This window comes from Pseudomonas sp. 10B238 (assembly GCF_000970615.1).
Lineage (GTDB): Bacteria > Pseudomonadota > Gammaproteobacteria > Pseudomonadales > Pseudomonadaceae > Stutzerimonas.
The window spans coordinates 1-114,658 of the sequence record NZ_KQ033935.1; the positions used below are offsets into that span (position 1 = coordinate 1).

The following is a 114,658-nucleotide window of genomic DNA, read 5'->3' on the forward strand; positions in this document are numbered from 1 at the left end:
GACGCCACCGTTGTCCAGGTGAGCTTAGCGGCGTCCAACCTTGCGGAGCAGCCCGATGCGCCTTGCCAATTTCATTCTCGATAACCTCGAGCCCATTCTCCAGTCGTGGGAAGACTTCGCCAGAACCATTCTGGGATCCCGCTCCATGGACACCGAAGCCCTACGGGACCATGCCGAGCAGATGCTGCGAACGATTGCCGAGGACCTGAGCACCAGCCAGTCCAAAGCCCAGCAGTTCACCAAATCCATTGGCAAATCCCACAAGAGCATCGGTGAAACGGCGGCGCACACTCACGCCGTGTTGCGTCATGACGCCGGCTTCAGCATCGATGAAATGGTGTCCGAGTACCGCGCCCTGCGCTCCAGCGTACTGAGCAAGTGGTTGCAGGCAATCAAGTCAGGCACCGACTTCGAAGTCGAGGACATGACCCGCTTCAACGAGGCCATCGACCAAGCGCTCGCCGAGTCCGTGGCCAGCTACTCACAAACGGTCAACGGCACGCGCAATATCTTTCTGGGCATCCTTGGACACGATTTGCGCACGCCTCTGGGCGCGATTCAGCTGGGTGCGGAAGTGCTGTTGCTCGACGGCAGCCTCGGGGCCAAGCCGACCATGTTGGCGTCGCGCATTTATACCAGCGTCAAACGTGCCAACAAGATCGTCAATGACCTGCTCGATTTCACCCGTTCGCAGAGCGGTGCAGGTCTTCCGGTGCACCGGGCGGAAACCAATCTGGCAGCAGTGTGCGAAGGCATGGCCGAAGAAGTGCTGGCCTATCACCCGGACCGCAACATCCTCTGCGAGACCAGCGGAAATCTGACCGGGCTGTTCGACGCCTCGCGGATGGAGCAGGTTTTTTCCAATCTGATCGGCAACGCTGTGCAGCACGGCAGCGCTACGTCACAGATCAGGGTGTCCTTGCACCCCGAACAGGCGCATGCGGTGTTTTCCGTGCACAACCAGGGCGAGCCGATTGCGGAGGAGGCAATTGCTGACATCTTCAACCCCATGAGCCGCCACTCCCAGTACGCCGCGGGTGAGCATGGTCCTCACTCAGGGCTAGGCCTGGGGCTCTATATTGCCAGCGAGATCGTGGCCGCCCACCAGGGCACCATTCATGTCGAATCCAATGCCGAGCAAGGCACGATCTTTATCGTCCGGTTGCCGCTGACCAAACACGACCTGCCGCAGTTCCGAGAGTCCTGACTCGCCACTGTCGCCTCGATAGACCGCTGTAGCAGCCAGCTTGCTGGCGATCACTAGTCCCGTTTAGCCAGGGACCGCCAGCCCTGCCAATCTAAAGATCGCGCACGCCTGCGCATCGTTGATGCCCACTATCAACCCGCTTGATTTCGACCCTGCCGTCCAAACGCGTAGGATGCTGTGCACATCCCCGGTTCAACCCACTCGAGGAGATTGCCCATGCCTGACACCCCTTACGTACCGCCAAAAGTCTGGACCCACGACGCGCCCTCGGGCGGCAAGTTTGCCAGCATCAACGCCCCTACCGCCGGAGCGCGGGAAGAGAAGGCGCTGCCGGTGGGCAAGCATCCCCTGCAGCTGTATTCGCTGGCCACACCCAACGGGGTGAAGGTCTCGATCATGCTCGAAGAGCTGCTCGCCCTCGGTCATAGCGGCGCGGAATACGACGCCTGGCTGATCAAGATCGGTGATGGCGACCAGTTCGGCAGCGGCTTTGTCGAGATCAATCCGAACTCCAAGATTCCTGCACTCGCCGACCACAGCGTCGAAGGCGAACCGCTGCGGGTGTTCGAGTCCGGCTCGATCCTGGTGTACCTCGCCGAGAAATTCGGCGCCTTCCTGCCGACCGAAACCCGCGCACGGACCGAAACCCTGAACTGGTTGTTCTGGCAGATGGGCTCGGCGCCCTTCCTCGGCGGCGGCTTCGGGCATTTCTATGCCTATGCGCCGGAAAAGTACGAGTACCCGATCAACCGCTACGCCATGGAGGTCAAGCGCCAACTCGACGTACTGGACCGCCAGCTGGCCGACAACCGCTACATCGCTGGCGACGAATACACCATCGCCGACATGGCCATCTGGCCCTGGTACGGCGTGCTGGCCCGCGGTGAGCTGTACGAGGCCGGTGAATTCCTCTCGGTGCAGGACTACAAGCACGTACAGCGCTGGGCCGCTGAAGTGGCCGAGCGGCCGGGGGTGATTCGCGGACGCAAGGTCAATCGCACCTGGGGCGATGAGTCCGAACAGGCGCCGGAACGCCACGACGCGTCGGACCTGGACTAAGCCACGCGGCCGGTCAAGCAAACTGACCGGCCTTCGAACACACCAGCGAAGCCCCACCCCGCACCCGCCTTCCTGCCGACGCAACACTGCAGCTGCCGTCCCCTGCGTTCGCCGTCATGGGCAGCGCTGACGGCCGTCATCAAGCGCCGTCATCCTCAACCAAACGCCCATCTCGCCTTGAGCCGCCATCGCCTACGCAAGCCAGGTCGGCCGAGTTTCCGACCGCTGATCTGAACTATAGCGGTACGTCCCGACCCAATATCAATGAGCGTTGCTCTTGTTGCAGCCGATCAAGCAGCAGGCTGCCGTGGTTACCCGCACCCATACGTGTCATGCGGTACTGACAGCGCAGCGCTCGACTACCCACCAGTTGTTCAACACAACGCGAGGTGAACCATGAAACACACATTAGTAGCAGCGTTCGCGACGCTGACCGATGCCAACCGCACCCAGGGTGACCTGATGTCGCGGGGCATCGCCAGAGAACAGATTCATTCCGTAGGCGCCGACCGCGCGGAAATCCATGCCTACGACGCGCCCTATTCCACCACTAGCGAAACCGTCGACCGCGAACATCACGAGTCTAAAGTCGCGCACTTCTTCAAGTCGTTGTTCGGCCATGAGCCGCATGAAGAACACCGTCGCCACGCCACGGCATATCCAGAAGCCGTGCGCCGCGGCTCGCTGGTGATCGCCGTCGACGTGTACGACGAGGATCAGCTGATCCGCGCACGTGACGCGCTGGAGTACAACGGCGCGCTCAATATCGACGACAACGGCGCCGGTGCAAGTTCGACCCCTGGCTATGCCGGTCCAACCAGTCCCTATGCCGGCGCCACCGGCGGTGACAGCCACCTGGACAAGCATTTTGCAGGGTCCACCAGCCATGCAGCCGGGACAGAGAGCCATTCAACCGGAACCCGCGATACGGCTGCTCCGGTTACCGGCACAACGGGTACAGCGAGTACCGGCCACGGGACCGACACCCACACCGGCTCCGGCGATACCGGGCGCTACGACGTGGGCACTGCGGCCAAACGGGCCGGTACGGACTACCCGGAAAACACCGGCACCGCCTCCCCGACTGGCGGCGGCCTGGCTGGCGAAACCGTCGGTACCCGCGACGCAACGGAAAGCCTGGACGCCACCCACGCCGGCACCTGCACAGACCGGGTGTGCGTGATCAAGCGGTAGTACGCCGACCGCTGAGCGATCACGGGCCGCGGCATGCGGCCCGTGTGTTTTCAACCGGCTTTAGCGAGCCGCCCCACCTACCCTTAGCGCTTGCCCAGCGCGCACCGCAGCCCGGCGCTACCGATTGCCAGCGCCACGCAATCTTCCGTCAGCCCCAGCGCGGCATTGACATAAGGATTGGCCTGATAGGGTTTGCGCAAGGCGAGCCCGACCTTCGACGCAACCAGCGCGGCCGTTGCGCCAACCAATGCCGGAAGCCATATCGGCTGTCGCCGTGCGCTGGCCAGCGCCGCAGCAGTCACCCCGCCCGACAGGGCGCGAAACATCATCGACGGCAGGATGGTCCTGTCCGGTGCAAAGGGCATCTTGTCGCCCAGCAGTTCGCCCGTCGCCATGGGCAGCAGAAATTGCTGTGCGCGGTGCGAGGCCAGGGTGCGCGCCGGCTCGTCTGCGGCGTCGATATCGTCCTGCGCAGCCAGTGCCCGACTGGTCATGGTGGGCGCCAGCGTGCTGCGCATCCCGGTTACCAGGCCGAGCGCCAGAGCGCCCCATAGAACATTGCTCAGAGTGGTCATGCGTGTGCCTCCCGATTGCTCTTATGTGCGACCGGGATAGGGCATCAGCCGTTCATGTTCAGCTCCGAGCGGTCAGCTAGCCGCAGCGGCCGCGCGGCTAGCCCTTTGCCGCGGCAAACTTTTCCACCCGCTTGGTTTCGCCCGCCACGATGAGAATGTCACCTGGGTGTATCAGGGTTTCTGGCTTGGCGTAGATGAAGTCTTCATGGGTCCGTTTCACCCCGACGATGGTCACGCCGTAATGCGTATGCACCCCGGAGTCAGCGAGTGTCTTGTCGTGGATACGCTTCGGGGCGTGGGTCGAAGCGATGGCGAAGCCGTCGTCGAACTCGATGAACTCGAACATCTTGCCGGTGACCAGATGGGCCACACGCTCGCCCATTGACGTTTCCGGGTAGACGACGTGATGGGCGCCGGTGCGCTCGAGGATCAACCCGTGGCGCTTGCTCAGGGCCTTGGCCCAGATGTCCGGCACGCCCAGCTCCTGCAGCGCGAGCACGGTCAATACGCTGGCCTCGAGATCGGTACCGATGCTCACCACCACATGGCGGAACTGATCGACGCCCAGCTGACGCAACGCGCGGACGTCGGTCGAGTCGGCCTGGGCCACGTGGGTCAGGCGATCCACCCATTGCTGGACGTTCGCGCTGTTGCTGTCGATGCCCAGCACTTCGTGCCCCATGGACGTAAGCGAGTCGGCGACGGCCGAACCGAATCGCCCCAGGCCGATGACGGCGACGCTGTCGTTCTCGAATGTCTTGCCGAACAGGTTATCCAACAATGGGGCGCTCCTCCGGGTAGCGGTAGTGTTTGGTCACGCTGCGCAGCGCAAGGGCCGTGGCCAGGGTAATGGTGCCGACCCGGCCGATGAACATCAGCGCGATGATCACCAGCTGACCGGACGGTGGCAGGTCCGCCGTGATGCCGGTCGACAGACCGACCGTGGCGAACGCGGAAATGACTTCGAACAGCACGACGCCCAGCTCCAGCCGCGTCACGCTGAGCAGGATCATGGTGCCGATGGCCACGGTGAGCGAACCGAGGAACAGCACGGTCAGCGCCTGGCGCTGCGTCGCATAAGAGATGCGGCGGCGGAAAGCCACGGTGTCGGCGTTGCCCCGAATCTCGGCCCAGATGAAGAAGAACAGCAGGAAGAAGGTCGTCACCTTGATTCCGCCCGCGGTGCCCGCGCTGCCGCCGCCGACGAACATCAGGAAGTAATGCACGGCCAGCGTCTGCGCCTCGAACTGGCCGACGTCCAGGCTGTTGAAGCCCGCCGTGCGCGCCACTGCCGAGCTGAACAGCGCCGATAGCAGCTTGTCGCCCAGGCTCATGCCGGCAAGCGTGGCCGGGTTGCTCCACTCGTAGAACAGGATCGCCACCATGCCGCCGAACAGCAGCACCGCCGAACCCCACAGCGTGATGCGCGTATGGATGGTCCAGGGCCTGCCGCGCTGGTCGCGGCGGAACTCGTAGAGCACGGGAAAGCCCAGACCGCCGATGATCACCGCCAGCATGACCGGCACCAGTACCACCGGGTCCGTGGCGAAGCTCATCAGGCTGTCGGAATAGGTCGAAAAGCCGGCGTTGTTGAACGCCGATACCGCATGGAAAAGCCCGTCCCAGAGTGCCTTGGACCAGGTCAGGTCATAGCTCAGGCGAAAATGCAGGGTGAGGATCGCCGTCACGACCAGTTCGACGCTCAAGGTAACCAGCAGGATCAGCCGCAACACGCCCGTGACGTCCCCGAGCCCGAGCGAGCGTGTCTCCTGCTGCGCGACCAGACGGCTGCTCAACTGCAGCCGTCGCTTGACCATCAGGCCGAGCAGCGTCGCGCCACTCATGATGCCGAAGCCGCCGATCTGGAACAGCAGCAGAATCACGCATTGCCCGAAAAACGACCAATACACAGCCGTGTCCTGCACGATGAGCCCCGTCACACAGACCGCCGATACGGCGGTNCAGCGGTGCCTGACCAGGCCCGGCCGTGGCCGCCGGAAGCGACAGCAGCGCCGTGCCCAGCAAGGTCGCGATGAGAAAGGCGAGCGGAATGAGACGAGCCGGTCGGCGGGCAGCATTGTGTAGCAAAGGCGACACCTAAACGGTTGCGAGGCCGAACGTCCGGCCATCGAGCTGTGTGGATGGGTTTGCCGAGCAACAGCCAGCCTCGGCGAACTGGCCGCCACGATAGCAAAAGCGCATCGATACGGCGCGGTCACGGATACGTGCGTCACCTCGCGACATTCAGAGCAGGCATCCCGCCGGGCGCGGTCTCCCTGAGCCTGCCGGCACTGAACAGACCGCACGTCGCCTCTCGCGAAAACGCCAAAAAGCAGTCATCAACCTGCCACGCGCGCTTTCTAGTTTCGGTCGGACTCCACCGCACCGAGGACACAACAATGCATACGCGCGCACTGGATTGGCTGTTAGCGGCAAGCCTGATTGGCCTTGCCGGCCCGGCGCTGGCTCAGGCTCAGGCACTGCCCGAGCACGGCTCCATCGAACAGGATTATCGCGAGCAGCAGTTGGAAGGCCTGAGCGCCAGACAGCGCGCCAGTGAGCGTCGCAGCTGGCGCGCGCCCGACTGGCGGGTCGAGCCGGTGGTGTCGGTCAACCTCCTCAGCATCAACGACTTCCACGGCCAACTGTCCCCGCGCAACGTCGCCGGCCGGCCTGCCGGTGGCGCGGCGGTGCTCGCTTCCTACCTGAAATCGGCCAGCGGCGAATACACGCTGATCGTGCATGACGGTGACCAGGTCGGCGCCTCGCCACCCAACTCCGCCCTGTTGCGCGACGAACCCTCGATCAGCTTCTTCAACCTGCTGGCCAACCCGCACTGTCGGCCGTTCAGCCGCCAGCTGGACATGCCGCGCAATGCGCAGCCCTTCGCCCAGCAACGCTGCAACCTGATCGGCACCCTCGGCAACCACGAGTTCGATAACGGCAGGACGGAGCTGCTTCGCCAGCTCACCGGCGGCAACCACGCCAAGGGGCCTTTCCTCGAAGACCAATGGAAGGGTGCGCGCTACCCCACGGTGTCGAGCAACGTCATCGATCGGGCCACCGGCGAACCTCTGCTGCCGCCCTACTCCATCTACTACACCGGCGGCGTGCGCATCGGCGTGATCGGCGCCGTGCTCAAGGAGACGCCAACCATCGTCTCGCCTTCCGGCGTCGCCGGGCTGCGTTTCGTCGACGAGGCAGACGCTATCAACCAGTCCGTGGCCGAGCTGCGCCGACACGGTGTACGCGCGATTGTCGTCGCGCTGCACCAGGGTGGCCGGCAGACCAGCTATGACGGCCCGACCAACCCAGAAGCCGACACTGTCACCGGCCCGGTAGTCGACATCATCGAGCGACTGGATGACGAAGTAGACGTGGTGATTTCCGGCCACGCGCATGGCTTTACCAACGCGCTGGTGCCCAATGCCAACGGCAAACCGATCCTGGTGACTCAGGCCTTCTCGGCCGGCACCGCCTATGCCGACATCCAGCTCCAGGTCAGCCGCCGCAGCCGCGACATCGTCGAAAAGTCCGCCGCTGTGATGACCACCTGGGCCGACCAGGGCGCCGGTCTTTCGCCAGACCCGCAAGTCGCCGCGCTGGTGGCGCAGGCCGACGCTCGGGTCGAACCCCTGGTCGCGCGCGTGGTGGGGCTTGCACAAAATGGCCTCACCCGCACTGAAACACCGGCTGGTGAATCGGCCTTGGGTAACCTGATCGCCGATGCCCAACGCGTGGCCACCGATGCGCAAATCAGCTTTATGAACCCGGGCGGTATTCGCGCGGATCTGGACAGCGGTGAAGTGACCTGGGGCGAGCTGTTCGCCATCCAGCCGTTCGCCAACGATCTGGTTTCCATGGACCTGACCGGCGCGCAGATCAAGACCCTGCTCGAACAACAGTGGCTCGGCCAGAGCTACGCACGCCTGCTCAAGCCTTCCGGCATTCAATACAGCTGGTCCGCCAGCCGCCCCGTGGGCAACCGCGTGATCGAGATGCGCGATGCCACCGGTGCGCTGATCAACCCGGCGGCGACCTACCGCGTAACGGTCAACTCCTTCCTCGCCGGCGGCGGCGACAACTTCACCGTGCTCACCGAAGGCAAGAATCGCGTCGTCGGCCCGGTGGATCTGGATGCGCTGGTGGACTACATCGAAGCATTGCCGCAGCCATTTACCGCAGCGGTCGAGGGGCGTATTCAGCGGGTGGACTGATTGAACTAGCGGTGACCAAAGGGGACAGATATTCCACTGTCCCCTTTTTCCGTCCCCATTTTGCTGGTAGCGGCACCGTCACCCGCAGCGAAGCGGTCCAAGAGCACCACGCCCAGGCTGGCGAGTGCACACGGGAACCCTTCACTTGCGTCACTTATTCGCTTTGGTCACTGCGTGACAAGCTGGGATGCGAGAAGCCTCTCGGTTATCGATTTACGTTGTGCGGCGTCCACCTTTGTTGCGGAGCAGCCCCATGCGTCTTGCCGACTTCATCCTCGATAACCTCGAGCCCATTCTCCAGTCGTGGGAAGACTTCGCCAAAACCATCCCTAGCACCTCTCCACAAATGGACGTTGACGCCCTGCGCGACCATGCCGAGCAGATGCTAAGGACCATCGCCGAGGACCTTCGCACCCGTCAGTCGGCGACCGAGCAGGTTGATAAATCCATCGGTAAGGCAAACAAGGGCGACGGCAAAACGGCGGCGGAAACCCACGCCATCCTGCGCCATGACGCGGGCTTCAGCATCAACGAAATGGTCTCCGAATACCGAGCTCTGCGCTCCAGCGTGCTGCGAAAGTGGTTGCAGGAAATAAAGAGTGGCACGGACTTCGAGGTCGAGGATATGACGCGCTTCAACGAGGCCATCGACCAGTCGCTTGCCGAATCCGTTGCCAGCTACTCACGGACGGTGACCAGCACGCGCAATGTCTTTCTAGGCATTCTCGGACACGATCTACGCACCCCCTTGGGCGCCATACAGCTCGGTGCCGAAGTGTTGCTTCTGGCCGACAATCTGAGCGCTAAGCCCACGATGCTCGCCTCGCGGATTTACACCAGTGCCAAACGAGCCAACAAGATCGTCACTGACTTGCTCGATTTCACTCGCTCACAGAGCGGATCGGGCATCCCGGTGCACCAGATCGAGGTCAACCTGGCGGAGGTGTGCGAAGGCATGGTGGAGGAAGTGCGGGCCTACAACCTAGAACGCCAGATTTTCTATGACACCAGTGGAAACCTGATTGGCTTGTTCGACGCAGCGCGCATGGAACAGGTGTTCTCCAACATGATCAGCAACGCGGTCCACCATGGCAGCAAGACTGGAGCCATCAGGGTAGGTATGCATGTCGAGCAGGCGCATGCGGTGTTCACAGTGCATAACCAGGGCGAACCCATTGCCAAGGATGCAATCGCAGACATCTTCAATCCTATGAGCCGTCATTCTCAGTACGCTGCAGGTGAACACGGCCCGCACTCAGGGCTGGGCCTGGGGCTTTTTATCGCCAGCGAGATCGTAGCGGCACACAAGGGAACTATCGTCGTCGAATCAAGCGCCGAGCTAGGCACTACTTTTACCGTGAGGCTGCCGCTGACTGCGCACGCATCAAGACGCGCGACTGATTGAGCGACTAGCACGGCGAGAACTCAGATCGTAGTGCGCAATCAGCGCATGAAAAAGGCGACCCAAGGGTCGCCTTTTTCATGTGTGACCGGTGCTTACTGGCCGAGCAGGCCGGCGCCCAGTACCGAGCCGAAGGCAAAGCCGATGAATTCCTGAACGGTCATATCTTGGCCGTTCAAGGTCACCTTGTTGTCGGCGTAATGCAGCGAGCTGACCAGGCGATCACCTTGCAGCTGGAACCAGCCCGCACCGAGTGCCATACCGCTGAACAACTCGGTCGTCAGATCTGCCTGCTGCTGCAACGCAGCCGGGTCGGCGCTGTACTGCGGTTCGCGCTGAGCGATCAGGCTGGCAACGTCGCGAACCAGGGCTTTATCGATACCGGCTTCGGCTTTGAGCGACGCCAGCATGCTGATGATCATCGCATCGGGGGTAAAGGCTTCCGCGCTCGGGCCCTGCAGGTCGGCCACCACGGACAGCCGGGCCGCACCGTTAGCGGTCTCGAAGCCGAACTCGTCGAGCGCCACGGTGGGCTTGTGCTCCAGCAACTGCAGGGCGAGCGCCTGTAGCTCCTGCTGCTGTGCGTCGGTGATGTTGTCGAGTGCCTCCTGCGGGGTGGCCGCGCTGTCGAGGATCTGCTTGTAACTTTCCACCAGCGCCTTGAGGCTGCCTTCATCCAGGTTGCGCAGGCTGAGGGCGAGCGTCAGGTTGCGGATAGACCGACCGTTGGCCCCCACCTCGCCGACGCGGTAGGCGATCGACTGGTCGAAGCCGTCGCTGCTTCGACTCGACGCTTCTTCAATGGAGGCGTTCTTGATGACCACGGCGGGATTGTCGTCGGTCTGGATTTCCATGCGTTCAAGCGTGATGGCCGAGGGGCCTTGGCCGAACCCGTTGACGTAGTCGTGCTTGTCGACGGTCATGCCGATACCGCTTAGCTTCACCTGCACCGGCTTGCCATCGTCACGGCGTTGCAGGTTCATGTCGATTTCCGGCAGCTGACCTTCCAGGCGCACGGTCGTGGTTTCGTCGGCCACTTCGAAGTTCACGGTGCCGGCCGCAACGCGAACCGTGCCGTCTTCGCTCTCAAGATTGAGGGGGGCCGAGCGCAGCGCGCCTTGTTGACTGCCGTCATAGCCGAAGGCGACATCGCCGACCAGCGGGTTTTCACCGGCGGCGGCCTCGAACAGCGCTTCAGTCTGCGCTGACCGCTCGAGGCGGAAATGGCTCTGGGCGGCAACCGGCATCAACTGTCCGCGGGTCAGGCGCGACACCGGAAAGGGGCCGTGCTCGATGCGGTCTTGCAGCAGCACAGTGAACTGCCGTGGCTCGCCGTCAGTGTCCTGGGCCTCGATGTCGACCTGATAGCGGGCGTTGCTGGACAGCAGGCCGCTTTCGAAACTGAGCATTTTGATGGCTACCTCGGCTCCGGCCCCAACGCTTATCTCGCGCAGCTGGATATTGGCCTGCTCGACGGCATCGCGGGTAGTCGATTCAACCTGGGTGCTGGTGTAAAGGGTAGCGGCGCCGACGAGTGCCAGCGGCACGGCAACGGCAAGTACGAGTTTTTTCATGGAAACATCCTGTGCGGCGGCTGGGCAGACGTCCTGTCAGCCGATGGTTGGCAAGCGGCGGCACTCTAGCAGCGCGCCTGTACAGGCTCCAGCACGCCATGCTGCGGGATCGACAGGGTGAGAACGCGGGCAACAAAACTTCTTGAGTGCCGTAGGGTGGGCTTCAGCCCACCGTTCCCGGTGACCCATGCTGTGCCGTAGGGTTGGCCCTCAGGGCGCGCCCAGCTACCAATCGGTGGGCTAAAGCCCACCCTACAATTTCATCCACTCCGTTACGCAAGCCGATGCCGGAACCCCACGCCCGTAGGGTGGGCTTCAGCCCACCGTTCCCGGTGACCCATGCTGCGCTGTAGGGTTGGTCGTCAGGGCGCGGTTCAGTTACCAATCGGTGGGCTAAAGCCCACCGTTGCCCGATAACCATGCTGCGCCGTAGGGTAGGCCCTCAGGGCGCGACCGGCTACCAATCGGTGGGCTAAAGCCCACCCTACAATTTGATCTACTCCGTTACGTAAAGCTGATGCCGGAACCCCACGCCCGTAGGGTGGGCTTCAGCCCACCGTCGCCCGGCAAGCATCCAGTCAATCGACAAAAGCGCAACGGCGTCGACATACATCTCGTGAAGGCAAGGAGGCCTCCATGTCCAACTACCGCCGCAGTCTGGTACCTGGCGGCACATGGTTTTTCACCGTGACCCTGGCCGACCGCCAATCTCGCTTGCTGGTAGAACAAATCGCACTGCTCCGACAGGCCTATCGCCTGACCCACCACACCCGTGCTTTCCAAACCCTCGCCATCTGCATCCTGCCGGATCACCTACACGCTATCTGGACACTCCCGAACCACGACGCCGACTTTGCTGCCCGCTGGGGCCTGCTCAAGAGCACCTTCTCTCGACAACTTCCGGCCGTACCTCGCAACGCGAGCCAGATGCGCAAGCGTGAGAAAGGCATCTGGCAGCGACGCTACCGGGAGCATCAGATTCGGAACGAAACGGATTTGCAGCGACACGTTGATTACATCCACTACAACCCGGCCAAGCACGGGCTGATAGAACAGGTCGCCGACTGGCCCTATTCAAGTTTCAACCGGTACGTCGAGAAAGGCCTTCAAGCACAGGACTGGGCGGGTAACGCAGGGCTCAGCGGCTCGTTCGGTGAGTAGGTATCAGCCAAACCTTGGCATGCTTGGAACGCCACACGTCCACTTACGGCAGCTACATGGCCATCAGATCGCTGCGGCGTCGACTAGCTAGTGCACCATGGCCCACACGACAAATAAATCGCCCCGCACCGCTGCCCGTTCGAACCGGGCATACGAACCCGGCCAACAGGGATCATCGCGCAGCCCTTTACTCAGAGGGGCTTCGCGCTCGTCTGGATATCGACCTCATTGCCCGCGATGGCGATCGCCTGATTATTGCTGAACGGGCGAAGGTCCAGGGTATCGCGGTACTCGATCAATACCTGCTCGACTGCTTCCCTGAACGGCGGGTTTCCGTAATGCGGCAGCGGGTAGAAATCGATCAATGCGAGCGACGCAAACGATTCGAGATCGGGCGCGGCGCTGGGGTCATCCAGCCTCTGCAGGTACTCGATGCTCGGAGCGAGCACGGCGGAACCGGCGGACTCGCCGATGTAGCACTTGCCTGCCCTGACCTGCTCGGCGATCAGCTTGTCCGCGCCGGTGCGCTTCAGCTCCTGCAGCAGAAAGAAGGTGTTGCCGCCTGCCACATAGATGTAGTCGTTACGTTCGAGCTTTTCGACGATGTCTTGCTGGCTGGCGGCCGACACTTCGAGTTCATCGATTACCAGGCCCGCTTCAACCAGCGCACCCTTGGCCGCGATCAGGTAGGCATTCACTTCCTCAGCAAGGCTTGCGGTAGGAATCAACGTAACCCGCTTGCCCCGGCACTCGCCTTGGGTGAAGGCGACGAACAAATCAGCGACGTCCGCGAATGAAGAGGTCAGGAAAATATTCATAGCAATCTCCGGTAAGCGGGTTAACCAAACGGACCTGTCCTATCCGGGCTTGGAATCATCTGCTCAAACAGTTGAAAGATGACAGCCGCTTCACTCGCGCGTGCGGTTTATGCATCACCGTTCCAGTAGCGCCTGGACCTGAGCAATCGCCTGCTCCTCGCGGCTGGCCCAGTCCCCAGCGATCTCCACGAATGGCTGACGGTGGCGCTCGAGCCAGCTGCGGCAGGCCTCATGGAAACCCCAACGTTGTGCAACCTCAGGTTGGCAGCGCTGGCCGTCGGCGTGCCACTCGGCGCCTTCGGGCGACAGCAACAGATGGTGGTCGTAACGACGCGCGAGCAGCTCGTCTTCCAGCCATGGCGGGCAACTGCCGAACAGCGTCTGGCTCCAAAGCATGTTGCTCAGCAGGTGCGTGTCGAGGATCAGCAGGCCAGGCGTCTTGCCCCGCGCGGCGTCTTCCCACATGAGCTGGCCGCGGGCGATGGCTGGGATGTCGTCCAGGCTGGTCTCACGCTGCTCGCTGTCGATGAAATGGCGGACGTACTCACCCACCACCACACCACTGAAGCGCTGCTGCAAGCGTGCAGCCAGCCAGCTCTTGCCGGTGGATTCGGCTCCCGTCAGTACCAGCACTTTCATTGCATGCCCATCCTTGTGCTCACTTCAATCGACCCCAACGAAGCCACCGGTCTGGTGCTGCCACAGACGCGCATAAAGGCCGCCGCGCTCGATCAGCTCGGCGTGGGTTCCGGTCTCGATCACCCGGCCCTCGTCGATCACTACCAGGCGATCCATGCGCGCGATGGTCGACAGCCGGTGCGCGATGGCGATCACCGTCTTGCCCTCCATCAACGTGTCGAGGCTCTCTTGAATCGCCGCTTCGACTTCCGAATCCAGCGCTGAGGTGGCTTCGTCCAGCACCAGAATCGGCGCGTCCTTGAGCAGCACGCGGGCGATGGCGATGCGCTGGCGCTGGCCCCCGGAGAGTTTGACGCCCCGTTCACCGACCTTGGCCTCGAAGCCTACGCCGCCCTGGCTGTCGTCCAGCGTGGTGATAAAGCCATCCGCGCGGGCCTTTCGCGCCGCCGCCCAGAGCTGTTCATCGGTGGCATCGGGCCTGCCGTAGCGCAGGTTGTCGCGGATCGACCGGTGCAGCAGCGAGGTGTCCTGCGTGACCATGCCGATGTTGGCGCGCAGGCTTTCCTGGCTGACCTCGGCGACATTTTGCCCGTCGATCAGGATGCGCCCGCTTTCCAGGTCATAGAGGCGCAGCAGCAGGTTGACCAGCGTCGACTTGCCCGCGCCGGACGGCCCGACCAAGCCGATTTTCTCGCCTGGGCGAATGTCGACCGTCAGGCCGCTGATTACGCCGCCCTTCTTGCCGTAGTGAAAATGTACGTCCTCGAAGCGCACGCCGCCCTGCTCCACCTTCAGCGGCTTGGCGTCTTCGCGGTCGACCACGTGACGCGGCTGGACGATGGTCTGCATACCATCCTGCACGGTGCCGACGTTCTCGAAGATGCCGTTGACCACCCACATGATCCACTCGGCCATGTTGTTGATGCGGATCACCAGGCCCAGCGCCAGGGCGATGGCGCCGGTGCTGATCAGCGCCTCGCTCCACAGCCACAGCGCCAGCGCGCCGGTGCCGACGATCAGCAGGCCGTTCATGCAGGTGATCAGGAAATCCAGGCTGGTGATGATGCGCGACTGCAGCTGGAACTTGCCGAGCAGCTCCTGCATGGCCTCGCGGGCGTAGCTTTCCTCTTCCTTGGAGTGCGCGAACAGCTTGAGCGTGGCGACGTTGCTGTAGCCGTCCACCACGCGGCCCATGACTTTCGAACGCGCCGCGGAAGCGGCCGCCGAGCGCGCCTTGATCCGCGGCACGAAGTACCAGAGCGCCGCCGTGTAGCCGATGATCCATAGCACCAGCGGCACGATCAGGCGTAGATCGGCGGCGGCGAACAGGTACAGCGCACTGCCGGCATAGACCACCACATGCCAGAGCGCATCGATCACCTGCATGGCCGAATCGCGCAGCGAGGGGCCGGTCTGCATCACGCGCTGGGCGATGCGCCCGGCAAAGTCGTTCTGGAAAAAATTCAGGCTCTGCTTGAGCACATAGCGGTGGTTCTGCCAGCGGACCAGATTGGTCAGCCCGGGGTTGATCGCCTGATGGGTCAGCAGATTGTGCAGGCCGAATACCAGAGGCCGGATAATCAGCGCCACCACCGCCATCCACAGCAGCGCGTTGCGGTGCTCGGTGAAGAAGGTCCGTGCGTCATCGGTTGTCTGGGCCATGTCGATCAACTGGCCAAGGAAGCTGAACAGCGCTACCTCGATCAACGCCGCGAAGAAGCCGATCACCAGCACCGCCGCCATCAACGGCCAGACCTGCTTCAGGTAGTGGGCATAGAACCGCAGCATGCCGGCGGGCGGCTCCACGTCCGGGCTGGGCTTGAAGACATCGATCAGGTTTTCGAAACGGCTGAACAACATGGGGCACGGTCTGCTGTTGGCGAATGGGCGGGGTTGTTGCTGACAGGGGCGATGCCGATCTTTGAGAGCGGCCACCGGGGTCTACCTGGACGTGGGTCGAGGCGCTCTGAAACGCGGGTTTTGCTGATGCAGCGTAGCAGCATCCGAAGTGCCTGGCGGCACCCTGGTCGGAAATGAGCCTCGTGCCGAAAGTGGACAGACCTGCCAATTTACGCACGCAAGAAGAGCTTAAAGTGCGCCAACCAGGCTGGGACTAGTTGAGCCTGTTCACCAGGTCTACGACACCGGGGCCGCTGGCCCTTATCCGTAGGGTGGGCTTCAGCCCACCACCCTCGGCCCAACACCGTTCCGGTGGGCTAAAAGCCCACCCTACATCGTTAACTGTCTGCGGGCGCCGCGTGTTCATGAACCGCCGTTCTCGCCTGCCGCCATTCGCGCAGGCCCATCACCGCCAGCAACGTGAACAACCCATACAGCCCTGCGGTGAGCCAGTATTCCTGAAAGACAAAGAAGGCCACGTAAAGCGTGTCCACCACGATCCACAGCACCCAGCACTGCCAGCGCTTGAGCGCCATCCACAGCTGCGCCAGCAGGCTAAAGGCGGTGAGCGTTGCATCTGGCCAGGGATAGGCCGCTTCGGTAGCGGTCGCCATCAGCACACCCAGCCCGACACTCCCCAGCACCGCGACAACAAGCCCAACGCCGACCTCCAGGGCCGTCGCGCCCACCACCGGCCGACCGCCTTCACTGCCGCTGCCCCGCGTCCACTGCCACCACCCATAAACCTGCATGGCCGCAAACACCCCGTTGAGCAGCACCTGCGAATACAACCGCACCTCGAAAAAGAACCAGGCGTAGAGCGACACCATCACCAACCCGATGGGCCAGCACAGCGGGTTCTGGCGGACGGTAAGCCAGACGGCGAGCACACCGAGGGCGGAGGCGATGAGTTCGAGGGAGGTCATAGGGTGGAGGTCAGAAGCGGCTACGGGGCGGGCATGATACGGCAAGCATACGGAACGGTTCGAAGCGCACCGGGTGAGTGGGAATGGCTGGGCTATTCAGTTCAGGTTCACAAATATTGGTCAGCCACGCACGTACTCGTAGGGTGGGCTTCAGCCCACCGTCAAACCCCTCCCCTCCGGTGGGCTAAAGCCCACCCTACGTTTACTGCCTTCGCCGGCGGGTGACTGCCCCCCTTTTTCAGTAATCTGTTCTTCGTTGTCATGTGCGAGCCCTAGCTCTACCGAAAACCCCGAACTGGAATCATTGATGACCGAGGACACTGCAACCAACCCAGGTACCACTGGGCTCATTCTCTCGGGCGGTGGCGCACGAGCGGCGTATCAGGTTGGCGTGCTTTCCGCGATTGCCGATCTGCTGCCCGATTCTTCACGCAACCCGTTCCCCGTGATCGTCGGCACCTCGGCGGGTGCGATCAATGCCGTCAGCCTGGCGTGTGGCGCCCTGCACTTTTGCGAGGCGGTGCGGCGGCTGAGCAACGTGTGGCGCAGTATTCATACCGATCAGGTGTACCGCAGCGACTGGCCGGGTGTGTTGCACCAAGCCAGCCGTTTCATTGGCCACAGCGTGCTCGGTATTGGCAAGCAAGTGCCCGTTGCGCTGCTCGACAGTTCGCCACTGGCCAGGCTGCTCGAACGCGAACTGGATTTCTCGGGAATCGCCGCGGCAATGCGCCATCGGCAACTGCGCGCGATAGCGGTGACGGCATTCGGCTACGAGTCGGCCGAGGCGGTGACCTTCTATCACGGCCATGGCGCCATTGACCCATGGCTCCGCCATCGTCGGGTGGGTGTGCCGACCCGCCTGGCTATTCCCCATTTGCTGGCCAGCTCTGCCATTCCGCTGATCTTTGAGCCGGTCAAGATCAACCGCGAGTATTTTGGTGATGGCGCGGTACGCCAGACCGCACCGATCAGCCCCGCCCTCCATCTGGGCGCTACACGTGTACTGGTGGTCGGGGTCAGTGGCAACCCGATAGATGACCAGACCAAGACTGCGCCAACACCAAGGCCGACAGGCACCATCCCGAGCCTGGCGCAAATCGCCGGGCACATGCTCAACAGTACCTTCATCGACAACGTCGAGAGTGATATCGAGCTGCTGGAGCGCCTAAATCTACTGGGGAAACTGGTGCCTATCGAACAGCGCAAGCGCGCCTACGGCCTGACGCCCATCGAGGTGCTGGTGATTTCGCCCAGCCAACCGCTGGACAAGATCGCCGCCCGCCATCGGCAAGAGCTGCCTGCAGCCCTGAGACTGTTCTTGCGCGGCCCCGGCGGCACGCGCGAAGGTGGCGGTGGGCTGTTGAGTTATCTGTTGTTCGAACCCGGCTACTGCAGCGAGCTGATCGAACTGGGTTACCAGGACGCCATGGCCAAGAAAAGCGAGCTCATGGCGTTTTTAAGGCTTGAGCGTCCAGAGTTCGCATAGCGCTTTACAGCGCCCTCGGCAGAAAGCGGTGGGTCTCGGGTGGACAAGCAAAGCGTTGTCCACGCTACTTCACCCGCCTGCTCTGCCGAAGCCCGGACGCTGCGTAGGGTGGAAAACGGCGGAGCCTTTTCCACGCGCCACGTCCCAGCAACTTTGCTAGCCCTTCGGAATCGTTTCCGGACGCACATAGGGCAGCAAGTGCGCCACATAATCCGCCTTGCCGAGATTGATTCCTTCTTTGCGCAATATCGAATACGCGGTCATGACGTGGAAGTAGAACTGGCCCAGCGTCCAGTCACGGGCGTATTGGTCTGCGGTCAGATCCAAGACCATCCCGTTCGGGAGTTCATGGGCGATGGGCTTATACCCATCTACATCGAGCGCATCGGCTGCGAGGCCGTCGAGCAACGCGACCGTCTCATCGATTCGGGCATGAGCATCAGCGAGCGATCCGGGGCTTTTGACAGAGTGACGTCCCTCGTTCAGTAGCTCGTTGATAGCAGGCGGGAACGCCTCTCCTCTCAGACGGCACACGGCTTCTCGCGCCTGCACACAGGCAAAGCGAACCTGAGTCGACAGCGGGTACATGTCGGGCGCCAAACGTGCGGATAACAGTGCTTGCGCCTCTGCTTCCGGTAGATGGGCCTGCGCCTTCTTTAGCCAGCCTGCGAGGGTTTTGAGCATTTGGGAATAAGTTGGGATGAGCAGTGTCGTTAGCTGCATGGGTTCACGCCTTGAGGGATTGAGCGGCTACGTCGAAGAAAGTGACAGGGTGTTATGAAGCTAACTAACTGAAAGGTAAATAACCGTTCGCTTTCCCTACTGCGAGTTATCAGCCCAAGAGGCGGTGACCCGCTTCCTTCAGGACCTCCACGGCATTTTCAAGATTCATTGACTTGACCAATATGTAGTCGGTATCGAACGTGCTCACCGCGAAAATGCCGATAGCGGCAGCCGCGAGCGGGACAAGGAAGGCGGCCAGGACACCCGTCTGATCAAAGGCGAACGGACCCTGCACCTTGATCACGCGCCAACCGCTGTCCACTCGGGCTAAACCGGTTGCGGCACCCTCAGCGCAGACAATCGAAAGCTCATCATCCGTCCGGGTGATCGACATAAAGCCTGGTGACGCCAAAACCGCGTTCGGCAGTTCAGCATCCCGCTCCAACTGTGCAATCACGAAGCTTTGGGGGAGGACAGAAAAGGCGTGGTTCATGTCATGTCACCTTGTGATTATGCGAGCGGGCCGCGAAGGTAGGACATAGGCGACCCGGCAAATATCAGCGGAGGATAAATCTGTCCCTTTTTCCTAGGCGTTGCCATCAGGCAGTAGCGCGTGGACAAGCGAAGCGTTGTCCACCCTACGCCACGACCCTCGCCTGCTCCGCCGGGCCTTGGCATCACGTAGGGTGGAAAACGGCGGAGCCTTTTCCACGCGCCAGGTCCGGGCTACCTCTGGACGGGGCAGCGATGAGCCATTGGGTTTTCACGGTGATTCGTGCAGCGGTTAAAACAGATAACGGAGTTAGCGGACGGGAAAAGGGCCGAATAAATAAATCTGTCCCCTTTTGTTGTTATACGGCGCTGTTCAACTCTATAGTCATGGGCTGAACCAACAGTGGTGAGTCAGCTCTCAACTCTTCAAGCTGTCCTGCAGCGACAAAGCCAAATGACTTATAGAAGTTGACTGCCGCTTCGTTGCTTGTTGTGACGCTAAGTGCCATAAGACTGCACCCTCTGCCTAAAGCCCATGATTTAATTTCAAGCAGAAGGGATTTTGCTATGCCTTTACCCCTCAGCTCTGGCGAGACCCACATTTGATAGATGTGCGCGACTTGCAAGTTCGGCTTATGTATAAAGCCCCAAGCAATACCTACGGGCTGACCCTTATGTTCTGCGATTAATGGCAAAGCATCAATATCACGAGATTTAAGATCTAAACGTGATTTCCATTCCGCATCTGACAATACGGCTTCCTGATTATAAATTGAGCCAAAAGAATCAGGTGATTCCTTTAAAGAATTCAGCCTGGCTGATTTGTATAACTCCCAGGTTTCTGGAGTTAGTATTTTGATCTCAAATTCACTCATGTTTAGGCCGTGTTGTATAACGCCCAAGCTCAGCAGCGGCGGGGCACCGATATGAGCTATGGTCTGGAAAAAACGAATCATGCCCCGCCGTCTGCTGCAGCGCCTGGTTCGGCGTACCCTGCCTGGGCCGCCTGAATCGTGCCGCGATCGTGGGCTGATGGGACGCTGCGCTCGGCTGTTTCGGCGATCAGGGCGGCCTGTTGGCGGAGCGCGTCACGCCGCTGTTCATCGGAGGTCCGCCCGGCGATGGTCGCAAGAACCTGATGGAGGCGCGCCAGGACGGCGACGTTGCCTTCGGCGTTCTGGCGGATTTGGTCGAAGGCCTCGGCCAACAGGCCCGAGAATGTCGGCCCGCGGCTGATGACACGCAACTGTCCCCCCTCGGAGCGAAAAGGCGATTCGCTCGGGCGGGCGGCGAGCCGGGCGAGGATCGATGCAAGGTAATCAATGCAATTGATCGCGGTCGTGGTGTCGTTGGTGCTCGGCGACAGCGCCTTGAGCGCGACATCCACGATCTGCCGGATGCCGTAGCCCGCGTCCTGAATCACCGTCCGGTATTGGCCCATGGAGTAGGCCGCGTTCAGATTTAGGATCATCTCGTCGTCCGGTGGCTTGCCGGACACCGACGCGAGCGGGCAGGCTTCGATGACGAACTCGCCGATTCCTTTTTCCATTCGCACGACCACGCCCAGTTCCCTCGCAAAGTTGAACAAGGCATCGGCGTCAATCTCCTGAATGTACCCGGTCTTCCGGGCCGGGATGGTCGCCCATGTCTGGGACGCGAGCGCTCCCTCCTGCTCCTCGCCCGCACGCCCGACGGCGGCTTCACCAACCTGGGCGGGGAACAAGCGATCGACGGCCTCGAGCGTCTCCGTGGCCACCGACTCGATGATGCTCGTCGCCTGGAGCGAGCGGGCGATGTGATGAATGAAGAACATAAGGAACCCGATGCCCACGAAGGCCAGCAGCACGGCGACAAACACCGCCAGCCCCGGGACGAACGCGCCTTCGTCACCGCTGCGGATCGTCCGCAGCACCACGAGGCAATAGGCGAAGACGCCCAGGAAGACGCCCAGGACCGTCTGGTTGGCCCGGTCCCGCATGAAGTTCCGCAAAATTCGCGATGTGTACTGACTCGACGCCAGGGTAAAGGAGACGATCGTGATCGAAAAGGTGACGCCGGCCACTGTGATCATCGAGCCGGCGATGGTCGAGAGCAGCCCGCGCGAGCCTTCCGCCCCGGCCCCGAAGAGGCGCGGCCAGCGGTTGCCGAGCGATTCATCTCGATCATTGCCACAGCAAGGACGACGGCCCCGACTACGATCAGCGTCGGGATAAACCACATGCTTGATCGCAAGTCTTCCCAATATTTGCGCAGTAGATTCATACGACATCCGCGGCCGAACGTTTAGTTAAGGGGCGGGCTTTAGCCCGTCCCAGTGAGTGAAGCGAACGGTAGCGCCATAAATAATAAGCCCAACCCAATACCAGTATTTCAAGCGCAAACGACCAGTGCAGAATAAAATTTAGCCACCAGGGCTTATAAACAGCTTCTACAGTGAAAAGTGCGTAGGGTTTATCTATGAATGGAGCAAGCCACCATATATCGCCTACTATTGAATCTAGCAACATGTGAATAAATCCGCTAATTGAGAAAATTAGCGCGAGTGCTGCGGCTGATTTATTGTTGGCGAGTCTGAGCCAGATGCTCGACGCTGCCAGGATGGTCAGCCAAAGTACAGGGTAGTGCGGCCAGTATGTATGATGATGATTCTGCCTATTGTCGATTAAGTAAAAATAGAACATATCAAAGTCCGGTGCGATTCCGCCAAGCACTCCAGCCAAGACAAAGTATTTTGCGGAAACTCCAGTATCTGCGAACTGCTTAAACAGCAATTTCGCGGAAATATACCCGGCTGGCAGATGGCCAATGAACATAAAGACCCTAACTATAATTAGACGGGTGTATAAGACACCGAACGGGCGTGGTGTATAACATTCCTTCTACGCCTACCCGAACAGCTCTAGCATAGGCGCTACAACGTTATCGGCACCCGTCCGGAATGTTATACACCATGAGTTTTCAGCTGGATGCGCACCATTCCGCTCCGTCGGCATCTGGTTCAAACACAGCAAGGGCCGGAGCATTACCGGCCCGTCCTCGTGTTTACTGCCCAACCTCCAACATAATCTTCCCGATGTGCTTGCTGCTTTCCATCAGCCGGTGCGCTTCGGCGGCTTCTCCGAGGGGAAAGGTGGCATGGATGACGGGGTGGCAGAGGCCCTGGTCCAGCAGAGGCCAGACCTTGTCCTGCAGCGCCTTGGCGATGTCGGCTTTTTCCTCGCGGCTGCGGGGGCGCAGGGTGGAGCCGGTGAAGGTGAGGCGCTTGCGCATGATCGGCGCGGTGTCGAGTTCGACGCGGCTGCCTTTGAGGAAGGCGATCTGCACCAGGCGGCCTTCGACGGCGAGGGATTTGATGTTGCGGGGGATGTAGTCGCCGCCGACCATGTCGAGGATGACGTTAACGCCGTTGCCGTCGGTGGCCTGCCTGAGCACTTCGACGAAGTCTTCTTCGTGGTAGTTGATCACCCGGTCCGCACCAGCACGCCGGCAGGCATCGGCTTTTTCGCTGCTGCCAACCGTCGTGTAGACAGTGGCACCGAATTGTTTGGCGAGCTGGATGGCGGTCAGGCCGATGCCGCTGGAGCCGCCGTGCACGAGGAAGGCTTCGCCGGGTTGCAGGGCACCGCGCTCGAACACGTTGCTCCAGACGGTGAAGTAGGTTTCCGGCAGCGCCGCCGCTTCCAGCATTGACAGCCCGGCGGGCACTGGCAGGCAGTGTTCGGCCGGGGCCACGCAATATTCGGCGTAGCCGCCGCCGGGGGTCAGCGCGCAGACCTGATCGCCGACTTTCCAGCCGCTGACGTCAGCCCCGAGCGCGACGATCTCGCCGGAGATTTCCAGGCCGAGTAGCGGCGAGGCGTCCGCTGGCGGCGGGTAGCTGCCAGAGCGCTGAAACACATCGGGCCGGTTGATGCCGGCGTAGGCCACCCGGACCAGCACGTCGTGTGGGCCGGGCTCGGGCACCGGGCCTTCGGCCATTCGCAGGCACTCGGGGCCGCCGCCGGGGCGGTGATCGACATGACGCATGGTTTCAGCACTCATAGGTTTTCCTTTCAAAGGCGGCTGATGGCCGCGTTGATTGAATTGGCTCGCTGGTACACGGTAGTTCCCGCGAGTCGCAGAGCCAACCCTGATGGGTCAGGTTGATCTGCGGGCTTGGTGCAACCGCAACGCGGTGGCGTTTGGCAATGGCAGGGGCAGGGCGCTGAGCGGCCCGGGGTTAGCGTTGGGCAGCGCCTCGGCAGAGTGGCCGCGAACGGGCCTACGAACCCAACATCTCTCCGACCTTTTGCGCGAACGCATCGATGGCGAACGGCTTGGCCATCACGGCCATGTCCGGCCCGAGGATGTCATTGGTGGCGAAGCTTTCGGCGTAGCCGGTGGCGAAGAGCACTTTCAGGCCGGGGCGTTGCCGGCGGACGATTTCGGCCAGCTGCCGGCCGTTCATGCCGGGCAGGCCGACGTCCGAGACCATCAGATCGATTCGCTGCTGGCTCTCGGTGATCAACAGCGCTTCGGAGGCTTCGCCGGCTTCCAGCGTCTCGTAGCCCAGGTCGTTGAGCACTTCGACCACCAGCGAGCGGACCACGGGTTCGTCTTCGACCACCAGAATCGTCTCGCCAGTGCCCTGTAGCGTGCGCTCTTGCGCCACTTCCACAGCGCTGGCTTCGCCATGATGAACAGGCAGGTAGAGATGCACGCGGGTGCCGCCTTCAGGCTTGGACTCGATGTGGATGTAGCCGTTGGCCTGTTTGATGTAGCCATAGATCATCGAAAGTCCAAGCCCGGTGCCCTTGCCGATGGGCTTGGTGGTGAAGAAGGGCTCGAACGCGCGCTCGATGACGTCCGGGCTCATGCCGACGCCGGTGTCGCTGACGGTCAGCAGCACATATTCGCCCTCGGTCAGCCCGCGCCGAGCGGGATCCGGCTCGTTGCCCAGCTGAAAGCTGGCCGTGGAAATGGTAATTCGGCCACCGTGCGGCATGGCATCACGCGCGTTGATGACGAGGTTGATCACGGCGTTTTCAAGCTGATTCACATCCATGCAGGCGGGGGGCAGCCCCGCACTGAGTTGGGTGATGACCGCGACGTTCTCGCCGGTGGTGCGGTGGAGCAAATCTTCCAGCGAGGCGACCAGTTGGTTGACGTCGACCGGCTTGAGGTCGAGCGCCTGCTGGCGAGAGAAGGCCAGCAGCCGTTGCGTCAGTGCCGCCGCACGCTGCGCAGAGGTCACCGCCGCATTGATGTAGCGCTCCACGTCCGCGACCTCTCCACGGCGGAAACGTCGCTGCATGAGGTCCAGGCTGCCGATGATGCCGGTCAGCAGGTTGTTGAAGTCGTGAGCGATACCGCCGGTGAGCTGCCCGACAGCCTCCATCTTCTGGGCCTGGCGCAGCGCCTGTTCGGTTCGGCTGCGCTCGCTGACCTCCGCGGCCACACGCGCTTCAAGGGTTTCGTTGAGCTGGCGCAGCCGTTTCTCGCTGACCTGCTGGGCTTCTTCGGCGCGCTTGCGTGCACTGATATCGGTGCAGGCCCCAGCTACGTAGGCGAGCTGGCCGGTGGCGTCGCGAAAAGCTTTGGCCCTGCAAATCATCCAGGATTCCGGGCAGGTATGGGCCAGGCGGAACTCCACTGCTCCATCGAGCCCCTGAGCGTAGCGGTCGTATGCCTGCCGTACCCGCGCGCGGTCTTCGGCGTGCACCTGCTCGATGAACCGCTCGAAGCTGTCGAGCCGATGCCCCAGCGCCAGCCCGAACATCTGTTCCAGTGAGCTATCGAACTGCATGCTGCCGTCATTCAGGTACCAGTTGAAGGTTCCAGTGCCTGATGCCATCAGCGCGGCACGGAAGCGCTCGTTGGTGTGGCTCAACGCCGCGCGATCCTCACCTTTCACATCCTCGGTCACGTCTTCGACCTGATGGATGATGCAATACAGCTCACCATTGTCGTCCAGCACCGGCACGTTGAGCGGGCTCCAATAGCGCAGTTCGAATCCGCCACCTTCTGACTCCGGCCGAGGAATGTCGTACCGAGTGATGGCCATGCGATCCGGCATGCGTGTCTGCAGCACGCGTTCGAGCGAGGCGCGCAGCACGCCGGTGCCGAACTCCTGGGGATCTTCAGGATTCTTGCGGAATACATCGAAAATCGGCCGCCCAACATTTTCGTCCCGACACGTGTTGGTTGCACGCAACCGCGCATCGCTCGCCTCCAGGATGGTGAAGGTCGGATCAGGCGAAAGGATCAGGTGCAGGCTGGGGACAGCCTGAAAGATGGCCTTGTAGTCGAGTGTTTGCATCGGGACGAATAACCAGGTGAAGGAGAGCGCTGTCTGCTTTAGCCGCGGCGAAAACGAAAGTGCTTGGCGTCGGAGGCGGCTAACACGCCGCGCTCCGACGGCTCAGCCGATCAGCGTTCGCCTTCCGGCTTGGGCATGGGTATCGCGACACTGCTTTCGATGCTGCCAGCGGTGGCATCGCCTTCCTTGTAGAAAGGTTCCATCTCGTCGCGGGCTTCTGCCCAGTGCTCGTCTTGCTGGCCTTCGGGACGGCCCTTGGCTTCCCAGATTTCGTGGGCGCGTTCGCGGATACGTTGTTCGTCAGCCATGTGTTTGCCCTCTTTGTGCTGATAGAGACGCCATAGCACGGCGTCTCGGCTCGGTTCGGTGCTTTCTCATCTGTATTCAGCAGAGGGGATTAGCAGGCGGATGGTTCCGGCAATAAACCGGGAAGCCGACGAAAGCCCCAGTAAAAGGGTAGGAGTTCAGCCGTGAAGCGCAGGCGGCTGTCCGATCAGCTCGCGCATCCGCTCGGCCAGGCTGTTAACCGAAAACGGTTTGCTGAGCACCGACATTCCGGGCTCCAGCAGGCCGTTGTGGAACAGTGCGTTCTCGGCATAACCGGTGATGAACAGCACGCGCAGATCGGGACGAGCAAGCCGACCGGCATTGGCGAGCTGCAGACCGTTCATGCCCCCGGGCAGGCCGACATCGGTCAGCAGCAGATCGAGGTGCTCGCCGGACTGCAGCACTTCGAGTGCCGCAACCCCGTCGGCGACGACGATGGCGCGATAGCCGAGATCCGCCAGTAGATCGGTGATCAGCAGCCGCACCGTCGGTTCGTCATCGACGACCAGCACCGTTTCGCCTCGTTGGGCGGGCAGCACGGGAGCCAGACCGAGCGGGCCGTTATCGCGTTCCGCCGTGCCGGTGTACCGCGGCAAGTAGAGGCTGACAGTGGTGCCGATACCAAGCTGGGAACGGATACGCACCTGACCACCGGACTGCTGCGTGAATCCATGGATCATCGACAGACCGAGGCCTGTTCCTTCCCCCATCGGCTTGGTGGTGAAGAAGGGGTCGAAGGCCTTGGTCAGCACCTCGGGCGACATGCCGGTGCCGCTGTCGGTGACGCGGATGGCCAGGTATTCGCCCTCGGGAATGTCCTGCTGCCGGGCACTCTCGGCATCGAACACGCGGTTGCCGGTTTCGACCGTGATGCGACCGCCCTCAGGCATTGCGTCGCGGGCATTGAGGCACAGGTTGAGCAGGGCATTTTCCAGCTGTGACGGGTCGACCCGAGCCGTCCACAAATCAGCTGTGCAGTAACTCTCCACGACGATGTTCGGCCCCACGGTGCGCTGGACCATGTCGAGCATGCCGCTGACCAGCCGCCCGGCATTGATGGCTTTGGGGGCCAGCGTCTGACGACGGGAAAAGGCCAGCAGGCGATGGGTCAGCGCCGCGGCCCGCTTGGTCGCACTCTGCGCTACCAGCAGGTATTTCGAGACCTCGCCGGTGCGGTCCTGCCGAATGCGGGCCTCGATCATTTCCAGACTGACCGAGATGCCGGCGAGCAAGTTGTTGAAGTCGTGCGCCAGGCCGCCGGTGAGCTGACCAACCGCTTCCATCTTCTGGGCCTGGCGCAGCTGCTCGTGGGTCGACTCGAGTTGTGCCTGACGCTCTATTTCTTCGGTGATGTCACGGCCGGTGGCGTACGTTTTGTCACCGGCGGGTGCGGCGACCCACGAAATCCAGTGGTGCGCCCCGTTCTTGTGTCGGTAGCGATTGACGATCCGCACCTGCTTGCCACCGGCTGTAGTCAGGTAGGCGTCAACGGTACGCAGATGGTCTTCTTCGGTAATGAATTCATTGATGTGATGGCCGATCAGTTCTTCGGGCTGGTAGCCGAGCAGGGTCGTCCATGCTGGGTTCACACGCTGGAATATCCCTTCGAAGTTGATCACCACCATCAAGTCGGGCGAGGTGTCCCACATCAGGTTGCGTTCTTCCGTGCGGATGGCAACCTCTTGAGCCAACTGCTCGTTCATGTCACGCAACTGCTGCTTGGCGACCAGGCGCTGCTGTTCGGCAACCACCTGACCGGTGATCTCGATGCCCTGGTTCAGCAGGCCGACGACTCTGCCGTCTTCACCGAAAATCGGTGTCGCGCTGATGTTCCAATAGGTGATTTCTGGTTGGCCGTTGCGCACCATTGGCAATTCGACCCGGTCCTGCGCGAAGCCTTCCCCCGTGCGCATCGCATGTTCAAACGGGGGCGCCACCAGGTCCCAGACCTCACCCCATACCTCGGCTACCGGCCGCCCTATCGCGGCCGGATGACGATCGGCCATTGAGGCGACGTAAGCATCGTTATAGAGCATTCGCAGCTCTGGCCCCCAGAGCACCGTTCCCAACAGCGGGGAATTCAGACAGGCGCCGACCATGGAGCGCAAGGATTGCGGCCAACACTCGACCGGGCCGAATGGCGTGGCCGCCCAATCATGGTTTCGCATCAATGCGCCCATTTCCCCTCCACCGACGAGAAAATCAGGCACCTCATTCATCGCATCGGGCATGTCCGGCCATCGTCCTTTGGAGCCGCCACCTGGCGGCGGCTTTGTACTGCTGGCTTTTCGGCGGTTATGAACCGCACGGAGGTGAATCACCTCTGGGGGTGAAGGTTGGAAAGCGATGCGTCGAAGGCGTTCCAGAGCGACAGATAAGCGAGAAGCCTACAAGCATGCTGGCGCGTATTCACTATGAGGATGCTCATGTCGCACCCATCTGTACCTCCCGTCGGCACCTCATCAAGGAACAAACGAACCGGTCGATATGCGGGCAAGAGGTCCCGTTGTGCCGACCGTTCGGGCATGACGTCCAGATATCCGTTGCAACCCATACCGGACGCCGCGCCGACGGCTCGGACCCATTCGAATTTCCAGGCAGTCGATCATATGGCTGGTGCTCCCACCCCTATAAATGAAGCGCAGCGACAGCTGCAAGTGACGCAGCTGTGCCGGCTGGACACGGCGCCCGACGAGGTGTTCGAGCACATCGTGGCGATGGTGGCGGAGTATTTCCAGGCGCCGATTGCGTTGATCTCGATCGTCGACGAACAGCGCCAGTGGTTCACAGCCCGGATCGGGCTGCTGACGCAGGAGACGCCGCGGCACGATTCCTTCTGCGCCTATGCAATCCTCGCCAACGAGCCGCTCCAGGTGCTCGATGCCACCCAGGATGTGCGCTTCCAGAACAACCCGCTGGTCACGGGCGAGCCAGGCATTCGTTTTTATGCGGGCATGCCACTAATTACGCCGGAAGGGCTGGGCCTGGGCAGCCTGTGCATCATCGACACCAAGCCGCGACGGGCTATGACCCCGCAGGAACTGTCGATGCTTGGCCATTTCGCCAAACTGACGATGGCGCGCATCCTGACGCTGCGCAACACCAACTTCATCGATGCATCCACGGGTTTGTACAACCGCTCGCGGCTAGAAGATGACGTGGCGCGGGCAGCTGCCACGTCTGATCAGAGCAATGTATTGGTCGTGGCCGATGTGATCGGGCCGATGCTGTTGAACGACATCATCAAGGTGCTCGGTCACAGCTTTGCCCAAGCGCTGATGCTGCGCATGCAACAGACCCTGCAAGCGCAGCTTCCAGATCGGTGCGGGCTGTATTGCATCAGCCCGAGTCGTTTTGCTTTTCTGATCCCTGACGGGCCGCAGGATGAACTGATCCAGCTCTATGAGCGGATCATCGCGGCGTTCGACGCCCCGGTGCAGTGCAATTCGATTCCGATCAAGACCCAGATCGGTCTCGGCGTGCTGCCGCTGCACAGTGGCGTGCTGGAGCAGGACTGGCTGCGCCTGGCGATCACGTCGGCGGACGACGCGCGTGATCGTGGCATCGGCTGGTCGCCTTACGAATCCCGACTCGATGCGGTGCAGCAGCGTGCCTTCACCTTGCTCAGCGGTCTCGCCGAGGCGTTGCACAGCGACGGACAGCTGCGGCTGGTCTATCAGCCGCGTATCAGCCTGGTGGATGGGCACTGCACTTCGGTCGAGGCGCTGCTGCGCTGGGATCATCCGACGCTCGGCGCCATCGGCCCGGCTGAATTCATTCCGCTGGCCGAAAAGACCGCGCTGATCCGCGAGCTGAGCCTGTGGGTCGCCGAGAAGGCCGTCATGCAGGCGGCGACCTGGCAGCGCCAGGGGGCGAGGTTCAAGGTCGCTATCAACGTGTCGGCGTCGGATCTGGACAGTCCGGCCTTTGTCGACCGCATCATTGAGTTGCTGAGCGATCAGCGTGTTGACCCGAGAAGTCTGGAGGTGGAATTTACCGAAAGCGCCCTGATGCGTAACCCGGGCGAAGTCAGTCGCCAGTTGCTGCGCCTGCGCTCACTGGGCGTGGAGGTGGCCATCGATGACTTCGGCACCGGCTACAGCAACTGGACCTATCTGCGCGACCTGCCCGCGTCGACGGTCAAGCTCGATCAATCCTTCATCCGCAACCTGGGCGACGACGAGAAAGACTGTCGGCTGGTGCGAACCATCATCGATTTGGCCAAGCGCCTCGAACTGCGCGTCGTGGCCGAAGGGATCGAAACCCAGGCGGTCTACGATCTGGTGGCCCAGTGGGGCTGTGAGGAGGGACAGGGGTATTACATTGCCCGCCCCATGGCGCCTGAGCTGCTGCTGGGTTGGGCGGGCGAAAACACCCAGGCGACTCAAGGCACCGCCGGTTGAGTCGTCGCGGCGAGATGGCATCGGTCAGCCGAAAACAAGCTGTCGGATTGTCAGGCCCTGCGCGGCCACTCAGCTGGCGCAGCGGTCACCCTTTCGCGGCCTGACGTTCATCGCTGGCCCGCACGGCGCTCTGTGCGGCTTCGACATCGTCCAGCAGGTATTTCACCTTGCCCTCATGGTCGGTGACGCGGAATACCACCTCGACCTCGGGCCCACGCATCTCCTCGGGGATATCGTTGCCTTGGAGCTTGGTCACGGTAACAGGCATGGCAGTCTCCTTATGGCGATAAGGTTGTGACCGGAGCTGACCTGGGCCGATCCCTCGATCTAGGTCATTCGGCCGAGTGGCGCGACGCTGTGCTTCCGCCGGCTTCGCGCAAGGCCGCTTCGCGCTCGAGCTGCAGCTCCATGGCATAACCCGGCCGTTCGACGCTGCTGTAATCGCGGGTATAGCGCCGCGCGAATTCGCCTACGCCCCATTCCAGGTATTGCTCGACATGCTTGAGCTCGTGCGCCCAGAGGGCAACGTTGTCCAGGGCATCGGCCTCGTTGCGGAAGACGATGATGTCGATCAGCGTCACCGCGACGATGTCCGGGTTGCGCAGCAGAGTGTTGGCGGCGGTGAGCACGCTGTCATCGCCGACGCGGTAGCGCGCGGTCTCCAACACCGCCAGATCGAAATAGGGCTCGAGCTGCGAGCGGATGTGCAGCGGGATAGGCTGGCTCTCCTGCAACGCCAGCCGATCGCGCGACTGGCGGATCCAGGTCTCCAGCCCCGCGGCAGCCAGCCACTGCACCTGCTCGTACAGCGTTTCGGAATGCTGCGCAGACACCGGCATGCATACGCAGGCGCCCAGGCAGAGGGGCTGTTGGCCGGACGGGCAGGCGGTCTGCGCCTGGCTCGAAAAAATCGACGAACCGAGCACGCAGGCGAACACCGTGCGCAGGAAACGGAAGCGGGAGGTGGCGGACACGTATGTACTCTTCGGATGAGCTAGGCGGCCCGCAGGGCCGGCCGGCGCGCACTATAGCTGCGCCGGCGAGCCAAGCGAAGAGGGCGCTGATGCTCGGTCAGAGCACCGGTGATGCGGCGCTGACCACGCGCAGGGCAAGGCCTTCGTAAGGGTCGAGGTTGAAGGTCATCTCACCGTTTTCGGTGAGGTCGCCTTCAATGCTTTCATGAATGATGTCCACCACTGGGCCCGGGGCCACGCCGGGGAGGGTGACCGTCTCGCTGATGATCTCGGCGCTGAAGTTGAGCGCCGTGATCTGCACGCCTTTACCTGCGGGCAATTCATGGACCATGACCAGTAACCCTGGCGCCTGCACGTCCGGAATCAGGATCTGCTTGCTGGCGGCGATGTCGTAGGCACGGCGCACGCTGAGGATGCGCTTGAGCTGACAGGCGAACGAGCCGGTGTTCTTCAGCTGCTCGACCAGGCTGCCGTAGAGCGAGCGCGCCTTGGGCAGGCCTTCGCTGGAGGTGTCCACCTCGGGTGCGATATCGGCCAGGTCGTAGCCGCCGCGATGCAGCCAGCGGGTGTCGCCTTCGGTCATCAGGTGTTCGACCTGCTCGGCTTCCAGCGGCAACGCGCCGACCAGATCCCAGCCGGAAAGGGCGAACACGCCAGGCTGCATGGCATTGAACATCACCAGCAGGATATGCAGGCGTTGGATCTGTTCGATATCGGCCGCGCTGATGGTGTTGAGGTCACGGATGCCCAGCGCCGCCGTGATGACGCTGACGGTGGTGCACGACACGCCGTTGGTGACGAACTTGAGGTTGTAGGGCGCGTGCTCGCCTGTCAGGCGTTCGTACATCTCCTCGCGGATGTGCTCGCGCAGGACGCCGCCGGGCAGCGTCTGCCCGTGGTAGTGGTAATGGTCGTAGGCGTGCAGTGTCCAGAAATGCACCAGTTCCAGCGTCAGCTCGTCGTGGTTCTGCATCGCGTGGATCAGCGACGCCGGATCGATGCCGAACGCGTGGACTTCACGCAGCATCAACCGCAGGAATTCGGTGTCGCCCGTCACCAGGGCATGGTGATAGGCCGGACGAGTGATGAAGTCGTAGGAGAGGTCGGCGCCGCCGTGGGACATCGAGGCGATGTCGTCGATGGTCAGGTTCAGTTCCTGGAAGCTGAAGCCGCCGGCTTTGCGGATTGCGCCAGCAATCAGCTGGTTGCCGGTCACTGACAGCGGATGGCCCTCAGACCAGGCCGTGCCTTCGGCGCGGCGCTCGACGCCGAGGAAGCCGTTGGCATCCAGGCGCAAGACCCGCGCGCCCGAGACGTCGATGGCATGCAGAGCATCGCCAATGATCAGTTGCTGGGCGGCGAAGGTGGGGTCGAGCCAGTTCAGCGACGGCTGGCCTTCCTTGAAGTAGTGCAGGTACACCCAGCGCCGACGCTTGCCATCGACGCCCGTCACGATGCCGGTCACGCTCCAGTCGGTGTCCTTGATGCCCGGCTCGAAGAAGATCACCCGTTGCAGCTGGCCGACGATGTAGTGCTTTTCCTTCAACTGGTCCACCACCGGGGGCGACAGGTTGATCGCATCCCGGCCCTTGGGCACGTCCGGCAGCAGGGGCCAGTCTTCTTCGTTGATCTCGACCATGTGATAGAGACCGGGGTAATCACCGTAAGCCATCTCGGCAAGACGGAAATCCGCGCCCTTGCCGGTGTGCGCCGGGACGACGTCATCGATTACGATGGCGTTGTGCGCGGCCGCCATACGGCTGAGCTGCTGCATCTCCGCCTCGGTGCCGAGATTGGGGTCGATATCGAAGCTGATGCGGTCGAAGTTGCCATCAATGGTCGGGGTGTACTCGCGCCCACGCAGGCCGCCGGAGCGCTTCATCGGGCCGTTGTGGATGCCCTGCACGCCGAGTTCGGACAGGGCGCTCCAGAGACGATCATCCCCCAGCGCCTGCAGCACCGAACCACCTTCTGGCGTGATGATCGCCGCTGGGTAGGCGGTGAACCACACCGAGGAAATCGCACTGGCATCACGCGGTCGCGCCTGGGCGTAAGGGCGCTGCCAGAGCCGCGCCTGGCCGGCATAGAGTCGGGCCCGATCACGGGCGGCTTTAAGCATGGACTGGCTTTCCAGCCATTCGATGTAGGTATTGTCTGGCGTGCTCATAACGACCTTCGGTTCCCGTTGCGCTGAGGGCGAATGTAGTCGTTTGAGTAGGGCGGGCCAGCATCGTTGCATTGGATTCCATGGATCACCACTTCAGCAAAGCAGCCTTTCTACCCAGCTCAACCTCAAGCCGCGCCACCACGCTTTTTCGTAGGAGCCAGCTTGCTGGCGATCCGGACCTCCGCGGTGCCGAAAACATCGCCAGCAAGCTGGCTCCTACAGACGACGCTGTGCCGATACCGGCTGATAGATATCGTCGGCCATTCACGACGCGGCGAGTAGACCGAGCAGGGAACCGTGACGACCCAGACGCCTCGAAAAGACCGAGCGGCAGCCGCCGTGGATTCAATCATCGTCGAAGCTGTGGGGTTTCGAATGGGGCTGTTAGGCACGCTGTTCTTCTGCGCGGCGTTGACGCCCTCGCTGTTGCCGCGCTCGACCCTGAGCCAGGGCGCGCTCGCAGGCGCCGCGTTGGCTGCCGGCTATGGCCTGGGCGTGTTCTTCCGCTGGCTCTGGCATTACCTGGGGCTGACGGACCCGCCTGAACGCCTGCGCGTCCCGGTCAACATCATCATCGCGATCATTTGTGCGGGCTTGGCGGGCTATTTTCTCAGCCAGGTCACCGGCTGGCAGAACTCGATCCGCTCGTTGATGGGCATGCCGCCGGTCACCAGTGGGCACCTGCTGGAAGTGGTACTGACCGCGCTGGCGACATTCCTGATTCTGCTGATCCTGGCGCGCCTGTACCGCCTCGTTTCGCGCTTCGTTTCGCGCCGCGCCGATCGCTTCCTGCCGCGCCGGGTCGCGAATGTCATTGGCGTCGTGGTCGCCCTGACATTGTTCTGGTCGCTGGTCACCGATGTGCTGGTCACCCGAGCACTGAAGGTATTGGACGCGTCTTTCGCGCAATACGACGCGCTGATCGAGCCGGAAGCGGCGCAACCAGCCTCACCGCTCAAGAGCGGTAGTCGCGAATCGCTGCTGCGCTGGGACGAGCTGGGGCGTACCGGCCGCGAGTTCATTGCATCCGGCCCGTCGGCTCGGGACATAGCGGCCATCAGCGGTCGAGCGGCGCGTGAGCCGATCCGGGTCTACGTCGGCCTGCGCGCCGCCGAAACGCCTGAAGCGCGCGCCCGTCTGGCCCTGCGCGAGCTGCTGCGCACCGGCGCCTTCGAACGGTCGGTACTGGTGCTGGTCACGCCGACCGGCACCGGTTGGATCGATCCCGCCGCGATGAACAGCGTCGAGTACCTGCACCATGGCGATGTTGCCAGTGCGGCGCTGCAGTACTCCTACCTGAACAGTCCGCTGTCATTGCTGGTGGAAGCCGAGTACGGCGCTGACGTGGCGCGGGCACTGTTCGAGGAGGTTTATGACTACTGGCGGGAATTACCGACCGAACGACGGCCAAGGCTCTACTTGCACGGTCTGAGCCTCGGCGCGTTGCATTCACAAGCGTCCTGGGAGCTGCATGAGCTGATCGGCGATCCCTTTCAGGGTGCGCTGTGGAGCGGCCCTCCTTTCGAGAGCCAGATGTGGCGGCGAATCACGGACGACCGCAATCCGGGCAGCCCCGAATGGCTACCGCAATTTCGCGATGGTCGTTTCGTTCGCTTCATGAACCAACACGGCACGCCCGAGCCGATGGACGCTTCCTGGGGGCCGATGCGGTTGCTCTATCTGCAATATGCCAGCGACCCGATTGTCTTCTTCGACTACCGCTACGCCTGGCGCCGACCGGACTGGCTGAGCGAGCCGCGCGGCCCGGACGTCACACCAGCGCTGCGCTGGTTTCCGCTGGTGACCATGCTGCAGCTGGCGGTCGACATGGCAGTCACCACCCCGACACCACCGGGCCATGGGCATGTGTATGCGCCTGCCGATTATGTCGATGCCTGGCGGTTGGTGACTGCGCCCAACGATTGGAATGACGAGACCTTGTCCCGCCTGAAAGCCCATCTGACCCGCGAACTCGCCAGGGCCTCCGAACAGGACGGCAATGAAGCAGCCTACGGCAATCGTGGCGGCTAGACCGGTCGCCCTTCGCCTGGCTCAACCACCACGCGACGAGACGTGGCGGTGGCGGCGAACGGTCAGCGCGTGCCGATCACCGTCGCCGCATCGCCCGGTTGGCCCGCAAGCTGACGTTGGGCCATCTTCTGCTGCTTATAGGCCAGAGCAGCCGGCGCGACCGGCGTCACCTTGCCGGTTTCCATCCACTTCTTCAGGCGGTTGGCATCGGCCATGTGGGTGTACTTGCCAAAGGCATCAAGCACCACGAAGGCTACGGGGCGCTTGTTCATCACGGTGCGCATCACCAGGCAATGGCCGGCCGCATTGGTAAAGCCGGTCTTGGTCAGCTGGATGCTCCAGTCCGGCTTGCGCACCAGGGCATTGGTATTGCGGAAACCCAGGGTGTAGTTGGGCTTGTGGAAGGCCACGGTCTTTTCGCTGGTGGTGCTGAACTGCTCGATCAATGGATAGGCCTGGCTGGCCTTGAGCAGTTTGACCAGGTCATTGGCGCTGGAGACGTTCCGCTCGGACAGGCCGGTGGGCTCGACATAGTGCGTACGGGTCATTCCCAGCGCCTTGGCTTTGGCGTTCATCGCCTGGATGAAGGCGATGTAACCGCCCGGATAGTGGTGTGCCAGGCTCGCGGCGGCGCGGTTCTCGGACGACATCAGGGTTAACAGCAGCATTTCGCGACGGCTAATCTCGCTGCCGATGCGTACACGCGAGTACACCCCCTGCATTTCGCGCGCGTCACGGATGGTGACGGACAGGCGCTGATCGAGCGGCAGCTTGGCGTCGAGCGCCACCATCGCGGTCATCAGCTTGGTCACCGATGCGATCGGCACCACCACGTCTGGATTGCTGGAATAGAGCACTTCATTGGTTTTCAGATCGATCACCAGCGCGCTCCCGGAGGCGAGCTCCTGTTGCGCAGGGGCCTTCGCAGCAGCGGTGGAAACGGGGGTCAACATGACGCTGCTGCAGGCGAGCAGCAAGCCGAGAATGGAATGACGAAGCTTCAAGATGGACACCGATGAATTGGCAGTGAAAAAAGGCGCGCCGAAGCAGACGGACGCGGCGCGCATTATACGGAAAAGGCGAGCATAAACATGACCGCCAGCCCTTATATTTCGGCGCTTGCAGCGCATCAACCGGGCGCAAGGCTCTGGCCGTTTCGCTTGTTTCGCCTCACGGATCGTTCAGCGCAACGGCCACAATCCAAAGCGTAGAACAACATGCGTCGCGCTGCTGGGTTTGCCGGCTCGCGGCTCATAAGGTTGTCGGCAGCGCGACTTTTCGCCACAACCGAGCCGACCGGCGGAACCCAGTTACTATTGATAGGTCCGCATCTAGCAGTCCGGGTGTTTTGGTTGACCACGACCGAAGGCACCTTCACTGCTTCGCAGAGTCCAAACCCTACATTCAAAGGGGAAAACGCTATGTCCCGCTTCAGCCGCACACCTACCACCCGCGACGAAATCGAGCGCGAAATCCAGAATTTGATGACCGCGCTTGACGATCTCAAGGACGACGCCTCGCGCGAATCGCGTCATCGCTTCAATGCGCTGCGCTCGCGCGCCGAGACGCTGTGGAACGACAACAAGTGGGACGAGCACTGCCACGACCTGTCCCGCCGGGGCCGCGATGCCGGGCGCATGGCCAAGGATTGCGCTCGCGAGCATCCGCTGAGCACGGTCGCTCTGGCCGCTGGCGCAGTTGCGCTGATTGGCTATCTCGCCACGCGTCGCTGATACGGCCGAGCCGTCATGCTCAACGCTGAAACGCCGCGGCTCAAATTCGCTCTGTATGGCGCGCATTCGAGCCTCGGCAACGCGCTGCTCTGCGAGCTGCTGACGCGGCAACACGAAGCCGTGGCCCTGGTCGATGATCTCAATTCGATGACCGTCCGCCCAGGACTGCGCGCTAAGACCGGTGATCTGTTCGATGCCGTCAGTGTCTCGCAGAGCGTGGCCGGGATGGATGCGGTGATCTGTCTATACGACAGCCCGTCATTGGCCACAGCCTCCGGCGCAGCAGCCAATCATCAGCCGCATGACCTGTATCAGGCGGTCGATGCCTTGCTGTCCGGGTTGCCAAAGGTCGGTGTCGAACGGCTGGTACTGGTCGCCGATCTGTCCGCGAAGGGCGACGATCCGAACGTCACCGCCGCGCTGCAACGCATTGCTGCGCATCCGTTGAAGTGGACACTGGTGGATGCCAACGCTGATGGCGACGACCTGTCGATCGAGGATTTCAGCGTGATTGACGATCTCGACCCCAGCGATCGGCGTGTGCAGCTACGGCGTATCGCTGCGGGAATCGTCGACGAGCTGGAGACACCGCAGCACCTGCACGAGCAGATTCACTTCCGTATTTGAGCGACCCTCAAGCGCCGAGCTGGCTGCGCAGCTGCGTCAGAACCGGGCCCGAATCCGGCCGTACCCCGCGCCACAGCTCGAAGGCCGCCGCCGCCTGTTCAACCAACATGCCGAGTCCATCGCGGGTCGCTGCGCCGCGTCCGGCCGCCCACTGGCAGAAGGGCGTCGGCTTCGCGCAGTACATCATGTCGTAGCAGAGGGTAACGCCAGGTTCGATCAGGTCATCGCCCAACGGTGGCAGCTCGCCGCCGAGGCTCGCCGAGGTGCCATTGATGATCACATCGAACGGGCCTCGCAAGTGCTCGAAGGCGCTTGCACTGACCGGCCCCAGCTCGGCGAACTCGCCGGCCAGCTGTTCGGCCTTGGCCAGGGTGCGGTTGGATATCACCAATGCTACCGGGCGCTGCGCCAGCAGGGGCTCGAGCACCCCACGCACCGCACCACCAGCGCCCAGCAACAGAGTCCGCTTGCCTTGCAGCGTGACGCCAGCGTTGTCCAGCAAGTCGCGGACCAGCCCAATGCCGTCGGTGTTATCGCCCTGCAGGCGACCATCTTCCAGCTTCTTGAGGGTGTTCACCGCCCCGGCACGTTGGGCGCGCTCGCTCAGCTGGTCGGCAAGGCGAAACGCCTGTTCCTTGAAGGGCACGGTGACATTGGCGCCCGACCCCTGTTCGAAGAATGCGCGAGCATAGCCAGGGAAGTCATCGAGCGGCGCCAGCAACGGCTCGTAGCTGAGCGTCTGCCCGGTCTGCTCGGCAAACAGACGGTGGATCTGTGGCGATTTGCTGTGGCCGATGGGGTTGCCGAAGACGCCGTAGCGGTCCATTGATGCTCCTAAAAGCGGTAGCGATTCAGAGGTGGCATGGGCTATTCAAGGCTGTTCGCCCAGCCAATCCCGATCCTGCAGGAAGTACTCGGTCAGCCGCGCCTCGGGTGTGCCGGGCTCGGGATGCTTGTCGTAACCCCAGCGCACCAGCGGCGGCAGCGACATCAGGATCGACTCGGTGCGTCCACCTGACTGCAGACCGAACAGGGTGCCGCGGTCGTAGACCAGGTTGTATTCCACATAGCGCCCGCGGCGCAGCTCCTGGAATTCCCGCTCGCGCTCACCGAAGGGCATCGCTTTGCGCCGCTGGACGATCGGCAGGTAGGCCTCGATGTAGGCATCGCCTACCGCCCGCATGAAGGCGAAGCTGGTGTCGAAATCCCATTCGTTCAGGTCGTCGAAGAACAGCCCACCGACCCCGCGCGGCTCGTTGCGGTGCTTGATGTGAAAATACCGATTACACCATTCCTTGTAGCGCGAATAGACATCGGCGCCGAACGGCGCACACGCATCCCGGGCCACCCGGTGCCAGTGCACGCAATCCTCTTCGTTACCGTAGTAGGGCGTCAGGTCGAAGCCGCCACCAAACCACCAGACCGGCTCTTCACCTTCTTTCTCGGCAATGAAGAAGCGCACGTTGGCGTGGGAGGTCGGCACATAGGGGTTTTCCGGGTGGATCACCAGGGACACGCCGAGCGCTTCGAAGCCACGGCCGGCTAGTTCAGGGCGATGGGCGCTGGCCGAGGGGGGTAGGCCGCTGCCATGCACGTGGGAGAAATTGACGCCGCCCTTTTCGATCAGCGCACCGTTTTCGATGACCCGGGTCCGGCCACCACCGCCTGCGGGGCGCGTCCAGGCATCCTCGACGAAGCGCGCGCCGCCGTCTTCGGCTTCAAGGGTGGCGCAGATACGGTCCTGCAGATCGAGCAGGTAGGCTTTGACGGCTTCGGTACGCTCGTTCACGAATTCACCTTGGCAAATGGCTGCGCCGCCGCCAGGCATGAGCCAAAGCAGCGATGCTGAAACAGAAGGCCGGCAAGCATATCACCGAGCCAATTGACGGACGCGCCCCGGAAGCGTTGGATAGGTTCCTTTGCTTTTGCCAGGAGTCGATATGTCGCAGCGCATCCAGTTCAGTCAGCACGGTGGTCCTGAAGTCCTCGAACAGATCGACGTCCCGGTCGCCGCACCGGGCGCCGGTGAGGTCCGCGTGCGCAACCATGCGATCGGCCTGAATTTCATCGATACCTATTTCCGCAGCGGGCTCTATGCACCACCAAGCCTGCCATCGGGCCTCGGCACCGAAGGCGCCGGCGTGATCGAGGCGCTGGGCGAGGGCGTTGATGCGTTCGAGGTAGGTGACCGCGTGGCTTATGCGACAGGGCCGCTGGGTTCCTACGGCGAACACCACACCCTGCCGGCACGACATCTGGTCAAGCTGCCCGAAAGCGTCAGCTTCGAACAAGCCGCCTCGGTGATGCTCAAGGGCCTGACGACTCAATATCTGCTGCGCCAGACCTATGAGCTGAAAGCAGGAGATACCATCCTTTTCCACGCGGCGGCCGGTGGTGTCGGCTCGATCGCCTGTCAGTGGGCCAAGGCCATCGGTGCCCGGCTGATCGGCGTGGTGGGCTCGGCAGAAAAGGCCGTGCGCGCCAAATCACTGGGCGCCTGGGAGACTATCGATCGCACTCAGGAAGACATCGTCCAGCGCGTGTTGGAGCTGACTGACGGTCAGAAATGTCCGGTCGTCTACGACTCGGTGGGCAAGAGCAGCTGGGAGGTCTCGCTCGATTGTGTCGCCCCGCGCGGCCTGCTGGTCAGCTTCGGCAATGCATCCGGCGCGGTTACCGGGGTCAATCTTGGCGTACTGGCTCAGAAGGGCTCGCTGTATGTCACCCGGCCAACCCTGGCCGGTTACGCCACCTCAGCCGAACGCCTGCGAGGCATGGCGGCCGAGCTGTTCGAGATGATCGCCAGCGGCCTGATCAAGGTGGAGATCGGCCAGCGTTACCCGCTCGCCGACGCTGCCGAGGCGCAGCGCCAGCTCGCCGCAGGCAAGACGACCGGCTCGACCATCCTCTTGCCCTGAGCTGACATTCGACTAGCGGCTACCTGACGCGCCTGTGCGTCAGGATGCGCGGATGACCTCGCCGTTGCGTATATCGCGAATGGTGGAGGGGTTTTTACGTCCGCCCAGGCTGCCGCCAAGCACGCCGTCCAAATCCCCGGGGAAGTACTGCTCGACGCGCAGACGCGAGCGCGCCGAAGGTCGGCCGGCCGGGTTGGCCGAGGTGGACACCAATGGGCCGGTCAAGGCGCAGAGCCTCGCTACCAGGGGGTGATCGGTTACACGCAGTGCCACACTGTCGTATTGGCCGGTGATCCAGTCTGGCAAGCGATCACGGTGCGGGACCAGCCAGGTATTCGGCCCCGGCCAGCTGCCAACCAAACGGTCCAGCCAACGCTCAGGAAGGTCTTCCAGCAGAAAATCGAATTGCTCGACGCAGTCGGCGACCAGAATCAGTCCTTTCTCCACCGGCCGTTCCTTCAGAGCCAGCAACCGATGTACCGCGTCGCTATCCCAAGGATCGCAGCCCAAGCCCCAGACCGCCTCGGTCGGATAGGCGATCACACCGCCACGCCTGACGACCCGCGCCGCCTGCTGCACACGCCAATTGCCGACCATTGCCACCTCCCCTGAGACTGATCGGCGAAGTGTACCCAAGCGCTGTCGGCAGTACAGCAGGCCTCAACCCGCGCAAGCGACCCAGCGACCGTTCTCGCAAGCGACGAGTCCCTCGATTTCCAGCTCGGTGAGCGCTGCGAGGATTTCTGACAAGGGCTGGTTCACGGCATCTGCCAGCACCTCGCTGCTCATGGGAGCGGCATGCAGCTGGGCGAGCAACGGGTGCATCGGCTCGGATCGTTGCGCTTCGGGCGTGGCCGGGGCTTGCTGCCAGCCGCGCAAGGCCTGCAGTACGTCGTCGACACTTTCCACCAGTGCAGCGCCCTGGCGAATCAGCTGGTGACAGCCTCGGGCGCCGGGATGGTGGATCGAGCCGGGAATCGCATAGACCTCACGGCCCTGTTCGGCAGCCAGGCGAGCGGTGATCAGCGAGCCGCTCGAAGGACTTGCCTCGACCACCAGCACGCCCAATGACAAGCCGCTGATGATTCGATTACGACGAGGAAAGTTGGCGGCCTGCGGCGGGCAGTCGAGCGGCAGTTCTGAGACCACCGCACCACCACCCTCAAGGATGCGCGCAGCCAGCCCCAGATGGCGACGCGGATAGAGGCACTGCAGCCCTGTACCCAGCACGGCGATCGTCTTGCCACCCACATCCAGCGCACCCTGGTGTGCTGCGCCGTCGATACCCAGGGCCAGCCCGCTGGTAATCACGAAACCACCGCGAGCCAGGCTGCGCGCAAATGCGGTGGCGTTATCCAGCCCCGGCCGAGAGGCGCGCCGACTGCCGACCATGGCCAGCTGCGGTCGCTCCAGCAGGCTTGGATCACCCTCGATGAACAACAGGGGTGGGGCGTCCGGCAGCTCCTCTAGCAGACCGGGATACGCCGGGTCATCCCACATCAGCAGATGGTGCCCCGGTGCCTCCAGCCAGACCAGGCTGGCCGCGGCTCGCTCACGGATCGCCGGACTGCGCCTGGCGTCGGCACAACTGGCCGGCAAGCCCAACGAACGCCACGCGGAGGCTGGCGCGCTAAGCGCTGAGGACGCATCGGGAAAGGCGCTAAGCAGTTTATGCAGGCGACGCGGGCCCAGCTCCGGCAACAAATGCAGGCGCAGGCGTGCTTCCAGTTCGGCAGGGGAAATCGAAGGCATGAGAACAGTCCTTGTCTCTTGGCACCGCATCCATGCAGTGCTGTTCAGAAATGACAAGCCCCGCGATGCGGGGCTTGGGGGTATCAGGGGTTGCGGACCTTATCCATCACCGACAGTGAGCGAGTCGCCTGCAGGACCAGGCCATAGCTAAGCTTGTCGTAGGTACGGAACACCATCAGCAGGCCCGAACGCTCGTCCGGAATCTTCACGTTTTCACCGGTGACCCGGTCGCGGACGGTTTCGCCGGTCTTGTACACGGCCAGCACGTTGCCAACATTCAGGCCGTCACGGGCACCCCGGTTCAGGGTAACCACATCGAACTGACCGATCTGGGTCACGCCGCGCGGCACATCCAGAATCACACCGTTGATTTCTTCTTTCGGCTCGCTCGGCATGAAGGTCGAATTCACTGCACGCTCTTCACTGGGGAACAGGCGGTCGCCGATGCGCGCTTCCTGAGTGACCCGCGTGAGCATCATGGTGGCAATGTCACCTTCCATGTCGAGAAGCTCGGCGGTTCCTACATCGTCGGCGTTAATACCTAGGAATTCCCCGGTCTCCGGGTCCACGTAAGTCTTGCCCTGACGGAAGATGCCGTAGATACCAATGTCATCCTGGAACTCGCCGCGGCCGTAGACGCGATCGCCAGAGCCACTGATCACGCGCTCGGCGTTGCCTGCCACGATGTAAGGAGCGGCCTCGAACTCTGCTGCGCTGTCGACAATGCGGTTACTCAGCAGAAAGCTGTTGATGGCTTCCAGCGGAATGGTGCTGATGGCCTCGGCCATGGGTGTCGTGCGAACGGTTGGCGAGAGCTTGATGGTCCCGCGCGACGCGCCACGGTTGAGCATGATGCGCGGTTGGCCGTCGACGTAGACCAGGCTGAGGCTGTCGCCCGGATAGATCAGATGCGGGTTTTCCACCTGCGGGTTCGCATGCCAGAGTTCCGGCCATTTCCAGGGCTCGCTGAGAAAGCGGCCGGAAATGTCCCAGAGTGTGTCGCCTTTCACTACGGTGTATTGCTCAGGATGGCCATCCTTCAGCTCCACAGCGGCCTGCGCCATGCCGCCAACCGCCACCAACAGCAGGGCGAGTAGTGATTTCCTCATGTGGTGAATCCCTTTATGATGTGCCTTCACGTAAAGCGCCCTAGCGCCGCAGAAACCCTTGTGGAAAGCGGCGTTAAGCCGTTTACAAGCTGCTCGGCATCTTAGCAGCGGCTTTTGACTTTATTCCATAAGTGCATCACAAACGCATATGGCAATCCTGAACATCCTAGAATTTCCCGATCCACGCCTGCGCACCATCGCCAAGCCGGTGGACGTGGTCGACGACGGCATTCGTCAGCTCATCGACGACATGTTCGAGACCATGTACGACGCACCGGGCATCGGCCTGGCCGCCACGCAGGTCAACGTGCACAAGCGGATCGTGGTGATGGACCTGTCCGAAGACAAGACCGAGCCACGGGTCTTCATCAATCCCGAGTTTGAGTTCCTCACCGACGAGATGGAGCAGTACCAGGAAGGATGCCTGTCGGTCCCCGGCTTCTACGAAAACGTAGATCGGCCACAGAAGGTGAAGATCAAGGCGCTGGACCGCGACGGTCAGCCCTATGAGTTGACTGCCGAAGGTCTGCTCGCGGTCTGCATCCAGCACGAATGCGATCACCTCAACGGCAAGCTGTTCGTCGATTATCTTTCCAACCTCAAGCGCGACCGGATCAAGAAGAAGCTGGAAAAGCTTCACCGTCAGCAGGCTTGATCTCCCACCCCAAAGGCTTGCAGCGCAGGCTGCTTGAAAACGTAGCGAGCGAAGGTCAGGCAAGGCAAAAACAGGCGAAAAAGCGCAGTTTACGAGTTGTAAATGAGCATTTTGAGGCTGTTTTTAACGCAGCATGACCGAGCGCAGTAGTTTTCATGCAGCCTGCAGCAAGCCTTTTTCATTGAAGAGTCCTTCTATGCGCATCGTTTTCGCCGGCACGCCGGAATTCGCCGCTCAGCATCTACAAGCCCTGCTCGACGCCAAGCGTCAGGTCGTGGCGGTGTATACGCAGCCGGATCGCCCGGCAGGTCGTGGTCAGAAACTGATGCCCAGCCCCGTAAAGCAGTTGGCGCTGCAGCATGAAATTCCGGTGTATCAGCCCCAGACCCTGCGCGACCCGGCTGCCCAGGCAGAGCTGGATGGTTTGCAGGCGGACCTGATGGTCGTGGTCGCCTATGGCTTGATTCTGCCGCAGGCCGTGCTGGACATGCCGCGCCTGGGCTGTATCAACAGCCATGCCTCGTTGTTGCCACGTTGGCGTGGCGCAGCGCCGATTCAGCGCGCCATTGAAGCAGGCGATACCGAATCAGGTGTCACCGTCATGCAAATGGAAGCAGGGCTGGATACCGGGCCGATGCTGCTCAAGGTCAGCACGCCGATTACCCGTGAGGATACGGGCGGCACCCTGCATGATCGCCTCGCCGAACTCGGCTCGCGCGCCGTGATCGAGGCGGCAGCGGCGCTGGAAGCCGGCACACTGAAAGGCGAAGTCCAGGACGACAGCCTGGCTACCTATGCGCACAAACTGAACAAGGACGAAGCTCGCCTCGACTGGCAGCGCCCCGCAGTTGAGCTTGAACGCCTGGTGCGGGCGTTCAATCCCTGGCCGATTTGCCACAGCAGCCTCGACGGCGCGCCGGTGAAAATTCACGCGGCGCAACTAACCACAGGTCAGGGCGCGCCGGGCCAGATCATCGAAGCAAGCAAGGACGGCCTGGAGGTTGCCTGTGGCGAGGGTTCGCTGACGCTCACTCGTCTGCAACTCCCTGGCGGCAAGGCACTGGCCGTCAGCGACCTGTTCAATAGCCGCCGCGAACAGTTTGCCGTCGGCAAGGCGTTCGAATAATGTCGATGAATCCGCGTCTCGCCGCAGCACGCGCGCTAGCGGTCGTGCTGTCCGGCAAGGCCTCGCTGAACAGCAGCCTGCCGGATGTATTGGGTAAGGTCGACGCGCGTGACCGCGGCCTGACCCAGGAACTGGCATTTGGCACCGCCCGCTGGCAGCCGCGCCTGTCAGGCCTCGCTGACCGCTTGTTGCAGAAACCGTTCAAGGCAGCGGACCGCGATGTCGAAGCCTTGCTGCTAGTCGGCCTGTACCAGCTGTTCTACACCCGGATTCCGCCACATGCCGCCATTGGCGAAACCGTTGGTTGCGCAGAGAAGCTGAAGAAGCCCTGGGCGAAAGGCTTGCTCAACGCGGTGCTGCGCAATGCCCAGCGTGACGGCGAAGCGCTGTTCGCCGAGCTCGAACGCGATCCGGTGATTCGCTTCGCCCACCCGCGCTGGCTGCAGAAATCGCTCAAGGCGCATTGGCCTGAGCACTGGGAAGCAATCTGCACGGCGAACAACCTGCATCCCCCGATGATGCTGCGGGTCAACCATCGCCAGGTCGAGCGCGACACCTATCTCGCGGAACTGCAGGAAGCCGGCATCGAGGCCTTTCCCTGCAGCCACAGCAGAGACGGCATCCGACTCACCGCGGCCTGCGACGTCACTCAGCTGCCAGGCTTTGCCGAAGGCCGCATCAGCGTGCAGGACGAAGCGGCGCAGCTGGCCGCCGGCCTGCTCGATCTGGCCCCCGGTCAACGCGTGTTGGATGCCTGCTGCGCCCCGGGCGGCAAGACCTGCCACATCCTCGAACACGAGCCTGCCTTGGCTGAAGTCATCGCCCTGGACCTTGAGCCGAAACGATTGCAGCGTGTGCAGGAAAACTTCAACCGCTTGCAGCTCGACGCCAAACTGGTGGCTGCCGATGCCCGCGCCACCGAGGTCTGGTGGGACGGCCAACTGTTCCAGCGGATCCTGCTCGACGCGCCGTGTTCGGCCACCGGTGTGATCCGTCGCCATCCGGACATCAAGCTGGCGCGCCAGGCCGATGACATCGCGCCGCTGGCCACGCTGCAGGGCGAGATGCTCGACGCGCTGTGGCCAACCCTGGCAGTGGGCGGGGTGCTGCTGTACGCCACCTGTTCGGTGCTGCCAACCGAAAACCGCGAGGTGATCGAAGCCTTCCTGGCGCGCACGACCGGCGCCCGTGAATTGGACCTGCCCAAGGGTTTCGGCGTCGAACAGACGCATGGACGTCAGCTGTTGCCTCAGGACAATGGCCACGACGGCTTCTACTACGCCAAATTGATAAAAGTCGCGGCCCAACCCAATGGCCGACAATCCTAAGGTGGGCCAGACGCCAATGTCTCGGCCACCCCATGCTGTGGCGGTTACAAGCCGCCTTTCAGGAGCGATCGCGTGAAGATCATTATTCTCGGCGCAGGGCAGGTGGGCGGTACGCTTGCCGAAAATCTCGCCAGCGAAGCCAACGACATCACCGTGGTCGACACCGACGCTGATCGCCTGCGTGATCTCGGCGATCGGCTGGACATCCGCACCGTGGTAGGCCGCGGTTCATTCCCGACGGTGTTACGCCAGGCGGGTGCGGACGACGCCGACATGCTGGTCGCCGTAACCAACAGCGACGAAACCAACATGGTCGCCTGCCAGGTCGCCTATACGCTGTTCCACACACCGACCAAGATCGCCCGCGTGCGGGAATCGGTGTATCTCACCCGCTCCGGCCTGTTCAGTAACGAGGCGATTCCGGTCGACGTGCTGATCAGCCCCGAACAGGTGGTGACCAACTACATCAAGCGTCTGATCGAGCACCCTGGCTCGCTGCAGGTGATCGACTTCGCGGGTGGCAAGGCACAGCTGGTCGCGGTGCGGGCCTACTACGGTGGACCGCTGGTGGGGCAGGAGCTGCGCCAGATCCGCAAACACATGCCCAACGTCGACACGCGTGTGGCCGCGATCTTCCGTCGCAACCAGGCGATCCTGCCGCAAGGCGATACGGTCATCGAAGCTGATGACGAGGTGTTCTTCATCGCGGCGCGCGGCCACATCCGCGCGGTGATGAGCGAGATGCGCCGCCTGGACGACAACTACAAACGCATCGTCATCGCTGGCGGCGGCCACATTGGGGAGCGCCTAGCCGAGGCCATCGAAAGCCGCTATCAAGTCAAGATCATCGAAATGAACCCGGCGCGCTGCCGCTACCTCTCCGACACGCTGGACAGCACCATCATCCTGCAAGGCAGCGCTTCCGATCGCGACCTGCTGGTGGAGGAGAACATCAACGATGCCGACGTCTTCCTGGCCCTGACTAACGACGATGAAGCGAACATCATGTCGTCGCTGCTGGCCAAGCGTCTCGGCGCGCGTAAGGTGATGTGCATCATCAACAACCCGGCCTACGTCGATCTGGTCCAGGGCGGCGAGATCGATATCGCCATCAGCCCGCAGCTGGCCACCATCGGCACCTTGCTGACCCACGTGCGCCGCGGCGATATCGTCAGCGCACACTCTTTGCGCCGCGGTGCTGCCGAGGCGATCGAGGTGATCGCCCACGGTGACTCTCGTTCCAGCAAGGTGGTTGGCCGGGCTATCGGCAAGATCGCATTGCCGCCCGGCACCACCATCGGCGCCGTGATCCGTGACGAAGAGGTGCTGATCGCCCATGACAATACGGTCATCGAATCAGGCGATCACGTGATCCTGTTTCTTGTCGACAAGAAGCATATCCGCGACGTGGAGCGGCTGTTCCAGGCGGGGCTTACCTTCTTCTGACGACCCGTTTCTGATGAGCGGCTCGCTCGGCCTGTGCTCACAGGCCGAGCGGTGGCAGGTCACCCTTATGCCGTCACAGTCCGCTGACCGGGCAGCAGACGCACGATCGCGTTCAGCAGCATGCCGTAGAGCGGAACGAACAACGCCAGGCTGATGATCAGCTTGATGACGTAATCGACGCTGGCAATCTCCACCCAGTTCGCCGCCATGAACGGGTCGTCGCTGTGCCAGAAGGCAATGGAGAAGAACAGAAAGGTGTCCAGCAGGTTGCCGAAGATGGTCGAAGCGCTCGGCGCGATCCACCACTGGCGCAAGCGGCGCAGCCGGTCGAATACCTGGATGTCGAGGATCTGGCCGAACGCATAGGCGAGGAAGCTGGCCACCGCAATGCGGAACACGAACAGATTGAACTCGCCCAGGGCCGAGAACCCAGCGAACGCACCCTGGTGAAACAGCACCGAGACCACGTAGGAAGCGACCAGCGCCGGAACCATCACCTGCGCGATGACCCGGCGCGCCGGGCCTTTGCCGAGTAGACGCACGGTCAGGTCAGTGGCGAGAAAGATGAACGGAAAACTGAACGCGCCCCAGGTGGTGTGCCAGCCGAACAAAGTGATCGGCAACTGCACCAGATAGTTGCTGGCGATGATGATGAGGATGTGAAACGCGATCAGACCGGCCAAAGTGGCGCGGCGAACCGATGAAGGGAGCTGCAACATGGCATTTCCTTTTTGAAGTGATGGGGTTAGGGAACCCATTGCCGTGCCGACATGGCCCGAGCGGCGCGCATTCTAGTGTCATTTCAGGCTGGAGGGTAGCGCGCCGGTCGGAACGCCGGACGCGTGCATCACATGGGAACCCGTGTAGCCGAAGAATTCGATGCTTTTCAATTCGCTGCGATCTAACCCGACGGGCTAGCGAGCACCGCGAAACTCGTGGATTTCCGGGTACTGCTCGAACACGTCTCGTATGCTTGCCAGCCCCGTGCGCAAGCGCTGGTCACTGCATTCAGCGCCGATACACAAGCGCATTGCCCTGGGCCGCGAGCTGCCAGGGGGAAGAAAGGGATCAGGCAGCGTCAGCGCGATCCCACGCGCTCGCAACTCATGCTGCAGGGCGTCGAGATCCCAGTGTTCGGGCACATCTAGCCAGGCACTGAGCGAGGCAGGATGGCTGCCGCGCAGATAATCACCCAGCTCGGCGGTCACCGCAGCCTGTCGGGCAGCGATCAGCTCGCGCTGCAAGCTCACCAGCTCCCTGGCACGGCCGCGCTCGATCCAGCGCGTCGCGATCTCACCCAGCAACGGGGCTGCCATCCAGCTGTTGACCCTGAAGATGCTCTCGGTACGCAACGCCAACCGCCGAGGCATCGCCAGGTAGCCGAGGCGCAAGCCGGTCAGCACCGACTTGGTCAGGCTGGTGCAATAAAACGACAACTCCGGCAGGTAGTGACTGAGCGGTGGGGCCGCTCGGTCATCGCCGAGCAAAGGGCCGTATACGTCGTCCTCGATCACGTAAACACCATAACGGCGCGCGATGTCGGCAATCTCGCGACGACGTGAGTAGGGCATCAAACTGCTGGTGGGGTTATTCAGGTTCGGCGTGCAGACCAGCGCGGTGACCCGCTCGTTGGCGCAGATATCCTCGAAATGCTCCGGATCGAGACCGTCGCAATCCGCCTCGATACCCTGGAGTTTGAAGCCGAGCACCTGAGCGGTACCAATCACACCGTGATCCGTACAGCTTTCACAGAGCACCAGATCGTCAGGTCCCGCCAGCGAGGCAAGGGCGAGGAAGATCGCCTGAGAAGCGCCATTGGTCAGGAGCAGGTCCTGCGGTTCAACGCCCAGCCCCAACCCGGCAAGCCACTGCACGCCGGCCTCGCGGTGATGTTCGAATCCGGCGATTGGCCGGCAGGCATGGATCCACGGCTGCTCGTGCTCGGCGGCCAGTTCTGCGCAGGTCTGCCGCCAGTAGCGGTCATGACGTTCGCTGCGAACGATGCGTGCCGTGGAAAAGTCGAGCAGCGATTGTTCGCCGCGGTCGAGCATGGAGGTGGCGACCCGCTCGCTGATGCGCCGGCTAACGAAGCTGCCGCGTCCGACCTCGCAGCGCACCCAGCCCTGGCGCTCCAGTTCCTTGTAGGCGTTAGTCACCGTTTGCACGCTGATGCCCAGCTGCTCGGCCAGCAAGCGTTGGGTTGGCAGCCGCTGACCGTCGATGAGATCGCCCTGTTCAATGTCGGTTGCGATGGCCGTGACCAGCAGCTTGTATTTCGATCCGCCGCCATGGGCAGCCAGCAAGGCCTGTTTCCAGTTGTGCATGACGTTCCACCTCTGTCGAGCCGACAGGATCAGCTGAAGCGCAATGTCATGCAATTGTCCTAGTGCAATCCTTTGGGGAAAACCGCTTTTGCTATGCTCGGACAGCGAAACGCGGCGCACCCCATATAGAAAAAGAAGTCCAACGTCGCGTCGAGGCAGGGAATGCCCTGTCCTGATGCTCTTGAAGCTGCCCTCCAAACTGCTGGTTCTGTTGCCGGCGAACGATAAAAAGCACAGGAGAATTCACGATGAATCGCGCACGTCCTTTCCATTTCGGCAAGCTTTTGCTGGCCACAGCCGTACTGACCGGCTTTTCCCTCGGCGGCCTGGCCCAGGCCGATACCCTCGACGACATCAAGGCAAAGAGCAGCGTCCGGATCGGCTATGCCAACGAAACCCCGTTCGCCTACACCGCCACTGATGGCAGCGTGACCGGCGAATCCCCGGAAATCGTCGAGAAGATTTTTCAGAAGATGGGTATCGAAACCATCAAACCAGTGCTGACCGAATGGGGCTCGCTGATCCCGGGTCTTCGTGCCAGCCGGTTCGACCTGATCGCCGCTGGCATGTACATCACCCCAGAGCGCTGCAAGCAGGTACTGTTTACCGATCCGCACTATCAGCTGCAGGACACCCTGCTGGTCAAGGCCGGCAACCCCAAGCAACTGCAGAGCTACGAAGATATCGCCAAGGATGAGTCGATCAAGCTGGCCATCATGTCCGGCACGGTCAACCTCAACTACGCGCGCAAGGCCGGTATCAAGGATTCGCAGATCGTTCAGGTCCCAGACACCACCTCGCAACTGCAGGCTGTGCGCACCGGTCGCGCCGACGCAGCAGTGGGCACGCAGCTGACCATGAGAGGCCTGGCCGAGAAAGCCGGGGATCAGGTCGAGGCCACGGATGACTTCAAGGACGATCCGGCCAACACCGGTTACGGCGCGCTGGCGTTCCGTCCAGAAGACAAGGCGCTGCGTGACGCCGTCAACGCGGAGCTGAAGAAATGGCTTGGCAGCGATGATCATCTGAAAACCGTCGAACCCTTTGGCTTTGACCGCTCGAACGTCACCAAAAAAACCGCTGAGGAACTCTGCAGCGCCTGATCCAATGGCGCATGAACAAGGAACCGGCGCGGGCTTTTTGAGCCCTGCCGGGCTCCCACGTGAATAGCCTTCCGATAGCTCTACCCCTTCTCTCCGGCTCCGTCGCAGCACTGCGATGCGACCGCTTTCGACTGGCCTGTTGCCCGTCGCGTAACGCTACCCGGTGCCACGATCGGTCCTCCCACGCAGCCAAGCCTGACGGGCGACCTGCTCCTATCGCCGCGCCGCTAACCGGATATCCACGATGAACGAACTACTCCCCCTCATGCTGCAAGGGGCCTGGGTGACCGTGCAAATCACCTTTTTTGGCTCCCTGCTGGCCATAGTCGCCGCGCTGATCGGCGCGCTGGGCCGACTGTCGCCGATCAAGCCGTTGCGCTGGCTGGCCATCGTCTACATCGAAGTGTTCCGCGGCAGTTCGCTGCTGGTGCAGCTGTTCTGGCTCTACTTCGTCCTGCCGATGCCACCTTTTAATGTTTCCATGAGCGCTTTCAATGTTGCGGTCATCGGCCTGGGCCTGAACATCGGCTCCTACGGGGCAGAAGTGCTGCGCGGTGCTATACGGTCGGTGCACGAAGGGCAGTACGAGGCCTGCCAGGCACTGAACATGACCGCTGGGCAGCGTCTGCGCCGGGTCATCCTGCCGCAAGCGCTGTTGGCGGCGATCCCGCCAGGCACCAACCTGCTGATCGAGTTGCTGAAAAACACCTCGCTGGTGTCGCTGATCACGCTGTCCGATCTGGCGTTCCGTGCGCGTCAGCTGGACCAGGCAACCTTGATGACCCTTGAAATTTTCGGCCTGGCGCTGGTGATGTACTTCGTTCTCGCTCAAATCATCAACTTCTCCATGCGCACCCTTGAGCGGCGCCTGGCGCGCGGCCGTATGCGGGGAGGCATGTCATGAATTTCTTCGATTGGGAGTTCGCCTGGGAAATCCTGCCCAGATTGCTCGACGCCTCACTGAAAACCATCGGCATTACCATCGCCGGGTTTTCCATCGCCATCGTGCTGGGCCTGTTCCTCGCGGTGGGACGCCGCAGCCGGCATCGCTGGCTGTCCTGGCCGATGACTGGCTTGATCGAGTTCATCCGCAGCACACCGCTGTTGATTCAGGTGTACTTCCTGTTTTTCGTCCTGCCAAATTATGGTTTCAATCTGAGCGCTTTGCAGGCGGGCATCATCGGCATCGCGCTGCATTACGCCTGCTACACGGCGGAGGTCTACCGCGCGGGGCTCGATGCCGTACCTCGCGCTCAGTGGGAAGCGGTGACGGCGCTGAACATGAAGCCGCTCAATGCCTATCGCAAGGTGATCCTGCCACAGGCGCTGCGACCGATTCTGCCAGCACTGGGCAATTACATGATCTCGATGCTCAAGGACACGCCCGTGCTCTCGGCCATCACCGTGGTGGAAATCATGCAGCGGGCCAAGAACATCGGCTCGGAGCACTTTCGTTATCTGGAACCGATCACCATGGTCGGCCTGTTCTTTCTTATTCTCAGCCTCGGCCTCGCCTGGTTCGTACGCCGACTGGAAAACCGTATGGAGCTAGCCCGATGAACGCATCGACGCCTGCCGGCGAAACCCAGAACTCAACCAGCCCTGCCAACGAGCCGGAACTGATGGTGCAGTTTCGCGACGTGAGCAAACACTTCGGAGACCTGACCGTGCTCAACCATCTCGACCTGAATGTCCGAACGGGTGAGAAGGTCGCCATCATCGGCCCCAGCGGCTCCGGAAAATCCACGCTGCTACGTGCATTGATGACTCTGGAGGACATCGACGAAGGCGTAATCATGGTCGATGACGAACCCTTGACTCACATGCCGAATGCCAGTGGCAATCTGGTCCGCGCCAACGCGCGGCATCTGCGTCGGGTCCGCGGCAAGGTGGGCATGGTATTCCAGAGCTTCAACCTGTTTCCGCACATGAGTACCCGGCAGAACGTGATGGAAGCACCGGTGCAGGTGCTCGGTCTGTCGAAGAAGGAAGCTCGCGAGCGCGCCGAGGAATTGCTGGCGATGGTGGGGCTGGAAGGCAAACTTGAGCACTATCCCTCGCAACTGTCAGGTGGTCAGCAACAGCGGGTAGCCATTGCCCGAGCGTTGGCGATGCGGCCCAAGGTGATGCTGTTCGACGAGGTGACCTCTGCGCTGGATCCGGAGCTCTGCGGCGAAGTGCTCAATGTCATCCGCAGACTGGGCGATGCGCACAGTCTGACCATGCTGATGGTGACCCATCAGATGGGCTTCGCTCGGGAATTCGCTGACCGGGTATGCTTTTTCAATGAAGGCAGGATCCACGAACAGGGCACGCCGGACGAGCTGTTCGGCAACCCTCAGGAGACCCGCACTCAGGAGTTTCTCAGTGCGGTAACCCAGGCGAGCTAAGCTAGTGGTCAGAGTACGTCACTGCTTCACCGGCTGTTTTAGGAAAGATTTCCCAGGGGAACGCAATGATCGAATCGCTGCAAAAGATGCTTGCCAAGGGCATGGACAATCCGATGTTGCGCTTCGGGCTTGGCAAGGGCTACCTGGATCTTGGGGACGCAGCTGAAGCGGCGGTTCATTTACAACGCTGCGTCGAACAGGATCCGAAATACTCTGCCGCTTGGAAGCTGCTCGGCAAGGCATTAAAGGCTAGTGGGGATCTCGACGGCGCGAGGCGCGCCTGGGAACAAGGCCTGCTCGCGGCGCAAGCACACGGTGACAAGCAGGCCGAGAAGGAAATGGATGTGTTTCTACGCAAGCTGAACAAACAGGCCGGCAGCTAGCGCCAGCCGGTCGCACACCCCGCCGAGCTTCTATTAATCGGGCTGGACGAAGCGCAAGCCAACACCCTCAGCATCGACACGCATCACTTCCATCTGCAGCACAGGGGCGGGAATGGGGAGATCCTGCACCTGCCCACTGACCGTCATGCCCGGCTGCAACTCGATCAGTTGCGGATGTTTGACGTAGACGCCGCCATCCGAGAGATCGCGGGTGTGCGCGAACACCTCGCCAAATGACTCGTGGGTAATGCGGATACGGCACTTCATGGGTGCGCGTGGATGCTGCCGCTGATTCGGGTTTCCCATGGAAGTCCCTTTACTGGGTGAGCTGTCGTTAGTACCAGCGTTTTTCGCCGGCTGGCCGCTTTTTGAAGCGTTTCATCGTCCACATGTACTGGCTTGGCCAGGTCCGCACGTATCGCTCGATGACGCCGCTCATGGCTGCCACCGCGACCTCGACCTCCTCGTCGTACATGGCTGGAGGTGCTGCCTCGAGAATGACCTTGTAGCCCGAACCATCATCCAAGCGCAACGCGTGAAGGAACACGCCTACCGCTTTGCCGCCCGTCAGCATGCCAGGCACGAACTTGCTCGTCAGTGCTTGTGTGCCAAGGAACGGCACGAAAACGCCGGCGCCCTCGCTGGGTTCCGGATCCGCGGGTATGCCCACGGCGCCGCCCTTTCGGACTTCCTTGATGACGCTGATGATGCCCTCTCGGGTCGAGGGCGCGACCTTGTTGCCCAGCTGGACACGCTGGCGCTGCAGGAGATCATCGACCGCCTTGAGCTTCGGCGGGCGATAGAAAATGATCGGTTTGCATTGGGCGCAATAAAAGTGATTGAGGACTTCCCAGTTGCCCAGGTGGCTGGTGATACCTACGACTCCCTTGCCTGAAGCCAACGCTTGCTCCAGCACTTCCAGCCCCTCGACTTCCTTGACCAGCCGCAGCGTCTTGTCTGCTGGCCAGATCCAGGCGCAGGCACTCTCAGTGAACGCCATGCCGATCTGCTGCAGGCTCTGTCCGAGCAAGCGCTCGCGCTCGACAGCATCGAGTTCTGGAAAACATTTGGAAAGATTGATCCGGGCGACTTCGCGAGACCGATTGGGCAGCTTCCACATCAGCCAGCCAATGAAGCGACCCGACCCCTGAACTGCGCGCCAGGGGAGTAGGGCGAACAGGCGCAGAAAGCCAACCACCAGCGCACCTTTGAGCTTGTCCAAGGATCTCTCCCGAAAAATCAAAGACGCTAGTGTAACTGCTTAGCGCGATTGGCTACCCCTAAGGCGTCACAGCCGTTTAGGCGCTGGCCGGTACACGCGCCAGAGCGGGATAACGATCACAGTCAGTGGTGTGGTCCATGACCATGCCGCACGCCTGCATATAGGCGTAACAGATGGTCGGGCCGACAAAGCCGAACCCGGCCTTCTTCAACGCACGGCTCATGGCCTCGGCTTCGGCGGTCACCGCAGGCACCTGGTTGATCGACTCGAAATGGTTGATCTTCGGCTCGCCCCCAACGAAGGACCATAACCAACCCGCCGGGTCTTCCAACTCGAGCCAGAGCTGGGCATTGCGCCGTGCGGCTTCGAGTTTTCGACGGTTGCGGATGATGCCGGCGTCGAGCATGCGTTCGTCGATCTCGGCATCGGTCATCTGTGCCAGACGCTTCGGATCGAAGCCGAACAACACCTGGCGATAACGCTCTCGCTTGCGCAATACCGTGATCCAGGACAGTCCCGCCTGTGCGCCTTCAAGAATGAGAAATTCGAAGAGGACTTGAGGATCACGGGTGGGAACACCCCACTCGCTATCGTGGTAGTCGATGTATAACGGGTCGTCACTGCACCAGGCGCAACGCGGCATGTTTTCAGATCCTTGAACGCGGCGAAAAGCAGATCGGAAGTTCGACTGGCGCTACGCCGTAGAGCACGTGTCTCCACGGGTTCGAGCCGTTATCGGGTATACTCCGAGGCTTTCTGTCGAAGCCAGCACAGGTGAAATTTTGACCCAGCCTACGCCTGCCGTGCGCACCTTCCAAGACCTGATCCTCGCCCTGCAAAGCTATTGGGCAGAGCAGGGTTGCGTTGTTCTGCAACCCTACGATATGGAAATGGGCGCCGGCACCTTCCACACCGCCACATTCTTGCGCGCTGTCGGTCCTGAAACCTGGAACGCAGCCTATGTCCAGCCTTCGCGTCGCCCTGCCGATGGTCGTTATGGCGAGAACCCCAACCGTCTGCAGCACTACTACCAGTTTCAGGTCGTGCTCAAGCCCAACCCGGACAACATCCAGGACCTGTATCTGGAGTCGCTGCGTCGCATTGGCGTCGACACCTCAGTACACGATGTGCGCTTCGTCGAAGACAACTGGGAATCGCCTACGCTGGGCGCCTGGGGGCTCGGCTGGGAGGTCTGGCTCAATGGTATGGAAGTCACCCAGTTCACCTACTTCCAGCAGGTCGGCGGCATCGAGTGCTATCCCGTTACCGGCGAAATCACCTACGGTCTCGAGCGACTCGCGATGTATCTGCAGGGCGTCGACTCAGTCTACGACCTGATCTGGACGGACGGCCCGTTCGGCACCGTCACCTATGGCGATGTGTTCCATCAGAACGAGGTGGAGCAGTCCACCTATAACTTCGAACACGCCAACGTCGACAAGCTGTTCGAACTCTTCGACTTCTATGAATCGGAAGCTAACCGGTTGATCGAACTGGAGCTGCCGTTACCCACCTATGAAATGGTGCTGAAGGCCTCGCATACCTTCAACCTGCTGGATGCTCGCCGGGCCATCTCGGTGACTGCGCGGCAGCAGTACATCCTGCGCGTGCGGGCACTGGCTCGCTCGGTGGCGCAGAGCTATTTGCAGGCACGCGCCAAACTCGGCTTCCCCATGGCCACCCCGGACCTGCGTGACGAAGTACTGGCCAAGCTGGAGGCTGCAGAATGAGTGCACTGGATTTCCTGGTCGAGCTCGGCACCGAAGAGCTGCCGCCCAAGGCCTTGGGCAAGTTGTCCGACGCGTTTCGCACGGGCATCGAGAAAGGCTTGAAGGACGCTGGTCTCAAGCATGGCCGGGTACAGGCGTTTGCCGCACCCCGACGTCTCGCAGTACTGATCGAGCAGCTCGACACCGAGCAGCCTGATCGCAGCATCAACCTCGACGGGCCGCCGCTGCAGGCGGCGTTCGACGCCGAAGGCGAACCGACTCAGGCCGCCCTGGGCTTTGCGCGCAAGTGCGGCGTGGACCTCGCCGAAGTCGACCGCAGCGGCCCCAAACTCCGATACAGCCGCTCGATACCTGGCCAGGCGACTGCTGAGCTGCTGCCCGCTATCGTCGAGACATCGCTTAACGAGCTGCCAATTCCGAAGCGCATGCGCTGGGCCGCTCGCAAGGAAGAATTCGTCCGGCCAACCCAGTGGCTGGTCATGCTATTCGGTGATCAGGTCGTTGACTGCACCATCCTGACTCAACGCGCCGGTCGCGAATCGCGTGGCCACCGGTTCCATAGCCCGAGCCCAGTTCGCATTTCCAAGCCGACAAGCTATCTGGAAGATTTGCGCGGCGCTCATGTCATTGCCGATTTTGCCGAACGCCGCGAGCTGATCGCCAAGCGTGTCGAGCAGCTCGCCAGCGAGCAGAACGGCAGTGCTATCGTGCCGCCAGCGCTGTTGGACGAAGTGACCGCGCTGGTCGAATGGCCTGTACCGCTGGTGTGTTCGTTCGAAGAACGCTTCCTTGAAGTACCACAGGAAGCGTTGATCACGACCATGCAGGACAACCAGAAGTACTTCTGCCTGCTGGACGCCAACGGCAAGCTGCTTCCGCGCTTCATCACAGTTGCCAACATTGAATCCAAGGATCCGGCTCAGATCGTTGCGGGTAACGAGAAAGTGGTGCGTCCTCGCCTCACCGACGCCGAGTTTTTCTTCAAGCAGGACAAGAAACAGAAGCTCGACAGCTTCAATGAGCGCTTGAAGAACGTAGTCTTCCAGGCTCAGCTTGGGACTGTGTACGACAAGGCGGTGCGCGTCTCCAGGCTGGCCGCATTCATTGCCGAACGCACCGAAGGCAATGCCCAGTGGGCGGCGCGCGCGGGCCTGCTGAGCAAATGCGACCTGGCCACCGAGATGGTCAGCGAATTCCCGGAAATGCAGGGAATTGCGGGTTATTACTACGCCGTCAACGATGGTGAACCCACTGACGTCGCGCTGGCATTGAATGAGCAGTACATGCCCCGCGGTGCGGGTGCAGAGCTGCCGGTGACCCACACAGGTGCCATCCTGGCGGTGGCGGACAAGCTGGATACGCTGGTGGGCATCTTCGGCATTGGCATGCTTCCCACCGGTAGCAAGGATCCCTACGCGCTTCGCCGCGCGGCCTTGGGCATTCTGCGCATCCTGATCGAAAAGCGTCTGGATCTAGATCTGGTTGCTGCCGTGCGCTTCTCCATTAACCAGTTCGGAGGTCAGGTCAAGACTGAAGGCTTGGCCGATCAGATCCTCGATTTCATTTTTGATCGCCTGCGTGCGCGGTACGAAGACGAGGGCGTCGAGGTGGCGTCCTATCTATCGGTTCGTGCCGTACAGCCGGGTTCAGCTTTGGACTTCGATCAGCGCGTGCAAGCCGTACAGGCGTTCCGCAATCTGCCGGAAGCCGAAGCCTTGGCGGCTGCGAACAAGCGCGTCTCGAATCTGCTGAGCAAGTTCGAAGCAAAGCTACCGGAAACCGTCGAGCCTCGTTACTTCGACAATGCCACCGAGTTCTCTTTGTATTCTGCGCTGCAGCAGGCCGAACAAGCCGTGCAGCCCCTGGCTGCGGATCGTCAGTATCGCGAGGCGCTCGAGCGTCTGGCGCACCTGCGCGGTCCGGTGGATGCCTTTTTCGAGGCGGTATTGGTCAACGCCGAAGACGCTTCGGTTCGCGCCAACCGCTATGCCTTGCTTGCCCGGTTGAGAGGATTGTTCCTTGGCGTTGCCGATATTTCCGCACTTGGCTAAGCCGGTGAAGCTGATCGTGCTGGATCGCGACGGCGTGATCAACGAGGATTCCGACGCCTACGTGAAGAGCCTGGAAGAATGGATTCCGATCCCGGGCTCGATCAAGGCGATCGCACGGCTATGCAACGCTGGCTGGACGGTGGCAGTTGCCACCAACCAATCCGGCCTTGCCCGCGGCCTGTTCGACGCCACCACACTCGGCGACATGCATTTCAAAATGCAGCAACTGGTGATGGAAGAGGGCGGTCGCGTCGATCTGATCGTGCATTGCCCGCATGGCCCCGACGAAGGCTGTGATTGCCGCAAGCCACTGCCCGGGTTGTTCGAGCAGATCGCCGAGCACTTTCATCTTGAAAGCCTCACAGGTGTCCCTGTGGTGGGCGACAGCCAGCGCGATCTGCATGCAGGGATGCGCCTCGGCGGCATTCCTTACCTGGTTCGCACCGGAAAGGGCTCGAAGACTGCAAAAGGTCCGCTACCAACCGGCACTCAGGTTTTCGATGACTTGGCAGCTGTGGTCGATCATCTGTTGGGAGCCAAACGATGAACGTTTTGCTGCCGATACGCATCCTGTTGTTCTACTTGCTGCTGTCGTTCACGGCCTTCGCCTGGTGTTTGGTCAGTCTGGTTTTCGCACCCTTCATGTCGTTCCGCACGCGCTACCGGTTCGTGGTCCAGACCTGGTGTCGCAGCGCCGTATGGTTAGCCCAAACCATCATCGGGTTGCGCTATGAGGTGAGGGGTGCGGAGAACATTCCGGAAAAGCCCTGCGTGATTCTTTCCAAACACCAGAGCACCTGGGAAACGTTTTTTCTTTCGGCCTACTTCGAGCCGTTGAGCCAGGTGCTCAAACGTGAATTGCTCAACGTCCCGTTTTTTGGATGGGCGATTCGGTTGCTCAAGCCGATTGCGATTGACCGTGAGAACCCCAAAGAGGCATTGCGCCAAGTTGCTAAACAGGGACTGGAGCGTCTAGAGCAAGGCGCCTGGGTGCTGATATTTCCAGAGGGGACGCGCGTTCCTGTCGGGCAGGTTGGCAAGTTCTCGCGCAGCGGTGCTGCCTTGGCAGTCAACGCCAAACTCCCGATCTTACCGGTAGCGCACAATGCCGGTACGTTCTGGCCGAAGTCGGGATGGGGTAAACGGCCGGGGACCATCCAGGTTGTCATCGGCCCAGCGATGCACGCTGAGAGCGAAGGTCCTCGTGCAGCAGCTGAGCTCAATCAGCGCGCCGAAGACTGGATCAATGCGACCGTGGCAGAGCTCGAGCGCAACGTCTGATTCACACACGTGCAAATAAAAAGGGGAGCAGACCTTGGTCTGCTCCCCTTTCTTTTTACCTCGACGCTCAGTCTTCGACAGAGCTGCGGATCAGGTGATCGAAGGCACTCAGCGAGGCCTTGGCGCCCTCGCCAACAGCAATGACGATCTGCTTGTACGGCACGGTTGTAACGTCACCAGCGGCGAAGATACCCGGCAGCGATGTCTCGCCACGCGCATCGACGATGATCTCGCCGCGCGACGTCAGCTCTACCGTACCCTTCAGCCAGTCGGAGTTCGGCAGCAGACCGATCTGTACGAAGATGCCATCAAGCTCCAGCTCATGGAATTCGCTGGAGTTGCGGTCCTTGTAGGTCAGCCCGGTGACCTTCTTGCCATCGCCAGTGACTTCGCTGGTCAGTGCGCTGGTGATCACGGTGACGTTGGGCAGGCTGTGCAGCTTCTTCTGCAACACAGCATCGGCACGCAGCTGGCTGTCGAATTCGATCAAGGTGACCTGAGCCACGATACCGGCCAGGTCGATGGCCGCTTCCACGCCGGAGTTGCCACCACCAATGACCGCCACGCGTTTGCCCTTGAACAACGGGCCATCGCAGTGCGGGCAATAGGCGACGCCACGGCCGCGGTATTCCTGCTCGCCCGGCACGTTCATTTCGCGCCAGCGCGCACCGGTGGCGAGGATCAGCGTCTTGGCCTTCAGCGAGCCACCATTCTCCAGCTTGATCTCGTGCAGGCCTCCATCGGAGCCAGGGATGAGCTGGGCGGCGCGCTGCAGGTTCATGATATCGACGTCGTATTCGCGCACATGGTTTTCCAGTGCTCGGGCCAGCTTCGGGCCTTCGGTCTCGTTGACCGAAATGAAGTTCTCGATGGCCATGGTGTCGAGCACCTGACCACCGAAACGCTCGGCTGCGACACCGGTACGGATGCCCTTGCGCGCCGCATAGATGGCCGCTGCAGCGCCGGCTGGGCCACCACCGACGACGAGCACGTCGAAGGCGTCCTTGGCGCTGAGCTTCTCGGCATCGCGCGCCGAGGCGCCGGTATCGAGCTTGGCGAGGATTTCTTCTTCGCCCATGCGGCCCTGACCGAACAATTCACCGTTGAGGTAGATGCTAGGCACGGACATGACCTGGCGAATGGTGACTTCTTCCTGAAACAGGGCACCGTCGATGGCCACGTGGCGGATGTTCGGGTTGAGCACAGCCATGAGGTTAAGCGCCTGGACCACGTCCGGGCAGTTCTGGCAGGACAGCGAGAAATAGGTTTCGAAGTTGTATTCGCCGTCGAGGTTCTTGATCTGCTCGATGACTTCAGGTGCGGTCTTGGACGGATGACCACCGACCTGCAGCAGGGCCAGCACCAGCGAGGTGAACTCGTGGCCCAGCGGGATGCCGGCGAAACGCAGGCTGATGTTGCCACCGATACGGTTGAGCGCAAATGAAGGTTTGCGGACGTCGTTGCCGTCGGTGCGCAGGGTGATCTTGTCGCTCAGGCTGGTAATGTCTTCCAGCATGGCGAGCGTTTCCTGGGATTTGGCGCCATCATCGAGGGATGCAACGATCTCGAACGGCTGGGTGACCTTTTCCAGATAGGTTTTCAGTTGCGCTTTCAAATTGCTGTCGAGCATTAGAGACCCCGTAATAATCTGGTCCCTCCATAGGGACGGGAAGCTGAACTCTTGATGGTGTTGAGCTTACGGGGAGGAGGGGGATTGTGAAAATTGAATAAACATTGCACTGCCATGTAGCCAGGCTATCAAGGAGCAATGTTTCACGTGGAACAAAAAACCCGGCTTGCGCCGGGTTTGATAACCACGAATCGGATTTTAGAAATCCAAATTGGAAACAGCCAACGCGTTGGATTCGATGAAGTCGCGGCGAGGCTCGACCGCATCCCCCATCAACGTGTTGAATATCTGATCGGCTCCAATCGCATCCTCAATCGTTACCTTAAGCATGCGTCGAACAGCCGGGTCCATTGTGGTCTCCCAGAGCTGGTCAGGGTTCATCTCACCGAGACCTTTGTATCGCTGAACGCTATGACGACGGGTTCCCTCAGTCATCAGCCAGTCCAACGCCTGCTTGAAGGTCGTCACCGGCTTCTTGCGCTCGCCGCGCTGAACGTAGGCTCCTTCCTCGAGCAAGCTGTTCAGCTTGTCCCCGAGCACCGTTACGGTCTTGTAGTCATTACTACCGAAGAAATCGCGGTTGAATGTGATGTAACTGGCCAGGCCGTGTGAAACGATCTCGACTTCAGGGAGCCACACGTTGCGTTCCTTGTCCTCGCGCAAGCTTACCTTGTACGCAAGCCCAGAGCGTTCGACGCCTTTGAGCAACGCCGCATAGGGCTCCAACCACGCCTGCATTGCCGCATGATCACCTAGCTGTTCAACCGACACGCGTGGCAGGTAGATGAAGTGCTCGGTCAGCTCCTGTGGATAGAGTCGCGACAGGCGCTGCAGCGTCTTCATCACAGTGCGGTAATCGTTAACCAGGCGTTCCAACGCTTCACCTGACAGACCAGGCGCATGCTCATTGGCGTGCAGACTTGCGTCCTCGAGAGCTGACTGAGTCAAATACTCGTCCATTGCCTCGTCGTCTTTGATGTATTGCTCCTGCTTGCCCCGCTTAACTTTGTACAAAGGCGGCTGAGCGATGTAGATATAGCCGCGCTCGATCAGCTCCGGCAGCTGGCGGAAGAAGAATGTCAGCAACAGCGTCCGAATATGAGAGCCGTCGACGTCCGCATCGGTCATGATGATTATGTTGTGATAGCGCAACTTATCGATGTTGTACTCGTCACGACCGATGCCACAACCAAGCGCGGTGATCAGCGTGCCAACCTCCTGCGAGGAGATCATCTTGTCGAAACGAGCCTTCTCGACGTTGAGGATCTTGCCCTTGAGCGGCAGGATAGCCTGGGTCCTGCGGTTGCGGCCCTGCTTGGCAGAACCGCCCGCGGAATCACCCTCCACTATGTAGAGTTCGGAGAGGGCGGGGTCCTTCTCCTGGCAGTCGGCCAGCTTGCCGGGAAGGCCGGCAATATCCAGAGCACCCTTGCGTCGGGTCATCTCGCGCGCCTTGCGTGCGGCTTCACGAGCTCGCGCGGCATCGATCATCTTGCCGACTACCGCCTTCGCCTCGTTGGGGTGCTCGAGCAGGAAATCCGCGAAATGCTTGCCCATCTCCTGCTCGACGGCGGTCTTCACTTCAGACGAGACGAGCTTGTCCTTAGTCTGCGAACTGAACTTCGGGTCAGGGACCTTGACCGAGATGATCGCCGTGAGACCTTCACGCGCATCATCGCCAGTCGTAGCGACCTTATGCTTCTTGGCCAGCCCCTCCTGCTCAATGTAGTTATTCAGGTTCCGGGTTAGCGCCGAACGAAAGCCCGCCAAATGGGTACCGCCGTCGCGCTGAGGGATGTTATTGGTGAAGCAGAGTAGATTTTCGTTGAAACTATCGTTCCACTGAAGCGCCACTTCGACACCAACGCCATCATCACGCTGGATATTGAAGTGGAACACCTCATTGACTGGCGTCTTGTTGGTGTTGAGATAAGCCACGAAGGCGCTGAGCCCGCCTTCGTATTTGAACAGTTCTTCCTTGGCGTTGCGCTCATCGCGCAGCACAATGCCGACACCCGAGTTCAGAAATGACAGCTCACGCAGCCGCTTAGCCAGGATATCCCAGCTGAAGTGGATATTCGCAAAGGTCTCGGCTGAGGGCTTGAAATGGATTTCGGTGCCCGAATCCTCGGTTTCACCAACTGCAGCGAGCGGCGCTTGCGGTACACCGTGACGATAGATCTGTTCCCATACCTTTCCTTCGCGGCGAATGGTCAGGATCAGTTCCTCAGACAAGGCGTTCACCACCGAAACACCCACGCCATGCAGACCGCCGGAAACCTTATAGGAATTGTCGTCGAACTTACCGCCAGCATGCAGGACGGTCATGATGACCTCTGCTGCAGATACACCTTCTTCGTGGATATCTACTGGAATGCCACGGCCGTTGTCACGAACGCTGATGGATTCATCAACATGTATGGTGATTGATATATCGTTGCAATGACCTGCCAGCGCTTCGTCGATCGAGTTATCCACGACTTCGAAGACCATATGGTGCAGACCAGTGCCGTCGTCCGTATCGCCGATATACATACCGGGGCGCTTACGTACTGCATCAAGGCCCTTGAGGACCTTGATACTGGACGAATCGTACGTGTGGTTTTCGCTCATGCCTTCACTCCCGAGGGGCCGTGGTCCTGGGCTATCGCACCATGTTCCACGTGAAACATTGAGACTGGCGTGTCTTGGCGCCAACCTTCTCGCAATACGTTCGAATCAACGCAGGTGATAAAAACCTGGCAATTCAGTTGTTCCAGCAACCGGCACAATGCCAGCCGGTGCTGATCGTCCAACTCGGACGGTAGGTCATCAACCAGATAAATACACTGGCCTCGTTTGGCTTCACTGACCAAATGGCCCTGCGCAATACGTAACGCGCACACAACCAGTTTCTGCTGGCCACGAGATAAGGTTTCCGCAGCGTTATGGTTGGCTACCCGCAATCGGAGGTCAGCCCGCTGAGGACCCGCCTGGGTATGCCCCATGAGCCTGTCGCGTTCGATGGACAACGACAACACCTCAGCCAGGGAACGCCCTTTGTCCCAGCCACGGTAATAACTCAACTGGAAACCGTGAAGATCCAAAAGCGCGGCCAAGGTGACCTCGAATATTGGTTTCAGCGCTTGAATGTAGGCCCGCCTGTACCCGTCTATTTCCTCACTCGCAGCGCTAAGCTCGCGGCTCCAAGCCGCCTGAGACGCGGAGTCAAGTGTACCATGACGCAGCCACGAGTTCCGTTGCCTCAAGGCCTGCTGCAAGCGCTGCCAAGCATGGAGGAATAGGGGTTCCACGTGGAACACCCCCCAATCCAGAAACTGCCGGCGAAGCTTGGGTGCACCTTCGAGCAAGCGAAAACTGTCCGGATTGATCAGCTGCAACGGTAACGTGTCAGCGAGTTCCGCTGCGCTTCGAACGCTCTGGCCATTGATTCTGATGCGTACGTCGCCGCTGCGATCTCGAGAGATGCCGAGGGCGGCTGACTGCTCATCAGCCAATTCGACCTGACCAAAGACCGTGCAACTGGAATGCTCGTGGCTTATGACCGGCGTCAGACGCGTGCTGCGGAACGAGCGCGCCATTCCGAGGAGATGGATCGCCTCGAGAAAACTGGTTTTTCCGCTACCGTTATCACCGTAGAGGATGTTGATCCGGGGGGAGGGGTTTAACGTCACCGGCTGGAGGTTACGTATGCCGGTGACGGAGATGCGGCTAAGGGACATTCAATGTGGATTACAGGCGCATCGGCATAACGACGTAAGCCGAGTCGTCGTTATCGTATTCCTGAACCAAAGCACTACTATTCGCATCGGACAGAATTAGCCGGACCTGATCGGTGGTCATGACGCTCAGCACATCAAGCAAATAGCTGACGTTGAAACCGATCTCCAAAGCCCCGCCGGTATAGTCCACCGCGACTTCTTCTTCCGCTTCTTCCTGCTCAGGGTTATTCGCCTGGATTTTCAACAGGCCAGTTTCCAGTTGCAGCCGAATGCCGCGATATTTTTCATTGGAAAGAATGGCCGTACGGCTGAACGCCTCGCGCAGTGTCTGACGTTCACCAACCACCAGCTTGTCGCCGCCACGGGGCAGAACGCGCTCGTAGTCAGGAAATTTTCCGTCAACGAGTTTAGAGGTAAAGGTGAATTCCCCTGTAGTGGCTCGAATGTGGTGTTGGCCAAGGACGATGCTGACTTCGCCATCCTGATCCGTCAGTAGCCTTGCCAACTCAAGGATGCCCTTGCGGGGGACGATAACCTGATGTCGGTCGGGCTGTTCGATACCGGCTTGCATGGAACACATCGCCAAACGATGCCCGTCCGTCGCGACTGCACGCAACATCCCGCTAGAAACCTCAATCAGCATACCGTTCAGATAGTAACGCACATCCTGCTGGGCCATGGCGAAGCTGCTGCGCTCAATGAGACGACGCATCTTGCCCTGGTTAACGCTGAAATTCAGCGAGCCAGGACCTTCCTCAACGGTGGGAAAGTCATTGGCTGGCAAGGTCGAAAGAGAAAAGCGGCTGCGCCCGGACTTGATTACGATCTTCTGATCATCCAGCCGGATATCGATGAGCGCGTCAGGCTGAAGGCTTTTGCAGATATCCATCAATTTGCGCGCCGGCACCGTGATTTCGCCGGGTTCGGATGCATCCTCCAAGGCGACACGGCCAACCAACTCTACCTCTAGATCAGTGCCTGTCAGCGACAGCTGATGGTCTTGAACCGCCAGCAATACGTTCGACAATACCGGTAAGGTCTGGCGACGCTCGACGACGCCGGCCACCAGCTGCAGAGGTTTCAACAAGGCTTCGCGCTGAATAGTGAAATGCATGGTCTGGTCCCTTGCCTATTAAATGGCCGCAGTCTGTTCAGGTTGTCAAAGTACGCAGCAAATTTTTGTAATCCTCGCGAATATCAGCATCCAATTCGCGAAGTTCGGCAATCTTACGACAGGCGTGCAGCACGGTCGTGTGATCGCGCCCACCAAAGGCGTCGCCAATTTCCGGCAAGCTATGATTGGTAAGTTCTTTGGACAAAGCCATCGCGACCTGACGGGGTCTTGCGACCGAACGCGAGCGTCGTTTTGACAGAAGGTCGGATATTTTGATTTTGTAGTATTCCGCGACGGTGCGTTGAATGTTATCAACACTCACCAACTTGTCTTGCAGTGCAAGCAGGTCCTTCAGCGACTCACGAATCAGCTCGATAGTAATGTCCCGCCCCATGAAATGGGCGTGGGCGATTACGCGTTTCAGCGCACCTTCCAACTCGCGAACATTCGATCGGATGCGCTGCGCAATGAAGAACGCAGCATCATGGGGAAGCTCGACGTTGGCCTGGTCAGCCTTTTTCATCAGGATCGCCACACGCGTCTCGAGTTCTGGCGGTTCGACCGCAACTGTCAGCCCCCACCCAAAGCGAGACTTCAACCGCTCTTCAAGCCCGTCAATTTCCTTGGGGTAGCGGTCACTGGTGAGAATCACCTGCTGCCCACCTTCTAGCAACGCGTTGAACGTGTGAAAGAACTCTTCCTGAGACCGTTCCTTTTTTGCGAAGAACTGAATGTCGTCGATCAGCAAAGCATCCACCGATCGATAGAAGCGCTTGAACTCGTTGATCGCGTTGAGCTGCAACGCCTTGACCATGTCCGCGACAAACCGCTCAGAATGAAGATAGACCACCTTGGCGTTAGGGTTCTTCTTCAGCAAATGATTGCCGACCGCATGCATCAGGTGAGTCTTGCCAAGCCCTACACCTCCGTAGAGGAACAAAGGGTTGTAGCCATGCTTGGGATTGTCTGCAACTTGCCAGGCAGCAGCTCGCGCCAGTTGGTTGGATTTGCCTTCGACAAAATTCTCGAAGGTAAAGGTTCGATTGAGATAGCTGGTGTGCTTGAGCCCACCCTCAACCTGTACGTTACGTTCGGCTGGACGCGAAGGCGAGCTAGGCGCTGCGACAGGCGCAGCGGAAGCCGCGGTTGCTGGTTCGGTGAACGAAGCGGGAGGCGGTGCAGCAGCCGCAGGAGCGCCAACTTGCGACTGAGAACGCGGTGCGGAACCGGCAGTCGGCCGCGTAGAAGCGACTCGCCTGCTGCCTATCAGCAACGACAAAGAGGGTGCCGGCCCTGATGCGCGTTCTGACAATAGCTCCAGCAGGCGCGAAAGATACTTCTCGTTAACCCAGTCGAGAACGAAGCGATTCGGTGCATAGATCCGCAATTCATCTCCATCTGATTCGACCTGAAGGGGACGAATCCAGGTGTTGAATTGCTGGGCCGGCAGCTCATCTCTCAAGAGGTCAACGCACTGCTGCCAAAGTTCCACCGACACAAGGTCTCCTAGAAGCTGTCGAGCTTAAAACGGGGCTCATTGTAGCCCTGAGACGCGTCAGTTATCCACAGTAAGTAGGCTGATTCTATAGGCAAAGCGACGGGCGATCCAAGCCGGGCCAACGTAAAACGTCCGATCCTAAGCTCTGTTGATAACTGCGCCAGAGCCCATAGGAAAAGCCTGTGCATAGGCTAAGGTCAACCACGCCTGTGGATAACAACCCATTTAGTCCACAGGAAACACAACGTAAATCCACCGTCAACGCACCGTTTGCGCAGAAGGTTATGGAAAGCTGTAAGCCTTATGTGCAAACGCGCCCAGCCGTTTATCCACAGAAAAGCACATCACCATCTATAAGCACTGCATTAAGAGGAGCTCTATATTCTTTCTTTATCTATTACTTTCTGCCAGTACGGTGCTGGTTGGAAATTGACCTCGCCGCGGGGCTTCTCTACAATCGCCGGTCTCTTAAAAGGGGGCCATTCCGGCCCGCAATGGATCACCAGGTAACGCATCATGAAACGCACTTTCCAACCCAGCACCCTCAAACGCGCTCGTACCCACGGTTTCCGTGCTCGTATGGCTACCAAAAATGGTCGTGCCGTCCTGTCGCGTCGTCGCGCCAAAGGTCGTAAGCGTCTGGCAGTCTGAAGACGCCGGAACAGGTAGTGAGTCGAGACTTCGGTCGGGAAAAGCGTCTGCTGACCCCGAGCCAGTTCAAGGCTGTCTTCGACTCCCCTTCCGGCAAGTTACCGGGCAGGAACGTCCTGCTACTGGTGCGCGAAAATCAATTGCCATACCCGAGAATCGGGTTGGTCATTGGCAAGAAGAGCGTCAAGCTCTCGGTAGAGCGCAACCGCATCAAGCGGCAACTGCGTGAAACCTTTCGTCTCCACCAGATGGAACTGACGGGGTGGGACATCGTGGTCATCTCGCGTAAAGGTCTAGCTGAACTGGACAACGCAGAACTCGCAAAGCAATTTGCCAAGCTATGGAGACGTCTGTCCCGTACGCCTGCACCGGTCCAGCCACAACAGGCCCAGAGCAGCGCCGCTGATGCGTAAGCTAGCGCTGGTCCCGATTCGACTCTACCGGTACGCCATCAGTCCAATGATGGCCAGTCACTGCCGTTTCTACCCAAGTTGCTCCTGCTACGCACAAGAGGCCATCGAAACACATGGCCTGCTGCGCGGTGGCTGGCTGAGCCTGTGCAGGCTTGGCCGTTGCCATCCATGGAATCCGGGCGGCTATGATCCCGTGCCTTCTAACACCCCCTCCAATTCATCTTCGATGACCGAGTAACCATGGATATCAAACGCTCGATCCTGCTTGTCGCCCTGGCAGTCGTTGCTTACCTGATGGTTTTGCAGTGGAACCAGGACTACGGCCAGACCGCCATCCCTGACGAGACGCGCCAGTCACAAACGTCCGTCGCGCAGATTCCAAATACTCCGCTGACCAGCACCGCTGAGAATGCGCAGGGCGATATTCCCGCTGTAAGCAGCGAGCCGTCGGCCAATTCAGTTACCGACACTCAGGCCAGCTCTCAGCTGATCCACGTACGCACCGATGTTCTGGATGTTGCAATCGATCCGCGCGGCGGCGATATCGTGGACCTTCGGTTGCCAGAGTTCCCACGTCGTCAGGATCGCCCAGACGTTCCGTTCCAGTTGTTCGAGCGTAGCGGCGAACGAACCTATGAAGCCCAGAGCGGCTTGATCGGTGATGGCCCGGACAAGGCCAGTGGCCGGCCGCTGTACTCCAGCGAGCAACAGCAGTATCAGCTGGGCGAAAATCAGGACCAGCTTGTCGTTGATCTGAACTACAGCGAAGACGGGGTCAACTACACCAAACGCTTTACCTTCGAGCGTGGTGATTACGATCTCGGCGTGCGCTATCTGATCGACAACCAAAGTGATCAAACCTGGACCGGCCACATGTTCGGCCAGCTGAAGCGCGACGACAGCAGCGATCCGTCCTCCAGTACCGCAACCGGCACTGCGACCTATTTGGGCGCAGCGCTCTGGACCAAGGACGAGCCTTACACCAAAGTTTCCATGGGTGACATGGACGACAAGAGTCTGAAAAAGACGGTTGAAGGGGGTTGGATCGCATGGTTGCAGCATTACTTTGTAACTGCCTGGATTCCTGCGCCCGATCAGACCAACCTGGTACAGACTCGCAAGGACAGCCAGGGCAACTACATCATCGGCTTTACCGGACCTGCTGTTTCGGTTGCACCCGGTAGTCAAGGTGAAACACACGCCACCTTGTATGCCGGTCCGAAGAGCCAGGATCAACTGGAAGAGCTGTCGCCTGGTCTACGTCTGACCGTCGATTACGGCATTCTCTGGTTCATCGCTCAGCCCATCTTCTGGCTGCTACAGAATATCCACGCACTGCTGGGTAACTGGGGCTGGTCGATCATCGTACTGACCATCGTTATCAAGCTGGCTTTCTTCCCGCTGTCCGCTGCCAGTTATCGATCGATGGCGCGCATGCGCGCGGTGTCGCCGAAGATGCAAGCCCTGAAAGAACAGTTTGGCGATGATCGCCAGAAGATGTCCCAGGCGATGATGGAGCTGTACAAAAAAGAGAAAATCAACCCGCTGGGTGGGTGCTTGCCTATCTTGGTGCAGATGCCGGTGTTTCTCGCCCTGTACTGGGTGCTGCTGGAAAGCGTCGAAATGCGCCAGGCACCCTGGATGTTCTGGATCACCGACCTGTCGATCAAGGATCCTTTCTTCATCCTGCCGATCATCATGGGTGTCACCATGTTCATTCAGCAGCAGTTGAACCCAACACCACCGGATCCGATGCAAGCCAAGGTGATGAAGTTGCTGCCAATCATCTTCACCTTTTTCTTCCTCTGGTTCCCGGCAGGTCTGGTGCTGTACTGGGTGGTCAACAACTGCTTGTCGATCGCACAGCAGTGGTACATTACCCGCAAGATAACCGGACAGACCGCTAGCGCAGCCTGACCGTTCGAAGTGAACAGAACGCCCCTTTATTGGGGCGTTTTGCATTATCGCCACCTGGAGGGTTTGATGAGCCAAGATCGCGAAACCATCGCCGCTGTTGCCACAGCACCAGGTCGTGGTGGGATTGGCGTAGTGCGCGTTTCAGGCCCCCGAGCCAAAGCCGTCGCGATCACGCTCAGCGGCCGAGAACCGGTACCCCGGCATGCCCACTACGGTCCGTTCCATGCCGATGACGGTGAAGTCATTGATGAAGGGCTGATGCTGTTCTTCCCCGGACCCCATTCGTTTACCGGCGAGGATGTACTGGAACTCCAGGGCCACGGCGGTCCGGTGGTCATGGACATGTTGTTGCGCCGTTGCGTAGAGCTTGGAATCAGGCCTGCTAGGCCCGGTGAGTTCAGTGAGCGCGCGTTCCTCAACGACAAGCTGGACCTGGCTCAGGCTGAGGCAATCGCAGACCTTATCGAGGCGAGTTCGGCGCAAGCCGCTCGAAATGCAGTTCGCTCGCTGCAGGGCGATTTCTCTCGTCGCGTGCATCACCTCACCGAAAGCCTGGTGAACCTGCGCATTTACGTTGAAGCGGCGATCGACTTTCCAGAAGAAGAAATCGATTTCCTCGCCGACGGCCGTGTGCTCGCGCTGCTCGAGCAGGTCCGTGGCGAGTTATCCACAGTCATACGAGAGGCAGGACAGGGTGCGCTACTGCGCGAAGGAATGAACGTGGTCATTGCCGGTCGCCCCAACGCCGGAAAATCTAGCCTGCTAAACGCATTGGCGGGGCGTGAGGCGGCGATCGTGACCGACATAGCCGGCACCACGCGCGATCTGCTGAAGGAACATATCCAGATTGATGGTATGCCGTTGCACATCGTCGATACTGCCGGGTTGCGTAATACCCTGGACGAGGTGGAACGGATCGGGGTGGAACGGGCGATCAAAGCGATCGAGGATGCCGACCGGGTATTGCTGGTAGTGGACGGCAGTGCGGCTTCTACTTCAGACGATGAATCCAGTTGGCCGGACTTGCTTATTACCAGACCAGACCCGGCTAAGACCACGATCATTCGAAACAAGGCCGATCTCACCGGCGACTCCGTCGCTTTATCGGTCGATGCAGACGGGGTCACCACGCTTAGCCTCTCGGCGCGCTCGGGCGATGGGCTTGAGATGCTTCGTGAGCATCTCAAACGCTGCATGGGCTATGACCAGACTGCGGAAAGCGCCTTCAGTGCCAGGCGCAGGCATCTAGACGCACTCCGCAAGGCAGCCGAGTACCTCGACCATGGCCATGCTCAGTTGACGCTGGCAGGCGCAGGCGAACTGCTGGCTGAAGATCTGCGCCAAGCGCAGCAGGCACTCGGTGAGATCACCGGCACGTTCAGCTCCGACGATCTGCTGGGCCGCATTTTCTCGAGCTTTTGCATCGGCAAATAGCCGGTCGATACAAGCTAATTAGCTCGTACCTCAGCGCTGTGTCCAGCGATGAGCGGACCCGCTCGCTCTCTTCTTTTCCACCGTATGCCTGAAGAATGTCGACTTCGACCTCTGCAAACCCAGCGGACGGCTGATTTTGCGACGTGCAAAATCGGCTATACAACAATCATTCAGTTGCTTCGTTCCAGCCTAACCGCTGTCATTTTTGTCTAGCGAGCGTGCATTAAACACTGTGGAAAACCTTGCCTAAGCCCGGTCAATAACCGGTGCGCAACCATCGCTCCGTAGCCGGTTGTGGATAACCATGCGTTCCATGCACAGGCTGTCAACCGTGCTTCCACCGTCTGTACCACAGCTAGACACACCCTTTCTTTCTCTTACAGGACGCTCCATATCTGGGCTACAGAGATCTATCCACAGATATCGGCTGCCTATTTATAAACATAAAAATAAGCTTTAAATCATTCTCTTCTTTTATTTCTAACTAGCTGTCTCGGACCTAAAAGACTGCTACTGGTCATTTTTTGTTCAGAGGCCTTCTTTCGCGGTCACCTAGTGCCTATACTGGCGAGCTTCCTGAGACTCAACCAAACAGGCACGAGGTGCGTGGTGGATTTCCCTTCCCGTTTTGACGTCATCGTTATCGGTGGCGGCCATGCCGGTACCGAAGCCGCTCTGGCGGCTGCTCGAATAGGCGTGAAGACACTGCTGCTCTCTCATAACGTCGAAACGTTGGGACAGATGAGCTGCAACCCGGCCATCGGCGGCATCGGCAAAAGCCACTTGGTCAAGGAAATTGATGCACTTGGCGGCGTTATGGCGACTGCCACGGACAAGAGTGGCATTCAGTTCCGCGTGCTCAACAGCCGCAAAGGCCCAGCCGTACGCGCAACCCGGGCACAGGCTGACCGGGTTTTGTATAAGGCCGCTGTGCGCGAAGTGTTGGAAAACCAGCCCAATCTGTGGATATTTCAGCAAGCCGCTGACGACTTGATCGTTGAAGCGGATCAGGTCAAGGGAGTAGTGACCCAAATGGGGCTGCGTTTCCTTGCCGAATCGGTTGTGCTCACAACCGGCACCTTTCTTGGCGGACTTATCCACATCGGTCTGCAGAACTATTCAGGTGGTCGGGCTGGCGATCCCCCATCGATTGCGTTGGCTAAACGCTTACGCGAACTCCCATTGCGAGTTGGTCGGCTTAAGACCGGAACGCCTCCGCGAATCGACGGACGCAGCGTCGACTTTTCGGTGATGACCGAGCAGCCGGGTGACACGCCGATACCGCCCATGTCGTTTCTCGGCCACGCTGCGCAGCATCCACGGCAAGTGAGCTGCTGGATCACCCATACCAACGCGCGCACTCACGAGATCATCGCCGCTAACCTCGATCGGTCACCGATGTATTCAGGTGTCATCGAGGGTGTCGGGCCGCGTTACTGCCCGTCGATCGAGGACAAAATTCATCGTTTTGCCGACAAGGACAGTCATCAGGTCTTCATCGAACCTGAGGGCCTGACGACTCACGAGCTCTATCCGAACGGTATTTCCACCTCATTGCCGTTCGACGTGCAGCTGCAGATCGTGCAAAGCATTCGCGGAATGGAGCAGGCGCATATCGTGCGGCCCGGGTACGCCATCGAGTACGACTATTTCGACCCGCGGGATTTGAAATACAGCCTGGAAACCAAGGTAATTGAAGGGCTGTTCTTCGCAGGACAGATCAACGGCACCACCGGTTACGAAGAGGCTGGCGCCCAAGGGTTGCTGGCCGGCACCAATGCCGCGCTACGCGCCAAAGGGCTGGAAAGTTGGTGCCCACGTCGGGACGAGGCGTATCTCGGCGTGCTGGTCGACGACCTGATCACCCTCGGCACTCAGGAGCCGTATCGCATGTTTACCTCGCGCGCCGAGTACCGGCTGATTCTGCGTGAGGACAACGCCGATCTTCGGTTGACTGAAAAAGGCCGCGAGCTGGGGTTGGTCGATGATGTTCGCTGGGCCGCCTTCGAGCGCAAGCGCGAAAGCATTGTCCAGGAAGAGCAGCGCTTGAAAAGCACCTGGGTTCGTCCAGGTACCGAGCAGGGCGATGCCATCGCTGAACGTTTCGGCACGCCGCTGACCCATGAATACAATTTGCTGAACCTGTTGGCGCGGCCGGAGATCGATTACCTCGGCCTCGTGCAGCTCACTGGTGGCGGAACGACAGATCAGCAGGTTGCCGAGCAGGTCGAAATCAAGACCAAGTACGCTGGCTATATCGATCGCCAACAGGAGGAAATCCTCCGCTTGCGCGCCAGCGAATCCATCGGGTTGCCGGCTGAGCTGGATTATTCGAGCATTTCCGGTCTGTCGAAGGAAATTCAGCACAAGCTTTCCCTGGCGCGGCCAGAAACGCTTGGCCAGGCGTCACGGATTCCGGGGGTGACGCCTGCCGCGGTGTCGCTGTTGATGATTCATCTGAAAAAACGCAGCGCCGGGCGAAAGCTGGAGCAGAGCGCGTGACGGCCATGGAATTGGTCAGTCATGCCGATGAACTCAAGCAGGGCGCTTCCCAGCTGGGGATCGACCTCAGTAGCATTCAGCTACAGCAGCTGCTGGCCTATCTGACGTTGCTGAACAAGTGGAACAAGGCCTACAACCTAACCGCAGTGCGCGATCCGGCGGAAATGGTGTCTCGGCACTTGCTCGACAGCCTTAGTGTTATGTCACAAGCAGAGCTAGGTGGCGCACGCTGGCTCGACGTTGGCAGTGGCGGCGGCATGCCAGGTATCCCGCTGGCGATCATGTTTCCCGAACGCAACTTCACTTTGCTCGATTCCAATGGCAAGAAAACCCGCTTTCTTACCCAGGTAAAGCTGGAGCTGAAACTTGCCAATGTGGAAGTTGTCCACAGCCGCGTCGAGCAATTCACCCCCGCGCAGCCATTCACTGATATCACCTCGCGTGCATTCAGTTCGCTTGAAGATTTTGCCAATTGGACGCGCCATCTCAGCGACTCAGCCACTCGCTGGCTCGCAATGAAAGGGATGCAGCCGGACGATGAGCTGCAAGCGCTTCCGGCGGACTTCCAGCTGGAACGCTGCTTGGTTCTCAAGGTTCCAGGTTGCCAAGGGCAACGCCACCTGTTGATACTGCGGCGCACTTCATGACCCGGACAGACACTGACCATGGCTAAAGTATTTGCCATCGCCAACCAGAAAGGCGGTGTCGCCAAGACGACCACCTGCATCAACCTAGCGGCCTCGCTCGTGGCGACGCGTCGCCGTGTGTTGCTGATCGATCTTGATCCACAGGGCAACGCCACCACTGGCAGCGGTGTGGATAAGTTGGCGTTGGAATATTCGATATACGACGTACTGATTGGGGAATGCAGCCTGGTCGATGCCATGCAGTTTTCCGAGCACGGCGGTTATCAACTTCTGCCAGCTAACCGTGACCTGACCGCAGCCGAAGTCGCCTTGCTCAATCTACCGGCTAAAGAGAACCGCTTGCGTGAAGCGCTGGCACCAGTTCGGGAAAATTACGATTACATCCTCATCGATTGCCCGCCCTCGCTGTCGATGCTGACGATCAATGCCCTGACCGCCGCCGATGGCGTGATCATTCCGATGCAATGCGAGTATTACGCGCTCGAAGGGCTGACCGATCTGGTCAATTCGATCCAGCGTATCGGTCAGGCATTGAACCCTTCGCTGAAAATTGAGGGTTTGCTCCGTACCATGTATGACCCTCGCAGCAGCCTGACCAACGATGTTACCGAGCAGTTGAAAGCGCACTTCGGTGAGAAGCTCTACGACACTGTGATTCCACGCAATGTGCGCCTGGCTGAAGCCCCCAGCCATGGCATGCCGGCGCTGGTCTATGACAAGCAATCCAAGGGCGCCTTGGCCTATCTGGCACTGGCAGGCGAATTGTCGCGCCGCCAGCGCCGGGCCGCCCGCAGCGTAACCGCATAAGGAAACTTGATGGCGACCAAAAAACGAGGCCTAGGACGAGGTCTGGATGCCCTCCTCGGCGGTGCCAACGTGGCGGCGATACAAGAGGAAGCCGCCCAGGCCGATGTGCGTGAGCTGCAACAGTTGCCGCTCGACGTGATTCAGCGCGGCAAGTACCAGCCGCGCCGCGACATTGATCCGGTGACCCTCGAAGAACTGGCCAATTCGATCCGTACTCAGGGTGTGATGCAGCCGATCGTGGTTCGGTCGATCGGCTCTGGCCGCTATGAAATCATTGCCGGTGAGCGGCGCTGGCGTGCCAGTCAGCAGGCAGGTCTGGACCGGATCCCGGCCATGGTCCGGGATGTTTCCGACGAGGCAGCCATCGCGATGGCGTTGATCGAAAACATCCAGCGCGAAGATCTAAGCCCTATCGAGGAAGCCGTTGCGCTTCAACGGTTGCAGCAGGAGTTTCAGTTGACTCAGCAACAGGTCGCGGACGCCGTGGGCAAATCCAGGGTGACCATCAGCAATCTGTTGCGTCTGATCGCCTTGCCAGAAGAGATCAAGACACTCCTCTCGCATGGAGATCTGGAAATGGGTCACGCCCGGGCTTTGCTTGGACTTCCCGCTGATCAACAGGTAGAAGGCGCGCGGCATGTTGTCGCACGAGGGCTGACCGTACGGCAGACCGAAGCACTGGTAAGGCAATGGTTGAACAAACCAGAAAGCGTTAAAGCTGAGCCGAAAAGCGACCCTGATATTGTCCGTCTGGAACAGCGTCTCGCTGAGCGGCTGGGCTCGCCGGTGCAAATCAAGCATGGCGAGAAGGGCAAAGGGCAGCTGGTGATCCGTTACAGTTCGCTGGATGAGCTGCAAGGCGTGCTTGCGCACATCCGCTGATACAAAGTTTATGTAGTGGCGGTCAGAAAGTGCTACCTGAAGGTTGAACGCAGAATGGGCTGCTCCTATACTCGCGGCGCTTTTTTGACTGCGGTCAATCTGGACGGCGCACGTATTTTGGCGATGGACGCACGGTGAATATACGCAACAAGACACCTCTCCATCGGTTACCTGTAGTACGTGTTTTAGTCGTACAGGCGATCGTTGCGTTTGGCACAGGCGTAGTATGCGCTGTGATTTTTGGTATGGTTGCCGGCTATTCGGGATTGCTTGGTGGCCTGATTGCGTTACTGGCTAACCTGTACTTCGCGTTCAAAGCATTTCGCTATTTTGGCGCGCGATCGGCCAAAGCCATCGTTCAGTCCCTTTGGGCTGGCGAAATGGGCAAGCAGATTCTGGCAGCAGCGCTATTTGCGCTGGTGTTTGTAGGAGTGAAACCGCTGCAACCGGCAGCTTTATTCGTCGGTTACCTGTTGGTTTTGGGCGCCGGAGCGAGCGCCCTCCTGCTGATGAAAAATAATCCGAAGCATTGAGCACTGAGGCGTTTATGGCGAGTACCCCGGCGGAATACATCCAGCACCACTTGCAGAATCTGACCTACGGAAAACTGCCGGAAGGTTACGTGCGCGCAGACGGCTCAGTCGTTGACCAAGCGACTTGGACCATTGCCCATTCGGGCGTGGAAGCGCGTGACATGGGTTTCATGGCCGTTCATCTCGACACGCTCGGATGGTCGCTCTTCATGGGCCTGATCTTCATCCTGGTGTTTCGCATGGCAGCCAAGGGCGCTACTGCGGGCACTCCGGGCCGCCTGCAAAACTTCGTCGAGATGTGCGTGGAGTTTGTCGAAGGGGTAGTGAAGGATACCTTCCATGGTCGCAACGCCCTCATCGCTCCATTGGCCCTGACCATTTTCGTCTGGGTGTTCCTGATGAACAGCCTGAAGTGGATTCCGGTCGACTACATTCCGGGCCTGGCGAGCATGATTGGCCTGCCGTACTTCAAGATCGTTCCGACTGCTGATCCGAACGGCACCTTCGGTCTGTCGCTGGGTGTGTTCATCCTGATTCTGTTCTACAGCTTCAAGGTCAAGGGCTTCGGCGGTTTTACCAAGGAACTGGCGTTCACGCCGTTCAATCATTGGTCGCTGGTCCCGTTCAACCTGTTCCTTGAGATCCTCGGTCTGCTGACCAAGCCGTTGAGCCTGGCTCTGCGTCTGTTCGGCAACATGTATGCCGGTGAGGTGGTGTTCATCCTTATCGCGCTGCTGCCGTTCTACGTGCAGTGGACCCTGAATGTACCCTGGGCGATTTTCCACATCCTGGTGATCCCGCTGCAGGCGTTCATCTTCATGGTTCTGACCGTGGTGTACCTGAGCTCTGCGCATGAAGACCATAGTCATGCCGAACTCACGCCGTAACAGTTGAACCGGTTCAACAAGTTTCGTTTTACCCAAGAAAACCTTAACCCTTAGCTTCAGGAGCTTTACATGGAACTCGTCTACATCGCCGCCTCTATCATGATCGGTCTGGGTGCCCTGGGCACTGGCATCGGCTTCGCCCTGCTGGGCGGCAAGCTGCTGGAATCCACTGCTCGTCAACCCGAGCTGGCTCCGCAGCTGCAAACCAAGACCTTCCTGATGGCTGGTCTGCTCGACGCCGTACCGATGATCGGTGTTGGTATCGCGATGTACCTCATCTTCGTTGTCGCTGCCTAAGACTTTTCCGGTTCCTGATGGGGTTCGCCTAGCGAGCCCCGTTGCCGTGGAATTGACAACCGCGTCGAACGAGATAGCACGAGGTATATCGCTGTGAACATTAACTTGACGCTGTTCGGTCAAACGTTCGCTTTCGCTATTTTCGTCTGGTTTTGCATGAAGTACGTATGGCCGCCAATCACCAAGGCCATGCAAGAACGCCAGAAGAAAATCGCTGAAGGACTGGACGCCGCAGGCCGTGCGCAGCAAGACCTAAAATTGGCTCAGGAAAAGGTTTCCAATACCCTCCGTGAGACCAAGGGGCAAGCTGCCCAGATTCTTGAGCAAGCCAACAAGCAGGCCAACGCCATCGTTGAGGATGCCAAGCAACAGGCGCGCGTCGAAGGCGAGCGACTGGTCGCCGGCGCCCGCGCCGAGATCGAGCAGGAAGTGAATCGTGCCAAGGAGCAACTGCGCAATCAGGTAGCCGTGTTGGCTGTCATGGGTGCGGAGAAGATTCTGGAGTCCCAGGTGGACGCCAAGGCACACAACGATCTGGTCGAAAAACTGGCCTCCCAACTCTAAGCGAGGCAAGCGATGATCAATACCCAGACGCTTGCTCGGCCATACGCAAAGGCCGCTTTCGAGTTCGCCAGCGCGGCTAGCCGGATTGATGCCTGGTCGGGCATGTTGAGCCTGGCTGCGGTCGCTGTTGACGTTCCCCAAGTTGCCGAACTGCTGAAAAATCCGCGTTTGACCAGTGAAAACAAGGTCCAGACGCTGGTTCAGCTGTTCGGTAGCGACATCGATGAAGCGTTCCGAAACTTCGTCTCCACCCTGGGCGATAACGATCGTCTGGATGTGTTGCCGACCATTCGGGAGCTGTTCGAGGAACTCAAGGCTGAAGCCGAAAAGACACTCGACGTTGAAGTGCAGACAGCCTTCGAGCTGACCCCTGCACAACTCCAAACTTTGGCTGCCGCCTTGTCGAAGCGGCTAGATCGTACCGTCAACCCCCAGCAGGTCGTGAACCCTGCGCTGATCGGCGGCGTTGTTATCCGCGCCGGCGATGTGGTTGTCGATGGTTCGGTCCGCGGCAAACTGAGCCAGTTGGCCGAATCGTTGAAATCCTGATTTGAGGGTCGTGGCATGCAGCAACTGAATCCTTCCGAGATTAGTGAAATCATAAAGCAGCGTATCGGTAGTTCCGATGTGTCTGCTCAAGCGCGTAACGAAGGCACCGTCGTCAGTGTTTCCGACGGTATCGTGCGCATTTACGGCCTGGCCGATGTCATGTACGGGGAGATGATCGAATTCCCTGGTGGCGTTTTTGGCATGGCCCTGAACCTGGAGCAGGACTCTGTAGGCGCCGTGGTACTGGGCGCTTACCAGAGCCTGACCGAAGGCATGAGCGCCAAGTGCACCGGTCGTGTACTGGAAGTTCCGGTAGGTCCGGAGCTGCTGGGTCGCGTCGTTGACGCACTGGGTAACCCGGTGGACGGCAAGGGCCCGGTCAATGCGCAGGCAACTGACGCAGTCGAAAAAGTCGCACCGGGCGTGATCTGGCGTAAGTCGGTCGACCAGCCAGTCCAGACTGGCTACAAGTCGGTCGACGCGATGATCCCGGTCGGCCGCGGTCAGCGCGAGCTGATCATCGGTGACCGTCAGATCGGTAAGACCGCTCTGGCCATCGACGCGATCATCAACCAGCGCAACAGCGGCATCAAGTGCGTCTACGTCGCGATCGGTCAGAAGCAGTCGACCATCGCCAACGTAGTGCGCAAGCTGGAACAGCACGGTGCTCTGGCCAACACTATCATCGTTGCCGCTTCGGCTTCCGAGTCGGCTGCGCTGCAGTTCCTGGCACCGTACGCCGGCTGCACCATGGGCGAATACTTCCGTGATCGCGGCGAAGACGCGCTGATCGTGTATGACGATCTGTCCAAGCAGGCCGTAGCCTATCGCCAGATTTCCCTGCTGCTGCGTCGTCCGCCGGGACGCGAAGCCTACCCAGGCGACGTCTTCTATCTCCACAGCCGCCTGCTGGAGCGTGCTTCGCGCGTTTCCGAAGAGTATGTTGAGAAGTTCACCAATGGCGCCGTGACCGGCAAGACCGGTTCCCTGACCGCTTTGCCTATCATTGAAACCCAGGCCGGTGACGTATCCGCGTTCGTTCCGACCAACGTGATTTCGATCACCGACGGTCAGATCTTCCTCGAGTCGTCCATGTTCAACGCTGGTATTCGTCCGGCCGTTAACGCCGGTATCTCGGTATCCCGCGTCGGTGGCGCCGCGCAGACCAAGATCATCAAGAAGCTCTCCGGAGGCATTCGTACCGCACTGGCTCAGTACCGTGAACTGGCGGCGTTCGCCCAGTTCGCCTCTGACCTGGACGAAGCGACCCGCAAGCAGCTCGAGCATGGTCAGCGTGTCACCGAGCTGATGAAGCAGAAGCAGTACGCGCCGATGTCCATTGCCGACATGGCGGTGTCCCTGTACGCAGCCGAGCGTGGCTTCCTGCAGGACATCGAAGTAGCCAAGGTTGGTGCCTTCGAGCAGGCGTTGATTGCCTATTTCCATCATGAGCATGCTGCTCTGCTGGACAAGATCAACGTGAAGGGCGACTTCAACGACGAAATCGACGCAGGCATCAAAGCCGGCATCGAGTCGTTCAAGGCCACCCAATCCTGGTAAGCCGCAGCGGGAGCCGCGAGGCTCCCGCTTGCTAACCCGATAGGTGTCAAATGGCAGGCGCAAAAGAGATTCGCAGCAAGATTGCGAGCATCAAAAGCACGCAGAAGATCACCAGCGCCATGGAAAAGGTGGCCGTCAGCAAGATGCGCAAGGCACAGATGCGCATGGCTGCCAGCCGTCCCTATGCGGAGCGGATCCAGCAGGTTATTGGCCATCTGGCCAATACCAACCCTGAATACCGTCATCCGTTCATGGTTGAGCGCCCGGTCAAGCGTGTCGGCTACATCGTCGTGTCGTCTGATCGTGGGCTTTGCGGCGGCTTGAACACAAACCTGTTCAAGGCGCTGATCAAGAACATGAAGGAATGGCACGACAGTAAAGTCGAAGCCGACCTGTGCGTGATCGGTAACAAAGGTGCGAGCTTCTTCCGCAGCTTTGGCGGCAACGTGGTCGCAGCAGTCAACGGTCTTGGTGAAGAGCCGTCGATCAATGATCTGATCGGCAGCGTCAAGGTCATGTTGGATGCTTTCGATCAAGGCCGTCTGGACCGTCTCTACCTGGTGTCGAACAAGTTCATCAACACCATGACGCAGAAACCGACCGTAGCCCAGCTGCTGCCGTTGGCCGCGAGCGACGATCAGACCGCGCCGAAAGGTAAATGGGACTATCTGTACGAACCCGACGCTCGCTTGTTGCTGGATGCGCTGCTGGTTCGTTACGTCGAATCTCAGGTCTACCAGGCCGTGGTTGAAAACGGTGCCGCTGAACAAGCTGCCCGGATGATCGCCATGAAGAACGCAACCGACAACGCCGGTGAGCTGATCGGCGACCTGCAACTGGTCTATAACAAGGCCCGTCAGGCTGCGATCACCCAGGAAATTTCGGAAATCGTCGGCGGCGCTGCCGCGGTTTAAGAGCGGTTCAAATATTCAGAGGAACCAAACATGAGTAGCGGACGTATCGTTCAAATCATCGGCGCCGTTATCGACGTGGAATTTCCGCGCGATGTGGTACCGAGCATATATGACGCGCTGAAAGTCACTGGCGCCAACACCACCCTGGAAGTTCAGCAGCAGCTGGGCGACGGCATTGTCCGTACCATCGCCATGGGTTCGACCGAAGGCCTCAAGCGTGGTCTGGACGTCACCAACACTGGCGCTGCTATCTCTGTACCAGTGGGCACTGCCACGCTGGGCCGGATCATGGACGTGCTCGGCAACCCGATCGACGAAGCCGGTCCCATCGGCGAAGAAGAGCGCTGGGGCATCCATCGCGCGGCGCCGAGCTATGCCGAACAGGCTGGCGGCAATGAGCTGCTGGAAACCGGCATCAAGGTTATCGACCTGGTTTGCCCGTTCGCTAAAGGCGGTAAGGTCGGTCTGTTCGGTGGTGCCGGTGTCGGCAAGACCGTAAACATGATGGAGCTGATCCGTAACATCGCCATGGAGCACAGTGGCTACTCCGTGTTTGCCGGTGTGGGTGAGCGGACTCGTGAAGGTAACGACTTCTATCACGAGATGAAGGACTCCAACGTTCTGGACAAGGTTGCGCTGGTTTATGGCCAGATGAACGAGCCTCCAGGAAACCGCCTGCGTGTGGCACTGACCGGCCTGACCATGGCCGAGAAGTTCCGCGACGAAGGCAAGGACGTTCTGCTGTTCGTCGACAACATTTACCGTTACACCCTGGCCGGTACCGAAGTGTCCGCGCTGCTGGGTCGTATGCCGTCTGCGGTGGGTTATCAGCCGACGCTGGCCGAGGAAATGGGCGTTCTGCAGGAGCGTATCACCTCCACCAAGAGCGGTTCGATCACCTCCGTTCAGGCCGTCTACGTACCTGCGGACGACCTGACTGACCCGTCCCCGGCGACCACCTTCGCCCACTTGGACGCCACCGTGGTTCTGTCGCGTGACATCGCTTCCCTGGGTATCTACCCGGCGGTCGATCCTCTCGACTCCACCTCGCGCCAGCTGGACGCCAACGTGATTGGCCAGGAGCACTACGACACCGCTCGCGGCGTCCAGTATGTGCTGCAGCGCTACAAAGAGCTGAAGGACATCATCGCGATTCTGGGTATGGACGAACTGTCCGAGGCCGACAAGCAGCTGGTATCCCGTGCTCGTAAGATCCAGCGCTTCCTGTCCCAGCCGTTCTTCGTTGCTGAAGTCTTCACTGGTTCGCCGGGCAAGTACGTTTCGCTGAAAGAAACCATCCGCGGCTTTGCCGGCATCCTCAACGGTGACTACGATCACCTGCCGGAGCAGGCGTTCTACATGGTTGGCGGTATCGACGAAGCCATCGAGAAAGCCAAGAAACTGTAACTGGCGCGCCCGCTTGCGGGCGCCAATAAGCTCTGCTGGCGGCGAAGGTTTCCAGCAGAGCTCATTACCGAGGCATAAGTATGGCTATGACAGTCCACTGTGACATCGTCAGTGCGGAAGAAGAGCTGTTCTCGGGGCTGGTAGAGATGGTCATCGCCCATGGTCACCTGGGTGACTTGGGCATTCTGCCGGGCCACGCTCCTTTGCTGACTGATCTCAAGCCCGGTCCGGTGCGTGTAATCAAGCAGGGCGGCGAAGAAGATATCTTCTACATTTCTGGTGGCTTCATTGAAGTCCAGCCGAACATGGTGAAGGTACTTGCCGATACTGCGACTCGCGCCAAGGATCTGGACGAGGCGGCGGCGAAAGCTGCAGTTACAGCCGCTGAAAAAGCGTTGCACGAGAAGGGTGCCGAGTTTGACTACGGCTCTGCCGCTGCGCGTCTCGCCGAGGCTGCAGCTCAGCTGCGGACGATCGAGGCGATGCGCAAGAAGTACGGTCGCGGTTGATCTGGTAACGGCTTCATCGCGAACGAGTAAAAGGGTAGCCTTGGCTACCCTTTTTCTTTTTCTGCCACTTGGAAATAACCCCCGCGTCGGCCTGCGGCTACGTTTGTTCAGGATCTGCCATGTCTCTCGATATCGTCATTCTCGCTGCTGGTCAGGGCACGCGCATGCGCTCTGCCCTGCCGAAAGTTCTGCACCCTGTTGCCGGTCAATCCATGCTCGGGCATGTCATTGACACCGCTCGCGCACTCAAGCCGAAGGCCATCCATGTTGTGATCGGCCACGGTGCCGAGCGGGTTCGTGAACAGCTGGCAGCAGATGATCTGAATTTCGTCGTGCAGGCCGAGCAGTTGGGTACAGGCCACGCCGTGGCTCAGGCGCTTCCGGCATTGTCGGCCGAGCGTGTGCTGATTCTTTATGGTGATGTACCGCTGATCGAAGCGGCGACGCTCGAACGACTCCTGCAGCAAGTGAATCCGCAGCAGCTCGCTTTGCTCACGGTGGATCTAGCCGACCCGAGTGGCTACGGACGGATCGTGCGGGACGAACAAGGTGTGGTTCAGGCAATCGTCGAGCACAAGGATGCCTCGGCTGAGCAGAAACTCATCTCGGAAGGCAATACTGGCATTCTCGCGGTCCCGGGTGAGCGGCTCGGTGATTGGCTGGGTAGACTTTCAAACAGCAACGCCCAGGGTGAGTACTACCTGACTGATGTGATCGCCATGGCCGTGGCCGATGGCCTGGTGGTGGCTACCGAACAACCGTTGCATGCGATGGAAGTCCAGGGCGCTAACGATCGCATTCAGCTGGCTGAGCTTGAGCGGCACTATCAGCAGCGCGCCGCGCGCCGTTTGATGGCGCAGGGTGTCACCCTGCGAGATCCGGCGCGCTTCGACTTGCGCGGTGAGGTCACCGTTGGACGTGACGTGCTGATTGATGTGAACGTGATCCTCGAAGGCAAGGTGTTGATCGAGGACGGTGTGGAGATCGGCCCAAATTGCGTGATCCGCAACAGTACGCTGCGCCGCGGTTCGGTGGTCAAGGCCAACAGTCATCTGGAAGGCGCCGAGCTTGGCGAAGCCGCCGATTGCGGACCGTTTGCCCGTTTGCGTCCCGGCGCGGTATTGGGCGCCAAAGCGCACGTCGGCAACTTCGTTGAGGTGAAGAACTCAAGCCTGGGTGATGGCGCCAAGGCCGGTCACCTGGCTTATCTAGGTGATGCGGAAATTGGCGCTCGGACCAATATTGGCGCCGGCACCATTACCTGCAATTACGACGGTGCAAACAAGTTCCGCACGGTGATGGGCGAGGATGTTTTCATTGGCTCCAACAGTTCGTTGGTTGCCCCGGTCACCTTAGGCGATGGCGCGACCATTGGCGCAGGCTCGGTGATTACAGCCGACGTCCCAGCCGGAACTCTGGCCCTCGGGCGGGCGCGGCAAGCATTGATCACGGGCTGGCGACGGCCGCAGAAAAAGCAGAAATAGTGCCCGATGCCGATCAATGGAGCATGCGCTGGCGGGAGCGTGCCGAGCTTATTCACGTGATCGTTCCCTGGGCTGGCCGTTGATGTTGCGATCATACGAGTGCTGGTCAGTGCTTCCCTCTACCAATCGCGTCATGCAAATCGTACAGGTGAGCGCCTTGAGCAGCGCAACCCTTGAGCAATCTCGCGCAACAAGCTACTGGACTGCCGTCTGGCTTAGACCCTGCCTACGGAGCGTCGGTCAACGAGGCCTATCGGTACGTCCAGGGCTTCGTCCGACACCTGCTGCCGTAGCATGAGCAAGCCATCGAGTGCATGCCTAATGCGTTCGAACTGCGCGAAGCCCGCTTTCAGGCCAACCCGAAGCTAATCGGGATCTGTACGGCGCTGGTTGGCTTGCCCTTAATGTAGACTCCCGCCCGCAGCGTGCCCCCGCCGGTCGAAGCTGTTGCGGCGACGCTGAACGATATCGCTAGCGGCGAGGGAATTCGACCACGTTGTTGGCCTTCATCGGTGGCAGGAGTTGACTGAGTCGCTGGATTAGGTTTTGATTCGCCAAATATTCTTTCGAACCGAAACTTAACTATGTCGAAACGCAACACTCCGCAACGACGTCACGCCATACTCGCCTTGCTCAACGAGCAGGGCGAGGTCAGCGTCGATGAGTTGTCCAGGCGTTTCGAAACCTCCGAAGTGACCATTCGCAAAGACCTCGCCGCGCTAGAGAAGAACGGCTTGCTGTTGCGCCGCTACGGCGGTGCGGTGCCCTTGCCGCAGGAGCTGATCGGCGACAGCGCGCAGCCAGTCTCGCTCTGGAAGCAAGCCATCGCCCGAGCGGCTGTCGGGTGCATTCGCGAACATGCGCGAATCATCATCGACAGTGGCACCACTACCGCGGCGATGATCCCGCAGCTGGGTCACAAGCACGGTCTGTTGGTCATGACCAATTCCCTGAGTGTCGCCAACGCGTTGCGTGAGCTGGAACATGAGCCGACACTGCTGATGACTGGTGGTACCTGGGATCCGCATTCCGAGTCGTTCCAGGGGCAGGTGGCAGAACAGGTGCTGCGCTCTTACGACTTCGATCAGTTGTTCATCGGGGCAGATGGTATCGATCTGCAGCGTGGCACCACCACCTTCAATGAGCTACTCGGCCTGTCACGGGTCATGGCCGAAGTCGCGCGCGAAGTCATCGTGCTCGCCGAGTCCGACAAGATCGGCCGACGTATACCCAATCTGGAGTTGCCCTGGGGCGACATTCATACCCTCATCACGGACGAACGCCTCACCCCCGAGGCGCGTTCAAGCATTCAGGCCCGCGGCGTCAAACTGATCTGCGCGGCCGTCGAACCCCATCAGGAGACCTGACCATGTGTGGCATCGTTGGCGCCGTCGCTGAACGCAATATCACCCCGATCCTGCTCGAAGGCCTCAAGCGCCTGGAATACCGTGGCTATGACAGCGCTGGCGTCGCCGTGCTGGACGACGGTTGCCACCTGCACCGTCTGCGACGTTCCGGCAAGGTCGCCGAGCTGGAACAGGCTCAACAGGAAGAGCAGCTCACTGGTCGCCTGGGTATTGCGCATACCCGTTGGGCGACCCATGGAGCACCTTGCGAGCGCAACGCCCATCCACACTTTTCCGGCGACGACCTCGCGGTGGTGCACAACGGCATCATCGAAAACCACGAGGCGCTGCGTCAGCAATTGAAGGGGTTGGGTTATACCTTCCTCTCAGATACCGATACTGAAGTCATTGTCCATCTGCTGCACCACAAGCTCGGCGAGTTGGGCGATCTGACCGTCGCCCTGAAGTCAGCGGTCAAGGAGCTGCATGGCGCCTATGGCCTGGCTGTGGTCAGCGCTAAGCAGCCCGATCGTTTGCTCGCCGCCCGCAGCGGCAGCCCGCTGGTGATCGGCCTGGGGCTGGGTGAGAATTTCCTCGCCTCCGATCAGCTGGCTCTGCGTCAGGTGACCGACCGTTTCATGTACCTGGAAGAAGGTGACATTGCCGAGATCCGCCGCGACAGCGTGAAGATCTGGGACGTCGACGGCCAGGCCGTTGAGCGTGAAAGCGTGCAATACCACGAGGGCGCCGAGGCAGCAGACAAGGGCGAGTATCGGCATTTCATGCTCAAGGAAATTCATGAGCAGCCCAAGGTGGTGCAACGCACCCTCGAAGGCCGCCTTGGTGATCATCAGGTGTTGGTTCAGGCGTTCGGCCCGCAGGCGGCGGAGTTGTTCGCCAAGGTGCGTAACGTGCAGATCGTCGCCTGTGGCACTAGCTATCACGCCGGAATGGTTGCTCGCTACTGGCTGGAAGAGCTGGCTGGTATTCCGTGTCAGGTAGAGGTCGCCAGCGAATTTCGCTACCGCAAGGTTGTGGTGCAGCCCGACACCCTGTTCGTCACCATTTCCCAGTCTGGCGAAACCGCTGATTCGCTCGCCGCGCTGCGCAACGCCAAGTCACGTACCGAAGGGGAAGGGCGTTACCTCGCCAGTCTGGCCATCTGCAACGTTGGTATCAGCTCGCTGGTCCGCGAGTCAGACCTGACCCTGTTGACCCAGGCCGGTCCGGAGATCGGCGTGGCCTCGACCAAGGCGTTCACCACTCAGCTGGTTGGCCTGTTGCTGCTGACCCTGTCGCTGGGTCAGGTACGCGGCACCTTGGCGCCGGCTCTGGAAGCGGAGCTGATCGACGAATTGCGCCGCCTACCGACGCGTCTCGGTGAGGCGCTGGCCATGGATACCACGGTGGAAAAGATCTCCGAGCACTTTGCCGAGAAGCACCACACCTTGTTTCTCGGCCGAGGTGCGCAGTATCCGGTGGCCATGGAAGGCGCGCTGAAGCTCAAGGAGATTTCCTACATTCACGCCGAGGCCTATCCGGCCGGTGAGCTCAAGCATGGCCCCTTGGCGCTGGTCGACGCAGACATGCCAGTGGTTACCGTGGCACCGAACAATGAGTTGCTGGAAAAGCTTAAATCCAACCTCCAGGAAGTGCGCGCGCGCGGCGGAGAGCTGATTGTTTTCGCGGACCGCGAAGCGGGCATCGAAAACGGCGAGGGCACCTTTATTGTCAGCATGCCGCACATTCACGACGTGCTGGCGCCGATCCTCTATACCATCCCCTTGCAGCTGCTTTCCTACTACGTCGCTGTCCTGCGGGGCACTGACGTCGATCAGCCGCGCAACCTGGCCAAATCAGTAACCGTGGAATAGCGGTTGAGGTCCTCAACGTCTGTTGTAAGCAGAAAAGCCCGAAAGGGCTTTTCTGTTTTACGGCCTGTTCGACCGGGCTGCGCTCAGGAAGCGTTCGAAGGATGCATGCGCACCGGCCAGCACCTCGGACCAACCGCAGGCCGCTGCCTGCTGTTCCAGCTCCTGCAGAAAGCTCGGCCAAAACGGCGTTGCGTTGCCGTGACTTAGATAGCGTAGCGGGGCGGAGGGGTTGGCTTCTGCCACGCGTCGTGCCAGTACACGTCCACCCAGGCGTGACCCTTCAATGACGTATGCTGCGCCCCAGCACCAACCGGATGAGGGTGCTGTGTCAGCCTGCGCTGACGTGGGTTCCGTACAACCCAACGCCTGCAGATCTGCAAGCAATGCCTGACGCCTGCTGCGCTGGGACCAGTCATTGAGCATCGTTTCGATGCCCGCCTGCTCCAGCGTGAGTTCTAACGGGATGAGCGCTTGCGCATGGGCCTGTAGAAAAGCTCGGTAGCCTTCGGTCTGATCCAGCGGATAGGCCGAAAAGGCAGCGTCGACGCGTTCATGCTGAAGCGTGGTGGCTGCGCGCAGGCGATTTCGCACACTGTCCATCAGGCCGAGCTGCTTTCTTTCAGAACCATGCTCAGCTTTCGCACCAAGTGTTCTTCACGAAAGGGCTTCTGGATGATGGTCGAGCTACCCATACCCAGTTCGCCGAGCTCGGCGTACCCGGTGATGAACACCACGGGCAGCTTGGGATAGCGAGACGAGACTGCACGGGCGAGTTCACCCCCGTTCATGCCTGGCATGGCGAAATCTGCAAGCAGCAGATCCACCGCCGCGCCCTGTTCGAGCATCTCCAAGGCCATACGACCACCGTCGGCCTGAACCACTGCGTAGCCCAGATTGCTCAGCATCTGTGCGGTTACTTCGCGCACGGCGGGATCGTCGTCGACCAGCAGCACTTTATACGAGGCGTCGTCGACGGGCGTGCCCAGCTCATGGTCCGGGACGCCGAGGCTGCGTTCCGGTGCGGTCACTCGAGGCAGATAGACCATCACTGTGGTACCGACGCCCAGCTCAGTCTCGATGCGCGCTCCGCCACCGGATTGCTTGGCGAAACCGAACACTTGCGCCAAACCGAGCCCTGAGCCTTTACCCACTTCCTTGGTCGTGAAGAAGGGCTCGAAAGCTTTTTGCAGCACCTCGTCGCTCATGCCTGAACCGGTGTCCTTCACCGAGAGGACGACGTACTCGCCTGGCCCAGGTTCTTCCGCCCGCTCCGCTGGTGCGGTGATCACCGCGTTGTCGGTACGCAGCGTGAGGCAGCCGCCGGAGCCCATAGCGTCGCGTGCGTTGATGGCGAGATTGAGGATGATCATCTCGATCTGTGTAGGGTCGACCAGCGCGTGCCAGAGTCCTGCACGGGTGTCGGTTTCGATGGTCACGGAACCGCCCAGGGTGCTGTGCAACAGGCTCAAGAGACCGACCAGTGTGTCGTTCAGGTCCACAGCTTTGGGGGCGAGTTGCTGTCTGCGAGCGAACGCAAGCAGCTGACTGGTCAGGGTTGCGCCGCGTTCGCCGGATTCCTGGATGTACTGGAGGCGGCTGAGCGATTTAGCCAGTGGCGCGCCTCGTTCCAGATCATTTTTGAGGAAGCTGGCGCTGGTCAGGATCACCGTCAGCAGATTGTTGAAGTCATGTGCGACGCCCGCCGTGAGCTGGCCAACCGCCTCGAGCCGTTGCATCTGCTGCAGGGTGGCTTCGATGCGCTCGCGCTCTTTGATCTGTTCGGTCAATTCGCGGTTGGCCGCCGCGAGCTTGTCCACCGCTGCAATTTCGCTGGTGATGTCGCGCGCGGCGGCGTACATCATTCCCGCCTCCGGTACCGCAGTCCAGGACAGCCAGCGGTAGCTGCCATCGCAATGTTGCATGCGGTTGACGAAGCGGTCGGTGACGTTGCCGCTGCGAATCCGTTCGGTTTCTGCGTGAGTCGCTGTGAGGTCATCGGTATGAACCAGCGACCACAACGGCGTATTGAGCAGCTGTTCACGCGGCCAGCCAAGCGCTTCCTCCCAGGCGGGGTTGAGCGCAAGCACGGTGGTGTCGAACCGCATGACGGCAAGCAGGTCTCTGGACAGCTCCCAGGTGCGGTCACGTTCCCGGGTGCGCTCTTCCACACGCTCACCCAAGGTTTCGTTCATGCGCTTGAGCGCTTCGGTCGCCAGCCGCTGCTCGGTCACGTCCATCACTACACCGATGAAGCGTTTACACAGTCCATCTTCAAAAAACGCCTGACCGCGGGTTTCGAACCAGCGGACCTGGCCGCACTCAAGCATGATCCGATAGTCGGTGGTGTATTCCTTGTCGCCATCGTCGGTGCTGATGGCGTCCCAGATATGCTCGCGCATACGCTGCAAGTCGTCGGGGTGGCACAGCGACTCGAATACCTGGATGTCCACCGGCGCCTCGCCCGGTAAGCCGAACATGCTCCGACAGCGCCGGTCTAGGATCATCGTGCCGTTTTGTGGTTCGTAATCCCACATGCCGAGCCCGGCAGCATCGATTGCCAATCGGGCTCTTACCTCGACCTCACGCAACGCTTCTTCTGCGCGGAGGCGCCCGCGCCGTTCCTGCACCTCACTGAGAGCCCGCTCGACCGCCTTCGGCAGAAATCCAAGGTTCTGCTTGAGCACATAGTCGACGGCGCCCGATCGCATCATGTTGACCGCATGTTCTTCGCCGAACACACCGGACAGAAAGATGAACGGCGTTTCGGGCGCCAGTTGCCTAGCTTCCTGCAGTACCAGGCTGCCGGAATAACCGGGGAGGATGAAGTCGGAAAGAATCAGATCGAAGGAGCGACGTTGCAAGGCTTCGACTACGCCCGCGTGGTCGAAAACCACTTCGCTATCGACGGTGTAGCCGCTCCTTTCGAGCGTGACGAGCGCCAGTTCAGCGTCGTGCGGGCTGTCTTCAACAAACAGGACGCAGATAGGTGTTGTCGCCGGCATAACCATCCTGTCGCGGATACCGCACTACTTGAAAGGAGTTCTGCTTAGGAGCCTTAAACATGAGCGTTTTAGCTCGGCTCCTCGCTGCTCTTGCGATCCCGAAGTTGGCGCTGCAACCGCAGCGATCCGGGTGGCGGCTCGTTTAGCACGGCCCAGAAAATCCCCAGATCGGAGATGGCGGCGACGAAATCTCGGAATTCGACCGGCTTGACCACGTAAGCGTTCACTCCGAGTTCATAAGCCCTGACCAGATCGGGCTCTTCACGAGAGGAGGTGAGCATCACCACTGGGATACTGCGTAGATCAGGCGTGTCGCGTACGTTCTTCAGCACCTCCAGCCCGTCGACTTTAGGCAGCTTGAGGTCGAGCAGGAGCACGGCTGGGTTGCCATCGGCGCGGCCGGCGTGATCGCCGCGGCGGAGCAGGTAATCCAGCGCCTCGGCACCATCACGCATGACAATCACGTCATTGGCCAACTGGCTGCGCTCGAGCGCAACCAAGGTCAGCTCGAGATCGTGTGGATTGTCCTCTACCAGCAGAATCGGTTTGAGCATCTAGAGTCCCGTACTAAATGGGTGACGCGTAGGTAAGTCTGGGGAGCGAAAAGAAGAAGGTTGCGCCCTGGTTAACCTCGCCGTTGGCCCAGACCTGACCATCATGGCGTTCGATGATGCGGCGCACGCTGGCGAGACCAATCCCAGTGCCTTCGAATTCTTCCATGCGATGCAGGCGCTGAAAGACGCCGAACAGTTTGTTGGCGTATTGCATGTTGAAGCCCACACCGTTGTCGCGGACGTAGACGATGATCTCTTCAGCGCGCTCTTCGGCGCCGATTTCGATGATTGCGCGCTCGCGTTTGCGGCTGTACTTGATCGCGTTCGAGATCAGGTTGCGCAACGCCATGTGGATGAAAGCAGCGTCGGCGACCACGATAGGCAGGGGATGAACGTGCCATTCTATTTCGCGGCCGTCGCAGTCCGGTGCCATTTCCTGACGAATGGATTCAACCAGCGCGGAAAGATTCACATCGGACAAGCGCAGCGCGGCGCGGCCCATCTGGGAAAAGCTCAGCAAGTTGTCGACGAGGGTCCCTGCAAATCGGGCCGCATCGCCGATATTGTCTAGAAAGCGCAGGCCACGTTCGCTGAGCTTGCTGCCTTCAAGCTCACCGAGCAGCTCGGCGTACCCGGCAATATGCCGCAACGGCGCCCGTAGGTCGTGGGAAACGCTGTATGAAAACGACTCGAGTTCCTTGTTACTTTCGCGCAGCTCGCCCGCCAGCTGGGCCATCTCTTCTGCCTTGCGCAGGACGATACCGAGCACCGCGGTACGCAGCTCCAGCGCACCCTCCAACTCTACTTGCTGCCAAGGTGACGCATAGCCGCGTACGGTCTCCTGCCAGCTTGCAAAGCTGTGGCGTGGCGACAGGCTGCCCTTACTGTCGATGCGTTTCTCTGGCTGGCCGGCCCAATTGACCGTCTTGATCTGTTCGCGTCGGAACCAGATCAGGTAATGGGGGTGCAGGCGGGAGATAGAAATGGCCAGCAAGCCGGCGCAATGCTCGGCCAGTTCAGGAATAGCCGGTACATCTCGGCTGACGCAGTCGGTGCTGAACACCAGCTGGTCGCGCTGCTGGGACAGCCAATGAGTGAGTCGCACCAGTAAGGCTGCCGGCGGCGTTTCGCCCACCGGTTCGGAGTGTTCGCCGGAGACGATGGCGCTACCGACCGCACCGGCGAAATCCAGTACGACCTTCGGCAGGCACTTGAAGCCTTCAATAACGCTGTCGCGGTCGGCCATTGACGAGAGCATTTCGACGATCTGCCGTCGCAGTTCGAGCTTGCGCTGCGCCAGGGTTGCTGCTTCCTTGGCTTCGATTTGCAGCGACATAATGCGTCCAAGGAGTTCGCAGGCCGTTCGGGTCTGGTAGTTGACCTGGCGAGGCCTGGCATCGTGGCAGGAGATCAGACCCCACAGGCGCCCCTGAATGACGATGGAGATCGACATCGAAGCCAGCGTGCCCATGTTGCGCATGTATTGCAGGTGAACCGGCGACACGCTGCGCAACGAGGCGAAACTCAGGTCCAGCGGCTCTCCGTCGGGGGTGAGCGTGGGTACGACCGGAGAGGGTTTGTAATTGGCGTCCTGGATCACGCGGATCAGGTTGTTGCAGTAGAGTTGGCGTGCCTGTGGCGGGATATCCGAGGCGGGAAAGCACAGGCCCAGATAATGCGGATAACCTTCGTCAGCCTGTTCTGCCAACACATGGCCGTTGCCCTGGGCGTCGAACCGATAGGCTTTGACCCGACCGAACCCGGTGATGCGCTTGACCTCATCAACGGCCAGTTGGCAGATGTATTGAAGGTCTTGCGCCTCCTGCAGCTGCACGACGAAAGTGCGCATCAAGGGGTATAGCTTGTCGTATGCCGCGCCTGGGCTGCCGGCTGATTCGAATTCGACGATCAGCTTGCCGTGGTAACGGTGCGCCATAAGAGCCAGCGGCGGATGGTTGCTTCGGCCAGGCAGGTTGAAATTGATGTCTCGCAGATGAAAGGGATTGTGGTCATCGTCAGTCAGACTGGCGAGCCCTTCGGAAAAGCCGCAGTCACCGATGAGTTCCGTCAGAGGCTGACCCAGCAGCATGTGCGCATCGACGCCAAGCCAGTCACGAACGTTTTCGCTGGCCTGGGTAATCGTCAGTCTTGGCTCGCTGAGCACCAGCAGAAAGCCGTGGGGCTGAATGCTGCCGGGGATATGGATGGGCTCATCGCCGCATTGGGCAATGGCCTTGGCGAGCATGTCTTGGTCTTCGATGGATGCCACAATTTCTCCTGTCCGCCCCGGTACGGGCTAATGGCGACGAGCAGGCACCAATTGCGGTTGCTACCTTATGGTCTGAGACTGCAAGACGGATTAATGATTAGCTGCGAAACCTGCCGGTGCGCCATTTTTTCAAAACGGCAAATACTTTAGCGCGACTGGTACTGGCTAGCCAATGCGAGGGCTTGTATAAACGGCGCATTCTTAAGACCGTCAAAGGGGGACCGTCATGGAGGAAGTGATCGAGCAGCTGCGTGAGCTAAGCGAGCCGGTACCGGTACCGCTCGAGTTGCCGGACGATGACCGGTTGGTCGAGGTCGAGGAGGAGTTGCTAATCAACTTACCCTTTGGTCTGCGCGAGTATCTGCTCACCGTCAGCGATGTGATCTATGGGCGTCTGGAACCGGTAACTGCCGTCGATCCGCAATCGCACACCTATCTGCCCGAAGTGGCCGCGAGCGCTTGGGACGCAGGCGTGGAGCGAGACCTGCTACCTCTCTGCCAGGACGGGCCGGACTTTTATGTAGTCGATCTTGAAGGTGAGGTCATGCTGTTCAATGGCAGCGAGCATGAGATGACGGACGAAAGCTGGGAGTCGGTCTGGCACTGGGCGCGCGACGTTTGGCTGGAGAGTTGATGGACGTCTCGGCCACCACGCGCCGGCCGTGCGCCGGCAGCTGGCTGCCGCACGCATGATGACCCTCGGCAACCTGTTCGTCTTTCTCCTGCTGCTCTCCGCTGGCGCCTGGCTGTGGCACTCCCATGGCATTCGCGAAAGGGCGCTCATCGCGGTGCGGCAGCATTGTAAAAAGATGGATGTAGAACTGCTCGATGGGAACGTAGCCTTTCGCCGTCTCGGGCTGATTCGTGATGCGCGCGGTTATCGCCGCTTCGCGCGGGTCTACGGTTTCGAGTTCACGGTGACTGGCGAGCAGCGCCATCAGGGCAGCATCGTGATGTTTGGTGGACGCCAGGGCCCCATCGAAATGGAGGCGCATCCGTTTCCCGCGCGTCAGGATTCAGGGCAGATCATCCAGATGGACGAATGGCGCCGTCGAGGCGAGTAGGCGTACAGCTCATAGACGACAGGCGATCATCGCGTCATTCAGACGTTTTTCATTCTGGGGCTCTGCGAAGATCAGTTCGAGGCGAGAATCCTTGCGCCATTCGCTGGGCCTGAAGACCAGGCTTTGGCCACCCAGTGCGTTAAGTGATTGCCAGCCCTGTGCACCCTGTATAACCAGCTTGGCACGGCACCAGTCCAGCGATTCCAGCCATGCTGTTACCCGCTCCAAATCAAAGCGCTGGCTGGGGTGCCAACGCCAGCCAATGCTCCAGCCTTCGGCATTTCCCTGGCTCTGGCAGAGCGGTTGCTGCGGGTCGAGCCAGACACTGCCAAGGGTGGCTATAGAGGAGGGCAACGCAGGCATGGTCACCGCGTGCCCAGCGCGCTGACCGATGCCCGGCAACTCCGTGATCGGCAGCTGTCCCTGTTGCGTCCAGCAGATCGGTATCGCTGGCAGCAGCGCTTGCACTGCCCGTCGTTCGGCTTGCCCTAAATCTTCGCTCTTGTTTATCACCAGCAAGCCACAACGCTGCAGCGATTGCGTCTGACTCACCGGGAGCTTTTCGCCACGCAGCAGCGCCGGCCCATCAATGACCGCCACGCTGGGCTGCAGCGCTAACACGTCTCGCCACGGTGGGCCTGCCAGTTGATCGAGCAGCTCGGCAGGATGGCCCAGGCCAGAGGGTTCGATGAACAATCGGTCCGGCTTTGCTTTGCGCAGGAGTCGACCCAGACCCACCTGGAAGGGCACGCCGTTCACGCAGCACAGGCATCCACCGGCGACTTCCGTCAGGCTCACGCCTGCGTCGTCGGTGCTCAGCAGCGCTGCATCGAGCCCGATCTGTCCGAACTCGTTGATCAGGATCGCCCAGCGCTCGTTGGAAGGCCGCTGCGCCAGCAGGGCGCGTATCAGGCTGGTCTTGCCAGCACCAAGTGAGCCGCTGATGAGATGTGTCGGGATATGGGAGAGCATCGCGCTATGGTGCGCATTCTGCTGAACAGAGGAAAGCGGTTTTCAGACCTGCATGCTAGAGTCGCGACGTCCGATCGGGAGGAACCGGTGATGCGTTCGCTGTACGTGCTGCTAATGATGGTGGGGCTTTGCGCCGAGGCGTTTGCAGAAGGCTGCATTGTTCGCAGCCAGGATGATCGGGTTGAAGTGAAGGTCTGCCAGCAGAATCAAAGCATTCCTGAAACGCTGTTCCGCACCGGTTTTTGCCAGCCTGCTCTTAAAGACAAGAAGGTTGAAGTGACCTTCGTCGAGCAATGCCCAGCTGGGTCCTTCGGTATCTGCCGCAACGCTCAGGTATCCAACATGCCGTATCGCCAGGACATTCATTATTACGGCGTGGCCAGCGATGCACGTTTTCTGAAGCCCGCCTGCGAGCAGAACAGCGCCGGCGAATGGGTGACTGAATAACCACCTAGCTCTGGGCGTTGCGTTCCACGTGAAACGTCCGCGTTAGCTAGCTCTGAGGCTTCAGCGTACCGCAGTCCTCGCCGAGCCACTGGCCGCGCGACTGCATCCGGCTGGTGCCCTGCTGTTCACCCACGGCGTACGTCGTCTCGATCATGTTGGCCACTTCCCGGTTGCTGATGATCTTCGTCTCGCCCTGGCCCTTCGCATCCGGGCACTCGAAACGGAATCGCCACAGGCTGTCGGTCTGCTCGAGCACTTCCTGCGTGCAGCCGGGCTCGTCCTGGAAGGGCAGCTTGCGTGATTCGACCTGAGCTTCGCTCAGGCAGAGCCGAATGCCACCGGAACCCAGCTCAACGCCTTGTTCGGCGAGCATGCTCTCCATCATCTTGCGCTGTTCGGGCGGCAGCTCTTTCATCTGCGCCAGCATTTCGGCCATGCCCGGCATTTCCATGCCGTCCACGACCAGTTTTTCACTGGTGAACTCCCATAGACCAGGCAGCAACTGCTCAGCCTGAGCGGGCAGGGAGGCGGCGGATAGTGCAGCTAGGGTGAGCCAGGCGAAGCGGATCATAAGGGATCTCCTGCAGTCAGATGTCCGATAGCCTAGTCCAGCCATCCAAAAGCCCCAACCCGCGATTGAAACACCAAAGAAGAAAACCTCGTGGTCTTTTGTTGATGAGAAGCGTTAGCATTAGCGTCCTTCGAGTGAAAGGCGGCGAAACATGGCAGCTGACGGGTTGGTTCGGCAACAACTGGTGCATCGGCTCTATGTCGACCATCAGGGCTGGCTGAACGGTTGGTTGCGGCGCCAGCTGGGCTGCAGCCAGAAGGCCGCCGACTTGGCTCAGGACACCTTCGTTCGGGTGCTGAGCAAGGATCAGGGGCTGGATGCGATCCGTGAACCGCGCGCCTACCTGCACATAATCGCCCGTGGCCTGTTGATCAACCATTGGCGTCGGCGGCAGATCGAGCAGGCGTATCTGGAAGCCATCGCGCTGCAACCCGAGGCGGTCGCGCCGTCACCGGAATCCCAGGCGCTGGTGGTCGAAACGCTGATGCAGGTCGAGGCCATGCTGGCTCGCCTGCCGGAAAAGGTGCGGCGCGCGTTTCTTCTGTCGCAGCTGCATGGCCTGACTTACGCAGCCATCGCGCTGGAGGTTGGCGTGTCCGAGCGGATGGTCAAAAAGTACATGGCGCAGGCCATGCTGCACTGCCTGACCCTGATCGAGGACGACGCGTGAATCTCGATTACCAGGTACTGCAGGCAGCTGCCCAGTGGTTTGCTGTACTGCAGTCGGACACCGTTAGCGATGACGACCGCCAAGCCTGGCGGCGCTGGCTCAGCGATCCGGAGCACGATCGGGCGTGGCAGCGTGTCGAGCAGATCAGCGGCCGTTTCGAGCCGCTCTCCCGCGATCCGTTTGGCGTCGAGGCGAGCAGCTTGATGCAGCGTCGGCAGCCGACACGACGGCAGGCGCTGAAAACCCTGTCCGTCGTTTTCGGTGGTGGTGTTCTGGCTCTGGCGGGCGGCGGCACGCCCTGGCGCAGCTGGACGGCCGATCAACGCACGGCGGTGGGCGAGGTGCGCGATTGGCAATTGCCCGAGGGTTCGCACCTGAGGCTGAACACCAACAGCGCCGTGGACGTCGCGCTCAATGATCAGGTTCGCCAACTGTCGCTTTACCGGGGCGAGCTGTTGGTGCAGGTGAGCCACGAACGGCGTCCCTTGTTGCTGCGCACCGCCGAGGGCAGCGTGAAGGCCGAAGCTGCTGCGCGGTTTTCGGTGTTGCAGCGCGACGGGCATACCCGGCTCAGCGTTTTCGATGGCGCTGTCGAGGCCCGGCCCGCCAACGGCCGATCGCGCATGGCGCACCAAGGACAGCAGCTGGACTTCACCGACCTTCGCATCGAGGCTGAACGTCCGGTTCAATCGGGACGGCAGGCCTGGGCGAGCAGGGTACTGCTTGCCGATAACCTTCGCCTGGATGAGTTCATCGCCGAAGTGGGGCGCTATCGGCAGGGTTACCTGGGTTGCGATCCTCGGATTGCCGGCTTGCGTGTCGTCGGTGCCTACCCACTGGCCGATACCGACCGAGTGCTGGACGTGGTTGCCAGCACGCTGTCGCTGCGCGTGAATCGCCGGCTGCCCTGGTGGGTAAGCCTGGAGCCGGCATAGCCACGCTAGTGGAGCCAGAGCAAAAATATTTCGTTGGGTGGTTCCCTTTTCTTTTCGCTCGCTGGGCATAACCGCATCGATCCCGAATTTGCCTTCGCAGAAAGGAAGAATCATGCGCTCCAATGCCTTGCCTCCCCGCCGTTCCAACCCACTGTCTCGGGCCGTCCGTGCCGCGCTGCTCTGTTTGCCACTGACGGCGATTGCTGCCGCTCCTGTGGCTCTGGCGCAATCGGCGGCTGAGCAAACTGCACGGCGCTATGACATCCCAGCCGGTTCCCTGTCCAGCGCACTGAGCCGTTTCGCGGGCGAGGCGGGGGTGATGCTGTCCGTCGATGGCAGCCTCGTGGACCGCCGCGACTCCAGCGGTTTGCAGGGCCAGTACGGCGTGGATGAGGGCTTTCAAACCTTGCTGCGCGGCAGCGGTTTGCAGGCGGTCCGTGACGAGCGCGGGACCTATTCGCTGGTGCCGGCTCGCGAGCAAGCCGGAGCCGTGGAGCTCAAGCCCATGGTGGTCGAGGGCTTCGCGCTGGGAAACGCACTGGGTGAGATGGACGGCTACAAGGCGACGCACAGCAGCGTGGCGACCAAGACGAGCATGCCCTTGGCTGAAACGTCCCAGACCGTGTCCGTGGTCACGCGCCAGCAGATTGAGGACCAAGGCTCGCGCTCCATCGCGCAGGCGGTTCGATACACGCCAGGTCTGATGAGCACGCCCTATGGCGCGACGACCCGATACGACTACGTTGCCATGCGTGGTATCACCGACGGCTCGGTGGATAACCTCTACCTCGACGGCCAGAAGCTGCTGGGTGATAGCGGCACCTACAGCAGCCTGCAGGTCGACCCGTATTTCATCGAGCGTATCGACATTCTCAAGGGACCGTCGTCGGTGCTCTACGGGCGCAGCCTACCGGGCGGACTGGTGGCGATGACTAGCAAGAAGCCGCAATACCAGACGAGTCGGCAGATACGTCTGTCCTACGGCAGTGAGGACAACAAGCAGGTCGCATTCGACTTCACCGGGCCGTTGGAAGACGAGCGCATTGCCTACCGCCTGGTCGGTGTCGCGAAGGATGCCGACAACCAGGTCGATGGCATTGAGGAACAGCGTTACGCCGTGATGCCCTCGCTGAGCATCGACTTCACCGAAGACACCCGGCTCACGCTGCAGGCAATGCTCCAGCGCGATCCTGAAAGCGGATATCACGGGGGCCTCCCAGCCGACGGCACCGTCACCTCCCACAACGGCCAGCGCATCTCGCGCAGCTTCTTCGAGGGCGACGAGGACTACGAGCAGTTCGAGCGCGACCAGCAGATGGTCGGCTATCAGCTGGAACACCGCTTCAACGATACGGTGTCGGCGCGGCAGAACTTCCAGTACCTCGATTCCACCGTTGAGTCAGGTCAGGTCTACCAATACGGCTACGCCACCACTGACGAGTTGGTGCGCTACTACACGGGTGCCGATGAGGTATTGCATGCCTGGACGCTGGATAACCAGCTGCAGTTCCTGTTCGATACCGGTGCGCTCAGCCATACCCTAGTCACTGGGCTGGATTACCAACGGCGCAAGGCCAAGGTCAGTTACAACGCGGCAACCGGAGTGGGCACCGTCAACCCCTACACCAGCGTGGCCAACCCAGGCAGTCTTGCGTTTTATCACCAGTACGACGAGGCACGGGAGCTGCAACAAACCGGCCTTTATGTGCAGGATCTGATCAGCCTGAACAACTGGCGTTTCTCCCTGGGCATGCGTCAGGACTGGGTGGACGTTTCCTTCGATCAGACCGAATCCCAGTACGGCGACCAGTCCGATCAATCCAAACTCGAGCAATTCACCGGGCGAGTCGGTGTGCTCTATGCGTTCGACAACGGTCTGTCGCCGTACGTCAGCTATTCGGAGTCGTTCAACCCCAACGCGACGGGTGCTTATAACTACAGCAACGGTGCCTACAACATCACCCTGCTTGACCCGACCGAAGGCGAGCAGGTCGAAGTCGGCCTGAAGTATCAGCCGCTGGGCACCGATGATCTCTACACGATTTCGCTGTTCGATTTGAAACAGTCCAATCTGTCCAGCAAGGACTCCAACGAGAACTTCTTCCGCTCTGTGGGCGAGATCACCTCCCGTGGCGTGGAACTCGAAGCGCGCGTGAACCCGCTGGACAACCTCAACGTCATCGCCAGCTACACCTACATGGACGTCGAGTACAGCAAGGATTACGTCGGCACCGCCGGGGTCAACAACCGCGGCAATACGCCCAACGCGGTGGCGCGCAACATGGCATCGCTATGGACTGACTACACCTTCGAGCAGGGCGCAATCGCGGGCCTGCAGATCGGTGGCGGCATGCGCTACTTCGGCAAGAGCTGGGCGGACGCGGAGAACACGCTGCGCATACCGTCCTACACGCTCTATGACGCCATGCTGGGCTATGACCTGTCGCGTGTTGGGCTCGACGGGCTCAGCGCGCAACTGAACCTGAACAACCTGACCGACGAGAAATACGTCGCGGCCTGCAATAGCCTCAACCAGTGCTACTACGGCGAATCCCGCAACGTCATGGCGACCCTGACCTACGACTTCTAAGCCCTGTCGCTAGCCGCTGGCCTTCATCGGCCGGCGGCTTTGTGCTTTCTGCGAGATGGACACTTTGATGCGTCGAGTTCTAGTTCTGCTGCACCGCTATATCGGCCTGGCCACGGCGCTGTTCCTGTTTTTGGCGGGCATCACCGGCAGTGTGTTGGCCTTCCACCACGAGCTGGACGAGTGGCTCAACCCCGAGTTCTACCACACCGCCAGCGAAGGCTCGGTGCTGGCGCCTGGAGCGTTGGTCGAGCGGGTCGAGCAGGCCAACCCGCGTATGCAGGTCTGGTACATGGAGTTCCCCGATGAGCCGGGACATGCGGCGCTAATGGCCCTGGTGCCGCGCAACGATCCGCAAACCAGCAAGCCCTACGACGTAGAGCCCGTAGTGCAATACCTCGATGCGGTGACCGGCGAGCTTGTCGGCACGCGCCACTGGGGTGAGTGCTGCTTTTCGCGCAAGAATTTCGTGCCCTTCATGCTGGAGTTTCACTACAACCTGACCTTGCCCGGCAATTGGGGCATCTGGCTGATGGGTGTCGTCGCAATATTCTGGACCCTCGACTGTTTCGTCTCCCTGCTGCTGACCTTTCCACGTGGTCGGCCGTTCTTCGGCAAGTGGTGGACGGCCTGGAAGATCAAGCGGCAGCGGCTCAACCACGACGTGCATCGTGCGGGCGGCCTGTGGCTGTGGTTGCTGCTCACGCCGGTCGCCATCAGCAGTATTGCCATGAACCTGCCCGAACAGGTGTTCAAACCGGTGGTGTCGTTGTTTTCGCCAGTTGAGCCGAGCGTCTACGAGGCACGCGGCAGGTTGCCAGAGGCGGAGCTGGGCACCACTCAGTACGACTTCCACCGTGCTTACGACTATGCCATGCAGCACGCTGCCGACCTTGGCCTGAGCGAGCCGATTGGTGAGCTCTACTACAGCTTCGAATACAACTTCTATGGCGCTGGCTTCGGTGACCACGACAGCAACCAGGGCAACGCCTGGCTGTTCTTTCATGGCAGCGATGGCACGCAATTGCTGGGGCAGGAGATACCGGGGCAGGGCACCTTGGGTGAGCAGTTTCACATGCTGCAACCGGCAATACACGGCGGCCGCATCCTCGGTATGCCAGGGCGCATTCTGATCGCGGTATTGGGGTTGGCAATTGCCGTGCTGTCGGTGACCGGCGTGGTGATCTGGTGGCGCAAGTTGCGCGCCAGACAGGTGGCGGCGAGCAAGCGCAGAGCGACGTTGCAGGCCATCTGATAACCGCCGTAGGCGCTGAGCCAACGTAGGGTGGATCACGCTTCACCGATCAACCAGGCGATTTATGCGCCCCTAACGCGGCAAAGCCTCACCCAGAATCAGGAGGAGCCCACCGCCTGCGCGGCGCAGCTCCAGAGTTCCAGCGCGGGCTGGTCCGCTTTTGGCGGGCCAAGCCATTCGCTCAAGGCGTGACAACGCTGGTTGAAACACAGTTGATAATCCCCTGCTTCGGGGGTTCGCCCCACTCGCAAGGGTTGCAACGGCGGCATCTGGCGCTGGTAGTGCCAGGCCCCGTCACGCAGTTCGGCATCATCCGGAATTTCCATCCCGGCACCTGAACCCTTGACCCGCGCTTCGCCGAGCAGCAGCCCGTCCGGCGTCACGCGGTAATCCTCTTCCCAACGGATCTTCTCGATCGTATGGGTCCAGGCCAGGGTAAAGTCGGCCGTGGGCACCTGCGCCCACACCACCCCGGCCAAGCCCAGACAGAGTCCGATCACGCCAGTACCGGCCCGGCCCGGCGGGCACGCACGATGTGCTGAGCCATTAGCAGGATGCCGATACCAAAGCCGATTTCATCGGTGATCGGCATGGCCATGATCAGCGTCGCACCGGCGGCGAAGCCCAGCACCCGCTCCCACCAGGCCAGCGGTCGCTGCAGGTAGCCGATCGTGGCGATGCCCCAGAGACCAATGGCAAAGCTTGCCTTCAGCACCATGTACGCAGTCATCCACAGGCTGTCGCCCTGCATCATCAGCGACGGGTTGTAGACCGCCATGAACGGCACCACGAAGCCGGCAATGGCGATGCGCACCGCCCACATGCTGATTTTCAGCCCGGTTTCCTTGGCGATGGGCGCTGCTGCAAAGCAGGCCAGCGCGACAGGCGGTGTCAGGTCAGCCAGGATGCCGAAATAGAACACGAACATGTGCGAGACCAGCAGCGGAACGCCAAGGTCCAGCAGGGCCGGTGCGGCGATGGAGCTGGTGATGATGTAGTTGGGGATGGTCGGGATACCCATGCCCAGCACCAGGCAGGTGGCCATGGTCAGCAGCAGCGACAGGAAGAGGTTGTCCTCACCAACCGCGAGGATGTAGCCCGCAAAGGTCGAGGCCACACCGGTCAACGACACCACACCGATGATCACGCCGACCAGCGCACAGGCGATACCCACCGGAACCGCATGGCGCGCCCCTTCGACCAGCGCATGCAGGCATACCACCAGGGTGTCGCGCCCGCCCTTGATGAACCAGCAGATCGCTACCAGTACCGCGATGACCCCGAAGATCACCCCGATGCCGAGCTGGAAGAACCCGGCACATAGCACGCCCAGGGCGATCCAGAAGGCAATGCGCAAGCCGAATGACGAGACCTTGAGGATGATCGCCGAGCCGAGGATCACGATGGCCGTCAGTGCCAGGCCGACCATGCCCGAGAACAGTGGCGTACGCCCGGAAAACAGCAGATAAACCAGCACACCCAGTGGAATCAGCAGGTACCAGCGCTGCTTGACCGCGGCCATGGCGCTGGGGCATTCCTCTTTCGGCAAGCCTTTGAGGTTGGCGCGTTTGGCTTCCAGATGCACCATCCAGAACACCGAACCGAAGTAGAGCAGGGCCGGGATCAGCGCGGCCTTGGCGACTTCAATGAAGGGTACATTGATGGTTTCGGCCATGATGAACGCCACGGCGCCCATCACCGGCGGCATCATCTGGCTGCCCATGGAAGACGTTGCTTCCACACCGCCGGCAAACGCGGCCTTGTAGCCGAAGCGCTTCATCAGCGGAATGGTGAACTGGCCGGTGGTCACCACGTTGGCGACGCCGGAACCGGTGATGGTGCCCATCAGCGCCGAGGACACCACCGACACCTTGGCCGGCCCACCCAGCTTGTGGCCGAAGAGGCCCATGGCGAAGTCGGTGAACAGCTTGATCATCCCGGCCTGTTCGAGAAAAGCGCCGAACAGGATGAACAGAAAGATATAGGTCGCCGACACGTAGGTTGGCGTGCCGTAGAGCCCTTCGGTGCCAAAGGCGAGCTGGTTGACCATCTGATCGATGCCGTAGCCACGGTGCGCGAGATCGCCGGGCAGGTACTGGCCGAGCAGCCCGTAGGCAAGGAATGTCGCGCAGATGATCGGTAAGGCGATGCCCATGACCCGGCGAGCGGCTTCGAATACCAGGGCGATCAGCAGGACGCCAACGGCGAAATCGGTGGTCGTGAGATCGCCGGAGCGCTGGATCAGGTCAGCTTCGAAATACCACTGGTAGAACGCCGTGCCCATGCCCGCCAGGCCCAATACCCAGGCCAGCGGCTGCCAGGGGCGACCATTGCCCGCGGCTGGAAAGTACAGATAAACGACCATCAGCAGAAAGCCGACATGCCCGGCTCGCAGTACCTGGCTCGATACCGGGTGAAACGCCGCCATGACGATCTGGTAGATCGAGAACAGCAGGGCCACATAAAACAATGCTTTTGGCCAATCGGCTGCGCTACCTGCCAGGCCTTCCTCTTGTTGTAGTTCGCTCATGAATTGCCTCGAGCTGATAAAGCGTGGTCGCGTAGAGCCGCTAACAAAACCTGCCGTGATTTCACGCTGGTTTTACTAGCGCCTCTTCAGATTCGGATTGGACGAGCCGCAGACGTCAGGACTGACGCCCACGGTTCAGGCTGGGCAGCACCGGGCTGCCCAGGGGCGTAATCAGAGTACGCCGGCTTCCTTGTAGTAACGCTCGGCACCCGGATGCAGCGGGATCGGCAGCGCCTTGGTGGCGTTTTCCAGCTTGATGTCCTTGGCGGCGGAATGCGCGTTGCCTAGCTGGTCGAGGTTTTCGAACAACAGCTTGGTCATCTGGTAGGCAATGTCATCCGGCACGTCCGAATGGGTCACGAGGATGTTGGTGATGGCCACGGTCGGCACGTCGGCTTCCTGGCCGTCATAGGTACCCGCCGGGATCTTGGCCGCCTGGTAGGCGTCGTTGCCGATCTTGTCGACCACGTCTTGCGGGATTTCCACGTAGTTCAGCGGCATGGTCGAAGCCAGGTCGCGAATGGCGGCCATACCCAGGCCGGCCGATTGCAGGGTGGCATCCAGCTGGCGGTTCTTGATCAGCTCGACAGATTCGGCAAACGGAAGGTATTCCACCTTGCCCATGTCTTCGTAGCTCAGGCCGGCCGCCTTGAGGATGGCGCGAGCGTTGAGTTCGGTGCCGGATTTCGGCGCGCCGACGGAGATCGACTTGCCCTTGAGGTCGGCCAACGTCTTGATGCCGGACTCTTTGCTGGCGACGATCTGGATGTAGTTCGGGTAGCTGCCGCCGATGGCGCGCAGTTTCTTCAGGGGTGCCTTGAAGCCGGCTTCCTCGACGCCATTCCAGCCGTCAGCGACAGAGTCACCGAGGGCAAAGCCCAGCTCGCCACGACCGGATTGCAGAAGATTGAGGTTTTCGACCGAAGCCTTGGTTGCCTGCACGGAGGTTTTCGCGCCGTCGATGCCTTTGCTGTACAGCTGGGAGATGCCCACCCCGATTGGGTAGTACACACCGCTGGTGCCGCCCGTGAGGATATTGATGAAGGTCGGGGCAGCCACTGCGGCGGTGCTGGCGGTGAAGGCCGCTGCGGCAGCGAGCAGGCTGAAGCGTTTGGTCAATCTCATGGTGTATCTCCGTTTCGTTGTTATTGGTTTTGCAGAACTGACGATAGACGATCAGCTACAGCGCCAGGGCTGCATGCAACGACAAGAAAAGGAGAGACGGCGTCGGACGTGCTTTCACAGAGTGAAGCAGGAGCGCTGTGCGGCTTTTCTTGTCGTTGGTCGTCGCATCGGGCAGTTAAGACTTAGCACGAGCTGTGCCATAACGCCGAAGGCTCTGTTTCAGCGGGTCAGGGCCGCCTCATAGCCCCTGTTGGCAATATTTCGCTCATAGGTGAAGCGGCGATAGGCGGAATTCTGCCTATCGCCGCGCAAAAGCCGATGCGAACCCTGATCTGCCGTTGGCGTCGCAACAGAGGAATCCACCGCGAGCGAGACACAGCAATGGCCAGTGAAATCAGCGCGAAAGAACTCGGGATCGATATCAGTCAGGGAGAAGGCGAGCTGTTCAAATGGTTCATCGCCAGCTTCCTGTTCGGCAAGCGCATCCAGCAGGACATCGCCGCCGACGCCTATCGTGTCATCGTCGAAAAGCACAAACGCGACACGCCGAGAAAGCTAGGCAACTGCAGCTGGCAAGAGCTGGTGGACATGCTGGGGGAGGGTCACTACGTGCGCTATGACGAATCGACCGCCGAACGCCTGCTCAAGCTCAGCGACAAACTCAATAACGAATACGGCGGCAAGCTCGGCAACATTCGTGAACAAAGCAAGGACCGCAAGGAGCTGGAAAAAAGGCTGGGCGAGTTCGAAGGGATCGGGCCGAAAACGGTGGAGATCTTCATGCGCGAGGCGCAAAAGGTCTGGTCCTAGCCGCCGCTGCGACCAGCTGTGCTTGCGCTATGGATCGATCCGGCTAAAGTGGCGCCAGCCCTCCATCGAAGTCCGACCCATGCGCGCCGTTCTCATTGCGTTCAGCCTGTTCTTGCCGTTGCTGGCTTACGCCGCCCCGGCGCCGTATTACCAGTGGCAAAGCAAGGCCGACGGCACGGTGATCTGTCGGCAGACCTCGCCGGGGCATGGCTGGGAGCTGCTCAACGGCCAGCCTTTCCGCGATCTCAAGTGCACCATGCCGGCCGGCCGCATCGACCGGCCCAACGCGGTGCCGGGCTTCCACCCACAGCCAGGGCGCTGATGGGTTAACGATCGATGAGTCGCAGCAGCTTGCTCACTGACTCGTGAAGATCGCCTGAGTTGTCCAGCAGAAAGAGTTCGTCCAGCGAGTCCTCGAAACGTGCATTGCGGGCCAGGCGGGCTTCGATCTGCTCCGGCGTCTCGCGGTTGCGTTTGAGCAGCCGTTGGCGCAGCACCTCGGGGCGTACGCTGAGCAACACCGCCAGCAGGTCGGGATAGCGCTGGCGCGCCTGCTCAAGATAGCCACGCGAACCGTTGACCAGCACATCCTCACCGGCGGCCAGCCACTGGTCGATCTGGATGGGTATCCCGTATGCAAGTTCGTTGGCGCGCCAGCTCATGGCAAAGGCACCGTCGCGCTCCAAACGATCGAACTCGTCATGACTGACCGCTTCGGCAGATTCGCCCACGGCTTCGGCCGAGCGCGTGATGACTCGCCGTGCGATACGTACGCCGCGCTCGGCCAGGGCTTCGCGTGCCGCATCGAGCACGCTGTCCTTGCCGGAACCGGAAGGGCCGATGAGGTAGATCAACCTGCCTTTCATCAAAATCCTCTGTTACCTTGCCATGCGTGACGCCAAGGCTGCAGCCTGCCAGATTTTCATCATGCCTTCTCGTTATGTCGCATCGGCGATGCCTGAGCCCACGATTCCATAATGTTCGACCTGACTGCCTACCTCGGCCTGTTCGGCGCGGCCTTCGCCGCCGCTACGCTGGTACCCGCTCAATCCGAGGCCGTGCTGGTCGGGCTGTTGCTGCATGGCGGCTATTCGCTGACAGGTCTGCTGGCGGTCGCCACGCTGGGCAATGTGCTGGGCTCATTGGTCAACTGGCTGTTGGGCCGATCGATCGAACGTCTGCGCAACAAACGCTGGTTCCCCGTCAGCGCGCAGCAGCTGGAACGGGCCCAGCGCCGCTATCACCGCTTCGGTCGCTGGTCGCTGCTGCTGAGCTGGGTACCAATCATCGGCGACCCGCTGACAGTAGTGGCGGGCACGCTGCGTGAACCGCTGTGGAGCTTCCTCTTGTTGGTAACCCTGGCCAAGGGCGGCCGCTATTTGCTGCTCGCCAGCGTGACGCTCGGTTGGTTGTAAGCCCATCCAGAGCCATCGTTAACCTCAGCGTAACGAAACGCCTCCGCGCTTGATTGATGACCCTCCGGTCATCTCCCTACTGTGCGCTCCACAAGCGGAAATACTGTGGAGTCGCCATGACAACAACAATCTCCCCACCGCCGCAGTGGTCGCGTCGTCGCGCTGAAAAAGCCCGGCGTCTCGATCAGGTGCGCAACCTCGCCGATGGCGTGGTGCTGCCCAGCGAGCGGATCGTCGAGGCCCTGGAACTGCTGATCGCCCCCGGCGACCGGGTGGTGCTCGAGGGCAACAACCAGAAGCAGGCGGACTTCCTCTCCCGCTCCCTGGCCCAGGCCGACCCCGGCAAGCTGCATGATCTGCACATGATCATGCCGAGCGTCAGCCGCGCCGAGCACCTGGATCTGTTCGAACGGCAGATCGCGCGCAAGCTGGACTTCTCCTTTGCCGGCCCGCAGAGCCTGCGCATCAGCCAGCTGCTCGAAGACGGCCTGCTCGAAGTCGGCGCCATCCACACCTACATCGAACTCTATTCGCGTCTGTTGGTGGACCTGATCCCCAATGTCGCGCTGGTGGCCGGCTTCCAGGCCGACCGCCACGGCAACATCTACACAGGCCCCAGCACCGAAGACACCCCGGCGCTGGTCGAGCCCACCGCGTTCTCCGACGGCATCGTCATCTTCCAGGTCAACGAGATCGTCGACGAGCTGCCGCGGGTGGATATCCCGGCCAGCTGGGTGGATTTCGTAGTAGTCGCCGACAAGCCGTTCTATATCGAGCCGCTATTCACCCGCGACCCGCGTCACATCAAGCCGGTGCACGTGCTGATGGCGATGATGGCGATCCGCGGCATCTACGAAAAACACAGCGTGCAGTCGCTCAACCATGGCATCGGCTTCAACACCGCCGCCATCGAGCTGATCCTGCCGACCTACGGCGAATCCCTTGGCCTGAAAGGCAAGATCTGCCGCAACTGGACACTCAACCCGCACCCGACCCTGATCCCGGCGATCGAGACCGGCTGGGTCGAGAGCGTGCATTGCTTCGGCACCGAGCTGGGCATGGAGAACTACATCGCCCAGCGCCCGGACGTGTTCTTCACCGGCCGCGACGGCTCGATGCGCTCCAACCGCATGATGTGCCAGCTGGCCGGGCAGTACGCCGTGGACCTGTTCATCGGCGCGACCCTGCAGGTCGATGGCGATGGCCATTCCTCCACCGTCACCCGCGGTCGTCTGGCCGGTTTCGGTGGTGCGCCGAACATGGGCCACGACCCGCGCGGCCGGCGCCATCCGACCCCGGCCTGGCTGGACATGGCCATGCCCGGTGGCGAAGCGCCGGTGACCCTGCTCGAGCGCGGCAAGAAGCTCGTGGTGCAAATGGTCGAGACCTTCCAGGAAGGCGGCAAACCCACCTTTGTCGAGCAGCTCGACGCGGTCGAGGTGGCAAAGAAGAGCGGCATGCCGCTGGCGCCGATCATGATCTACGGCGACGACGTTACTCACCTGCTCACCGAGGAAGGCATCGCCTACCTGTACAAGGCGCGCTCGCTGGAAGAGCGTCAGGCGATGATCGCCGCGGTGGCGGGCGTCACCAGCATCGGCCTGCGGCATAACCCGAAAGACACCGCGCGCATGCGCCGCGAAGGGCTGATCGCGCTGCCGGAAGACCTCGGGATCCGCCGCAACGATGCGACCCGCGAGCTGCTGGCGGCGAAGAGCATCGCCGAGCTGGTGGACTGGTCCGGCGGCCTCTACAACCCGCCTGCCAAGTTCAGGAGCTGGTGATGAGCGCACTCATTGCAAGACAGGCGCAGCCGACGCTGGCTGAGCGCCTGGCAGACCTGGCGGTGCAGGCGCTGATCGACGAGGCCGACCTCTCGCCGAAGCCGGGCCTGGTCGACCGCCGCGGCAACGGCGCGCATGACGACCTGCACCTGGGCTTGATGCACGCCTCGGCTCATGCGCTGTGGCCTACGTTCAAGGCAATGGCCGAAGCGGCGCAGCAGCTTGGCGAAGTCGGCCAGCCCCTGCGCGAAACCCTGGGCCAGCTGGGCCGGGACGGCGAAGCCGACATGCTCCGCGTCACTGGCGGCGTGAACACCCATCGCGGGGCGATCTGGGCGCTGGGGCTGCTCAGCGCGGCGGCGGCGCTGCAAATCGACGCGCCCGACGCCCGAGGCGTTGCGGCAACGGCCGCGGCACTGGCCCGCTTGAGCGACCCGGCTGCGCCGCACAACCCAGACAGCCATGGGGGGCGGGTCTGCCGGACCTATGGCGTGCTCGGTGCACGGGAACAGGCCCAGCATGGCTTTCCCGCCGTCATCGAACAGGGCCTGCCACAACTGCTGGTGAGCCGCCGCGGCGGGTCAGGTGAGCAGAACGCCCGGCTCGATGCGCTGCTGGCGATCATGACCGAGCTGAGCGACACCTGCGTGCTGCACCGCGCGGGCCTCGATGGCCTGACGCGCATGCAGCAGGGCGCTCGCGCCGTGCTGGCTGCCGGCGGTTGCGCCAGCCTCGCCGGGCGCCGCCAGCTGCGCGCACTGGAAGGCCAGATGTTGTCACTGCGTGCCTCGCCAGGCGGCGCCGCCGACCTGCTCGCCGCCACCTTATTCCTCGACCGCCTGGCGCCATTTGCGCCGGCGCCGACTGGGAGCAACTGAACATGGAAACCCTGTCTTTCGAATTCCCCGCCGGGCAGCCCGCCCGCGGCAAGGCCCTGGTCGGCGTGGTCGGCTCGGGCGATCTGGAAGTGCTGCTCGAACCCGGCCAGGCCGGCAAGCTGTCGATCCAGGTGGTCACCTCGGTCAATGGCGCCGAGCAACGTTGGCAGCAACTGTTCGAGCGGATGTTCCGCGAGCAGAACCTGCCGGCGCTGAACATCGATATTCACGATTTTGGGGCCACGCCCGGTGTAGTGCGTCTGCGCCTGGAGCAGGGACTGGAGGAGGTCGGCCATGACTGATGTGTCCGCTAATACCGTGGCCCGTTTACTCGAGTCGCGCAGCTTCGTCGAACTCGGTGCCCGCCAGCGTGCCCGCGCACTGCTGGATGCGGGTAGCTTTCGCGAACTGCTCGATCCGTTCGCCCGTGTCACTTCACCCTGGCTGCCGAAGCAGGGCATCGTCACCCAGGCTGACGATGGCGTGGTGGTCGCCAAGGGCACCATCGACGGCCAGCCGGCGGTGATCGCCGCCATCGAAGGCGCCTTTCAGGGCGGCAGCATGGGCGAGGTCGGCGGGGCGAAGATCGCCGGCGCGCTGGAGCTGGCCGCCGAGGACAATCGCAAGGGCGTTCCGACCCGTGCCGTGCTGCTGCTGGAAACTGGCGGCGTGCGCCTGCAGGAAGCCAACCTGGGCCTGGCCGCGATCGCCGAAATCCAGGCGGCCATCGTCGAGCTGCGCCAATACCAGCCGGTGATCGGTGTGGTCGCCGGCTCCGTCGGCTGCTTCGGCGGCATGTCCATCGCCGCCGGGCTGTGCAGTTATCTGGTCGTCACCCGTGAGGCTCGCGTCGGCCTCAACGGCCCGCAGGTGATTGAGCAGGAAGCCGGTCTCGACGAGTACGACTCCCGTGACCGCCCCTTCATCTGGAGCCTGACCGGCGGCGAGCAGCGCTATGCCAGCGGCTTGGTGGATGCCTACGTCGCTGACGACACCGACGCCATTCGCGAGCAGCTCCACGAGCTGTTTGCCCTGGGCATACCCGTTCAACCACGTAGCCGTCGCCATGCCTGGTTTCTGCAGCGCCTGGCCGACGTTGATACCCGCACGCAGCTCGATGCTGCCGCCGTGCGTGCCCTCTACGAAGGAGATGCCCAATGAGCCGTGGACTGAACTGGTTGCAAGCCTTGGCCGGCGGTCAGGCAATGGCGGGCTATCCGGCCTCGGTGAAGGTGGTCGATGGCACCCTCGGTGACCGTCCCGCCCGCTATATCGCCGTGGTGCCGGATGCCGAGAATCCCTTCCCGCGCGCGCGCAACGGCGAGGTTGGCCTGTTGGAAGGCTGGGCGCTGGGTCAGGCGCTGGATGAGGTGATCGAGGCGGACCGCGACAAGGCGGATAAGCGCGTGGTGGTCGCGATCGTCGACGTGCCGAGCCAGGCCTATGGCCGTCGCGAGGAGGCGCTGGGCATCCATCAGGCGCTGGCCGGTGCGGTGGACGGTTATGCCCGTGCGCGCCTGGCTGGGCATCCGGTGGTCTCGCTGCTGGTGGGCAAGGCGATGTCCGGTGCCTTTCTGGCCCACGGTTACCAGGCCCAGCGGATCATCGCCCTGCGCGATCCGGGCGTGATGGTGCATGCCATGGGCAAGGCCGCCGCCGCCCGCATCACCCTGCGCAGCGTCGAAGAGCTGGAAGCGCTGGCCGAATCGGTGCCGCCGATGGCCTATGACATCGACAACTACGCGACCCTCGGTTTGCTCTGGGAAACCCTCTCGGTGGACAGCATCGAGCAGCCGTCAGCCGGTGATCTGCAGCAGGTGCGTGACTGCCTACAGCAGGCCGTCGCCGACATCGGTAACGGCACTGACCTGCGCGGTCGTCTCGGCGCGCCGAACC

At 60.9% G+C, this 114,658-nt stretch carries 107 protein-coding genes (1 of these 107 cut by a window edge); 61 read left to right on the top strand and 46 right to left on the bottom strand.

Annotated features, from left to right (window positions below; translation table 11 throughout):
* The first annotated feature begins 55 nt into the window (after window positions 1-55).
* The 3 genes from RT21_RS14270 (at window position 56) to RT21_RS14280 (ending at window position 3,460) form a co-directional block, all read left to right on the top strand.
* On the top strand, window positions 56-1,207 hold the full coding sequence (locus RT21_RS14270; RefSeq protein WP_046163232.1) for a sensor histidine kinase: 1,152 nt from the start codon (window positions 56-58) through the stop codon (window positions 1,205-1,207).
* 216 nt (window positions 1,208-1,423) lie between these two features.
* Window positions 1,424-2,266, top strand: coding sequence for a glutathione-dependent disulfide-bond oxidoreductase (gene yghU / locus RT21_RS14275; RefSeq protein ID WP_046163233.1), 843 nt, complete (start codon window positions 1,424-1,426; stop codon window positions 2,264-2,266).
* Between the two features lie 396 nt (window positions 2,267-2,662).
* The gene (locus RT21_RS14280; protein WP_046163234.1) at window positions 2,663-3,460 is read left to right on the top strand and encodes a hypothetical protein; all 798 of its coding nucleotides are present in this window, start codon (window positions 2,663-2,665) and stop codon (window positions 3,458-3,460) included.
* An 83-nt stretch (window positions 3,461-3,543) separates the two neighbouring features.
* Here the strand turns inward: RT21_RS14280 and RT21_RS14285 are convergent, their stop codons facing one another.
* The 3 genes from RT21_RS14285 to RT21_RS14295 form a co-directional block, all read right to left on the bottom strand.
* Complete coding sequence (locus RT21_RS14285) at window positions 3,544-4,035, bottom strand: DUF4126 family protein (RefSeq protein WP_046163235.1); 492 nt, start codon at window positions 4,033-4,035, stop codon at window positions 3,544-3,546.
* Between the two features lie 97 nt (window positions 4,036-4,132).
* A complete protein-coding gene (locus RT21_RS14290) occupies window positions 4,133-4,816 on the bottom strand; it encodes a potassium channel family protein (RefSeq protein ID WP_081262857.1) in 684 nt (227 codons plus the stop codon).
* Window positions 4,806-5,996, bottom strand: a 1,191-nt coding sequence (locus tag RT21_RS14295; protein ID WP_218186912.1) for a TrkH family potassium uptake protein, incomplete at its 5' end; no start/stop codon positions are given. The genes RT21_RS14290 and RT21_RS14295, both read right to left, overlap by 11 nt.
* A gap of 438 nt (window positions 5,997-6,434) precedes the next feature.
* On the opposite strand from RT21_RS14295, the gene RT21_RS14300 reads away from it, so the two are divergent.
* Window positions 6,435-8,252, top strand: coding sequence for a bifunctional metallophosphatase/5'-nucleotidase (locus tag RT21_RS14300; RefSeq protein WP_046163236.1), 1,818 nt, complete (start codon window positions 6,435-6,437; stop codon window positions 8,250-8,252).
* A gap of 253 nt (window positions 8,253-8,505) precedes the next feature.
* Complete coding sequence (locus RT21_RS14305; protein ID WP_046163237.1) at window positions 8,506-9,657, top strand: sensor histidine kinase; 1,152 nt, start codon at window positions 8,506-8,508, stop codon at window positions 9,655-9,657.
* Window positions 9,658-9,749: 92 nt separating this feature from the next.
* Here RT21_RS14305 and RT21_RS14310 read toward each other — a convergent pair whose 3' ends face one another.
* On the bottom strand, window positions 9,750-11,228 hold the full coding sequence (locus RT21_RS14310) for a YdgA family protein (protein WP_046163238.1): 1,479 nt from the start codon (window positions 11,226-11,228) through the stop codon (window positions 9,750-9,752).
* Between the two features lie 636 nt (window positions 11,229-11,864).
* Between RT21_RS14310 and RT21_RS14315 the strand changes: the two genes are divergently transcribed.
* A complete protein-coding gene (locus tag RT21_RS14315; protein ID WP_046163239.1) occupies window positions 11,865-12,389 on the top strand; it encodes an REP-associated tyrosine transposase in 525 nt (174 codons plus the stop codon).
* A 191-nt stretch (window positions 12,390-12,580) separates the two neighbouring features.
* Here RT21_RS14315 and RT21_RS14320 read toward each other — a convergent pair whose 3' ends face one another.
* The 4 genes from RT21_RS14320 to pnuC all read right to left on the bottom strand — a co-directional run bounded on the left by RT21_RS14320 (window position 12,581) and on the right by pnuC (window position 16,671).
* Entirely contained in the window at window positions 12,581-13,207 is a 627-nt protein-coding gene (locus RT21_RS14320; protein WP_046163240.1) for a Type 1 glutamine amidotransferase-like domain-containing protein, read from the bottom strand.
* Window positions 13,208-13,321: 114 nt separating this feature from the next.
* The gene (locus RT21_RS14325; RefSeq protein ID WP_046163241.1) at window positions 13,322-13,846 is read right to left on the bottom strand and encodes an AAA family ATPase; all 525 of its coding nucleotides are present in this window, start codon (window positions 13,844-13,846) and stop codon (window positions 13,322-13,324) included.
* A gap of 24 nt (window positions 13,847-13,870) precedes the next feature.
* Window positions 13,871-15,706: an ABC transporter ATP-binding protein gene (locus RT21_RS14330; RefSeq protein ID WP_046163242.1), complete on the bottom strand. Its 1,836-nt coding sequence runs from the start codon at window positions 15,704-15,706 to the stop codon at window positions 13,871-13,873.
* A gap of 377 nt (window positions 15,707-16,083) precedes the next feature.
* A complete protein-coding gene (gene pnuC / locus RT21_RS14335; RefSeq protein WP_046163243.1) occupies window positions 16,084-16,671 on the bottom strand; it encodes a nicotinamide riboside transporter PnuC in 588 nt (195 codons plus the stop codon).
* Between the two features lie 307 nt (window positions 16,672-16,978).
* Between pnuC and RT21_RS14340 the strand changes: the two genes are divergently transcribed.
* Window positions 16,979-18,160, top strand: a complete 1,182-nt coding sequence (locus tag RT21_RS14340; protein WP_046163244.1) for a patatin-like phospholipase family protein — start codon at window positions 16,979-16,981, stop codon at window positions 18,158-18,160.
* Between the two features lie 156 nt (window positions 18,161-18,316).
* On the opposite strand, the gene RT21_RS14345 is transcribed toward RT21_RS14340, so the two are convergent.
* The 9 genes from RT21_RS14345 to RT21_RS14385 all read right to left on the bottom strand — a co-directional run bounded on the left by RT21_RS14345 (window position 18,317) and on the right by RT21_RS14385 (window position 28,231).
* Window positions 18,317-18,883 (bottom strand): DUF1993 domain-containing protein, encoded by a 567-nt coding sequence (locus RT21_RS14345; protein ID WP_082082163.1) that lies wholly within the window; start codon window positions 18,881-18,883, stop codon window positions 18,317-18,319.
* A 109-nt stretch (window positions 18,884-18,992) separates the two neighbouring features.
* Window positions 18,993-19,376, bottom strand: coding sequence for an ACT domain-containing protein (locus tag RT21_RS14350; RefSeq protein WP_046163245.1), 384 nt, complete (start codon window positions 19,374-19,376; stop codon window positions 18,993-18,995).
* 358 nt (window positions 19,377-19,734) lie between these two features.
* Window positions 19,735-20,331 (bottom strand): GNAT family N-acetyltransferase, encoded by a 597-nt coding sequence (locus RT21_RS14355; RefSeq protein WP_046163246.1) that lies wholly within the window; start codon window positions 20,329-20,331, stop codon window positions 19,735-19,737.
* On the bottom strand, window positions 20,328-21,593 hold the full coding sequence (locus RT21_RS14360; protein ID WP_218186913.1) for a DUF2254 domain-containing protein: 1,266 nt from the start codon (window positions 21,591-21,593) through the stop codon (window positions 20,328-20,330). The genes RT21_RS14355 and RT21_RS14360 overlap by 4 nt, the downstream gene beginning before the upstream one ends.
* Window positions 21,594-21,633: 40 nt before the next feature.
* Complete coding sequence (locus tag RT21_RS14365) at window positions 21,634-22,188, bottom strand: metal-dependent hydrolase (protein WP_200598794.1); 555 nt, start codon at window positions 22,186-22,188, stop codon at window positions 21,634-21,636.
* A 229-nt stretch (window positions 22,189-22,417) separates the two neighbouring features.
* Entirely contained in the window at window positions 22,418-23,416 is a 999-nt protein-coding gene (locus RT21_RS14370; protein WP_046163247.1) for an NAD(P)H-quinone oxidoreductase, read from the bottom strand.
* 220 nt (window positions 23,417-23,636) lie between these two features.
* A complete protein-coding gene (locus RT21_RS14375; RefSeq protein ID WP_046163248.1) occupies window positions 23,637-25,673 on the bottom strand; it encodes a PAS domain-containing hybrid sensor histidine kinase/response regulator in 2,037 nt (678 codons plus the stop codon).
* A 110-nt stretch (window positions 25,674-25,783) separates the two neighbouring features.
* Window positions 25,784-25,981 (bottom strand): DUF2934 domain-containing protein, encoded by a 198-nt coding sequence (locus RT21_RS14380; RefSeq protein ID WP_045422900.1) that lies wholly within the window; start codon window positions 25,979-25,981, stop codon window positions 25,784-25,786.
* A 156-nt stretch (window positions 25,982-26,137) separates the two neighbouring features.
* On the bottom strand, window positions 26,138-28,231 hold the full coding sequence (locus RT21_RS14385; protein WP_101152691.1) for a hybrid sensor histidine kinase/response regulator: 2,094 nt from the start codon (window positions 28,229-28,231) through the stop codon (window positions 26,138-26,140).
* A gap of 378 nt (window positions 28,232-28,609) precedes the next feature.
* Here RT21_RS14385 and RT21_RS14390 point away from each other — a divergent pair, with 378 nt between their 5' ends.
* The gene (locus tag RT21_RS14390; RefSeq protein WP_046163249.1) at window positions 28,610-30,403 is read left to right on the top strand and encodes a sensor domain-containing phosphodiesterase; all 1,794 of its coding nucleotides are present in this window, start codon (window positions 28,610-28,612) and stop codon (window positions 30,401-30,403) included.
* A gap of 85 nt (window positions 30,404-30,488) precedes the next feature.
* Here RT21_RS14390 and RT21_RS14395 read toward each other — a convergent pair whose 3' ends face one another.
* The 3 genes from RT21_RS14395 to treS form a co-directional block, all read right to left on the bottom strand.
* Window positions 30,489-30,671, bottom strand: coding sequence for a hypothetical protein (locus RT21_RS14395; protein WP_046163250.1), 183 nt, complete (start codon window positions 30,669-30,671; stop codon window positions 30,489-30,491).
* A gap of 64 nt (window positions 30,672-30,735) precedes the next feature.
* Complete coding sequence (locus RT21_RS14400) at window positions 30,736-31,377, bottom strand: eCIS core domain-containing protein (RefSeq protein WP_046163251.1); 642 nt, start codon at window positions 31,375-31,377, stop codon at window positions 30,736-30,738.
* Window positions 31,378-31,474: 97 nt separating this feature from the next.
* Window positions 31,475-33,544: a maltose alpha-D-glucosyltransferase gene (gene treS / locus RT21_RS14405; protein WP_046163252.1), complete on the bottom strand. Its 2,070-nt coding sequence runs from the start codon at window positions 33,542-33,544 to the stop codon at window positions 31,475-31,477.
* 339 nt (window positions 33,545-33,883) lie between these two features.
* Between treS and RT21_RS14410 the strand changes: the two genes are divergently transcribed.
* Complete coding sequence (locus RT21_RS14410) at window positions 33,884-35,575, top strand: alpha/beta hydrolase (RefSeq protein ID WP_256203893.1); 1,692 nt, start codon at window positions 33,884-33,886, stop codon at window positions 35,573-35,575.
* 62 nt (window positions 35,576-35,637) lie between these two features.
* Here RT21_RS14410 and pbpG read toward each other — a convergent pair whose 3' ends face one another.
* Window positions 35,638-36,579, bottom strand: coding sequence for a D-alanyl-D-alanine endopeptidase (gene pbpG / locus RT21_RS14415; protein ID WP_046163392.1), 942 nt, complete (start codon window positions 36,577-36,579; stop codon window positions 35,638-35,640).
* 417 nt (window positions 36,580-36,996) lie between these two features.
* Between pbpG and RT21_RS14420 the strand changes: the two genes are divergently transcribed.
* Both RT21_RS14420 and RT21_RS14425 read left to right on the top strand, forming a co-directional pair.
* Window positions 36,997-37,308: a glycine zipper domain-containing protein gene (locus tag RT21_RS14420; RefSeq protein ID WP_045422911.1), complete on the top strand. Its 312-nt coding sequence runs from the start codon at window positions 36,997-36,999 to the stop codon at window positions 37,306-37,308.
* Between the two features lie 15 nt (window positions 37,309-37,323).
* Window positions 37,324-37,935: an NAD(P)-dependent oxidoreductase gene (locus tag RT21_RS14425; RefSeq protein ID WP_046163253.1), complete on the top strand. Its 612-nt coding sequence runs from the start codon at window positions 37,324-37,326 to the stop codon at window positions 37,933-37,935.
* Window positions 37,936-37,942: 7 nt separating this feature from the next.
* On the opposite strand, the gene aroE is transcribed toward RT21_RS14425, so the two are convergent.
* Together aroE and hemF are read right to left on the bottom strand one after the other, a co-directional pair.
* Complete coding sequence (gene aroE, locus RT21_RS14430; RefSeq protein WP_046163254.1) at window positions 37,943-38,761, bottom strand: shikimate dehydrogenase; 819 nt, start codon at window positions 38,759-38,761, stop codon at window positions 37,943-37,945.
* A gap of 45 nt (window positions 38,762-38,806) precedes the next feature.
* A complete protein-coding gene (gene hemF, locus RT21_RS14435; RefSeq protein WP_234463449.1) occupies window positions 38,807-39,763 on the bottom strand; it encodes an oxygen-dependent coproporphyrinogen oxidase in 957 nt (318 codons plus the stop codon).
* Window positions 39,764-39,875: 112 nt separating this feature from the next.
* On the opposite strand from hemF, the gene RT21_RS14440 reads away from it, so the two are divergent.
* On the top strand, window positions 39,876-40,853 hold the full coding sequence (locus RT21_RS14440; RefSeq protein WP_046163255.1) for a quinone oxidoreductase family protein: 978 nt from the start codon (window positions 39,876-39,878) through the stop codon (window positions 40,851-40,853).
* A 39-nt stretch (window positions 40,854-40,892) separates the two neighbouring features.
* On the opposite strand, the gene RT21_RS14445 is transcribed toward RT21_RS14440, so the two are convergent.
* The 3 genes from RT21_RS14445 to RT21_RS14455 all read right to left on the bottom strand — a co-directional run bounded on the left by RT21_RS14445 (window position 40,893) and on the right by RT21_RS14455 (window position 43,714).
* Entirely contained in the window at window positions 40,893-41,450 is a 558-nt protein-coding gene (locus RT21_RS14445; protein WP_046163256.1) for an L-threonylcarbamoyladenylate synthase type 1 TsaC, read from the bottom strand.
* 63 nt (window positions 41,451-41,513) lie between these two features.
* Window positions 41,514-42,605 carry a DNA-processing protein DprA gene (gene dprA, locus RT21_RS14450; protein WP_046163257.1) on the bottom strand — a complete coding sequence of 364 codons (1,092 nt, stop codon included), beginning with the start codon at window positions 42,603-42,605 and terminating at the stop codon, window positions 41,514-41,516.
* 83 nt (window positions 42,606-42,688) lie between these two features.
* Window positions 42,689-43,714 carry a LysM peptidoglycan-binding domain-containing protein gene (locus RT21_RS14455; protein WP_046163258.1) on the bottom strand — a complete coding sequence of 342 codons (1,026 nt, stop codon included), beginning with the start codon at window positions 43,712-43,714 and terminating at the stop codon, window positions 42,689-42,691.
* Window positions 43,715-43,862: 148 nt separating this feature from the next.
* Between RT21_RS14455 and def the strand changes: the two genes are divergently transcribed.
* The 4 genes from def to trkA all read left to right on the top strand — a co-directional run bounded on the left by def (window position 43,863) and on the right by trkA (window position 48,269).
* On the top strand, window positions 43,863-44,369 hold the full coding sequence (gene def / locus RT21_RS14460) for a peptide deformylase (protein WP_046163259.1): 507 nt from the start codon (window positions 43,863-43,865) through the stop codon (window positions 44,367-44,369).
* Between the two features lie 196 nt (window positions 44,370-44,565).
* Entirely contained in the window at window positions 44,566-45,495 is a 930-nt protein-coding gene (fmt, locus tag RT21_RS14465; protein WP_046163260.1) for a methionyl-tRNA formyltransferase, read from the top strand.
* Between the two features lie 5 nt (window positions 45,496-45,500).
* Window positions 45,501-46,823, top strand: coding sequence for a 16S rRNA (cytosine(967)-C(5))-methyltransferase RsmB (gene rsmB / locus RT21_RS14470; protein WP_046163394.1), 1,323 nt, complete (start codon window positions 45,501-45,503; stop codon window positions 46,821-46,823).
* 72 nt (window positions 46,824-46,895) lie between these two features.
* Window positions 46,896-48,269, top strand: coding sequence for a Trk system potassium transporter TrkA (gene trkA, locus RT21_RS14475; RefSeq protein ID WP_045422929.1), 1,374 nt, complete (start codon window positions 46,896-46,898; stop codon window positions 48,267-48,269).
* 65 nt (window positions 48,270-48,334) lie between these two features.
* On the opposite strand, the gene RT21_RS14480 is transcribed toward trkA, so the two are convergent.
* Both RT21_RS14480 and RT21_RS14485 read right to left on the bottom strand, forming a co-directional pair.
* Window positions 48,335-48,988, bottom strand: coding sequence for a 7-cyano-7-deazaguanine/7-aminomethyl-7-deazaguanine transporter (locus RT21_RS14480; protein WP_046163261.1), 654 nt, complete (start codon window positions 48,986-48,988; stop codon window positions 48,335-48,337).
* 195 nt (window positions 48,989-49,183) lie between these two features.
* Window positions 49,184-50,593: a MocR-like ectoine utilization transcription factor EhuR gene (locus RT21_RS14485; RefSeq protein WP_046163262.1), complete on the bottom strand. Its 1,410-nt coding sequence runs from the start codon at window positions 50,591-50,593 to the stop codon at window positions 49,184-49,186.
* 248 nt (window positions 50,594-50,841) lie between these two features.
* On the opposite strand from RT21_RS14485, the gene ehuB reads away from it, so the two are divergent.
* The 5 genes from ehuB to RT21_RS14510 all read left to right on the top strand — a co-directional run bounded on the left by ehuB (window position 50,842) and on the right by RT21_RS14510 (window position 54,469).
* Window positions 50,842-51,696 (top strand): ectoine/hydroxyectoine ABC transporter substrate-binding protein EhuB, encoded by an 855-nt coding sequence (gene ehuB, locus RT21_RS14490; protein WP_046163263.1) that lies wholly within the window; start codon window positions 50,842-50,844, stop codon window positions 51,694-51,696.
* A gap of 244 nt (window positions 51,697-51,940) precedes the next feature.
* A complete protein-coding gene (ehuC, locus tag RT21_RS14495; protein ID WP_045422937.1) occupies window positions 51,941-52,600 on the top strand; it encodes an ectoine/hydroxyectoine ABC transporter permease subunit EhuC in 660 nt (219 codons plus the stop codon).
* Window positions 52,597-53,256 carry an ectoine/hydroxyectoine ABC transporter permease subunit EhuD gene (gene ehuD, locus RT21_RS14500; RefSeq protein WP_046163264.1) on the top strand — a complete coding sequence of 220 codons (660 nt, stop codon included), beginning with the start codon at window positions 52,597-52,599 and terminating at the stop codon, window positions 53,254-53,256. Before ehuC ends, ehuD begins: the two co-directional genes overlap by 4 nt.
* The gene (gene ehuA / locus RT21_RS14505; RefSeq protein WP_046163265.1) at window positions 53,253-54,086 is read left to right on the top strand and encodes an ectoine/hydroxyectoine ABC transporter ATP-binding protein EhuA; all 834 of its coding nucleotides are present in this window, start codon (window positions 53,253-53,255) and stop codon (window positions 54,084-54,086) included. The genes ehuD and ehuA overlap by 4 nt, the downstream gene beginning before the upstream one ends.
* 65 nt (window positions 54,087-54,151) lie before the next feature.
* Window positions 54,152-54,469, top strand: coding sequence for a tetratricopeptide repeat protein (locus RT21_RS14510; RefSeq protein WP_046163266.1), 318 nt, complete (start codon window positions 54,152-54,154; stop codon window positions 54,467-54,469).
* A 33-nt stretch (window positions 54,470-54,502) separates the two neighbouring features.
* Here the strand turns inward: RT21_RS14510 and RT21_RS14515 are convergent, their stop codons facing one another.
* The 3 genes from RT21_RS14515 to RT21_RS14525 form a co-directional block, all read right to left on the bottom strand.
* A complete protein-coding gene (locus RT21_RS14515; RefSeq protein WP_045422946.1) occupies window positions 54,503-54,775 on the bottom strand; it encodes a PilZ domain-containing protein in 273 nt (90 codons plus the stop codon).
* A 28-nt stretch (window positions 54,776-54,803) separates the two neighbouring features.
* The gene (locus tag RT21_RS14520; RefSeq protein WP_046163267.1) at window positions 54,804-55,691 is read right to left on the bottom strand and encodes a lysophospholipid acyltransferase; all 888 of its coding nucleotides are present in this window, start codon (window positions 55,689-55,691) and stop codon (window positions 54,804-54,806) included.
* 76 nt (window positions 55,692-55,767) lie between these two features.
* Window positions 55,768-56,334, bottom strand: a complete 567-nt coding sequence (locus RT21_RS14525) for a DNA-3-methyladenine glycosylase I (RefSeq protein WP_045422950.1) — start codon at window positions 56,332-56,334, stop codon at window positions 55,768-55,770.
* Between the two features lie 139 nt (window positions 56,335-56,473).
* On the opposite strand from RT21_RS14525, the gene glyQ reads away from it, so the two are divergent.
* The 4 genes from glyQ to RT21_RS14545 are packed head-to-tail and all read left to right on the top strand — an operon-like array spanning window position 56,474 to window position 60,753.
* The gene (gene glyQ / locus RT21_RS14530; RefSeq protein ID WP_045422952.1) at window positions 56,474-57,421 is read left to right on the top strand and encodes a glycine--tRNA ligase subunit alpha; all 948 of its coding nucleotides are present in this window, start codon (window positions 56,474-56,476) and stop codon (window positions 57,419-57,421) included.
* Complete coding sequence (gene glyS, locus RT21_RS14535; protein WP_046163268.1) at window positions 57,418-59,472, top strand: glycine--tRNA ligase subunit beta; 2,055 nt, start codon at window positions 57,418-57,420, stop codon at window positions 59,470-59,472. Before glyQ ends, glyS begins: the two co-directional genes overlap by 4 nt.
* 4 nt (window positions 59,473-59,476) lie before the next feature.
* Window positions 59,477-60,019, top strand: a complete 543-nt coding sequence (gene gmhB / locus RT21_RS14540) for a D-glycero-beta-D-manno-heptose 1,7-bisphosphate 7-phosphatase (protein ID WP_046163395.1) — start codon at window positions 59,477-59,479, stop codon at window positions 60,017-60,019.
* Window positions 60,016-60,753: a lysophospholipid acyltransferase family protein gene (locus tag RT21_RS14545; protein ID WP_046163269.1), complete on the top strand. Its 738-nt coding sequence runs from the start codon at window positions 60,016-60,018 to the stop codon at window positions 60,751-60,753. The genes gmhB and RT21_RS14545 overlap by 4 nt, the downstream gene beginning before the upstream one ends.
* A gap of 67 nt (window positions 60,754-60,820) precedes the next feature.
* On the opposite strand, the gene ahpF is transcribed toward RT21_RS14545, so the two are convergent.
* The 5 genes from ahpF to dnaA all read right to left on the bottom strand — a co-directional run bounded on the left by ahpF (window position 60,821) and on the right by dnaA (window position 68,717).
* Window positions 60,821-62,383, bottom strand: coding sequence for an alkyl hydroperoxide reductase subunit F (gene ahpF, locus RT21_RS14550; RefSeq protein WP_046163270.1), 1,563 nt, complete (start codon window positions 62,381-62,383; stop codon window positions 60,821-60,823).
* Window positions 62,384-62,581: 198 nt separating this feature from the next.
* Window positions 62,582-64,996: a DNA topoisomerase (ATP-hydrolyzing) subunit B gene (gene gyrB, locus RT21_RS14555; RefSeq protein WP_046163271.1), complete on the bottom strand. Its 2,415-nt coding sequence runs from the start codon at window positions 64,994-64,996 to the stop codon at window positions 62,582-62,584.
* Window positions 64,993-66,105 (bottom strand): DNA replication/repair protein RecF, encoded by a 1,113-nt coding sequence (gene recF / locus RT21_RS14560; RefSeq protein WP_046163272.1) that lies wholly within the window; start codon window positions 66,103-66,105, stop codon window positions 64,993-64,995. Before recF ends, gyrB begins: the two co-directional genes overlap by 4 nt.
* Before the next feature lie 10 nt (window positions 66,106-66,115).
* Window positions 66,116-67,219, bottom strand: coding sequence for a DNA polymerase III subunit beta (dnaN, locus tag RT21_RS14565; protein WP_046163273.1), 1,104 nt, complete (start codon window positions 67,217-67,219; stop codon window positions 66,116-66,118).
* A gap of 37 nt (window positions 67,220-67,256) precedes the next feature.
* Window positions 67,257-68,717, bottom strand: coding sequence for a chromosomal replication initiator protein DnaA (gene dnaA / locus RT21_RS14570; RefSeq protein ID WP_046163274.1), 1,461 nt, complete (start codon window positions 68,715-68,717; stop codon window positions 67,257-67,259).
* A gap of 516 nt (window positions 68,718-69,233) precedes the next feature.
* On the opposite strand from dnaA, the gene rpmH reads away from it, so the two are divergent.
* The 21 genes from rpmH (at window position 69,234) to glmS (ending at window position 89,894) form a co-directional block, all read left to right on the top strand.
* A complete protein-coding gene (gene rpmH / locus RT21_RS23295; protein ID WP_019340723.1) occupies window positions 69,234-69,368 on the top strand; it encodes a 50S ribosomal protein L34 in 135 nt (44 codons plus the stop codon).
* 17 nt (window positions 69,369-69,385) lie between these two features.
* A complete protein-coding gene (gene rnpA / locus RT21_RS14575; protein WP_046163275.1) occupies window positions 69,386-69,781 on the top strand; it encodes a ribonuclease P protein component in 396 nt (131 codons plus the stop codon).
* Window positions 69,774-70,019: a membrane protein insertion efficiency factor YidD gene (yidD, locus tag RT21_RS23300; RefSeq protein ID WP_081262855.1), complete on the top strand. Its 246-nt coding sequence runs from the start codon at window positions 69,774-69,776 to the stop codon at window positions 70,017-70,019. Before rnpA ends, yidD begins: the two co-directional genes overlap by 8 nt.
* Before the next feature lie 2 nt (window positions 70,020-70,021).
* On the top strand, window positions 70,022-71,698 hold the full coding sequence (gene yidC, locus RT21_RS14580) for a membrane protein insertase YidC (protein WP_045422971.1): 1,677 nt from the start codon (window positions 70,022-70,024) through the stop codon (window positions 71,696-71,698).
* A gap of 66 nt (window positions 71,699-71,764) precedes the next feature.
* Window positions 71,765-73,132, top strand: coding sequence for a tRNA uridine-5-carboxymethylaminomethyl(34) synthesis GTPase MnmE (mnmE, locus tag RT21_RS14585; RefSeq protein ID WP_046163276.1), 1,368 nt, complete (start codon window positions 71,765-71,767; stop codon window positions 73,130-73,132).
* Between the two features lie 609 nt (window positions 73,133-73,741).
* The gene (mnmG, locus tag RT21_RS14590) at window positions 73,742-75,634 is read left to right on the top strand and encodes a tRNA uridine-5-carboxymethylaminomethyl(34) synthesis enzyme MnmG (RefSeq protein WP_046163277.1); all 1,893 of its coding nucleotides are present in this window, start codon (window positions 73,742-73,744) and stop codon (window positions 75,632-75,634) included.
* A 5-nt stretch (window positions 75,635-75,639) separates the two neighbouring features.
* Window positions 75,640-76,281, top strand: a complete 642-nt coding sequence (gene rsmG / locus RT21_RS14595) for a 16S rRNA (guanine(527)-N(7))-methyltransferase RsmG (RefSeq protein WP_045431447.1) — start codon at window positions 75,640-75,642, stop codon at window positions 76,279-76,281.
* A gap of 18 nt (window positions 76,282-76,299) precedes the next feature.
* Window positions 76,300-77,088: a ParA family protein gene (locus tag RT21_RS14600; RefSeq protein WP_045422977.1), complete on the top strand. Its 789-nt coding sequence runs from the start codon at window positions 76,300-76,302 to the stop codon at window positions 77,086-77,088.
* Between the two features lie 9 nt (window positions 77,089-77,097).
* The gene (locus RT21_RS14605) at window positions 77,098-77,970 is read left to right on the top strand and encodes a ParB/RepB/Spo0J family partition protein (protein WP_046163278.1); all 873 of its coding nucleotides are present in this window, start codon (window positions 77,098-77,100) and stop codon (window positions 77,968-77,970) included.
* Between the two features lie 134 nt (window positions 77,971-78,104).
* Entirely contained in the window at window positions 78,105-78,503 is a 399-nt protein-coding gene (locus tag RT21_RS14610) for a F0F1 ATP synthase subunit I (protein ID WP_082082164.1), read from the top strand.
* Window positions 78,504-78,517: 14 nt separating this feature from the next.
* Window positions 78,518-79,390, top strand: a complete 873-nt coding sequence (gene atpB, locus RT21_RS14615) for a F0F1 ATP synthase subunit A (RefSeq protein ID WP_045422983.1) — start codon at window positions 78,518-78,520, stop codon at window positions 79,388-79,390.
* Between the two features lie 69 nt (window positions 79,391-79,459).
* Window positions 79,460-79,687 (top strand): F0F1 ATP synthase subunit C, encoded by a 228-nt coding sequence (atpE, locus tag RT21_RS14620; RefSeq protein ID WP_019340921.1) that lies wholly within the window; start codon window positions 79,460-79,462, stop codon window positions 79,685-79,687.
* 93 nt (window positions 79,688-79,780) lie between these two features.
* Window positions 79,781-80,251, top strand: coding sequence for a F0F1 ATP synthase subunit B (locus RT21_RS14625; protein WP_019340922.1), 471 nt, complete (start codon window positions 79,781-79,783; stop codon window positions 80,249-80,251).
* A gap of 12 nt (window positions 80,252-80,263) precedes the next feature.
* Complete coding sequence (locus tag RT21_RS14630; protein WP_046163279.1) at window positions 80,264-80,800, top strand: F0F1 ATP synthase subunit delta; 537 nt, start codon at window positions 80,264-80,266, stop codon at window positions 80,798-80,800.
* A gap of 15 nt (window positions 80,801-80,815) precedes the next feature.
* Window positions 80,816-82,360 (top strand): F0F1 ATP synthase subunit alpha, encoded by a 1,545-nt coding sequence (atpA, locus tag RT21_RS14635; protein ID WP_045422988.1) that lies wholly within the window; start codon window positions 80,816-80,818, stop codon window positions 82,358-82,360.
* A 50-nt stretch (window positions 82,361-82,410) separates the two neighbouring features.
* A complete protein-coding gene (atpG, locus tag RT21_RS14640; protein WP_045422989.1) occupies window positions 82,411-83,274 on the top strand; it encodes a F0F1 ATP synthase subunit gamma in 864 nt (287 codons plus the stop codon).
* A 30-nt stretch (window positions 83,275-83,304) separates the two neighbouring features.
* Window positions 83,305-84,681: a F0F1 ATP synthase subunit beta gene (gene atpD, locus RT21_RS14645; RefSeq protein ID WP_046163280.1), complete on the top strand. Its 1,377-nt coding sequence runs from the start codon at window positions 83,305-83,307 to the stop codon at window positions 84,679-84,681.
* 80 nt (window positions 84,682-84,761) lie between these two features.
* Window positions 84,762-85,190, top strand: coding sequence for a F0F1 ATP synthase subunit epsilon (locus RT21_RS14650; RefSeq protein ID WP_046163281.1), 429 nt, complete (start codon window positions 84,762-84,764; stop codon window positions 85,188-85,190).
* A gap of 119 nt (window positions 85,191-85,309) precedes the next feature.
* Window positions 85,310-86,674, top strand: a complete 1,365-nt coding sequence (gene glmU / locus RT21_RS14655) for a bifunctional UDP-N-acetylglucosamine diphosphorylase/glucosamine-1-phosphate N-acetyltransferase GlmU (protein ID WP_046163282.1) — start codon at window positions 85,310-85,312, stop codon at window positions 86,672-86,674.
* 584 nt (window positions 86,675-87,258) lie between these two features.
* Window positions 87,259-88,041 (top strand): DeoR/GlpR family DNA-binding transcription regulator, encoded by a 783-nt coding sequence (locus RT21_RS14660; RefSeq protein WP_046163283.1) that lies wholly within the window; start codon window positions 87,259-87,261, stop codon window positions 88,039-88,041.
* Window positions 88,042-88,043: 2 nt separating this feature from the next.
* The gene (gene glmS, locus RT21_RS14665; RefSeq protein ID WP_046163284.1) at window positions 88,044-89,894 is read left to right on the top strand and encodes a glutamine--fructose-6-phosphate transaminase (isomerizing); all 1,851 of its coding nucleotides are present in this window, start codon (window positions 88,044-88,046) and stop codon (window positions 89,892-89,894) included.
* 57 nt (window positions 89,895-89,951) lie between these two features.
* Here glmS and RT21_RS14670 read toward each other — a convergent pair whose 3' ends face one another.
* From RT21_RS14670 to RT21_RS14685, 4 genes are all read right to left on the bottom strand, one after another.
* Window positions 89,952-90,494, bottom strand: a complete 543-nt coding sequence (locus RT21_RS14670) for a biliverdin-producing heme oxygenase (protein ID WP_046163285.1) — start codon at window positions 90,492-90,494, stop codon at window positions 89,952-89,954.
* Window positions 90,494-92,896 (bottom strand): hybrid sensor histidine kinase/response regulator, encoded by a 2,403-nt coding sequence (locus tag RT21_RS14675; RefSeq protein ID WP_046163286.1) that lies wholly within the window; start codon window positions 92,894-92,896, stop codon window positions 90,494-90,496. Before RT21_RS14675 ends, RT21_RS14670 begins: the two co-directional genes overlap by 1 nt.
* A 68-nt stretch (window positions 92,897-92,964) precedes the next feature.
* Complete coding sequence (locus RT21_RS14680; protein WP_046163287.1) at window positions 92,965-93,450, bottom strand: response regulator; 486 nt, start codon at window positions 93,448-93,450, stop codon at window positions 92,965-92,967.
* A gap of 13 nt (window positions 93,451-93,463) precedes the next feature.
* Window positions 93,464-95,719 carry an ATP-binding protein gene (locus RT21_RS14685; RefSeq protein ID WP_046163288.1) on the bottom strand — a complete coding sequence of 752 codons (2,256 nt, stop codon included), beginning with the start codon at window positions 95,717-95,719 and terminating at the stop codon, window positions 93,464-93,466.
* Window positions 95,720-95,945: 226 nt separating this feature from the next.
* Between RT21_RS14685 and RT21_RS14690 the strand changes: the two genes are divergently transcribed.
* Both RT21_RS14690 and RT21_RS14695 read left to right on the top strand, forming a co-directional pair.
* A complete protein-coding gene (locus RT21_RS14690; protein ID WP_046163289.1) occupies window positions 95,946-96,353 on the top strand; it encodes an SMI1/KNR4 family protein in 408 nt (135 codons plus the stop codon).
* Window positions 96,354-96,408: 55 nt separating this feature from the next.
* A complete protein-coding gene (locus RT21_RS14695) occupies window positions 96,409-96,783 on the top strand; it encodes a DUF3301 domain-containing protein (protein ID WP_046163396.1) in 375 nt (124 codons plus the stop codon).
* Window positions 96,784-96,792: 9 nt separating this feature from the next.
* Here the strand turns inward: RT21_RS14695 and RT21_RS14700 are convergent, their stop codons facing one another.
* Entirely contained in the window at window positions 96,793-97,755 is a 963-nt protein-coding gene (locus RT21_RS14700; protein ID WP_046163290.1) for a CobW family GTP-binding protein, read from the bottom strand.
* A gap of 90 nt (window positions 97,756-97,845) precedes the next feature.
* Between RT21_RS14700 and RT21_RS14705 the strand changes: the two genes are divergently transcribed.
* Window positions 97,846-98,202: a hypothetical protein gene (locus RT21_RS14705; RefSeq protein ID WP_046163291.1), complete on the top strand. Its 357-nt coding sequence runs from the start codon at window positions 97,846-97,848 to the stop codon at window positions 98,200-98,202.
* Between the two features lie 46 nt (window positions 98,203-98,248).
* Here the strand turns inward: RT21_RS14705 and RT21_RS14710 are convergent, their stop codons facing one another.
* Window positions 98,249-98,773, bottom strand: coding sequence for a DUF3617 domain-containing protein (locus RT21_RS14710; protein ID WP_046163292.1), 525 nt, complete (start codon window positions 98,771-98,773; stop codon window positions 98,249-98,251).
* A gap of 151 nt (window positions 98,774-98,924) precedes the next feature.
* Between RT21_RS14710 and RT21_RS14715 the strand changes: the two genes are divergently transcribed.
* The 4 genes from RT21_RS14715 to RT21_RS14730 all read left to right on the top strand — a co-directional run bounded on the left by RT21_RS14715 (window position 98,925) and on the right by RT21_RS14730 (window position 104,220).
* On the top strand, window positions 98,925-99,443 hold the full coding sequence (locus tag RT21_RS14715) for a sigma-70 family RNA polymerase sigma factor (RefSeq protein WP_046163293.1): 519 nt from the start codon (window positions 98,925-98,927) through the stop codon (window positions 99,441-99,443).
* On the top strand, window positions 99,440-100,378 hold the full coding sequence (locus RT21_RS14720; RefSeq protein ID WP_046163294.1) for a FecR domain-containing protein: 939 nt from the start codon (window positions 99,440-99,442) through the stop codon (window positions 100,376-100,378). The genes RT21_RS14715 and RT21_RS14720 overlap by 4 nt, the downstream gene beginning before the upstream one ends.
* A gap of 112 nt (window positions 100,379-100,490) precedes the next feature.
* The gene (locus tag RT21_RS14725; RefSeq protein ID WP_046163295.1) at window positions 100,491-102,968 is read left to right on the top strand and encodes a TonB-dependent siderophore receptor; all 2,478 of its coding nucleotides are present in this window, start codon (window positions 100,491-100,493) and stop codon (window positions 102,966-102,968) included.
* Window positions 102,969-103,035: 67 nt separating this feature from the next.
* Entirely contained in the window at window positions 103,036-104,220 is a 1,185-nt protein-coding gene (locus RT21_RS14730; protein WP_046163296.1) for a PepSY-associated TM helix domain-containing protein, read from the top strand.
* A 98-nt stretch (window positions 104,221-104,318) separates the two neighbouring features.
* On the opposite strand, the gene RT21_RS14735 is transcribed toward RT21_RS14730, so the two are convergent.
* The 3 genes from RT21_RS14735 to RT21_RS14745 form a co-directional block, all read right to left on the bottom strand.
* Window positions 104,319-104,720, bottom strand: coding sequence for a DUF1850 domain-containing protein (locus tag RT21_RS14735; protein WP_046163297.1), 402 nt, complete (start codon window positions 104,718-104,720; stop codon window positions 104,319-104,321).
* Window positions 104,717-106,750 (bottom strand): TRAP transporter permease, encoded by a 2,034-nt coding sequence (locus tag RT21_RS14740; RefSeq protein ID WP_046163298.1) that lies wholly within the window; start codon window positions 106,748-106,750, stop codon window positions 104,717-104,719. The genes RT21_RS14735 and RT21_RS14740 overlap by 4 nt, the downstream gene beginning before the upstream one ends.
* Window positions 106,751-106,921: 171 nt before the next feature.
* Window positions 106,922-107,875, bottom strand: a complete 954-nt coding sequence (locus RT21_RS14745; RefSeq protein ID WP_045423094.1) for a TAXI family TRAP transporter solute-binding subunit — start codon at window positions 107,873-107,875, stop codon at window positions 106,922-106,924.
* A gap of 381 nt (window positions 107,876-108,256) precedes the next feature.
* Here RT21_RS14745 and RT21_RS14750 point away from each other — a divergent pair, with 381 nt between their 5' ends.
* Both RT21_RS14750 and RT21_RS14755 read left to right on the top strand, forming a co-directional pair.
* Window positions 108,257-108,685 (top strand): HhH-GDP family DNA glycosylase, encoded by a 429-nt coding sequence (locus RT21_RS14750; protein WP_045431460.1) that lies wholly within the window; start codon window positions 108,257-108,259, stop codon window positions 108,683-108,685.
* Between the two features lie 79 nt (window positions 108,686-108,764).
* Window positions 108,765-109,007: a hypothetical protein gene (locus RT21_RS14755; protein ID WP_045423095.1), complete on the top strand. Its 243-nt coding sequence runs from the start codon at window positions 108,765-108,767 to the stop codon at window positions 109,005-109,007.
* A gap of 4 nt (window positions 109,008-109,011) precedes the next feature.
* Here RT21_RS14755 and phnN read toward each other — a convergent pair whose 3' ends face one another.
* Window positions 109,012-109,551, bottom strand: a complete 540-nt coding sequence (gene phnN / locus RT21_RS14760; protein WP_045423096.1) for a phosphonate metabolism protein/1,5-bisphosphokinase (PRPP-forming) PhnN — start codon at window positions 109,549-109,551, stop codon at window positions 109,012-109,014.
* 111 nt (window positions 109,552-109,662) lie between these two features.
* On the opposite strand from phnN, the gene RT21_RS14765 reads away from it, so the two are divergent.
* From RT21_RS14765 to mdcE, 6 genes are all read left to right on the top strand, one after another.
* Entirely contained in the window at window positions 109,663-110,100 is a 438-nt protein-coding gene (locus RT21_RS14765) for a YqaA family protein (RefSeq protein ID WP_046163299.1), read from the top strand.
* Window positions 110,101-110,216: 116 nt separating this feature from the next.
* A complete protein-coding gene (gene mdcA, locus RT21_RS14770; protein WP_046163300.1) occupies window positions 110,217-111,884 on the top strand; it encodes a malonate decarboxylase subunit alpha in 1,668 nt (555 codons plus the stop codon).
* On the top strand, window positions 111,884-112,762 hold the full coding sequence (locus RT21_RS14775) for a triphosphoribosyl-dephospho-CoA synthase (protein ID WP_046163301.1): 879 nt from the start codon (window positions 111,884-111,886) through the stop codon (window positions 112,760-112,762). Before mdcA ends, RT21_RS14775 begins: the two co-directional genes overlap by 1 nt.
* Before the next feature lie 2 nt (window positions 112,763-112,764).
* On the top strand, window positions 112,765-113,064 hold the full coding sequence (locus RT21_RS14780; RefSeq protein ID WP_046163302.1) for a malonate decarboxylase subunit delta: 300 nt from the start codon (window positions 112,765-112,767) through the stop codon (window positions 113,062-113,064).
* The gene (locus RT21_RS14785; RefSeq protein WP_046163303.1) at window positions 113,057-113,923 is read left to right on the top strand and encodes a biotin-independent malonate decarboxylase subunit beta; all 867 of its coding nucleotides are present in this window, start codon (window positions 113,057-113,059) and stop codon (window positions 113,921-113,923) included. The genes RT21_RS14780 and RT21_RS14785 overlap by 8 nt, the downstream gene beginning before the upstream one ends.
* Window positions 113,920-114,658: the 5' portion of a biotin-independent malonate decarboxylase subunit gamma gene (gene mdcE / locus RT21_RS14790; protein ID WP_046163304.1), read on the top strand. Its footprint extends 47 nt past the window's final position; the window shows 739 of its 786 coding nt (coding positions 1-739); the start codon lies at window positions 113,920-113,922; its stop codon lies beyond the right edge, outside the window. Before RT21_RS14785 ends, mdcE begins: the two co-directional genes overlap by 4 nt.

Coding starts and splice junctions, on each gene's coding strand:
- RT21_RS14270 (WP_046163232.1), top strand. CDS start 56: ATGCGCCTTGCCAATTTCATTCTCGATAACCTCGAGCCCATTCTCCAG.
- yghU (WP_046163233.1), top strand. CDS start 1,424: ATGCCTGACACCCCTTACGTACCGCCAAAAGTCTGGACCCACGACGCG.
- RT21_RS14280 (WP_046163234.1), top strand. CDS start 2,663: ATGAAACACACATTAGTAGCAGCGTTCGCGACGCTGACCGATGCCAAC.
- RT21_RS14285 (WP_046163235.1), bottom strand. CDS start 4,035: ATGACCACTCTGAGCAATGTTCTATGGGGCGCTCTGGCGCTCGGCCTG.
- RT21_RS14300 (WP_046163236.1), top strand. CDS start 6,435: ATGCATACGCGCGCACTGGATTGGCTGTTAGCGGCAAGCCTGATTGGC.
- RT21_RS14305 (WP_046163237.1), top strand. CDS start 8,506: ATGCGTCTTGCCGACTTCATCCTCGATAACCTCGAGCCCATTCTCCAG.
- RT21_RS14310 (WP_046163238.1), bottom strand. CDS start 11,228: ATGAAAAAACTCGTACTTGCCGTTGCCGTGCCGCTGGCACTCGTCGGC.
- RT21_RS14315 (WP_046163239.1), top strand. CDS start 11,865: ATGTCCAACTACCGCCGCAGTCTGGTACCTGGCGGCACATGGTTTTTC.
- RT21_RS14320 (WP_046163240.1), bottom strand. CDS start 13,207: ATGAATATTTTCCTGACCTCTTCATTCGCGGACGTCGCTGATTTGTTC.
- RT21_RS14325 (WP_046163241.1), bottom strand. CDS start 13,846: ATGAAAGTGCTGGTACTGACGGGAGCCGAATCCACCGGCAAGAGCTGG.
- RT21_RS14330 (WP_046163242.1), bottom strand. CDS start 15,706: ATGTTGTTCAGCCGTTTCGAAAACCTGATCGATGTCTTCAAGCCCAGC.
- pnuC (WP_046163243.1), bottom strand. CDS start 16,671: ATGACCTCCCTCGAACTCATCGCCTCCGCCCTCGGTGTGCTCGCCGTC.
- RT21_RS14340 (WP_046163244.1), top strand. CDS start 16,979: ATGACCGAGGACACTGCAACCAACCCAGGTACCACTGGGCTCATTCTC.
- RT21_RS14345 (WP_082082163.1), bottom strand. CDS start 18,883: ATGCAGCTAACGACACTGCTCATCCCAACTTATTCCCAAATGCTCAAA.
- RT21_RS14350 (WP_046163245.1), bottom strand. CDS start 19,376: ATGAACCACGCCTTTTCTGTCCTCCCCCAAAGCTTCGTGATTGCACAG.
- RT21_RS14355 (WP_046163246.1), bottom strand. CDS start 20,331: ATGATTCGTTTTTTCCAGACCATAGCTCATATCGGTGCCCCGCCGCTG.
- RT21_RS14365 (WP_200598794.1), bottom strand. CDS start 22,188: ATGTTCATTGGCCATCTGCCAGCCGGGTATATTTCCGCGAAATTGCTG.
- RT21_RS14370 (WP_046163247.1), bottom strand. CDS start 23,416: ATGAGTGCTGAAACCATGCGTCATGTCGATCACCGCCCCGGCGGCGGC.
- RT21_RS14375 (WP_046163248.1), bottom strand. CDS start 25,673: ATGCAAACACTCGACTACAAGGCCATCTTTCAGGCTGTCCCCAGCCTG.
- RT21_RS14380 (WP_045422900.1), bottom strand. CDS start 25,981: ATGGCTGACGAACAACGTATCCGCGAACGCGCCCACGAAATCTGGGAA.
- RT21_RS14385 (WP_101152691.1), bottom strand. CDS start 28,231: ATGCCCGATGCGATGAATGAGGTGCCTGATTTTCTCGTCGGTGGAGGG.
- RT21_RS14390 (WP_046163249.1), top strand. CDS start 28,610: ATGGCTGGTGCTCCCACCCCTATAAATGAAGCGCAGCGACAGCTGCAA.
- RT21_RS14395 (WP_046163250.1), bottom strand. CDS start 30,671: ATGCCTGTTACCGTGACCAAGCTCCAAGGCAACGATATCCCCGAGGAG.
- treS (WP_046163252.1), bottom strand. CDS start 33,544: ATGAGCACGCCAGACAATACCTACATCGAATGGCTGGAAAGCCAGTCC.
- RT21_RS14420 (WP_045422911.1), top strand. CDS start 36,997: ATGTCCCGCTTCAGCCGCACACCTACCACCCGCGACGAAATCGAGCGC.
- RT21_RS14425 (WP_046163253.1), top strand. CDS start 37,324: ATGCTCAACGCTGAAACGCCGCGGCTCAAATTCGCTCTGTATGGCGCG.
- aroE (WP_046163254.1), bottom strand. CDS start 38,761: ATGGACCGCTACGGCGTCTTCGGCAACCCCATCGGCCACAGCAAATCG.
- hemF (WP_234463449.1), bottom strand. CDS start 39,763: ATGCCTGGCGGCGGCGCAGCCATTTGCCAAGGTGAATTCGTGAACGAG.
- RT21_RS14440 (WP_046163255.1), top strand. CDS start 39,876: ATGTCGCAGCGCATCCAGTTCAGTCAGCACGGTGGTCCTGAAGTCCTC.
- RT21_RS14445 (WP_046163256.1), bottom strand. CDS start 41,450: ATGGTCGGCAATTGGCGTGTGCAGCAGGCGGCGCGGGTCGTCAGGCGT.
- dprA (WP_046163257.1), bottom strand. CDS start 42,605: ATGCCTTCGATTTCCCCTGCCGAACTGGAAGCACGCCTGCGCCTGCAT.
- RT21_RS14455 (WP_046163258.1), bottom strand. CDS start 43,714: ATGAGGAAATCACTACTCGCCCTGCTGTTGGTGGCGGTTGGCGGCATG.
- def (WP_046163259.1), top strand. CDS start 43,863: ATGGCAATCCTGAACATCCTAGAATTTCCCGATCCACGCCTGCGCACC.
- fmt (WP_046163260.1), top strand. CDS start 44,566: ATGCGCATCGTTTTCGCCGGCACGCCGGAATTCGCCGCTCAGCATCTA.
- rsmB (WP_046163394.1), top strand. CDS start 45,501: ATGAATCCGCGTCTCGCCGCAGCACGCGCGCTAGCGGTCGTGCTGTCC.
- RT21_RS14480 (WP_046163261.1), bottom strand. CDS start 48,988: ATGTTGCAGCTCCCTTCATCGGTTCGCCGCGCCACTTTGGCCGGTCTG.
- RT21_RS14485 (WP_046163262.1), bottom strand. CDS start 50,593: ATGCACAACTGGAAACAGGCCTTGCTGGCTGCCCATGGCGGCGGATCG.
- ehuB (WP_046163263.1), top strand. CDS start 50,842: ATGAATCGCGCACGTCCTTTCCATTTCGGCAAGCTTTTGCTGGCCACA.
- ehuC (WP_045422937.1), top strand. CDS start 51,941: ATGAACGAACTACTCCCCCTCATGCTGCAAGGGGCCTGGGTGACCGTG.
- ehuD (WP_046163264.1), top strand. CDS start 52,597: ATGAATTTCTTCGATTGGGAGTTCGCCTGGGAAATCCTGCCCAGATTG.
- ehuA (WP_046163265.1), top strand. CDS start 53,253: ATGAACGCATCGACGCCTGCCGGCGAAACCCAGAACTCAACCAGCCCT.
- RT21_RS14510 (WP_046163266.1), top strand. CDS start 54,152: ATGATCGAATCGCTGCAAAAGATGCTTGCCAAGGGCATGGACAATCCG.
- RT21_RS14515 (WP_045422946.1), bottom strand. CDS start 54,775: ATGGGAAACCCGAATCAGCGGCAGCATCCACGCGCACCCATGAAGTGC.
- RT21_RS14525 (WP_045422950.1), bottom strand. CDS start 56,334: ATGCCGCGTTGCGCCTGGTGCAGTGACGACCCGTTATACATCGACTAC.
- glyS (WP_046163268.1), top strand. CDS start 57,418: ATGAGTGCACTGGATTTCCTGGTCGAGCTCGGCACCGAAGAGCTGCCG.
- RT21_RS14545 (WP_046163269.1), top strand. CDS start 60,016: ATGAACGTTTTGCTGCCGATACGCATCCTGTTGTTCTACTTGCTGCTG.
- ahpF (WP_046163270.1), bottom strand. CDS start 62,383: ATGCTCGACAGCAATTTGAAAGCGCAACTGAAAACCTATCTGGAAAAG.
- gyrB (WP_046163271.1), bottom strand. CDS start 64,996: ATGAGCGAAAACCACACGTACGATTCGTCCAGTATCAAGGTCCTCAAG.
- recF (WP_046163272.1), bottom strand. CDS start 66,105: ATGTCCCTTAGCCGCATCTCCGTCACCGGCATACGTAACCTCCAGCCG.
- dnaN (WP_046163273.1), bottom strand. CDS start 67,219: ATGCATTTCACTATTCAGCGCGAAGCCTTGTTGAAACCTCTGCAGCTG.
- rpmH (WP_019340723.1), top strand. CDS start 69,234: ATGAAACGCACTTTCCAACCCAGCACCCTCAAACGCGCTCGTACCCAC.
- yidD (WP_081262855.1), top strand. CDS start 69,774: ATGCGTAAGCTAGCGCTGGTCCCGATTCGACTCTACCGGTACGCCATC.
- yidC (WP_045422971.1), top strand. CDS start 70,022: ATGGATATCAAACGCTCGATCCTGCTTGTCGCCCTGGCAGTCGTTGCT.
- mnmE (WP_046163276.1), top strand. CDS start 71,765: ATGAGCCAAGATCGCGAAACCATCGCCGCTGTTGCCACAGCACCAGGT.
- rsmG (WP_045431447.1), top strand. CDS start 75,640: ATGGAATTGGTCAGTCATGCCGATGAACTCAAGCAGGGCGCTTCCCAG.
- RT21_RS14600 (WP_045422977.1), top strand. CDS start 76,300: ATGGCTAAAGTATTTGCCATCGCCAACCAGAAAGGCGGTGTCGCCAAG.
- RT21_RS14605 (WP_046163278.1), top strand. CDS start 77,098: ATGGCGACCAAAAAACGAGGCCTAGGACGAGGTCTGGATGCCCTCCTC.
- atpB (WP_045422983.1), top strand. CDS start 78,518: ATGGCGAGTACCCCGGCGGAATACATCCAGCACCACTTGCAGAATCTG.
- atpE (WP_019340921.1), top strand. CDS start 79,460: ATGGAACTCGTCTACATCGCCGCCTCTATCATGATCGGTCTGGGTGCC.
- RT21_RS14630 (WP_046163279.1), top strand. CDS start 80,264: ATGATCAATACCCAGACGCTTGCTCGGCCATACGCAAAGGCCGCTTTC.
- atpA (WP_045422988.1), top strand. CDS start 80,816: ATGCAGCAACTGAATCCTTCCGAGATTAGTGAAATCATAAAGCAGCGT.
- atpG (WP_045422989.1), top strand. CDS start 82,411: ATGGCAGGCGCAAAAGAGATTCGCAGCAAGATTGCGAGCATCAAAAGC.
- atpD (WP_046163280.1), top strand. CDS start 83,305: ATGAGTAGCGGACGTATCGTTCAAATCATCGGCGCCGTTATCGACGTG.
- RT21_RS14650 (WP_046163281.1), top strand. CDS start 84,762: ATGGCTATGACAGTCCACTGTGACATCGTCAGTGCGGAAGAAGAGCTG.
- glmU (WP_046163282.1), top strand. CDS start 85,310: ATGTCTCTCGATATCGTCATTCTCGCTGCTGGTCAGGGCACGCGCATG.
- RT21_RS14660 (WP_046163283.1), top strand. CDS start 87,259: ATGTCGAAACGCAACACTCCGCAACGACGTCACGCCATACTCGCCTTG.
- glmS (WP_046163284.1), top strand. CDS start 88,044: ATGTGTGGCATCGTTGGCGCCGTCGCTGAACGCAATATCACCCCGATC.
- RT21_RS14670 (WP_046163285.1), bottom strand. CDS start 90,494: ATGGACAGTGTGCGAAATCGCCTGCGCGCAGCCACCACGCTTCAGCAT.
- RT21_RS14675 (WP_046163286.1), bottom strand. CDS start 92,896: ATGCCGGCGACAACACCTATCTGCGTCCTGTTTGTTGAAGACAGCCCG.
- RT21_RS14680 (WP_046163287.1), bottom strand. CDS start 93,450: ATGCTCAAACCGATTCTGCTGGTAGAGGACAATCCACACGATCTCGAG.
- RT21_RS14690 (WP_046163289.1), top strand. CDS start 95,946: ATGGAGGAAGTGATCGAGCAGCTGCGTGAGCTAAGCGAGCCGGTACCG.
- RT21_RS14695 (WP_046163396.1), top strand. CDS start 96,409: ATGATGACCCTCGGCAACCTGTTCGTCTTTCTCCTGCTGCTCTCCGCT.
- RT21_RS14700 (WP_046163290.1), bottom strand. CDS start 97,755: ATGCTCTCCCATATCCCGACACATCTCATCAGCGGCTCACTTGGTGCT.
- RT21_RS14705 (WP_046163291.1), top strand. CDS start 97,846: ATGCGTTCGCTGTACGTGCTGCTAATGATGGTGGGGCTTTGCGCCGAG.
- RT21_RS14710 (WP_046163292.1), bottom strand. CDS start 98,773: ATGATCCGCTTCGCCTGGCTCACCCTAGCTGCACTATCCGCCGCCTCC.
- RT21_RS14715 (WP_046163293.1), top strand. CDS start 98,925: ATGGCAGCTGACGGGTTGGTTCGGCAACAACTGGTGCATCGGCTCTAT.
- RT21_RS14725 (WP_046163295.1), top strand. CDS start 100,491: ATGCGCTCCAATGCCTTGCCTCCCCGCCGTTCCAACCCACTGTCTCGG.
- RT21_RS14730 (WP_046163296.1), top strand. CDS start 103,036: ATGCGTCGAGTTCTAGTTCTGCTGCACCGCTATATCGGCCTGGCCACG.
- RT21_RS14740 (WP_046163298.1), bottom strand. CDS start 106,750: ATGAGCGAACTACAACAAGAGGAAGGCCTGGCAGGTAGCGCAGCCGAT.
- RT21_RS14745 (WP_045423094.1), bottom strand. CDS start 107,875: ATGAGATTGACCAAACGCTTCAGCCTGCTCGCTGCCGCAGCGGCCTTC.
- RT21_RS14750 (WP_045431460.1), top strand. CDS start 108,257: ATGGCCAGTGAAATCAGCGCGAAAGAACTCGGGATCGATATCAGTCAG.
- RT21_RS14755 (WP_045423095.1), top strand. CDS start 108,765: ATGCGCGCCGTTCTCATTGCGTTCAGCCTGTTCTTGCCGTTGCTGGCT.
- phnN (WP_045423096.1), bottom strand. CDS start 109,551: ATGAAAGGCAGGTTGATCTACCTCATCGGCCCTTCCGGTTCCGGCAAG.
- RT21_RS14765 (WP_046163299.1), top strand. CDS start 109,663: ATGTTCGACCTGACTGCCTACCTCGGCCTGTTCGGCGCGGCCTTCGCC.
- mdcA (WP_046163300.1), top strand. CDS start 110,217: ATGACAACAACAATCTCCCCACCGCCGCAGTGGTCGCGTCGTCGCGCT.
- RT21_RS14775 (WP_046163301.1), top strand. CDS start 111,884: ATGAGCGCACTCATTGCAAGACAGGCGCAGCCGACGCTGGCTGAGCGC.
- RT21_RS14780 (WP_046163302.1), top strand. CDS start 112,765: ATGGAAACCCTGTCTTTCGAATTCCCCGCCGGGCAGCCCGCCCGCGGC.
- RT21_RS14785 (WP_046163303.1), top strand. CDS start 113,057: ATGACTGATGTGTCCGCTAATACCGTGGCCCGTTTACTCGAGTCGCGC.